The sequence below is a fragment of the Methylocystis sp. L43 genome (assembly GCF_015709525.1).
GTDB lineage: Bacteria > Pseudomonadota > Alphaproteobacteria > Rhizobiales > Beijerinckiaceae > Methylocystis.
The window spans coordinates 1-110,427 of sequence record NZ_JADNRA010000030.1 but is presented as its reverse complement, the minus strand read 5'-3'; the positions used below and the strand labels follow the sequence as shown (position 1 = coordinate 110,427).

Annotated in this window: 116 protein-coding genes, 3 tRNA genes and 1 pseudogene (1 of these 120 only partly in view); 61 read left to right on the top strand and 59 right to left on the bottom strand. The window is 63.6% G+C overall.

The features are described 5' to 3' along the window. From IYX23_RS11335 to IYX23_RS11315, 5 genes are all read left to right on the top strand, one after another. Positions 1–385 carry the 3' portion of a malonic semialdehyde reductase gene (locus tag IYX23_RS11335; protein ID WP_196392784.1) on the top strand. Its footprint begins 227 nt before the window's first position, so 385 of the gene's 612 nt are visible here — the last part of the coding sequence; its start codon lies off the left edge, out of view; its stop codon occupies positions 383–385. A gap of 12 nt (positions 386–397) precedes the next feature. Further along, complete coding sequence (locus IYX23_RS11330; RefSeq protein WP_196392785.1) at positions 398–787, top strand: DoxX family membrane protein; 390 nt, start codon at positions 398–400, stop codon at positions 785–787. A gap of 79 nt (positions 788–866) precedes the next feature. Then, positions 867–1,475 carry a CDP-diacylglycerol--glycerol-3-phosphate 3-phosphatidyltransferase gene (gene pgsA / locus IYX23_RS11325; RefSeq protein WP_029648861.1) on the top strand — a complete coding sequence of 203 codons (609 nt, stop codon included), beginning with the start codon at positions 867–869 and terminating at the stop codon, positions 1,473–1,475. Continuing rightward, complete coding sequence (moaD, locus tag IYX23_RS11320; RefSeq protein WP_196392786.1) at positions 1,472–1,723, top strand: molybdopterin converting factor subunit 1; 252 nt, start codon at positions 1,472–1,474, stop codon at positions 1,721–1,723. Before pgsA ends, moaD begins: the two co-directional genes overlap by 4 nt. 1 nt (position 1,724) lies before the next feature. Then, the gene (locus tag IYX23_RS11315; RefSeq protein ID WP_196392787.1) at positions 1,725–2,192 is read left to right on the top strand and encodes a molybdenum cofactor biosynthesis protein MoaE; all 468 of its coding nucleotides are present in this window, start codon (positions 1,725–1,727) and stop codon (positions 2,190–2,192) included. Here IYX23_RS11315 and IYX23_RS11310 read toward each other — a convergent pair. Beyond that, positions 2,189–2,767: a Yip1 family protein gene (locus IYX23_RS11310; protein ID WP_246716684.1), complete on the bottom strand. Its 579-nt coding sequence runs from the start codon at positions 2,765–2,767 to the stop codon at positions 2,189–2,191. The genes IYX23_RS11315 and IYX23_RS11310 overlap by 4 nt on opposite strands. A 148-nt stretch (positions 2,768–2,915) precedes the next feature. On the opposite strand from IYX23_RS11310, the gene IYX23_RS11305 reads away from it, so the two are divergent. Continuing rightward, positions 2,916–3,899, top strand: coding sequence for a lysylphosphatidylglycerol synthase domain-containing protein (locus IYX23_RS11305; RefSeq protein WP_196392788.1), 984 nt, complete (start codon positions 2,916–2,918; stop codon positions 3,897–3,899). 52 nt (positions 3,900–3,951) lie between these two features. On the opposite strand, the gene IYX23_RS11300 is transcribed toward IYX23_RS11305, so the two are convergent. The 3 genes and pseudogenes from IYX23_RS11300 to IYX23_RS11290 all read right to left on the bottom strand — a co-directional run bounded on the left by IYX23_RS11300 (position 3,952) and on the right by IYX23_RS11290 (position 5,614). Then, positions 3,952–4,227, bottom strand: a complete 276-nt coding sequence (locus IYX23_RS11300) for a DUF1153 domain-containing protein (RefSeq protein WP_014889772.1) — start codon at positions 4,225–4,227, stop codon at positions 3,952–3,954. Between the two features lie 269 nt (positions 4,228–4,496). Then, positions 4,497–5,211, bottom strand: a pseudogene (locus IYX23_RS11295) (cytochrome c biogenesis protein CcdA). Between the two features lie 4 nt (positions 5,212–5,215). Further along, positions 5,216–5,614, bottom strand: coding sequence for a thioredoxin family protein (locus IYX23_RS11290; protein WP_196392789.1), 399 nt, complete (start codon positions 5,612–5,614; stop codon positions 5,216–5,218). A 95-nt stretch (positions 5,615–5,709) separates the two neighbouring features. On the opposite strand from IYX23_RS11290, the gene mobA reads away from it, so the two are divergent. Together mobA and IYX23_RS11280 are read left to right on the top strand one after the other, a co-directional pair. Further along, positions 5,710–6,324, top strand: a complete 615-nt coding sequence (gene mobA, locus IYX23_RS11285; protein WP_196392790.1) for a molybdenum cofactor guanylyltransferase MobA — start codon at positions 5,710–5,712, stop codon at positions 6,322–6,324. Positions 6,325–6,368: 44 nt separating this feature from the next. Further along, positions 6,369–6,938 carry a hypothetical protein gene (locus IYX23_RS11280; protein ID WP_196392791.1) on the top strand — a complete coding sequence of 190 codons (570 nt, stop codon included), beginning with the start codon at positions 6,369–6,371 and terminating at the stop codon, positions 6,936–6,938. Here IYX23_RS11280 and IYX23_RS11275 read toward each other — a convergent pair. Both IYX23_RS11275 and IYX23_RS11270 read right to left on the bottom strand, forming a co-directional pair. After that, positions 6,935–7,966 (bottom strand): cysteine synthase A, encoded by a 1,032-nt coding sequence (locus IYX23_RS11275; RefSeq protein ID WP_196392792.1) that lies wholly within the window; start codon positions 7,964–7,966, stop codon positions 6,935–6,937. The genes IYX23_RS11280 and IYX23_RS11275 overlap by 4 nt on opposite strands. 30 nt (positions 7,967–7,996) lie before the next feature. Further along, positions 7,997–8,881, bottom strand: a complete 885-nt coding sequence (locus IYX23_RS11270; RefSeq protein ID WP_196392793.1) for an aldose 1-epimerase family protein — start codon at positions 8,879–8,881, stop codon at positions 7,997–7,999. 184 nt (positions 8,882–9,065) lie between these two features. Between IYX23_RS11270 and IYX23_RS11265 the strand changes: the two genes are divergently transcribed. Further along, positions 9,066–9,755 carry a MarC family protein gene (locus IYX23_RS11265; protein ID WP_196392794.1) on the top strand — a complete coding sequence of 230 codons (690 nt, stop codon included), beginning with the start codon at positions 9,066–9,068 and terminating at the stop codon, positions 9,753–9,755. Positions 9,756–9,772: 17 nt separating this feature from the next. Here IYX23_RS11265 and IYX23_RS11260 read toward each other — a convergent pair whose 3' ends face one another. From IYX23_RS11260 to IYX23_RS11250, 3 genes are read right to left on the bottom strand one after another with little or no spacing between them, the layout of a single operon-like run. Then, positions 9,773–10,963 carry a hypothetical protein gene (locus IYX23_RS11260; RefSeq protein WP_196392795.1) on the bottom strand — a complete coding sequence of 397 codons (1,191 nt, stop codon included), beginning with the start codon at positions 10,961–10,963 and terminating at the stop codon, positions 9,773–9,775. A 41-nt stretch (positions 10,964–11,004) separates the two neighbouring features. Next, a complete protein-coding gene (locus IYX23_RS11255) occupies positions 11,005–11,970 on the bottom strand; it encodes a tyrosinase family protein (RefSeq protein ID WP_196392796.1) in 966 nt (321 codons plus the stop codon). A gap of 36 nt (positions 11,971–12,006) precedes the next feature. Beyond that, positions 12,007–12,435: a hypothetical protein gene (locus IYX23_RS11250; RefSeq protein WP_196392797.1), complete on the bottom strand. Its 429-nt coding sequence runs from the start codon at positions 12,433–12,435 to the stop codon at positions 12,007–12,009. Between the two features lie 295 nt (positions 12,436–12,730). Here IYX23_RS11250 and recJ point away from each other — a divergent pair, with 295 nt between their 5' ends. The 5 genes from recJ (at position 12,731) to IYX23_RS11225 (ending at position 18,829) form a co-directional block, all read left to right on the top strand. After that, positions 12,731–14,527, top strand: coding sequence for a single-stranded-DNA-specific exonuclease RecJ (gene recJ, locus IYX23_RS11245; protein WP_196392798.1), 1,797 nt, complete (start codon positions 12,731–12,733; stop codon positions 14,525–14,527). A 277-nt stretch (positions 14,528–14,804) separates the two neighbouring features. After that, positions 14,805–15,815, top strand: coding sequence for a septal ring lytic transglycosylase RlpA family protein (locus tag IYX23_RS11240; RefSeq protein ID WP_196392799.1), 1,011 nt, complete (start codon positions 14,805–14,807; stop codon positions 15,813–15,815). Positions 15,816–15,903: 88 nt separating this feature from the next. Next, positions 15,904–17,091, top strand: a complete 1,188-nt coding sequence (locus IYX23_RS11235; RefSeq protein WP_196392800.1) for a D-alanyl-D-alanine carboxypeptidase family protein — start codon at positions 15,904–15,906, stop codon at positions 17,089–17,091. Then, positions 17,088–17,762 carry a dTMP kinase gene (gene tmk / locus IYX23_RS11230; RefSeq protein WP_196392801.1) on the top strand — a complete coding sequence of 225 codons (675 nt, stop codon included), beginning with the start codon at positions 17,088–17,090 and terminating at the stop codon, positions 17,760–17,762. The genes IYX23_RS11235 and tmk overlap by 4 nt, the downstream gene beginning before the upstream one ends. Then, positions 17,759–18,829, top strand: coding sequence for a DNA polymerase III subunit delta' (locus IYX23_RS11225; protein ID WP_196392802.1), 1,071 nt, complete (start codon positions 17,759–17,761; stop codon positions 18,827–18,829). The genes tmk and IYX23_RS11225 overlap by 4 nt, the downstream gene beginning before the upstream one ends. Positions 18,830–18,952: 123 nt before the next feature. On the opposite strand, the gene IYX23_RS11220 is transcribed toward IYX23_RS11225, so the two are convergent. Further along, positions 18,953–20,200: a CCA tRNA nucleotidyltransferase gene (locus IYX23_RS11220; RefSeq protein WP_196392803.1), complete on the bottom strand. Its 1,248-nt coding sequence runs from the start codon at positions 20,198–20,200 to the stop codon at positions 18,953–18,955. Beyond that, positions 20,197–20,454 (bottom strand): DUF6111 family protein, encoded by a 258-nt coding sequence (locus IYX23_RS11215; RefSeq protein ID WP_196392804.1) that lies wholly within the window; start codon positions 20,452–20,454, stop codon positions 20,197–20,199. The genes IYX23_RS11220 and IYX23_RS11215 overlap by 4 nt, the downstream gene beginning before the upstream one ends. Positions 20,455–20,795: 341 nt before the next feature. Here IYX23_RS11215 and IYX23_RS11210 point away from each other — a divergent pair, with 341 nt between their 5' ends. From IYX23_RS11210 to IYX23_RS11190, 5 genes are all read left to right on the top strand, one after another. Then, positions 20,796–21,800, top strand: coding sequence for a MoxR family ATPase (locus IYX23_RS11210; RefSeq protein ID WP_196392805.1), 1,005 nt, complete (start codon positions 20,796–20,798; stop codon positions 21,798–21,800). 43 nt (positions 21,801–21,843) lie between these two features. Then, positions 21,844–22,779, top strand: coding sequence for a DUF58 domain-containing protein (locus IYX23_RS11205; protein WP_196392883.1), 936 nt, complete (start codon positions 21,844–21,846; stop codon positions 22,777–22,779). After that, the gene (locus IYX23_RS11200) at positions 22,779–25,547 is read left to right on the top strand and encodes a DUF4159 domain-containing protein (RefSeq protein ID WP_196392806.1); all 2,769 of its coding nucleotides are present in this window, start codon (positions 22,779–22,781) and stop codon (positions 25,545–25,547) included. Before IYX23_RS11205 ends, IYX23_RS11200 begins: the two co-directional genes overlap by 1 nt. Then, positions 25,544–27,622 carry a hypothetical protein gene (locus tag IYX23_RS11195; protein WP_196392807.1) on the top strand — a complete coding sequence of 693 codons (2,079 nt, stop codon included), beginning with the start codon at positions 25,544–25,546 and terminating at the stop codon, positions 27,620–27,622. Before IYX23_RS11200 ends, IYX23_RS11195 begins: the two co-directional genes overlap by 4 nt. A gap of 217 nt (positions 27,623–27,839) precedes the next feature. Beyond that, complete coding sequence (locus tag IYX23_RS11190; RefSeq protein WP_196392808.1) at positions 27,840–28,949, top strand: anhydro-N-acetylmuramic acid kinase; 1,110 nt, start codon at positions 27,840–27,842, stop codon at positions 28,947–28,949. 79 nt (positions 28,950–29,028) lie between these two features. On the opposite strand, the gene IYX23_RS11185 is transcribed toward IYX23_RS11190, so the two are convergent. Then, positions 29,029–29,703, bottom strand: coding sequence for an alpha/beta hydrolase (locus IYX23_RS11185; RefSeq protein ID WP_014889742.1), 675 nt, complete (start codon positions 29,701–29,703; stop codon positions 29,029–29,031). Positions 29,704–29,933: 230 nt separating this feature from the next. Between IYX23_RS11185 and IYX23_RS11180 the strand changes: the two genes are divergently transcribed. The 15 genes from IYX23_RS11180 to IYX23_RS11110 all read left to right on the top strand — a co-directional run bounded on the left by IYX23_RS11180 (position 29,934) and on the right by IYX23_RS11110 (position 45,714). Then, positions 29,934–31,544 carry a hypothetical protein gene (locus tag IYX23_RS11180; RefSeq protein ID WP_196392809.1) on the top strand — a complete coding sequence of 537 codons (1,611 nt, stop codon included), beginning with the start codon at positions 29,934–29,936 and terminating at the stop codon, positions 31,542–31,544. Positions 31,545–31,629: 85 nt separating this feature from the next. Beyond that, the gene (locus IYX23_RS11175) at positions 31,630–32,172 is read left to right on the top strand and encodes an RNA polymerase sigma factor (protein WP_196392810.1); all 543 of its coding nucleotides are present in this window, start codon (positions 31,630–31,632) and stop codon (positions 32,170–32,172) included. Beyond that, positions 32,169–34,211: a VWA domain-containing protein gene (locus tag IYX23_RS11170; RefSeq protein WP_196392811.1), complete on the top strand. Its 2,043-nt coding sequence runs from the start codon at positions 32,169–32,171 to the stop codon at positions 34,209–34,211. Before IYX23_RS11175 ends, IYX23_RS11170 begins: the two co-directional genes overlap by 4 nt. A gap of 94 nt (positions 34,212–34,305) precedes the next feature. After that, positions 34,306–35,463 carry a cysteine desulfurase family protein gene (locus tag IYX23_RS11165; RefSeq protein ID WP_196392812.1) on the top strand — a complete coding sequence of 386 codons (1,158 nt, stop codon included), beginning with the start codon at positions 34,306–34,308 and terminating at the stop codon, positions 35,461–35,463. Positions 35,464–35,551: 88 nt separating this feature from the next. Next, on the top strand, positions 35,552–37,021 hold the full coding sequence (gene sufB, locus IYX23_RS11160) for a Fe-S cluster assembly protein SufB (protein WP_196392813.1): 1,470 nt from the start codon (positions 35,552–35,554) through the stop codon (positions 37,019–37,021). After that, positions 37,021–37,278: a type II toxin-antitoxin system ParD family antitoxin gene (locus IYX23_RS11155; protein WP_196392884.1), complete on the top strand. Its 258-nt coding sequence runs from the start codon at positions 37,021–37,023 to the stop codon at positions 37,276–37,278. The genes sufB and IYX23_RS11155 overlap by 1 nt, the downstream gene beginning before the upstream one ends. A 6-nt stretch (positions 37,279–37,284) precedes the next feature. Next, entirely contained in the window at positions 37,285–37,569 is a 285-nt protein-coding gene (locus IYX23_RS11150; protein WP_196392814.1) for a type II toxin-antitoxin system RelE/ParE family toxin, read from the top strand. Then, a complete protein-coding gene (sufC, locus tag IYX23_RS11145) occupies positions 37,569–38,321 on the top strand; it encodes a Fe-S cluster assembly ATPase SufC (RefSeq protein ID WP_196392815.1) in 753 nt (250 codons plus the stop codon). Before IYX23_RS11150 ends, sufC begins: the two co-directional genes overlap by 1 nt. Positions 38,322–38,324: 3 nt before the next feature. Next, positions 38,325–39,617, top strand: a complete 1,293-nt coding sequence (sufD, locus tag IYX23_RS11140; protein ID WP_196392816.1) for a Fe-S cluster assembly protein SufD — start codon at positions 38,325–38,327, stop codon at positions 39,615–39,617. Beyond that, positions 39,614–40,858 carry a cysteine desulfurase gene (locus tag IYX23_RS11135; protein ID WP_196392817.1) on the top strand — a complete coding sequence of 415 codons (1,245 nt, stop codon included), beginning with the start codon at positions 39,614–39,616 and terminating at the stop codon, positions 40,856–40,858. The genes sufD and IYX23_RS11135 overlap by 4 nt, the downstream gene beginning before the upstream one ends. Positions 40,859–40,874: 16 nt before the next feature. Next, on the top strand, positions 40,875–41,252 hold the full coding sequence (locus IYX23_RS11130; RefSeq protein ID WP_196392818.1) for an SUF system Fe-S cluster assembly protein: 378 nt from the start codon (positions 40,875–40,877) through the stop codon (positions 41,250–41,252). 47 nt (positions 41,253–41,299) lie between these two features. After that, positions 41,300–41,674 carry an iron-sulfur cluster assembly accessory protein gene (locus IYX23_RS11125; protein WP_246716702.1) on the top strand — a complete coding sequence of 125 codons (375 nt, stop codon included), beginning with the start codon at positions 41,300–41,302 and terminating at the stop codon, positions 41,672–41,674. Positions 41,675–41,690: 16 nt separating this feature from the next. Beyond that, positions 41,691–42,086 carry a TfoX/Sxy family protein gene (locus IYX23_RS11120; RefSeq protein WP_348643651.1) on the top strand — a complete coding sequence of 132 codons (396 nt, stop codon included), beginning with the start codon at positions 41,691–41,693 and terminating at the stop codon, positions 42,084–42,086. A gap of 96 nt (positions 42,087–42,182) precedes the next feature. Continuing rightward, entirely contained in the window at positions 42,183–44,912 is a 2,730-nt protein-coding gene (gene gyrA / locus IYX23_RS11115) for a DNA gyrase subunit A (protein WP_196392820.1), read from the top strand. 28 nt (positions 44,913–44,940) lie between these two features. After that, complete coding sequence (locus tag IYX23_RS11110; RefSeq protein WP_196392821.1) at positions 44,941–45,714, top strand: SDR family oxidoreductase; 774 nt, start codon at positions 44,941–44,943, stop codon at positions 45,712–45,714. A gap of 13 nt (positions 45,715–45,727) precedes the next feature. On the opposite strand, the gene IYX23_RS11105 is transcribed toward IYX23_RS11110, so the two are convergent. Next, positions 45,728–45,970, bottom strand: coding sequence for a hypothetical protein (locus IYX23_RS11105; RefSeq protein ID WP_196392822.1), 243 nt, complete (start codon positions 45,968–45,970; stop codon positions 45,728–45,730). Between the two features lie 63 nt (positions 45,971–46,033). Between IYX23_RS11105 and IYX23_RS11100 the strand changes: the two genes are divergently transcribed. The 4 genes from IYX23_RS11100 to IYX23_RS11085 all read left to right on the top strand — a co-directional run bounded on the left by IYX23_RS11100 (position 46,034) and on the right by IYX23_RS11085 (position 49,845). Beyond that, entirely contained in the window at positions 46,034–46,549 is a 516-nt protein-coding gene (locus tag IYX23_RS11100; RefSeq protein WP_196392823.1) for a DNA-deoxyinosine glycosylase, read from the top strand. 46 nt (positions 46,550–46,595) lie between these two features. Next, entirely contained in the window at positions 46,596–48,155 is a 1,560-nt protein-coding gene (gene metG, locus IYX23_RS11095) for a methionine--tRNA ligase (protein WP_348643650.1), read from the top strand. A gap of 263 nt (positions 48,156–48,418) precedes the next feature. Continuing rightward, positions 48,419–48,937, top strand: coding sequence for a hypothetical protein (locus IYX23_RS11090; RefSeq protein ID WP_196392824.1), 519 nt, complete (start codon positions 48,419–48,421; stop codon positions 48,935–48,937). Between the two features lie 95 nt (positions 48,938–49,032). Further along, positions 49,033–49,845, top strand: coding sequence for a class I SAM-dependent methyltransferase (locus tag IYX23_RS11085; protein WP_196392825.1), 813 nt, complete (start codon positions 49,033–49,035; stop codon positions 49,843–49,845). A 10-nt stretch (positions 49,846–49,855) separates the two neighbouring features. Here the strand turns inward: IYX23_RS11085 and IYX23_RS11080 are convergent, their stop codons facing one another. The 3 genes from IYX23_RS11080 to IYX23_RS11070 are packed head-to-tail and all read right to left on the bottom strand — an operon-like array spanning position 49,856 to position 51,705. Continuing rightward, positions 49,856–50,224 carry a VOC family protein gene (locus IYX23_RS11080; protein WP_196392826.1) on the bottom strand — a complete coding sequence of 123 codons (369 nt, stop codon included), beginning with the start codon at positions 50,222–50,224 and terminating at the stop codon, positions 49,856–49,858. Positions 50,225–50,281: 57 nt separating this feature from the next. Continuing rightward, positions 50,282–51,442, bottom strand: a complete 1,161-nt coding sequence (locus IYX23_RS11075) for a CapA family protein (protein WP_196392827.1) — start codon at positions 51,440–51,442, stop codon at positions 50,282–50,284. After that, positions 51,439–51,705, bottom strand: a complete 267-nt coding sequence (locus IYX23_RS11070; RefSeq protein WP_018408282.1) for a hypothetical protein — start codon at positions 51,703–51,705, stop codon at positions 51,439–51,441. Before IYX23_RS11070 ends, IYX23_RS11075 begins: the two co-directional genes overlap by 4 nt. 257 nt (positions 51,706–51,962) lie before the next feature. Here IYX23_RS11070 and IYX23_RS11065 point away from each other — a divergent pair, with 257 nt between their 5' ends. From IYX23_RS11065 to mazG, 4 genes are all read left to right on the top strand, one after another. Next, a complete protein-coding gene (locus tag IYX23_RS11065) occupies positions 51,963–52,754 on the top strand; it encodes a TatD family hydrolase (RefSeq protein WP_196392828.1) in 792 nt (263 codons plus the stop codon). After that, positions 52,751–53,545, top strand: coding sequence for an MBL fold metallo-hydrolase (locus tag IYX23_RS11060; RefSeq protein ID WP_196392829.1), 795 nt, complete (start codon positions 52,751–52,753; stop codon positions 53,543–53,545). The genes IYX23_RS11065 and IYX23_RS11060 overlap by 4 nt, the downstream gene beginning before the upstream one ends. 571 nt (positions 53,546–54,116) lie before the next feature. Continuing rightward, on the top strand, positions 54,117–54,782 hold the full coding sequence (locus IYX23_RS11055; protein ID WP_196392830.1) for a cold-shock protein: 666 nt from the start codon (positions 54,117–54,119) through the stop codon (positions 54,780–54,782). 71 nt (positions 54,783–54,853) lie between these two features. Then, positions 54,854–55,675, top strand: a complete 822-nt coding sequence (mazG, locus tag IYX23_RS11050) for a nucleoside triphosphate pyrophosphohydrolase (RefSeq protein WP_196392831.1) — start codon at positions 54,854–54,856, stop codon at positions 55,673–55,675. Between the two features lie 40 nt (positions 55,676–55,715). On the opposite strand, the gene hflX is transcribed toward mazG, so the two are convergent. The 7 genes from hflX to dusB form a co-directional block, all read right to left on the bottom strand. Continuing rightward, a complete protein-coding gene (gene hflX / locus IYX23_RS11045) occupies positions 55,716–57,020 on the bottom strand; it encodes a GTPase HflX (protein ID WP_246716683.1) in 1,305 nt (434 codons plus the stop codon). A 64-nt stretch (positions 57,021–57,084) separates the two neighbouring features. Then, a complete protein-coding gene (gene hfq, locus IYX23_RS11040) occupies positions 57,085–57,348 on the bottom strand; it encodes an RNA chaperone Hfq (protein WP_026222957.1) in 264 nt (87 codons plus the stop codon). A gap of 229 nt (positions 57,349–57,577) precedes the next feature. After that, entirely contained in the window at positions 57,578–58,945 is a 1,368-nt protein-coding gene (locus IYX23_RS11035; protein ID WP_196392833.1) for a sigma-54 dependent transcriptional regulator, read from the bottom strand. Continuing rightward, positions 58,945–61,233, bottom strand: coding sequence for a PAS domain-containing sensor histidine kinase (locus IYX23_RS11030; RefSeq protein WP_196392834.1), 2,289 nt, complete (start codon positions 61,231–61,233; stop codon positions 58,945–58,947). Before IYX23_RS11030 ends, IYX23_RS11035 begins: the two co-directional genes overlap by 1 nt. Positions 61,234–61,288: 55 nt before the next feature. Continuing rightward, positions 61,289–62,761 carry a nitrogen regulation protein NR(I) gene (ntrC, locus tag IYX23_RS11025; RefSeq protein WP_196392835.1) on the bottom strand — a complete coding sequence of 491 codons (1,473 nt, stop codon included), beginning with the start codon at positions 62,759–62,761 and terminating at the stop codon, positions 61,289–61,291. A 28-nt stretch (positions 62,762–62,789) separates the two neighbouring features. Next, positions 62,790–63,962: an ATP-binding protein gene (locus IYX23_RS11020; RefSeq protein ID WP_196392836.1), complete on the bottom strand. Its 1,173-nt coding sequence runs from the start codon at positions 63,960–63,962 to the stop codon at positions 62,790–62,792. Continuing rightward, on the bottom strand, positions 63,959–65,008 hold the full coding sequence (dusB, locus tag IYX23_RS11015) for a tRNA dihydrouridine synthase DusB (RefSeq protein ID WP_196392837.1): 1,050 nt from the start codon (positions 65,006–65,008) through the stop codon (positions 63,959–63,961). The genes IYX23_RS11020 and dusB overlap by 4 nt, the downstream gene beginning before the upstream one ends. A gap of 102 nt (positions 65,009–65,110) precedes the next feature. On the opposite strand from dusB, the gene IYX23_RS11010 reads away from it, so the two are divergent. The 3 genes from IYX23_RS11010 to IYX23_RS11000 all read left to right on the top strand — a co-directional run bounded on the left by IYX23_RS11010 (position 65,111) and on the right by IYX23_RS11000 (position 67,549). Next, positions 65,111–66,322 carry a bifunctional 2-C-methyl-D-erythritol 4-phosphate cytidylyltransferase/2-C-methyl-D-erythritol 2,4-cyclodiphosphate synthase gene (locus tag IYX23_RS11010; RefSeq protein ID WP_196392838.1) on the top strand — a complete coding sequence of 404 codons (1,212 nt, stop codon included), beginning with the start codon at positions 65,111–65,113 and terminating at the stop codon, positions 66,320–66,322. Between the two features lie 261 nt (positions 66,323–66,583). Next, positions 66,584–67,009: an alternative ribosome rescue aminoacyl-tRNA hydrolase ArfB gene (gene arfB, locus IYX23_RS11005; protein WP_196392839.1), complete on the top strand. Its 426-nt coding sequence runs from the start codon at positions 66,584–66,586 to the stop codon at positions 67,007–67,009. Positions 67,010–67,039: 30 nt separating this feature from the next. After that, on the top strand, positions 67,040–67,549 hold the full coding sequence (locus IYX23_RS11000; RefSeq protein WP_196392840.1) for a CinA family protein: 510 nt from the start codon (positions 67,040–67,042) through the stop codon (positions 67,547–67,549). Here IYX23_RS11000 and IYX23_RS10995 read toward each other — a convergent pair. Continuing rightward, a complete protein-coding gene (locus IYX23_RS10995; RefSeq protein ID WP_109025108.1) occupies positions 67,534–68,004 on the bottom strand; it encodes an SRPBCC family protein in 471 nt (156 codons plus the stop codon). The genes IYX23_RS11000 and IYX23_RS10995 overlap by 16 nt on opposite strands. Positions 68,005–68,134: 130 nt before the next feature. Between IYX23_RS10995 and IYX23_RS10990 the strand changes: the two genes are divergently transcribed. Then, the gene (locus tag IYX23_RS10990) at positions 68,135–68,629 is read left to right on the top strand and encodes a hypothetical protein (protein WP_196392841.1); all 495 of its coding nucleotides are present in this window, start codon (positions 68,135–68,137) and stop codon (positions 68,627–68,629) included. 149 nt (positions 68,630–68,778) lie between these two features. On the opposite strand, the gene lipA is transcribed toward IYX23_RS10990, so the two are convergent. The 5 genes from lipA to IYX23_RS10965 all read right to left on the bottom strand — a co-directional run bounded on the left by lipA (position 68,779) and on the right by IYX23_RS10965 (position 74,780). After that, positions 68,779–69,759, bottom strand: coding sequence for a lipoyl synthase (gene lipA / locus IYX23_RS10985; protein WP_196392842.1), 981 nt, complete (start codon positions 69,757–69,759; stop codon positions 68,779–68,781). A gap of 36 nt (positions 69,760–69,795) precedes the next feature. Continuing rightward, positions 69,796–70,125 carry a hypothetical protein gene (locus IYX23_RS10980; RefSeq protein ID WP_196392843.1) on the bottom strand — a complete coding sequence of 110 codons (330 nt, stop codon included), beginning with the start codon at positions 70,123–70,125 and terminating at the stop codon, positions 69,796–69,798. 214 nt (positions 70,126–70,339) lie between these two features. Continuing rightward, on the bottom strand, positions 70,340–73,801 hold the full coding sequence (gene dnaE, locus IYX23_RS10975; protein ID WP_196392844.1) for a DNA polymerase III subunit alpha: 3,462 nt from the start codon (positions 73,799–73,801) through the stop codon (positions 70,340–70,342). 147 nt (positions 73,802–73,948) lie between these two features. After that, the gene (locus IYX23_RS10970; protein ID WP_196392845.1) at positions 73,949–74,281 is read right to left on the bottom strand and encodes a hypothetical protein; all 333 of its coding nucleotides are present in this window, start codon (positions 74,279–74,281) and stop codon (positions 73,949–73,951) included. A 160-nt stretch (positions 74,282–74,441) separates the two neighbouring features. After that, complete coding sequence (locus IYX23_RS10965) at positions 74,442–74,780, bottom strand: phasin family protein (protein ID WP_196392846.1); 339 nt, start codon at positions 74,778–74,780, stop codon at positions 74,442–74,444. 237 nt (positions 74,781–75,017) lie between these two features. On the opposite strand from IYX23_RS10965, the gene IYX23_RS10960 reads away from it, so the two are divergent. Continuing rightward, positions 75,018–76,694, top strand: a complete 1,677-nt coding sequence (locus tag IYX23_RS10960) for a serine hydrolase (RefSeq protein ID WP_196392847.1) — start codon at positions 75,018–75,020, stop codon at positions 76,692–76,694. 44 nt (positions 76,695–76,738) lie between these two features. On the opposite strand, the gene IYX23_RS10955 is transcribed toward IYX23_RS10960, so the two are convergent. Both IYX23_RS10955 and IYX23_RS10950 read right to left on the bottom strand, forming a co-directional pair. After that, complete coding sequence (locus tag IYX23_RS10955; RefSeq protein WP_196392848.1) at positions 76,739–77,461, bottom strand: DnaJ domain-containing protein; 723 nt, start codon at positions 77,459–77,461, stop codon at positions 76,739–76,741. A gap of 10 nt (positions 77,462–77,471) precedes the next feature. After that, entirely contained in the window at positions 77,472–78,179 is a 708-nt protein-coding gene (locus IYX23_RS10950; protein ID WP_196392849.1) for a VWA domain-containing protein, read from the bottom strand. Between the two features lie 119 nt (positions 78,180–78,298). Here IYX23_RS10950 and IYX23_RS10945 point away from each other — a divergent pair, with 119 nt between their 5' ends. Further along, on the top strand, positions 78,299–78,889 hold the full coding sequence (locus IYX23_RS10945) for a DUF2478 domain-containing protein (RefSeq protein WP_196392850.1): 591 nt from the start codon (positions 78,299–78,301) through the stop codon (positions 78,887–78,889). On the opposite strand, the gene IYX23_RS10940 is transcribed toward IYX23_RS10945, so the two are convergent. Beyond that, positions 78,882–79,913: an amino acid ABC transporter substrate-binding protein gene (locus IYX23_RS10940; RefSeq protein ID WP_196392851.1), complete on the bottom strand. Its 1,032-nt coding sequence runs from the start codon at positions 79,911–79,913 to the stop codon at positions 78,882–78,884. The genes IYX23_RS10945 and IYX23_RS10940 overlap by 8 nt on opposite strands. 73 nt (positions 79,914–79,986) lie before the next feature. Here IYX23_RS10940 and metC point away from each other — a divergent pair, with 73 nt between their 5' ends. Then, entirely contained in the window at positions 79,987–81,171 is a 1,185-nt protein-coding gene (gene metC, locus IYX23_RS10935; protein WP_196392852.1) for a cystathionine beta-lyase, read from the top strand. Between the two features lie 39 nt (positions 81,172–81,210). After that, positions 81,211–81,600, top strand: a complete 390-nt coding sequence (locus IYX23_RS10930) for a hypothetical protein (protein WP_246716673.1) — start codon at positions 81,211–81,213, stop codon at positions 81,598–81,600. Positions 81,601–81,603: 3 nt separating this feature from the next. Here the strand turns inward: IYX23_RS10930 and IYX23_RS10925 are convergent, their stop codons facing one another. The 10 genes from IYX23_RS10925 to IYX23_RS10880 form a co-directional block, all read right to left on the bottom strand. Further along, positions 81,604–82,074, bottom strand: a complete 471-nt coding sequence (locus IYX23_RS10925) for an NUDIX hydrolase (RefSeq protein ID WP_196392853.1) — start codon at positions 82,072–82,074, stop codon at positions 81,604–81,606. Continuing rightward, a complete protein-coding gene (locus tag IYX23_RS10920; protein ID WP_196392854.1) occupies positions 82,071–83,069 on the bottom strand; it encodes an inorganic phosphate transporter in 999 nt (332 codons plus the stop codon). The genes IYX23_RS10925 and IYX23_RS10920 overlap by 4 nt, the downstream gene beginning before the upstream one ends. 9 nt (positions 83,070–83,078) lie before the next feature. Next, on the bottom strand, positions 83,079–83,723 hold the full coding sequence (locus IYX23_RS10915; protein WP_196392887.1) for a DUF47 domain-containing protein: 645 nt from the start codon (positions 83,721–83,723) through the stop codon (positions 83,079–83,081). Between the two features lie 108 nt (positions 83,724–83,831). Next, positions 83,832–84,320: a DUF2865 domain-containing protein gene (locus IYX23_RS10910; protein WP_196392855.1), complete on the bottom strand. Its 489-nt coding sequence runs from the start codon at positions 84,318–84,320 to the stop codon at positions 83,832–83,834. Between the two features lie 280 nt (positions 84,321–84,600). After that, positions 84,601–84,677 (bottom strand) — tRNA-Arg (locus tag IYX23_RS10905). 79 nt (positions 84,678–84,756) lie between these two features. Next, positions 84,757–84,833, bottom strand: a tRNA-Arg gene (locus IYX23_RS10900). Between the two features lie 9 nt (positions 84,834–84,842). Beyond that, positions 84,843–85,151, bottom strand: coding sequence for an ETC complex I subunit (locus IYX23_RS10895; protein WP_196392856.1), 309 nt, complete (start codon positions 85,149–85,151; stop codon positions 84,843–84,845). A gap of 65 nt (positions 85,152–85,216) precedes the next feature. Continuing rightward, positions 85,217–85,293: transfer RNA gene (locus IYX23_RS10890), tRNA-Pro, on the bottom strand. Between the two features lie 84 nt (positions 85,294–85,377). Next, on the bottom strand, positions 85,378–85,839 hold the full coding sequence (locus IYX23_RS10885; RefSeq protein ID WP_246716671.1) for a DUF192 domain-containing protein: 462 nt from the start codon (positions 85,837–85,839) through the stop codon (positions 85,378–85,380). 40 nt (positions 85,840–85,879) lie between these two features. Then, positions 85,880–86,491, bottom strand: coding sequence for a cold-shock protein (locus IYX23_RS10880; RefSeq protein ID WP_246716669.1), 612 nt, complete (start codon positions 86,489–86,491; stop codon positions 85,880–85,882). Between the two features lie 403 nt (positions 86,492–86,894). Here IYX23_RS10880 and IYX23_RS10875 point away from each other — a divergent pair, with 403 nt between their 5' ends. Further along, a complete protein-coding gene (locus IYX23_RS10875; protein ID WP_210330571.1) occupies positions 86,895–88,364 on the top strand; it encodes an aspartate aminotransferase family protein in 1,470 nt (489 codons plus the stop codon). 45 nt (positions 88,365–88,409) lie between these two features. Here the strand turns inward: IYX23_RS10875 and IYX23_RS10870 are convergent, their stop codons facing one another. After that, a complete protein-coding gene (locus tag IYX23_RS10870) occupies positions 88,410–89,300 on the bottom strand; it encodes a branched-chain amino acid aminotransferase (RefSeq protein WP_196392857.1) in 891 nt (296 codons plus the stop codon). A 134-nt stretch (positions 89,301–89,434) separates the two neighbouring features. Between IYX23_RS10870 and IYX23_RS10865 the strand changes: the two genes are divergently transcribed. Genes IYX23_RS10865 through IYX23_RS10855 form a run of 3 tightly spaced genes read left to right on the top strand, consistent with a single transcriptional unit; the run spans position 89,435 to position 92,124 of the window. After that, entirely contained in the window at positions 89,435–89,998 is a 564-nt protein-coding gene (locus IYX23_RS10865; RefSeq protein ID WP_196392858.1) for a MarR family transcriptional regulator, read from the top strand. Further along, complete coding sequence (locus IYX23_RS10860) at positions 89,995–90,735, top strand: response regulator transcription factor (RefSeq protein WP_196392859.1); 741 nt, start codon at positions 89,995–89,997, stop codon at positions 90,733–90,735. The genes IYX23_RS10865 and IYX23_RS10860 overlap by 4 nt, the downstream gene beginning before the upstream one ends. 18 nt (positions 90,736–90,753) lie before the next feature. Then, positions 90,754–92,124, top strand: coding sequence for an ATP-binding protein (locus IYX23_RS10855; RefSeq protein WP_196392860.1), 1,371 nt, complete (start codon positions 90,754–90,756; stop codon positions 92,122–92,124). 12 nt (positions 92,125–92,136) lie between these two features. Here the strand turns inward: IYX23_RS10855 and IYX23_RS10850 are convergent, their stop codons facing one another. The 4 genes from IYX23_RS10850 to IYX23_RS10835 all read right to left on the bottom strand — a co-directional run bounded on the left by IYX23_RS10850 (position 92,137) and on the right by IYX23_RS10835 (position 95,076). Further along, positions 92,137–92,814: a TetR family transcriptional regulator gene (locus IYX23_RS10850; protein ID WP_123176045.1), complete on the bottom strand. Its 678-nt coding sequence runs from the start codon at positions 92,812–92,814 to the stop codon at positions 92,137–92,139. A gap of 77 nt (positions 92,815–92,891) precedes the next feature. Then, positions 92,892–93,710, bottom strand: coding sequence for a pyrroline-5-carboxylate reductase (gene proC, locus IYX23_RS10845; RefSeq protein ID WP_196392861.1), 819 nt, complete (start codon positions 93,708–93,710; stop codon positions 92,892–92,894). After that, entirely contained in the window at positions 93,707–94,210 is a 504-nt protein-coding gene (locus IYX23_RS10840; RefSeq protein WP_018408237.1) for a YbjN domain-containing protein, read from the bottom strand. Before IYX23_RS10840 ends, proC begins: the two co-directional genes overlap by 4 nt. Positions 94,211–94,581: 371 nt before the next feature. Then, positions 94,582–95,076 (bottom strand): L,D-transpeptidase, encoded by a 495-nt coding sequence (locus IYX23_RS10835; RefSeq protein WP_196392862.1) that lies wholly within the window; start codon positions 95,074–95,076, stop codon positions 94,582–94,584. Positions 95,077–95,395: 319 nt separating this feature from the next. Here IYX23_RS10835 and IYX23_RS10830 point away from each other — a divergent pair, with 319 nt between their 5' ends. Then, a complete protein-coding gene (locus IYX23_RS10830) occupies positions 95,396–96,265 on the top strand; it encodes a methyltransferase domain-containing protein (protein WP_196392863.1) in 870 nt (289 codons plus the stop codon). A gap of 114 nt (positions 96,266–96,379) precedes the next feature. Here the strand turns inward: IYX23_RS10830 and IYX23_RS10825 are convergent, their stop codons facing one another. Both IYX23_RS10825 and IYX23_RS10820 read right to left on the bottom strand, forming a co-directional pair. Then, the gene (locus IYX23_RS10825; protein WP_196392864.1) at positions 96,380–96,742 is read right to left on the bottom strand and encodes a protease inhibitor I42 family protein; all 363 of its coding nucleotides are present in this window, start codon (positions 96,740–96,742) and stop codon (positions 96,380–96,382) included. Positions 96,743–96,807: 65 nt separating this feature from the next. After that, the gene (locus IYX23_RS10820; RefSeq protein WP_246716667.1) at positions 96,808–96,999 is read right to left on the bottom strand and encodes a hypothetical protein; all 192 of its coding nucleotides are present in this window, start codon (positions 96,997–96,999) and stop codon (positions 96,808–96,810) included. A gap of 377 nt (positions 97,000–97,376) precedes the next feature. On the opposite strand from IYX23_RS10820, the gene IYX23_RS10815 reads away from it, so the two are divergent. Beyond that, positions 97,377–97,634, top strand: a complete 258-nt coding sequence (locus IYX23_RS10815) for a type II toxin-antitoxin system prevent-host-death family antitoxin (RefSeq protein ID WP_196392865.1) — start codon at positions 97,377–97,379, stop codon at positions 97,632–97,634. Then, on the top strand, positions 97,631–98,011 hold the full coding sequence (locus IYX23_RS10810) for a type II toxin-antitoxin system VapC family toxin (RefSeq protein ID WP_196392866.1): 381 nt from the start codon (positions 97,631–97,633) through the stop codon (positions 98,009–98,011). The genes IYX23_RS10815 and IYX23_RS10810 overlap by 4 nt, the downstream gene beginning before the upstream one ends. 42 nt (positions 98,012–98,053) lie before the next feature. On the opposite strand, the gene IYX23_RS10805 is transcribed toward IYX23_RS10810, so the two are convergent. From IYX23_RS10805 to IYX23_RS10790, 4 genes are all read right to left on the bottom strand, one after another. Next, positions 98,054–98,707 carry a hypothetical protein gene (locus tag IYX23_RS10805; protein ID WP_196392867.1) on the bottom strand — a complete coding sequence of 218 codons (654 nt, stop codon included), beginning with the start codon at positions 98,705–98,707 and terminating at the stop codon, positions 98,054–98,056. 98 nt (positions 98,708–98,805) lie between these two features. Continuing rightward, positions 98,806–100,410 carry a glutamine-hydrolyzing GMP synthase gene (gene guaA / locus IYX23_RS10800; RefSeq protein WP_196392868.1) on the bottom strand — a complete coding sequence of 535 codons (1,605 nt, stop codon included), beginning with the start codon at positions 100,408–100,410 and terminating at the stop codon, positions 98,806–98,808. Positions 100,411–100,619: 209 nt separating this feature from the next. Then, positions 100,620–100,844: an endonuclease domain-containing protein gene (locus IYX23_RS20265; protein ID WP_246716665.1), complete on the bottom strand. Its 225-nt coding sequence runs from the start codon at positions 100,842–100,844 to the stop codon at positions 100,620–100,622. Positions 100,845–100,981: 137 nt separating this feature from the next. Continuing rightward, positions 100,982–102,271: an RsmB/NOP family class I SAM-dependent RNA methyltransferase gene (locus IYX23_RS10790; RefSeq protein WP_196392869.1), complete on the bottom strand. Its 1,290-nt coding sequence runs from the start codon at positions 102,269–102,271 to the stop codon at positions 100,982–100,984. Positions 102,272–102,381: 110 nt separating this feature from the next. Here IYX23_RS10790 and IYX23_RS10785 point away from each other — a divergent pair, with 110 nt between their 5' ends. Continuing rightward, entirely contained in the window at positions 102,382–102,531 is a 150-nt protein-coding gene (locus IYX23_RS10785; RefSeq protein WP_196392870.1) for a hypothetical protein, read from the top strand. 8 nt (positions 102,532–102,539) lie between these two features. Here IYX23_RS10785 and glpX read toward each other — a convergent pair whose 3' ends face one another. Both glpX and IYX23_RS10775 read right to left on the bottom strand, forming a co-directional pair. Next, on the bottom strand, positions 102,540–103,529 hold the full coding sequence (gene glpX / locus IYX23_RS10780; RefSeq protein ID WP_196392871.1) for a class II fructose-bisphosphatase: 990 nt from the start codon (positions 103,527–103,529) through the stop codon (positions 102,540–102,542). Positions 103,530–103,535: 6 nt separating this feature from the next. Then, positions 103,536–104,834 carry a homoserine dehydrogenase gene (locus IYX23_RS10775; RefSeq protein ID WP_196392872.1) on the bottom strand — a complete coding sequence of 433 codons (1,299 nt, stop codon included), beginning with the start codon at positions 104,832–104,834 and terminating at the stop codon, positions 103,536–103,538. Positions 104,835–105,015: 181 nt separating this feature from the next. Here IYX23_RS10775 and smbP point away from each other — a divergent pair, with 181 nt between their 5' ends. Continuing rightward, positions 105,016–105,378, top strand: a complete 363-nt coding sequence (gene smbP, locus IYX23_RS10770) for a small metal-binding protein SmbP (protein WP_196392873.1) — start codon at positions 105,016–105,018, stop codon at positions 105,376–105,378. A 139-nt stretch (positions 105,379–105,517) separates the two neighbouring features. Here the strand turns inward: smbP and IYX23_RS10765 are convergent, their stop codons facing one another. From IYX23_RS10765 to petA, 3 genes are read right to left on the bottom strand one after another with little or no spacing between them, the layout of a single operon-like run. Beyond that, positions 105,518–106,474: a cytochrome c1 gene (locus IYX23_RS10765; protein WP_246716663.1), complete on the bottom strand. Its 957-nt coding sequence runs from the start codon at positions 106,472–106,474 to the stop codon at positions 105,518–105,520. Next, a complete protein-coding gene (locus IYX23_RS10760; protein WP_196392874.1) occupies positions 106,467–107,705 on the bottom strand; it encodes a cytochrome b N-terminal domain-containing protein in 1,239 nt (412 codons plus the stop codon). The genes IYX23_RS10765 and IYX23_RS10760 overlap by 8 nt, the downstream gene beginning before the upstream one ends. 55 nt (positions 107,706–107,760) lie before the next feature. Further along, complete coding sequence (gene petA, locus IYX23_RS10755) at positions 107,761–108,291, bottom strand: ubiquinol-cytochrome c reductase iron-sulfur subunit (protein ID WP_196392875.1); 531 nt, start codon at positions 108,289–108,291, stop codon at positions 107,761–107,763. A gap of 283 nt (positions 108,292–108,574) precedes the next feature. Here petA and IYX23_RS10750 point away from each other — a divergent pair, with 283 nt between their 5' ends. Together IYX23_RS10750 and IYX23_RS10745 are read left to right on the top strand one after the other, a co-directional pair. After that, positions 108,575–109,051: a tRNA (cytidine(34)-2'-O)-methyltransferase gene (locus IYX23_RS10750; protein ID WP_196392876.1), complete on the top strand. Its 477-nt coding sequence runs from the start codon at positions 108,575–108,577 to the stop codon at positions 109,049–109,051. Between the two features lie 98 nt (positions 109,052–109,149). Beyond that, positions 109,150–109,818 (top strand): rRNA methylase, encoded by a 669-nt coding sequence (locus tag IYX23_RS10745; RefSeq protein ID WP_196392877.1) that lies wholly within the window; start codon positions 109,150–109,152, stop codon positions 109,816–109,818. 153 nt (positions 109,819–109,971) lie between these two features. Here the strand turns inward: IYX23_RS10745 and IYX23_RS10740 are convergent. Next, a partial coding sequence (locus tag IYX23_RS10740) for a transposase (protein ID WP_196391628.1) occupies positions 109,972–110,427 on the bottom strand: 456 nt, incomplete at its 5' end.

Sequence of the window (110,427 nt, the reverse complement as noted above, 5' to 3'; positions counted from 1 at the left end):
GATGTCAGACGCCAATCGTCCGAAGACCATGGCCGCGCCCGCCACCGCAATCGTGGCCTATGATCTGGATTTCGCGGAGAGCCTTCCGCACCTTTATCCGGCGACGGACGCGCGGTCCTGGTTCGTCGGCAATGAGACGCTGATTGAGGAGACGGCCTTCCGCAACGGCTCGCTGCAGGGCGCCTATCTCCTCCTCGCGCTGCGCGCGGTGGGTCTCGATTGCGGACCGATGAGCGGGTTCGACAGGGCGAAGGTCGATGCGGAATTCTTCCAAGGAACGCGGATAAAGTCGAATTTTCTGATCAACATCGGATACGGTGATCCCGCAAAGCTCTATCCTCGCGGTCCGCGGCTCGCTTGTGAGGAAATCGCCACTATTCTTTAGGAGGCCAATTTTATGACCCTGCGAATCATTCCCCAGCGCTTCGCCCCGCACGCGCAGGGACTGCTGCGCATCGCCGCCGCTTTGCTGTTCATGCAGCATGGCGCGGCCAAGCTCTTCGGCGTCCCACATGTCGCGATGTTCGACGGTATGAAGCTGTTCTCGCTGTTGGGCGCGGCCGGAGTCCTCGAGCTTTTCGGCGGCCTGCTGCTGCTGCTGGGCCTCTTCACTCGGCCCGTCGCCTTCATTCTTTCGGGTCAGATGGCGGTCGCCTATTTCTTTTTCCACGCCGGCCAGGATTTGTGGCCGCTCCTCAACAAGGGAGAGCTCGCCGCGCTCTACTGCTTCGTGTTTCTGTTCTTTGCCGCGGCCGGGCCCGGCGCCTTCGCGATCGATCGCGAGTGACTCCGCCTTCCGCAAGCGATTCCCGGCGGCGACGCCCTTTCTATTGACATTGGGGACGGGGGCCATATTCCCTTGCGGTATGTCCCAGACGGCCCTCACCGCCAAGCGTCGGTCCCAAGCCTTGGCGCTGCCTAATCTGCTGACCTATGGCCGCATGGCCGCCGTCCCGGTGGTGGCGGGGTTGCTCCTTGGCTTTCCGGAGCATTGGGCGCGCTGGGGCGCGCTCGGCATCTTCATCGCCGCCGGGGTGACGGACTTTCTCGACGGCTATTTCGCCAGGATCTGGCAGCAACAGTCGCCGCTCGGGCGGATGCTGGACCCCATTGCGGACAAATTGCTCGTCGCGACGACCCTGATGGCGCTTGTCGCCGATCGAACGGTCGCTGGCTGGACGATCTGGGCGGCGATCATCATCCTGTGCCGCGAAATCCTCGTGTCGGGGTTACGGGAGCACCTGGCCGAGCTCAAGGTGCGCTTGCCTGTCTCCGCCATCGCCAAATGGAAGACTGCGGCGCAGCTCGTGGCGCTGGGCTTTCTGATCGCCGGACCGGCCGGCGAAGTCGTTCTCCCCGGCACGGTCAAGATCGGCGCGGCGCTCTTATGGGCCGCGGCGATTCTGACGCTGTACACCGGGTTCGACTACCTGCAGTCGGCGTGGAACCACTTCGGAGAAGACGAGGCGGCATGAAGGCGCTGTATTTCGCTTGGGTGCGCGAGCGCATCGGTCTGGCGGAAGAGGAGATCGCGCCGCCGCGTGAAGTTGTCACGGTCCGTGAGCTGATCGACTGGCTGTCGGCGCGGGGCGAGGGATATGCGGCCGCTTTCGCCAACCCGGCGACGATCCGCGCGGCCCTCGACAAGATGCATGCGGCGCCCGACGCGCCAATCGGCGCAGCTAGGGAGATCGCCTTCTTCCCGCCGATGACGGGCGGCTGAGATGGCGCCGCGGCCGACTCCGGCGGTGCGCGTGCAAGCGGAGGATTTCGACCTCGGGCGGGAACAGGCGCTGCTGACGCGGGGGCGGCGTGACATCGGCGCGCTTGTCAGTTTCGTGGGCCTCTGCAGGGACGAGGACGGCGCGCTCGAGGCTTTGGAGCTCGAACATTATCCCGGAATGGCTGAGGCCGAGATCTGTCGCGTGGCCGATGATGCGCTCGAACGATGGCCCTTGCAGGCCTTGACCGTCATTCACCGCTTCGGCCGCATCCAACCGGGCGAACAGATCGTTCTGGTGCTCGCGGCGGCGCGCCACCGCGCGGACGCTTTCGCCGCCGCCGAGTTTTTGATGGATTTTCTCAAAACCCGCGCGCCCTTTTGGAAAAAGGAACGGCGCGCGGATGGCGCGCCCGGCGACTGGGTCAACGCGAAATCCGAGGATGATGCGGCTGCGGACCGCTGGCGCTAGATCAGCTGCTGCGGCGCGATCAGATGCACGACCCACCCGTGGAGCGCGACGGTCGCGACGACCAGAAACAGCGTCGCGAGCGTGAAAACGTCGAGGTTTTCCTTTGGCACGCGCATCATGGTCGGCAGCCCGACGGAAAAAACATAGATTCCATAGAAGCCGAGCACGTCCAGCCATCGCAGGCCCGGAATCAGGCCAAACAGCGAGGCGAGCCAGACCGGCGTGTACGAATAGGCGGTCAGCATCAGAGCGCGGCGGTCGTCGGTCTTCCCATCGAAATGCGGCGCAATGGCCGATATGACGAAGGCGACGATAAAAAACGCCGGCAGGCTCAGCAGATACTGAACGAAGGCGCGATAAAGCCCGCCCGCGAACGTCGGGTGCATGATCCCCTGCGCGCCGTGGGAAAAACCGAAAAGCCACGAGCTGAAGAAGCTCGCGAACGGCGGAAGAAGCGCCAACATCGCAATATAATTGCGATAGAGATCGAGGACGGACGTCCCCTCTTCGGAGATTTTTGCCCATTCGCTCTGCGGCGCGAGGATTAAGCCCTTGATCCGCGATAGCAACTGCATTCCGGCCTCCATTGATTTGCCGCAAGCGCTAATTACCGAGGCGGTCATGGAGCCGGGCTTGCGGGCGCCGGGTCCTCCATGCGAGGGAGAGTGCGGCCAGCTGCGGCCGGTTTGATGATCCACGGTGAAATCTAACGCGACGGGCCGCATGAGAAAACTGCTGGAATATTTTTGGCCGCTCGTCGGCCTTGTCGCGGTCGTCGCCTCTTTTTTCCTTCTCTATCACGAATTCAAAGGAGAATCGGTCGGCGCCGAGGTTTGGGCCAATCTTCAGGCCATTCCGACGAGCCGCTATCTGTTCGCGGGCCTGTCGACTCTTGTCGCCTATGCGGCGCTCGCCTGGTACGATCGCATCGCGCTCCTGCACCTGGGCGTCAAACACATCAACTGGCTGTTTATCTCGGTCTGTTCGTTTACGACCTACGCCCTGTCGCACAACATCGGCGCAAGCGTTTTCTCGGGCGCCATGGTGCGCTATCGCGCCTATTCCACTAAGGGACTGACGGCGACGCAGGTCGCCACGCTGGTGGTGTTGTGCTCTTACACGTTCGGATTCGGCAACGTGCTGCTCGCCGGCCTTTTGCTGACCTATGACCCCGCGCTCATGCAAAGACTGTCGGGCTTCCTTCCGGACATACTTACAAACCCGAGCACAGCGCTTGTCGTCGGTTTGTCCTGCCTGGCCTTCGTCGTTGTCTACATTCTCGGATCGCTCATGCATTTCCGCGCAATCCGGCTGTTCGGGCGTTTCGAGATTCTCTATCCGCGCCCCGGCATCATGCTGCGCCAGCTCTTCGCGGCTCCCTTGGAGCTCATCGGCGCCGCCGGCATCATCTATTTCGCGCTGCCGGAGCAGGGCAATCCTGGCTTTCTGGTCGTGCTCGGCGCGTTTCTCTTGTCCTTTTCGGCGGCGCTGGTGTCCCATGCGCCGGGCGGGCTGGGCGTTTTCGAGCTGCTGTTCATCAATGTCATGCCGGATGTGCCGCGGCTGAAGGTCTTGGCGGCGCTGCTCGTCTGGCGCCTCTTCTATCTCATCGTTCCGCTGCTGATCGCGCTCGTCGTCGTCGCGCTTTTCGAACGCAAGAAACTCGTCGAGCGCTGGCGCCGGATAGAGGAACAGCCTCAAAAATAAAACGCCGGCCATCGCGGACCGGCGTTTCGAACGTCTCGGCGTGTCGCCGCGTTCACATGCGATATTGCTGAAGGCGCGTGGTCCGCAGTCCGGCGAGGCCGTGCTGGTCGATCGACATCTGCCAGCTCAGGAATTCGTCCACCGTCAGCGTGTAGCGACTGCAGGCTTCGTCGAGTGAGAGCAGGCCGCCGCGCACCGCCGCCACCACTTCCGCCTTGCGCCGTATCACCCAGCGTTTGGTCGAAGCGGGGGGTAAATCCGCAATGGTCAGCGGACTGCCATCGGGACCGATGACATATTTGACACGGGGACGGTGCGTCTCGGTCATCTCACTCACTCGCTACTCAAACAGCCACGTTGTAGCGTCTTTATAGAGGCGCCGCTTTAAGAATTGCCTAAACGGATAGGCTCTATAAGCAATGGAAAATAAACTAAATTTTAGGAATATGCGGCGTTACGAGACTTGGCGCGCCGACCGTGCAACCGCCAATACCAAAGCCGCTTAGGCTTTTGCCTGGATTTGCTTGCGTCGAGCGTCTTGCGCTGACGCGGCAAGGTAAGCATCTCGAGCATCAACCGTATTGATTTGGCGAAGCGCTAAAAACGCGTCGTTAACTGCGTCAACCATTCTGGCGAAGCCGTGACAAGCGCCGTCTCCAACGTCTTGTCGTAGCCTGAGACGATCAACACGCCAATCAGGACGAGCGACGCGCCGAGCGCTTGCTTCGCCTGTTTCCCAACGGTCAGCAGCCGGTCCCGCCAACGCGCCATCGCTTGCCGCGAGAGGGCTCCAAGCAACATCAGCGGCGCGGCCGCGCCGAGACCGAACGCGGCCATCGTCGCCGCGACCGCGCGCCGCGAGCACCGATGCGGCGCCGAGCGTCGGGCCCACGCACGGGCTCCAAACGGCGCCAAGCAGTAGGCCGACGCCAAACTGACCGAACATTCCGCCGCGAGCCCCGGCGCCAAAGGCCGCGCTCAACCTGTCGCTGATCGGGCCCCCGGCGGCGGCGACGCGCGCCTGCAGCTCAGGCGCAAGCAGGATCACGCCCAATGCGATCAGCAAAGCCGCCGCGACGAGCCGCAGCGAATCTCCATCGAGGCCGACGGCGAAGCCGATCGTCGCCATGAAAAGGCCGATCGCGACGAAGGACAGGGCGACGCCAATCGCCAGAAGCGCCGGCGCGTAGCGATGCTCCGCCGCCGCGGCGCCGAGCACCAAAGGCAGAAGCGGGAGGACGCAGGGCGACAAAATCGACAACAGGCCGGCGACAAAGGCGACGCCGAAGGCGCCAAGCGCACTCGCATCCATCGATTTACAGAGCCTTTGAGAGCAGCGCCGAAATTGCGCCCGGATCGGTCACCCCGACAGAGCGCCCGACTTCTTTGTCGCCTTTGAAGACGATGATCGTGCTTTGCCGGTTGGCCTTCAGCGTGCGGAGAGCGCTCTTCTGGCTGTCGAAATCGACGCGGAACATGGCGACGTCTGCATATTTCGGGTCGGCTTCGACGCGCTGCACCGCCGGCTCCTGCGCGCGGCAGGTCGGACACCACGGGGCATAGACATGCACGATGATCGATTTGCCGGCCGTTTGCGCGGCGGCGAAGGCCTGCGGCGTAAAACTCTGTTCCGCGGCGCCAGCGGGCGCGGCTGAATAAAGGATCGCGGAAGCGAAAAGAAAGGCGGAAACGGCGAGTCGGCGACGCGAGATCATGTGCTTCCCTCGATAGGCTACCCCTTGCGCGAGCGGCGCTCAGGATTATGAACGAACATAATGGCGCCCCTCCTTGAAACCAAATCGGACAGCGCATGAACGACTGCATCGGCGTCATCCTCGCCGGCGGGTTGGCGCGGCGCATGGGCGGGGGCGACAAGCCGCTCGTCGAGATCGCCGGCCGACCGATCCTTCAGCATGTGGTCGACCGCCTGAAGCCGCAATGCGCGCGTCTCGCGATCAACGCCAACGGCGACCCCGGACGCTTTTCCGCTTTTGGACTGCCCATCATCTGCGACAGTGTTGAAGGTTTCGCGGGACCGCTCGCCGGCGTTCTCGCCGGCATGGACTTTGGCGCCGCGAAAGGCGCGGCGCATGTGCTGAGCGCGCCGGGCGACACTCCGTTTCTGCCCGCCGATCTCCTCTCGCGACTTCAAGCCGCCCACACGCATGCAGGCGCGACGATCGCCGTCGCCGCGTCGAACGGGCGAACTCATCACGTCGTCGCGCTGTGGCCGGTCGCGCTGCGCGAGGATTTGCGGCGCGCGCTCGTTGCGGAAGACGAGCGCAGAGTGTCGGCCTTCATCGGGCGGTATGCGAATGCGGTCGTCGATTGGCCGATCGAGCCCTACGACCCTTTCTTCAACGTCAACCGACCTGAGGATCTGGCGCGCGCGGAGGCGATAGCCAAGGAGGAGTCGCGCAGCTAAATTGTCGAGGCCGACCGCCTCGAGAATCCGGCGCAGGATGGGACATGAGCGAGCAGACAAAAAAGGGATTGACGAGCAAGGTGAAAGAGGAAGCCAGGGCATTTTACCCGGTGTTCCTCTACGTGTGGTTCCTGCTCGCCGTGCTCGGCGTGCACAAATCGGTTGTCCTGTCGCAAGCGCATATCGTGCAGCATCAGGGCTTCGCCGCCGCCAAGGCGCTTGCTTTCGCGAAGGTGCTGTTTGTCGCCAACAAGTTTGGCATCTGGCGCGTCTTTGATAAAAAGCCGCTAATCGTGCCGATTCTGGCCAAGTCGCTGCTGTTCGGTCTGCTGCTCATCGGCATGGACGTCATCGAACAGGCGCTGCTGGAGCATTTTTGGCCGGCCCATGCCGACCATGACCCCGTGGACCTCCACAATCTGCGCACGCTCCTCTCGGTCGGACTTGTCACCTTCGCCGCGCTGATCCCGTTCTTTGGCTTCCGCGAATTCGCCAAGCTGATCGGGGAGACAGAGCTGCGAAAAGTGCTCTTCGTGCGCCGCGAGAATTTCGTTCCGCAGCGCGAAGCCGAGCCCGTGGAGTCCCCCGCGCCTGCGGAACCGATCGAGGGCTAAACGAAGCCTGGATCCATCTTGACGGCGCCTTCGAGCCAGGGCGGCGTCGGCAGGTTTTGGCTGCGCAGGAAGTCGGCGTTGAAGAGCTTTGAGGCGTATCTTGCACCGCCGTCGCACAGCACGGTCACGATCGTATTGCCGGGGCCCATGTCGCGCGCCAGCCTGATGGCGCCCGCGATGTTGATTCCCGAAGAGCCGCCCAGCAACAGGCCCTCCTGCTCGGCGAGATCGAAGACGATGCGCAGCGCCTCGTCATCGGGGATGCGATAGGCGACGTCGACCGGCGCGCCCTCGAGATTGGCGGTGATCCGGCCCTGGCCGATTCCTTCGGTGATGGATGAGCCCTCAGTCTTCAATTCGCCGGTCGTATAATAGGAATAGAGCGCCGCGCCGAAAGGATCAGCCAGTCCGATCTTCACATCCGGATTTCTCTCCTTGAGCGCCATGCCGACGCCGGCGAGCGTGCCGCCGGTGCCGCAGGCGCAAATGAAGGCGTCCACCGCGCCCTCCAGCGCTTCGTAGATCTCGGGTCCGGTGGTGGTGAGATGGGCGACGCGGTTGGCGACATTGTCGAACTGGTTGGCCCAGACGGCGCCGTTCGGCTCTTCGCTGGCGAGGCGCTCCGCGAGGCGGCCGGAAAGCTTCACATAATTATTGGGATTGGCGTAGGGAACCGCCGGCACTTCCACGAGCTGCGCGCCCTGCAGGCGCAGCATGTCCTTCTTTTCCTGACTCTGAGTCTCGGGAATCACGATCACCGTGCGAAAGCCGAGCGCGTTCGCAACCAGGGCGAGCCCGATGCCGGTGTTGCCGGCGGTGCCTTCGACGATGACCCCTCCCGGCTTCAGCAATCCTTTCGCGCGCGCGTCTTCGACGATGGACAGCGCCGCGCGGTCCTTGACGGACCCGCCAGGGTTCATGAATTCGGCCTTGCCGAGAATGCGGCAGCCGGTCGCCTTCGAGGCGGCGTGCAATTCAATGAGCGGCGTGCGCCCGATGGCTTCGATGACGCTGGAGGCGACGGGCATTTATGATTCCTGGCGAGTGGCGGTTCGTTCCTAGCCGACCGGCGGCTCCCGCTCAAAGGCGAAAATCGCGCCATGCCGCGCCTGCGCGCCCGGCGCCAGAATTCGCATCGAGGGCTTTTCGTAGAGATCGCCGTAAAAGTCGTCCGGATCGCCATGCCCCGTCCAAGGCTCTATGCACAGATAGGGGGCGGGCGGCAGCGTCCAAAATCCGACATGGGGGAAATCGTCGAGCGTGACGGAAAGACGCGCGCCTTCGCCATTGTCGAAAACGAGGCCGTGGCTCGCAAGATTGAGAAAGCACAGCGCGTCGCGCGTGAACATTTCCGGTTCGAGCGGCAGTCGCCGGCCGACAAGCGGCGTTTCGCGAATGGGCTTCGAGAAAAGCCCGCCCGGTCCGATGATGGGAACTTCAGCCCGCTCGGCCTTCTCGAATATGATCGCATGCGGCGAGGAAGAGCCGGCGAGCGGCCAGCGAAAGGCGGGATGCAAGCCGCAGGCGTAGGGAAGGGGCCGCGAGTCGGCGTTCGTCACGATGAGAGCATTTTCGAGCGCGCCGGCGCGAAGCTGGAACTCCACTTCGAACCGGAAGGCGAAGGGATAGAGCGCGCGGGTCTCGGCGTCGTCAACGAGCGCGAGGCGCAAATAGTCGTCGCGCCGCTCGGCGACGTCGAAGCGCTTTTTCCAGGCGAAGCCATGGAGCGCAAGCGGATAGGCCTCGCCGTCGACGCGCACGCGGCCGTCGCGCGTCCAGCCGACGACAGGAAACAGCACGGGCGCGGTCTGGTCCCAGACCTTAGGGTTCTTCGCCCAGATCATGTCGACTTCCCGCGCGCGCCAGCTCAAAAGCTCCGCGCCGAAAGCCAGGACCTCCGCGCCGTCGCCGGAGGAATGGGTGAGCTGAATCGCGTCGGTCATGGGTCAATTCCATCGTCGGACACAAGTCCAAGCGCATGCTTCGAAAATCAGCTCGAAGCGCATGCTGACAAAATCAGCGCGATCCTCCAGTGCGGCGCTTGAGCGGCGGCGCCCGCCGCAATAAGGTCGCGCCGCCACACCCGCCACGCATGTTGGCGCCGCGCAACGCCAATGAGAAGGCCTAATGAACAGCAGTCTCGTCTCGGACATCGGCGCCGGAGTTTTCAGAACCGAGTTGACGCTCTTTTTCTCGACGTTCACGACGCTGCTGGCGGTCATCAATCCCTTTGAGGTGCTCCCGGTCTTCCTGTTGCTCCTGCGCGAGAAGAGCAACCAGGAGCGCGGTCGCGTGGCCTTCATGTCCTGTCTCTATGCGCTGCTGCTGATCCTCTTCTTCTTGTTCTTTGGCGCGGTGATCTTAAAAATCTTCGGCGTTTCGCTCAGCATGGTGCGCATCGCCGGCGGGATCGTGCTGATGAAGATCGGCTTTGAGCTTTTTTTACCCTCGTCGGACGGCGACGGAACGCCGGCGTTCGCCAGATCGACGGGCAATATCGCCTTCATGCCGCTTGCGATGCCGCTCATGATCGGCCCCGGCCCGATCGCCACCGTGCTCGGGATGATGGCCACGGTGGAGCACTCTTCCCACGAGGCGTTGGCGTTCGGCGTCATTCTCGGCGCAATCTTTCTCGCCGTGGGCGTCACTTACGCCTGCCTCGCCTTCGCGACGCGGTTGACCACAACGCTGGGGCCGCTGGGAATCGACGCGGCGACCAGGATCGTCGGCTTCTTCGTCTCGGCGATGGGCGTGTCGTTGATCTTCAATGGCGTCATGGACGCGCTTCGGTCGGCAGGCTTTGGCGGCTTGCATTAGCCGCTCTTCGTGCAAGGCTAGAGGCTGCGCAAGGTCTCGCCGAGCCTCAGATAGATCTCCCGATGCGCGTCGCGCAGTCCGGGCACCCATGGTTTGAGCCGGGCGCCGACGACCGCGTCGAAATGGTCGAACCGCTGGCCGATGGCCTTGTCGAGATATTCGTAATACCAGCGCCCCGGCTTGAGTCTTTGGCGTTTGAAGACGCCTTCGCCTCCCACCGGCTCTTCCCGCGCCGTAAAGGGATATCTCTGCGAGATGACGCTCACCGCGCCATCATTGGGCCGCCACTGCGGCAGTGAAAGGTCGCCGCCGCCCCAGCCGACGATCGGCGCCTTGGCGAAGCTGGCCTCAAGCGCCTGATAGAGCGCCGGCTGCCAGAGAATGGGATGGATCGTCGGGTCGGGCCGCCAGGTCCTGCTGAAAAAGCCCGAAGCCCGAACATGTGTGGCGTTGGTCACCAGCGACAGATAATAGGTGCCCGGATGCGATTTGAACCGGGCGTTGGCCTTGCGGCAGCCCTGCAGCGTCATGTCGAAGGCGAGATTGTCCTCGCCGGCAACGAAGGCGCCGGCGTCCAGGCGCGCCATCGCCGTTTTCGGGTCAACTTCGCCGTCGGTCCATTGGTCGAGGTGGAGATCGAAGGGCTTGCGCATGGCGCTCGGCACGCCGGCGGCCATTCCGAGAAAATTGAACGACTCCGCAATGAACCGGCTCGGCCTGCGCTTGAGCCGTCCGTCTTCACGGTCACAGCCGAAGCCGTAGGGCAGCAATGAGCCGTTGATGGCGCCGGCGACGCTGACCACACCTTCGACCCAGCCAGCGTTTGTCCCTTGCCCCCAGAAATTGCTGGCGAGCAGCGCCTGCAACTGCATGGCCGTCTGGGCGCCTGCGCCATGGCCGACGAGGATCACCGGGTTTTCCGCCGACCACTCGGGCGCAAAAGGCTCTGTATATTCCCGCGAATAGCGGGCGTGGCGGGCCTCATCGCTATGCCGGGCACCATAGTCCACGCGTCCGCCGGCAATCTGAGCGAAAAGCTCGCAGGCGCGGTCGTGAAAGGAGCTGACCGGACCTACCTTCGCCTCGTGAACCGCGAAGGGTTCGCCGATCTCATCGAGCGCGTCGCCCCAATAGGGAAGTCCGAACTCTTGAGGCCCCCAGCCGAAGAAATCATGCACGAAAACGATATGAGTGGATTTAAGCGCCATCGCCGATCCGAATTCAATTGAAATTCAATAAACTGTGGCGCTCAAATGAGCGCGTCGTATTCGTAAATTTCACTCACATCGAGCGTCTCGCGCGGCGTCGCGCTGCGACCAAGCGGCGAGCTGATCGGATCGTCGATGCGGTGTCCCTTGAGGTCCGCGCCCGCGACCATATCTGGAACGTAGACGCGCCCATTGCGGGACATCCAGCTCTCCCAGAGGCGATCGATGTTGCAATGATTGAGAAAAAAAACCGGATCGTTGGGCGAGGAGCCGAGCAGCATCTCTCCGCCCACCCAGACGTGGACGAGATTGTGCATCGAGGTGGCGGACGCGCCGTCGTCGTTCATCCACCCTTCGACGCGATTACGGAAGCTGTTCACGTCGGCGTCCCAACCGGGCGAATCATAGGTCGACAGCGCCAGCGCATTCGTCACATGCGCCGTTCTCGGCAGCGCATCCGTGCTGACGCCGAAGGCGCGTCGGAGGCCGCGGTTCACCGAACGCAACTCTCCGGAGATATTCGTGGAGATGCGCACTCTGAACGCGGAGGGATCGTCTTGACGGAAGGCGAAGGGGCCGGTTGAGACCGGATTTCCCTCACCGCCCATGCAGTCAGCGCCCCACACAGCAGCAGCGCGCTGCTGCTGTGGCGGCAAGTCGCCGTCTTCCGCCCAATCCCAATAGGGCAGGCCGAAATTCGTGTCGTTCAGAACCCGCTGGAGGTTCTGCTCGAAGACCATCAGCATCACGCGATGCCATGGCGCGAAAATTGGCCCGCGGTGCGCCGCGTTCCGCTGCGCGGGATTTCCTGGCGGCGTCTCAATCATCATGGCGGTGACGTGCCAGACCACGAAAAGATCGTAGGTGCTCACTGAGCGCGCGGCGCCAGGAATGCCGAATTCATCGGTCGTTCGGCCGGACGCCTCTTTTTTTAATAGTTTGACGCCCTCAATGTATTGATCGCGAATCCCTGGGTTCGTTGAAATATTGCTTCGGACGACGGCCATCGTCTCTCTCCTGAAAATCAATGTTCGCCTGAAAAATCAATGCTCGTGTCTTGAACCTTTCTTCGCTGCAGGCTTGCTTTTGCGCGCAGGGGCGGGCCGGCGCTTGTGGCGTGCTGGAGGGCGGCTCTTGCTCCGGGCCGGCTTTCGCTCGAACTCCTCGGGAAAGCCGTCGATCAGCGCCCGCACCATGTCGACCGCCGACGCGGTCTGGTAGTTCGGCAATGAATGACAATGAACCTGGCCGGACGCGTCAACGCCGAGCGGCGCGCGAACCTTTTTTCCATCCACCAAGATCTTATACGTCGTGACGATTTCTATCTCATGGCCGCGATAGCTGTCCTTGCGCACGGACTGAGCGCCGACCGCGCCATGACCGGCATGCGCAGGCGCTTTATCGCGCGCCCGCGTGAGATAGTCGCCGAGTTTGCGAGGGGCGGCGCCCGTCTCGAGCTTCTTGCTCTCCATAAGGGTCTCCGCTCAATTTCTTTTATGCAATCTGCTGCAGCCGTGGCGCGAAGGAACTCTTAAGTACCCGAAAAATTTAAAGACTTCAGCCGAACCTTCGCCTCATCAAAACGGATTGGATCGAAAATTTTCCACCGAGAATATGACGTCGCCAATGGACAGCGATGTCAAGTGAATTTCCCAAGGCGCTATGATTGATAAATGATTTGGGCCGCTCGGACATTTCCGCCGCCATGGTCGACGGAGCAGCTTGCGTCGCTCGCCGCCGACGCTTAGCGAATCTTTTGAGGCATCCATGTCCGATTCGATGGTTCCCGCCTTTCTTGGGGTCGAGCGTTCGGTGCTCGGCCGACGTTGGCGCGGGCGGCTCGACGCCAGAGGCGAGGCGCAGGCGCTTGCGCTGACCCAGGCGCATGGCATCGACGATTTTCTTGCGCGGGTGATCGCCGGGCGCGGCGTCACGGTCGCCGACGCCGCCGGCTATCTCGATCCCAAGCTGCGCGATCTTCTGCCCGACCCCTCGTCGCTGCGCGACATGGACGCCGCAACGCACCGGCTCGCGGAGGCGATTGAAAAGTCCGAGCAGATCGCCGTTTTTGGCGACTATGACGTCGACGGCGCCTGCTCCTCGGCGCTGCTTATCGACTTCTGGCGCGCGGCCGGCGCGCCGGAGCCCTTGCTCCATATTCCCGACCGGATCATCGAGGGCTATGGGCCGAACGTCGAGGCGATCCGCGATCTCGCCGCGCGGGGCGCGACTCTGCTGATCACCGTCGACTGCGGGACCTCAAGTCACGAGGCGTTCGCCGTCGGTCGGGCGCTTGGCCTCGATGTCATCGTTCTCGACCATCACCAGGCGCCGGAAGTCCTGCCGGACGCGCTGGTCGTCAACCCCAACAGGCTCGATGACCTTTCGGGGCAGGGGGCGCTCTGCGCGGCGGGGGTCGTTTTTCTTGTCCTCATCGGATTGTCGAGGACGCTGCGCGCGCGCGGCTGGTGGAGCGATGATCGACCAGAGCCGGATCTTCTCGCCGCGCTCGATCTCGTCGCCCTGGCGACGGTCGCCGACGTCTCGCCGCTGGCGCGGCTCAACAGGGCGCTCGTCGCCAAGGGTCTGATGGTGATGGGGGCGCGATCCCGTCCGGGGCTTGCCGCGCTGATGGACGCCGCCCGTCTGGATGGGCCGCCACGCGCCAACCATCTTGGCTTCGCGCTGGGGCCGCGGATTAACGCCGGGGGTCGGATCGGCGACGCGGGCCTCGGCGCAAGGCTTCTCACCCTCGCCGATGGCGCCGAAGCGCGTCGCATCGCCCTCGAGCTGGACCGGCTGAATGACGAACGACAGGTCGTCGAAAGGATGATTCTGGAGCAGGCGGTCGCCGAGGCGGAAGCGCAAATAGCCGGGTCCAACCGGCTGTCCTGTCTGGTCGTGCACGGCCAGGAATGGCATCCGGGCGTTGTCGGACTGATCGCGTCACGCCTCAAGGAACGCTTTAACTTACCAGCATTTGTTATTGCTTTTAATGGGCAATATGGAACAGGTTCAGGTAGAAGTTTAAGTGGCGTCGACCTTGGAGCCGCCGTGCGGCGCGCGGTCGAAATGGGCCTGGCGGTCAAGGGGGGCGGGCATGCGATGGCCGCCGGCGTGACTTTGGCCAAGGGCAAGATCGACGACTTTCGCGCCTTTCTCGATGAGGCGCTTGAGGCGTCCGTCGAAGCCGCGCGTCTTGACGATGCGCTGGTTGTCGACGCGGCAGTCGCCGGCCGAGGGGTGTGCCTTGAACTGCTGCGACGGGTGGAGCGGGCAGGGCCATTCGGGCAGGGCAACCCCGAGCCCTTGTTCGCTCTGCCTGAGCAGCAGGTCACGTTCGCCCAGACGGTTGGGGCCGATCATGTGCGCGCCCGCTTGCGCTCGCGCGACGGCGCGACGGTCGACGCCATCGCCTTTCGCGCCGTACAGTCGCCGCTGGGCGAAGCCCTACTGAGGGGAGACGGCGCACAACTTCACGTCGCGGCGAAACTGTCTCGCAATGTCTTTCGCGGCATAGAGCGCGTCGAGACGCGAATCGTCGACCTCGCGCGCGTTCAATAAAGCCGAGAAGACTGTGGCGCCAAGGCCACATCTGTTTTCAATCTCGATGCGTGTGCGCATTTGGAGGGCATGTGTCGCATTTTGGTCTCATTCGCGACGCCTGCTGACGCCAGCGTAACTGCGTTTAACGACAACTTCACACATCAACGAGACACTCCGCGGGTCGCACCGCGCGGCGGTTCCGCGCCGCGTCGAAATGAAGGAAGCGCCGCCGCTTGTGGGGCGTTTTTCGGTGCCGTCGGCGGCGAATCGAAGTTTGGTGGCAAGGACCGTCTGGATGCGATTTGTCGTCTTCAAAAGCGTTGCTCATCCGCCGCGTCCTTTGGTTCGCTCTTCAATCATCTTTTCCAAACTGTTGCCTCTTGTCTGTCTCGGCGCGCTCGCCGGGTGCTCTTCGACCACGGGATCGCATAGAAGCGCCGGCCTCGGCGGATTCGGGCAGATTGACCCGCGTTATGGGGTGCGTCCCAGTCCACGGGTGATTGCTGAGGGCGAAGAAGTGCCGAAGGGCGGCGGCGCCTATATGGTCGGCAAGCCCTATAAGATCGCCGGCCGAACCTATTATCCGAGCGAGAAGCCCTATAGGGCGACAGGAACGGCTTCCTGGTATGGCTCGGATTTCCATGGGCGACGCACCGCCAACGGCGAAATATTCGACAGGGCGTCAATTTCCGCCGCCCATCCCACGATGCCGCTGCCGAGCTATGCGCGGGTCACCAATTTGCGCAATGACCGTTCGATCGTGGTGCGCGTCAACGATCGCGGACCCTATCATGGCGGACGCGTGATGGACGTCTCCCAGCGCGTGGCGCAAGCGCTTGATTTTCATGGCGTCGGCACGACGCGCGTCAAAGTGGAATGGGTCGGGCGCGCCGATCTCGAGGGAGACGACGACGAAAAATTGCTTGCGACCCTGCGCGACGATGGCCAACCGGCGCAGTTCGACGCTCCTGCGCCGGTGATGACCGCGGCGAATGAGGACCCGGCGCGTGCGACGCGCTACGATGAAAGGGCGGAAGTCGCCGAACTCGCGGCGCGCGTCGCCTATGAGAATGGGCAGGCGTCAGATGATCAGATGCGGGCCTATGCCAGGCAGGACAGCGACGCGCCCCTGCCTCCCTTGCGGGAGCAAGCCAGCATCGACGAAGAACCCGTCGCTTCGACCCAGAAGGCCAAGAAAGTCGTGGCGCCGCTGCCGCCAGTGCGGCCCGCGCATCTCGGCGTCCGTCAAGCTTCCACTCACAACGCCATCCGACAGGCGCTGAACTCCTCGGTTCGAACGAACTGAGCGACCCCACGCCGTGATTGCAATTTTCGGCGTCGCGCGCCATCTTCTCCCGGCTTGCCGCGCTGCGGCGTAAATACGGGAGCGCGTCTTGCCGAAATTTCCCGGGCTGCACCTTATTCTGACGCTTTTCGCATTGTGTGCGCTTGGCGCGGCGCCGTCGCGCGCCCAGAATTTTCAAACGAGCGTCCCGAGCGCGATTCTGATCGACGCCGGCACCAACACCGTCCTGTTCGAGAAGGGCGCGGACGACTACCAGAAACCAGCTTCGACGGTGAAAATTCTCACGGCGGAACTGATCTTCCAGGCCTTGGCCGAGGACAGACTGCATCTTGACGACGAATTCACCGTTTCCGAGCACGCCTGGCGCACCGGCGGGGCGCCGGCGGGCGGATCGGCGATGTTCCTTGCGCTCAACAGTCGCGCGCGCGTCGAGGATCTCCTTCGCGGTCTCGTGATCCAGTCCGGCAATGACGCCGCGATTACGCTTGCGGAAGGTCTGGCGGGCTCGGAAGAAGCCTTCGTCATGCGGATGAACAAACGCGCGGACGAGCTTGGCCTTGTGAAATCGCGCTTCGGCAACCCCTGGGGCATGGACGGTCCCGATCAAAAGGTGACGGCGCGCGAAATGGCGAAGCTCGCGGCGCATATCATCAAGACCTATCCGCAGTTCTATGGCTATTTCGGCGAAAAGGAGTTCACCTGGAACAAGATTCGTCAGCAGAATCGCAATCCGCTGCTGACGATGAGCGTCGGCGCCGACGGGCTGAAAACCGGCAATATCGACAAGAACAGCGGCTATGGACTAGTTGGCTCAGCCACGCAGGAAGGCAGACGCCTTATCGTCGCCGTTTACGGCGCAAAGACTCCGAAGGAGAGGGCCGACGAGGCGCGCAAGCTGCTGCAATGGGGATTCCGCAACTTCGAAGAGAAGGAACTGTTCAAGGCCGGCGAAAGCATCGGGCCTGCGCAGGTCTATGGCGGAACGAAGGGCTCTGTCGAGCTGACGGCGAAAGAGGACATCAAGGTGCTGCTGCCGCGCGGCGCCAACGAGCGGCTGATGGGCAAGATCGTTTACGAAGGCCCTGTGCTGGCGCCGGTCGAGGCGGGCGCAACGGTTGGACGCCTCGAAGTGAAGCGCGGAAACTCCGTTGTGCTCGAGCAGCCGCTGCAGACTGCGGAATCTGTCGAGCAGGGGTCGCTGCCACGGCGCGCGTTCGACGCTATTTACGAATCCGCCGCTGCGGCGATTCACCAGAAACTCTCCGGCAAGAAATGACCTTCCAAGCGACGCCCGAAAAAGGCCGCTTCATCACCTTCGAAGGCGGCGAGGGCGTCGGCAAGTCGACGCAGCTTGCCCGGCTCGCCGAACATTTGCGCGACTGCGGCTTCGAGGTTGTGACGACGCGCGAGCCCGGCGGCACGCCAAAGGCCGAGAAGCTGCGCGTTTTCCTGCTCACGGGACGCGCCGCGCCGCTCGGTCCGCTCGCCGAGGCGGCGCTGTTCTCGGCGGCGCGCGCCGATCACGTCGAAACCTTGATCGCGCCCGCCTTGAAGCGCGGCGCATGGGTGCTGTGCGACCGCTTCGCCGATTCGACTCGCGCCTATCAGGGCGCGCGTGGCGGCGTCGACGCCAAGACTCTGGCGCTGCTCGAAAGAGCGGCGGTCGGCGATAGGCGGCCGGATCTGACGATCGTGCTCGATCTTCCGGCGCACGAAGGCCTCACACGGGCGGCGTCGCGGCGGCAAGGCGAAGCGATTGATCGCTTCGAAAGCGAAGCGCCGGCCTTTCACGAGGAGCTGCGGCAGGCCTTCCTCGACATCGCCGAGAGCGAGCCGGAGCGCTGCTGCGTGATTGACGCTTCCATGACCATCGACGACGTCGCGCGCGCGGTGCAGCGTCTCGTTCACGACCGCTTCCTTGCGCACGCCGCACAAGCCGCGCAATGAGCCGCGAAGAGGGGAACCCGGAAAGCGATCGCTACGACGACGCCCCGCATCCGCGGCAGACCCTTGCGCTTTTCGGCCATGCCGAGGCGGAGCATGAATTGCTCGACGCCTACCGCCGCAACAAGATGGCGCAGGCCTGGATCATCGGCGGGCCGGAAGGCGTCGGCAAGGCGACGCTCGCCTGGCGCCTGGCGCGATTTCTCATGGCGCATCCCGAACCCGCCGCAGCGGCGGTTCAGTCCGCCGAGGCCCTTGACGTGCCGGCGGGCCATCCCGCGGCGCGTCGGATCGCCTCAATGGCGCTTGCCGACATTTTTTTGCTGCGCCGCGCCTGGAACGATAAGACCAAGAAGCATTTCACGGAAATTCGCATCGAGGACGTGCGGAAGGTTATTCAGGCCTTCCATCAGGCGTCAGGAACCGGCGGCTGGCGGATCGCCATCGTCGACTGCGCCGACGATCTCAATCGCGCCAGCGCCAACGCGCTTTTGAAACTCATCGAGGAGCCCCCGCAACGCTCGCTGTTTCTGCTGATCGCGCATCAGCCCGGCCGCATGCTGCCGACGATCCGTTCGCGCTGTCGCAAGCTGATGCTCGGCGCATTGTCGCCGGAGGACACGATCGCCGCCGTGAAAAATCTTGGGTCCCCCTGGTCGCAGGCGCCTGAATCGGACCTGCTCGTCGCCGCGGCGCGCGCCGAGGGCTCCGTGCGCGAGGCGCTGCGGCTGCTGGGCGATGACGGCGTCGCCTTCGACGCCGCCGTGCGCCGGCTTTTCGAAAGGTTGCCGCAGGTCGATTGGCTGGGCGCGCATATGCTGGCCGACAAGCTCACCGGCCGCGACAATGAAGCGGCCTATGAGACTTTCATGCGCGCGACGCAGCGCCATCTCGACTCTCGCGTTCGCGCGCTCGCGCAGACCGGCGCCGCTCCTACGAGACTCGCCCGCTACGCGAGCGCCTGGGACGCCATTCGCGACGCCGCCAGGGAAACCGAGGTGTTCAATTTCGACAAGCGCGCGCTGGTGCTGGGGATCTTTGATCGGCTCGCGCAAGCCGAAGCCGGCTAGATCACGCTGTATTTGGGCGGAATCGCCCACATGCAGATAAATTGATCGATTCCCAAAGTTTAGAGCGCGCTGTATGCGAAAAACCGGTTCCCACTTTTTCGCAGCGCGCTCTAGTGGCGGGCGCTAGCGCGCCTCCCGCCCGCTGTTCGCCATAGCGTTTTCAAGAAGCTGCAGTACGACCGCGGGATCGCGCGGAAAGCCGGCGCGAATCCATTCGGCTTGCAGCGTTCTAAGCGCATCGCCCAATTGCTTGCCCGGCGTCACGCCGCGCGCGATGAGATCCGCGCCCTTGATGGGAAAGGCGGGCGTCGGCGTTTCCTCGAGAAAGCGCGCCGCCTCCCGCCAATCCGGATCGTCCGCCGCCGCGGCGCTTTCAGCATGCGCCAGCGCCAGCGCGTCTGCCGCGGCGCGCGCGCCGCACAGGAAGAGCATCTCGCGCAGATGCGACGCCGGCGGCGGCGCGTCGCGTCCATACAAGGGCGCGAGCGTTCGCGCCGCCGCCGCAAGCCGCGCGAATTCATCGTTGGAGAGCCGCAGCCGCTCGCGCAGCCGCTCGGCGTCTTCGGCGGTCAGCACCGAAAAGGCCGCAAGCCGTAACACCGCGTCCGCCGGCTTGCCCAGAGCCGCTTCGCGGTCGGCCAGCCGCTGGAGCCGAGAGGGATAGCCAATGCCGAGAATGACTTCGATGACGCCGGCGTGCGACATGGCGCGCAGCACGTCCGGCGCCCGGCGCGCAAGCAGCAGCTTCATCAGTTCGGCGCGGATGCGCTCGCGCGACAGACGCGACAGATGTTCCCGCGCGACGATCGACTCATGCAGGCCCTCGCGATCGAACGGTCCCTCGCCATAAGAGGCGTTGAAGCGAAAGAAGCGCAGGATCCGCAGATAGTCCTCGCGAATCCGCGTCGCGGCGTCGCCGATGAAGCGGATGCGCCGCGCCTCGATATCGGCAAGCCCGCCGGTATAATCGTGAATCTCGCCATCGAAGGAGAGCGACAGCGCGTTGATGGTGAAGTCGCGCCGCTTCGCGTCCTGCTCGAAATCGCCGCCAAAGCGCACCCTGGCGAAGCGGCCGTCGGTCTCGACGTCCTCACGCAGCGTCGTGACTTCAAAGGGCGTACCCGCGACGACGATCGTCACCGTGCCATGTTCGATGCCGGTCGGCACGCCTTTCAGTCCGGCGTCCCGCGCGGCCGCGAGGACGGCGTCGGGCAAAGCGGTCGTGGCAAGGTCGATCTCGTGAGGCGGCAGACCGAGCAGAGCGTCGCGCACGGCGCCGCCGACGACCCGCGTTTCTGCGCCCGTCTTCGAGAGAGCCGCAAACAGCGTCGCCAGCCGGGGATCGTCGAGCAGTCTCAGCGCCGCATTCATTCGAAGCGGCCTGGCTGCAGTTTTCCGTTCTCGATATGGGCCGGCACATAAGCGCCCTGGTTAAGCCGGCTGAAGCCGAGCGTCACGACTCCGACGATGGCGATGAGGAGGCCCGCAATCGTCAGCAGCGACACGACTTTGCCATGCCAGAGCTCGCGCACGAAGGGCCAGCGACGCTGCAGGGAATGGAAAAGCGCATAGGCGACGAAGGGCGTGAGGAAGAGCAGGGCGGTTTCAACGATTGCGCGCCACATGGGCGGAAACGCCTTTCGTGATGAGGATATCCGACGACTATACGCCGATGAATATACATGGCGTCCGTCGAGGGGCGTTTAATGCGGCATGCATGAACAAACTGTCACGTCCAAATTGCGGTTTTGGCGGTAAAATGCCTCTCCACCGCGCCGGTTGCGCTTGAATTGCAGCGGCGGAGAGACGAAGATTGCGCCAGGCCCTAACTCCCCCCGCTTCGCCTTCGAAAATTCATGCGGAGCCGAATGGCGCGGGGGCTTTGGATCGACTTGCGGCGAAACACGGCAGCGCCGCCACGATGCGCCCGATCCTCTTCATAGACAAGCTGCCTGAGCAAGCTGAAATGACCTCATTCGACACCAGGACGACCTCGCTCGAAACAGCCGTCGTTCAATCCGCCGAACGCGCCCTCGACCATATCGGTCGCGCCCGCGCCGCGATCGGCGCCGTCATTTTTGGCCAGGACGAGGTCGTCGAACAGGCGCTGGTGACGATCCTCGCGGGCGGCCACGGTCTCCTCGTCGGCGTGCCCGGCCTCGCCAAGACCAAGCTTGTCGAGACGCTTGGCCGCGTGCTCGGCCTGGCGGAGCAGCGCGTGCAGTTCACGCCGGATCTGCTGCCCGCCGATATTCTCGGCTCCGAGGTGCTCGAAGAGGGCGCTGATCGCTCGCGTTCGTTCCGCTTCATCAGGGGGCCGGTCTTCACCCAGCTGCTGATGGCCGACGAGATCAACCGCGCCTCGCCGCGCACGCAGTCGGCGCTGCTGCAGGCGATGCAGGAGCACCATGTCAGCGTCGCCGGAAAGCGCCACGATCTACCGCGGCCTTTCCATGTCCTTGCGACACAAAACCCGCTGGAGCAGGAGGGCACCTATCCTCTGCCCGAGGCGCAGCTCGACCGCTTTCTGATGCAGATTGACGTGCATTATCCCGACCGCGCCAGCGAGCGGCGGGTGCTGCTGGAAACGACTGGCGAGACGATGGCCGAGGCGAGCCAGGCGCTCGACGCCGAAGAGCTGATGGCGACGCAAAGGCTCGTGCGCCGGCTTCCGATCGGCGAGAAGGTCGTCGACGCGATCCTCGATCTCGTTCGTTCAGCCCGTCCAGACGAGGGCGACGCGGAAATCGCGCCGCATGTCGCCTGGGGTCCGGGACCGCGCGCGGCGCAGGCGCTGATGTTGGCGACGCGCGCCCGCGCGCTCGTCACCGGCCGGCTTGCGCCTTCGATAGAAGATGTGGCGAAACTCGCCGCGCCGGTGTTGCGCCACCGCATGGCGCTCAATTTCGCCGCGCGCCGCGAGATGACCGTTTCGGACGTGGTTCAGACGCTTGTGGCGCGGATCGGGTGACGAGCCTTCGCTCGGCTCTTTCCTCTGACGGAGAAAGATGACGATGTTTGCTGACGTCGCCACGCGCGCCTACGATCCTGCACAGCGCAAGCCCGCAGATGGCGCGACGGCGGCCGATCTCGCGAGCCGGATGCCGAGGCTGGTGGCGCGCGCGCATGAGATCGCGGCGAGCCTCGCCTATGGCGTTCATGGCCGCAAGCGCGCGGGCGTCGGCGAGACGTTTTGGCAATATCGGCCATTTGCATCTGGCGAGTCGGCGCATCGCATCGACTGGCGCCGCTCCGCCCGCGGCGATCAGCTCTATGTGCGCGAGCGTGAATGGGAGGCCGCGCACGACTATTTCCTCTGGATGGATTGTTCTCCCTCCATGGCCTTCGGCTCGTCTCTCGCCTCCGACGACAAGCTGTCCCGCGGCGTGACCCTGGGGCTTGCGCTCGCGGACGTGCTCGTTCGCGGCGGCGAGCGGGCGGCGGCGCTGGGCCTGACCGCGCCGATCTCGGCGCGCGACGTGATCGACCGGCTGGCGCGCGCGCTGGCCGACAACGCAACGGACGCGACGCGCGACGAGCTTCCGCCGCAGGCGCCGATCCGCCCCCGCGCCCGCGTCATTCTGATCTCCGACTTCCTCATCGATCCGGACGCGCTTGCCGCGCGCCTGCGACGCTTCGCCGACGGCGGCGCCTCCGGCGCGGTGCTGATGGTGACCGATCCCAGCGAAGAAACTCTGCCGTTCTCCGGCGAAACCACTTTTCTCGACACCGACGGCGGCCCCGCCTTCTACGCAGGCGACGCGCGCAGCTTGCGCGCAGCCTATACGCGGCGGTTCGAGGCGCATCGCGACGCCGTGCGCCGCGCGGCGCAACGCGTCGGCTTCATCTTTCTGCAGCATCGCACCGACAGGCCAGCCTCCGAAGCGGCGCTGGCGCTCGCCATGGGATTGCTCGGAGCGGATGGAGTCAGCTTCGAGGAGCGACGCTGATGTTTTCCTTCGCCGCGCCGCTCGCGCTGTTTGGTCTCATCAGCCTGCCCATGATCTATTGGCTGTTGCGTGTCACGCCGCCGCGTCCGCGCGAGATCGTCTTTCCGCCGACGAAAATCCTGCGCGCGCTCAAGCCCGATGAAGAGACGCCGGCAAAAACCCCTTGGTGGCTGATGGCGCTACGGCTGGCGCTTGCCGCCGCGTTGATCTTTGCGATGGCGGGACCGGTCTGGGCGCCCAGCGGCGTCGTCGCGTCCGCCGCGCCGACGCTCGTCATCCTCGACGACGGCTGGACGGCGGCGCCGACATGGGAGCGACGCCTCGCTGGCGCCGCATCAATCATCGAGTCGGCGGCGCGCGCCGGCGGTCCGGTCGCAGTCGCGCTTGCGTCCGAAGCCGCGGCGCCGGTTCCAGGCGACGGGCCGCGCGCGATGGAAAAATTGCGTTCGGCGCGGCCCAAGCCATTTCTGCCGGACCGCAAGGCGATCGGCGAACAGGTCACGGCCTTCGCCCACGCCCATAACGCGGCGCGCATCGTGTGGGTCAGCGACGGCGTCGCGCAGGGCGACGCCGCAGGCTTCGTGCGCGCGCTGAAAGAGTCGGGCGCAGCCGCAGTCGAGATTTACGTCGAAAATCATGCGCCGCGCGCGCTCGCCGCGCCGACAAATGATGCGGCCGCGCTGAGCGTCGATGTGCTGCGCATCGGCGACGACGCGTCGGCGGTCGTCGACGCGGTCGACGCGAAAGGTCGGACGGTCGGCCGAGCCGCAGTGGATTTTGGCGGCGCGCCGCGCGTTCGGGCGAAAATCGAACTGCCGGTAGAACTTCGCAACGACGTCAGTCATCTGCGCATCGAAGGGGAAAATTCCGCCGGCGCCGTCGCGCTTCTCGACGCGCGCTCGAAAGTGAAGCGCGTGGCGCTGATCGGAGGCGGCGCCGCGAATGAGGCGCAGCCGCTGCTCTCGCCGCTCTACTATCTGGAAAAAGCGCTTGCGCCTTTCGCCCAAATCCGCACGGCGCGTCCCGGCGTTGTAGATCCGGTGCAGGCGCTGCTCGGCGAACAACCTAATATCCTGGGTCTTGCCGATGTCGGGCTCGCGCCTGGCGAGACATTTGACGCGGCGTCGCGCTTCGTCGAAGAAGGCGGGACGCTCATTCGTTTCGCAGGGCCGCATCTCGCCAACGCCGACGATGGTCTGCTGCCCGTGCGCCTGCGCCGGAACGGACGCGTGCTCGGCGGGGCCATGTCCTGGGAGGAGCCAAAGGCGCTCGCCGAGTTTGACGCCACGAGCCCTTTCTTTGGCCTGCCGGCTTCGAAAGACGTCACGGTGCAGCGGCAGGTGCTCGCCGAGCCCGATCCGGGACTTGCGGACAAGACCTGGGCGCGCCTTTCCGACGGCACGCCGCTCGTGACCGCGGAACGACGCGGGAAGGGGCTGATCGTGCTGTTTCACGTCAACGCCGACGCCAATTGGTCGAATCTGCCAATCTCGGGGCTCTTCGTTGAGATGCTGAAACGGATCAGCGCGATGGCTGGAGAGTCGGCGCCTGCGAGCGGCGAACGGTCGGGCATGGTCGCCGATCCGTCGGCTTTCGCGCCGATGCGCCTACTCGATGGATTTGGCGCGCTCGGCGCGCCGGGCCTCAGCGCGCAAAGCATTCCGCCGGGCTTCGACGGGCCTGCAAGCGCCGAACATCCGCCCGGGCTGTACGGCTCGGGGGAGGCTTTTGTCGCGGTGCAGACCTTGCGCCCGACTGACGAGATCAGCGCTTTCGATTTCGCCGCCGCCGGACTGAGCGCGGACGTGCTACGCGCGGGCGGGCAGCTCGATTTGCGCGGGCCGCTGCTCGTCTTCGCGCTCGCCGCCTTCATCGCCGACGCGCTGATCGTTCTGTCGCTTGCCGGAAAGTTGCGGCTGCGGCCGCTGGGGACCGCGACCGCGGCGCTTCTGGCGCTCTCTTGCGTAGCGGCGACGATTGATGAAACGCGCGCCGAGTCGGCGCCGAAATCGTCCGTCTCCCAGCGCGACAAGGACGCCGCGCTGACGGCCCGGCTCGCCTATGTGATCTCGGGCGACGCCCACGTCGACGAAATATCGCGGCTGGGCCTCGAGGCGCTCACCCAGGCGCTGAATGCGCGCACCTCTTTCGCACCTGGAGATCCGGTGGGCGTCGATCCGTCGAAGGACGAGCTCGCCTTCTATCCCATGCTCTACTGGCCGATTGTCGCGAGCGCGCCGCAGCCTGCGGCCAAGACGATGGCGAAAGTCGCCGCCTATATGAAGCAGGGCGGCACAATCATCTTCGACACGCGCGACGCGCTCTCGCAACGCATCGGCGGCGCGCCGACGCCGGAGTCGCAATGGCTGCGCGATCTGACGAAAGGCCTGGACATTCCGCCGCTGGAAGTGACGCCGCGCGATCACGTCATCACCAAGACCTTCTATTTGCTCGATGGATTCGTCGGCCGTTACGCCAATGGCGAGACCTGGGTCGAGGCGCTGCCGCCGGAGCCGAAAGATCAGGCCGCGCGTCCGGTGCGCGCGACGGACAGCGTCTCCGCGATCGTCATCACCTCGAACGACCTCGCGAGCGCCTGGGCGCATGACAAACGCGGCCAGCCGCTGTTTCCGTTGACGCCGGGCGGCGCGCGTCAGCGCGAATTCGCGCTCCGCGGCGGCATCAATCTGGTGATGTATACGCTGACCGGGAACTACAAGTCCGATCAGGTGCATGTGCGCGACTTGCTGGAAAGGCTGGGCCAGTGAGCGACCTCACGCTCGCCTTTTCGCCGCTCGTTCCCTGGTCGGCGCTGATCGTCCTCGGCGTGCTTGGCGCCGGCGCGCTGGCGCTGATGGCGGCCAAACGCCAGCGTGGCGCGCCGCTCCGGGCGTTCGCTTTCGCCTTGCTGATTGCGGCGCTCGCCGACCCGTCGCTCGTGCGCGAGAAACGCGATCCGCAAAAGAGCGTCATCGCGGTGGTTGTCGACAAGAGCGACAGCCAGAATTTCGGCGCGAGAAACGCGCAAACGGAAGAGGCGCGCAAGGCGCTCGACTCGGCGCTCGCCAAATTCGGCGACGTCGAGACGCGCACGATCACGGTCGCCAACGACGCTTCGGGCAATGACGGCACCAAGCTCTTCGGCGCGCTCGCCGAAGTATTGAAGGACGTTCCGTCGGAGCGCGTCGGCGGGGCTATTCTTCTGACCGACGGCGTCGTTCACGATATTCCCGCCAGGGCGGAGGCGCTCGGCTTCAAGGCGCCCGTCCAGGCGCTGGTGACTGGGCATAAGGGCGAGCGCGACCGCCGTATCGAGCTTGTCGAGGCGCCGCGCTTTGGCATCGTCGGCAAGGATCAGATCATCCGCGCCCGCGTCGTTGATCTTGGCGGCGATGGCGCCCGCATCCCGATTTCAGTGCGCCGCGACGGCGAAGCGCTGCCGACCTTCAGCCCCGTGCCGGGCGACATCGTCAGCATTCCGGTGCGCATCGAACATGGAGGACAAAATGTCGTCGAACTCGAAATTCCGTCCGCCCCCGGCGAGCTGACGCCGCTCGACAACAAAGCCGTGCTGACGATCGAAGGCGTGCGCGATCGGCTCAAAGTGCTGCTGGTGTCGGGCGAGCCTCATCCCGGCGAGCGAAGCTGGCGCAATCTCTTGCGCGCCGACGCCAATGTCGAACTGGTGCATTTCACCATTTTGCGGCCGCCGGAGAAGCTCGACGTCACGCCGGCGAGCGAATTGTCGCTGATCGCCTTTCCAACCGCCGATCTCTTCGGGAAGAAAATCAACGAATTCGATCTCATCATTTTCGATCGCTATTCGAGCCAGACGACGCTGCCCTCGATCTATTTCGAGAACATCGCCAATTACGTCGAGAATGGCGGCGCCTTTCTCGCGGCTGTCGGTCCGGATTACGCGACCTTGCGGGGCCTCTATTATTCGCCGCTTGAAAACATCCTGCCGGCGCGACCCGACGGCGCGCTCATTGAACAGGCGTTTCGCGCCCGCGTCAGCAAGGACGGCGAGAAGCATCCGGTGACGCGCGGCCTCGCCGGCGCCAAATCCGAGCCGCCGAATTGGGGCGAATGGTTCAGGCAGGTCGACGCCAATGTGGTGAAGGGCGACTCGATCATGTCCGGCGTGCGCGACAAGCCGCTGCTGGTGCTCTCGCGCGAAGGCAAGGGCAGGGTGGCGCTGCTGCTTTCCGACCAGATTTGGCTCTGGGCGCGCGGCTTTGAGGGCGGCGGCCCGCATGTCGATCTGACGCGCCGCCTTGCGCATTGGCTGATGAAGGAGCCGGATCTCGAAGAGGAGGCGCTGCGCGCGTCGGCACATGGCCGCGAGGTCAGCGTCGAGCGCCAGACGATGAAGGAGCGACCGGCGCCGGTGATGGCGACGGCGCCGTCGGGCGCGCGCGACGAGATCGCGGTCGCGCAAGGCGAGCCGGGACTGTGGCGCGCGCGTTTCGACGCCAAGGAAATGGGTCTGTGGCGCTTCCAGAGCGAAGGCCTCACCGCGCTTGTGAACGTCGGTCCGCCCAATCCGCGCGAGTTTCGCGAAGTGGCATCGACGACGGAGAAACTGCAGCCGCTGATGGAAGCGACCGGCGGCACGGCGCGGCGTTTATCGAACGGCGGCGCCGACACCGTTTCGATGCCGCGCGTCGTCGAGTTGCGCGACGCCAACCGTTATGGCGGCTCGGACTGGATCGGGATCAGACAGACCGGCGCCTCGACGCTCGTCGGCGTCGAAATCGCGCCGCTTGGTTTGGGTCTATGGGCGATGCTGGCGCTGGTCGGCGCGGTGGTCGCGGCCTGGGGCTGGGAGGGGCGGCGGTAAAACTGCTGCGTTTCAACACATGCAGGCTTACTGCAATGAAAGGCGTTCATCCCTCCCCTTGACGGGGAGGGTGGTTCGCGAAGCGAACCGGGTGGGGTGAACGTCTCAGCCATTTCAATTTACCCCCACCCGCTCGCCTTCGGCGAGCGACCTCCGCGCAAGGGGGAGGTAGGGCGCAGCTTCTCCTGCTAATCTCCCTCTTTCTCGGAGATTCGCCTTGCCCACCTACCGCTCAATCGGTCTCATGTCCGGCACGTCCATGGACGGCGTCGATGTCGCGTTGATCGAAACCGATGGCGACGCGACCGTCGTCTTCGGGCCGACGGGGCACTACCCCTATAGCGACGCCGACCGCGCGCTGCTGCGCAACGCGCTCGCCGAAGCCGCGACGCTCCAAGATCGAGACGCGCGGCCCGGCGTTCTCGCCTTCGCCGAGCGCATGGTGACCGACCGCCACGCCGAGGCGGTCGAGGCGTTGTTGCGGGATAATGAGATCGACCCGGCAAGCGTCAAGGTCGTCGGTTTTCATGGCCAGACGGTGCTGCACCGTCCCAAGCAAAAGCTCACGATCCAGATCGGCGACGGGCCGGCGCTCGCCGCGCGTCTCGGACTCGACGTCGCTTATGATTTCCGCGCCGCCGACATCGCCGCCGGCGGCGAGGGCGCGCCGATCGTGCCCGTGTTCCATCGCGCGCTTGTCCTCGCCGGCGGCATGAAGGGCGAAGTGGCGCTGCTCAATATCGGCGGCGTCGCCAACGTCACTTATGTCGCGGACGGCGAAGAGCCGATCGCCTGCGACACGGGGCCGGGCAATGCGCTCATCGACGATCTGATGCTTCAGCGCACCGGCGCGCCGATCGACCGGCACGGCCATATGGCGGCGCGCGGCCGCGTCAATGAAGCGACGCTGCTCAAGATGCTGGCGCATCCGTTCTTCGATCAGCCGCCGCCGAAATCTCTCGACCGCAACGCCTTCGCGCTCGATGCGGTCGCCAAGCTCTCGACCGAGGACGCCGCCGCGACGCTGACCGCCTTTACGGCGTCTTCGGTGCTGCGGCTTTTTCCGCATCTGCCGACCCAGCCGCAACTGCTGATCGTCTGCGGCGGCGGCGCGCGCAACCCGATCCTGGTGCGCGAACTCGTCATGCGGCTGCCGTGCAAGGTGACGACCGCCGACGCGGTCGGATGGTCGGCGGATTCGATGGAGGCTCAGGCCTTCGCCTATCTCGCCGCGCGCGTGCTGGAAGGACTGCCGCTCACCTTCCCGACGACGACTGGCGCGCCCGACGCCATGGCCGGCGGCATGCTGGCGCGAGCAACCGCGTAAGCGTCATAAATCGCAGTGTCATTCCGGGAAGGCCTGGATTCCCGATCGCGCTACGCGCGTCGGGAATGACAATGAAGCGTCAGTCGCCCCGCGCGGGAATGGCGATCCTCGGCGGATTGCCAAGACGCCTGTCGAGATAGGCGTCGACATGCGCGATCAGCGGCTCGATCCTGTTCTCGAAGAAATGGTTCGCGCCCTCGACCACGGCATGTTCGATGAGAATGCCCTTTTGCGTCTTGAGCTTCTCGATCAGCCCGGTCACTTCCTTGAGCGGCGCGACGCGGTCCTGGTCGCCGTGAATGAAGAGGCCCGAGGAGGGGCAGGGCGCCAGGAAGGAGAAGTCGAAACGATTTGCAGGCGGCGCGATCGAGATAAACCCCTCGATCTCGGGACGGCGCATCAGCAGCTGCATGCCGATCCAGGAGCCGAAAGAGACGCCGGCGATCCAGCAGGCGCGCGCTTCCGGATTGACCGCCTGCGCCCAGTCGAGCGCGGCCGCCGCGTCGGAAAGCTCGCCCGAGCCGTGGTCGAAGGCGCCCTGCGAACGGCCGACGCCGCGGAAATTGAAGCGCAGCACGGAAAAACCACGCTCCGCAAAGGCGTAGTAAAGGTGATAAACGATCTGATTGTTCATCGTGCCGCCGAACTGCGGATGCGGATGCAGAATGATCGCGATCGGCGCGCCGCGCGTGGCGGACTGATGGAACCGGCCCTCGAGCCTGCCGGCCGGACCGGTGAAAATAACCTCGGGCATTCGGAATCCCTTGCGAAACTGGCAGGCGCGCCTTCTACCACGCGGGCTGGTGTAAAATGCAAGGAAATTCTGCGAGGGGCGCGCTACACCTTCGATACAGCATAGCTAGCCGCTGAGAGGAACGTTCGATTCAAGCCACCGCGCCCGGCGGACCAGGAAGAAGGGCCAGATCGACTTTCGTTCCTTGCCCTTTTCCGGTGAGCCCCGCATCGTGCATTGCGGAGATTTTCATGAACGATAGCTCCAATGCTAGTTCAAAATTCGAGACCCGAGAGCAGCTTGAGGCGTGGTTCATGTTGCAGCCTCGGGAGGTTGCGACAGTTATCGCTTCGCGCGCCGCGTTGCGCACAATTTGGGCGAATTTAGGCAAAGCAGTTCAGCCAAGAGACATCGACTCTCAGGTAGCTGGTCGCTTTCGAGCGGCCGCCTTGGCAAGGGGCGCTACGATAAATTTCCATGCGGTAAGCGCATTTACGTCGGACATAGTAAATGGATCGATATTCGTAGACACTGTTGCGGCCTACACGGCTTATACAGCATCTTCTCAAACAAAAGACGCACTGGCTTCTTCGGCAAGCGGAGCCACCTATGGCGCCTATGCAATTTACGCACTCGAATATGATTACGCTTACGGATCAGACGTCTGGGACAACACGATTGCTGATCTAAAGGTCATTGAAAACGGAGGGTCTGCAAAAAGTTTACTTCGGGCGCCGCTCTGGCCTACGAAATTTCCCAGGTGGGCTAGCGACAGCTGGAAACGACTAAAGCAAAGATTGTCTGCAGAAGCGCACTGGGACGTTTGGATAAATTGGTATGAAGACCGTATCTCTGGCCGCTTAGACGTTGCGGAGTATGAGCTAGCCTTCGCGAGCGTTCCTAGCGAAATTTGGAACCAAGGCCCGGCGGTTGCGAACCGCTGGATCAAGGAGCACCTCCCGAAGGGAGACGCAGCTGAATGGACGTCGGCTCTCTCGACAATGCTGGATGCCCCGATTGGTCAACGGTGGATTGAAGAACAAGGGTTACTGGCCATTGACGCTAAAGGCGTCGACAGTGATTTCGCGGCAGCAGAAGAAGTCCCCACCAAGAATCTACATGCGCTCGTCCGACAAAAGGCGCAGGCCTTTGCAGCTCGGTGTAGTGACTTCGATGATCGTTATGGGTGGGAAGGTTTCGAATCAGCCGCCATGCGCTTCTGCGTTGAGGTCGATCGAGATATCTCTGAGATTCCTTCGCGTATCGTATTTGTTTACGACGCTTGCGCCGTGTTGGGCGGCTTTCTCGATCAGGATAACCGACTGCGTGAACAGCGTAATAGCAACATCGCACCGCTGGATGCTGATATTCGGCGTGAGTTCTTCGATCTAATCCGGACCGCCGCACCCTGGGTGCGTTCATTCCCAACCGCGCGCGAGCTAGATGATCAAGCGGGAGCATACCTCGCGCGCAGAGAACTGTTCGAACCCGCTACGACAATCATCAACTCCGCTGGCGAAAAGGGTATTATCTCAGAGCAGGATCGTGCGCTCATATCCGCCCTAATCAAGACGCTGGAACAGGAAGGATACCTTAGCGGTAAGGCGCATGCACGTGGTCTTTTAGCGACGAAAGGGATGGTGCTTAAAGCTTTTACGTTGGTGGCGGCTTTCTATTCGGGGGCGGTCTCCTCGGATTTCGCCACAAGGTCGGTGTTAGTTCAAAAGATTGGGACCGTAATGGCGGCGCGCGAGGAGCAAGTGATTAAGCTGCTTGAAGACGCGCCGCACGATATTCGCCTCGCAATAAAAGCGGCCCTCGAAGAGTTGAAGCGTAATCCGCCGGGGTCGGCGAAGCATTGAGTCTTATGCTAGCTATTTTTCCGACCCAAGGAATTCGCGGTCACAGCCGTCCATAGTCTCGACGGGATTGAATAACGGGGGCGACTTGCCGGGCGAAGACACCGATGGCGAATTGGCGCGACGGGCGGCCGCCGGCGAGGCTGCCGCCTTCGCCGCGCTGGCCGAGCGCCATTACGACCGCGTCTATGCGCTCGCCTGGCGCTGGTGCGGCGCGCGCGCCGAGGCGCAGGACATCGCTCAGGACGCAATGGTGAAGATGGCGACGGGGATGAGCGCCTTTCGCAATGACTGCGCCTTTACGACCTGGGCCTATCGCATCGCCTATACGACCGCGGTCGACCACATCCGGGCGCGGCGCAAAATTGTGGCGCTCGAACCAGCGCGAATGTCGGCGCTTGTGGACGGCGCCGACGGCGACACCCCAGAGGACGAAATCATGGGGCAGGACCTTTGGCGCGTGGTGCGCGCCCTGCCGGATCAGCAACGCGACGCCGTGCTGCTCGTCTATGCGCAAGACCTGTCGCATGGCGAGGCGGCGGCGCTGATGGGTTGTTCGGAGAAGACCGTGTCGTGGCATCTGCATGAGGCGCGAAAACGTCTGAAGAACCAGTTGGAGCCCGCGCGATGATCGAACCGGATCTTACGCGCCTTAAAGACGCGCCCGTCCCGCCGCCCGAGGGCGAGGCGAAGCGCGCAGCGCTCGCGGCGGCGATGGCCGCTTTTGAAAAAAGCGCAGCCGAGGCCCAAGGATCGGCCGCGCCGCAACGTCTCAGTTACGCATCCTCTCCATCGGAAGGGAAAAGAAAGATGCGTCAGACGTTCTATTTCAATCGCGCGCTCGCGGCCTCGATCGCCGCGCTGATGATCGGCGCGCCCGCCGCCTTTATGCTTTCGCGCAACTATGCGCCGGGCGGCGGGAGCATATCCAGTCCTCCAATCGGCCGCGCCGCGCCGCCGACCGAGGTCGCCGTAGCGCCGCGCATGGAGGCGCCGGCGGCAGTTCAGCCAGCGCCTGCGCCCTCGGCGCCACGAGAAGAGAGAGCGAAGACGGCGGGCGCGCTTGGCGGCCGAGCCGATGGTGTCGCTGCGCCGCCTCCGCGCCTCGCCGGTTCGGTTCGAGACGGCGCCGCGCAGCGGCTGTCGCGCTCGATTCAGCCCGCGAAACCGGTCGCCGCGATGAACGCAGAAGGCGTCCGGCCGCCGATGTCGGTTGATACGAATGTCGCGCCTGAGAGCGAATTTCGCGACAGGTTCGAGTCAAAGGAGACGAACCCCGTCAAGTCAGCGGCGACGGAGCCCGTTTCCACCTTCTCGATCGACGTCGACACCGCCTCCTACGCCTTCGCGCGCCGCGCGCTTAACGCCGGGCGCCTGCCGCCGAAAGATTCGGTGCGGGTCGAGGAGTTCGTCAATTACTTCCCTTACGACTATCCGAAGCCCGAGAGCGCGCAGACGCCATTCAAGCCGACGATCACGGTGACGCCGAGCCCGTGGAGCGCCGGCAATCGCCTCGTGCATGTGGCGATACAGGGCTATGCGCTGCAAAGCGCCGAGCGCCCGCGCGCCAATCTCGTGTTTTTGATCGACGTGTCGGGCTCCATGTCGCCGCAGGATCGGCTGCCGCTCGTCAAGAACGCGCTGCGGATGCTGGTCGACGAGTTGAAGCCTGAAGACACGGTCGCGGTCGTCACCTACGCGTCTGGCTCCGGCGTCGCGCTGGAGCCGACGAAGATTGCCGACAAGGCCAAAATTCTCGCGGCGATCGACGCGCTCGGCGCGGGCGACTCGACCGCCGGCGCGCAAGGCATTCAGGACGCCTACCGCCTGGCCGAAAGCAATTTTGATAAGACGGCGGTCAATCGCGTGATCCTCGCCACCGACGGCGATTTCAATGTCGGCGTCACCGATCAGAGCGAATTGAAAGGGCTGATCGAACGGAAGCGCGAGAAGGGCGTTTTCCTGTCGATACTCGGCGTCGGCCAGGGCAATTACAATGACGCGCTGATGCAGGCGCTTGCGCAGAACGGCAATGGCGCGGCGGTCTATGTCGACACTCTCAACGAAGCGCGCAAAGCGCTCGTCGATGAAGCGTCGTCGACGCTCTTTCCTATCGCCAAGGACGTCAAAATCCAGGTGGAGTGGAATCCCGCCCGCGTCTCCGAATATCGCCTGATCGGTTATGAAACCCGCGCGCTGCGCCGCGAGGATTTCAACAACGACAAGGTGGACGCAGGCGATGTCGGCTCCGGTCACCGCGTCACCGCGATCTACGAGATCACGCCAGTCGACGCTGAAAAGAAGCTCGTTGACGATCTGCGTTACGGCAAGAAGACGCCGGCGCCGGTCGCGGCGCAGGCGCGTGCGGAAAGCGAGCTCGGCTTCCTCAAGCTGCGCTACAAGCTGCCGAAGGAGGAGGCCTCACGGCTCATCACGCAGCCGATCGCCGAATCGCCAAGCGTTGAAAGCATCGCGCACGCGCCGCAGGACGTGCGTTTCTCCATCGCCGTGGCGGCCTTCGCCCAGTTGCTGAAAGGCGCGCCCTATCTCGGCGAATATGGCTATGACGATGTGATCGCGCTCGCGCAGGGCGCCAAGGGCGACGATCCATTCGGCTACCGCGCGGAGTTCGTTAATCTTGCGCGGCTGGCCAAATCGGCGCGGCCGTAAGGGCGCGCAACCTTTTCGTGAGGAGCGGCGCAGGCGCGTGAACGCGCCTGCGCCGCCGCGCTCTGCTATAATGCGGCAACCGAAATCGAGGCCCATGTCCGCCCGCGTCTATATCGACCACAATGCGACATCGCCGCTGCGCCCGCAGGCGCGGACGGCGATGCTCGATGCGCTGGAGACGCTCGGCAATCCTTCCTCCGTCCATGCCGAGGGGAGGGCGGCGAAGGCGCTGCTCGAAGACGCGCGCGCCGCGGTCGCGCAAGCGATCGGCGCGCCGCGGCGCAGCGTCGTCTTCACCAGCGGCGCGACAGAGGCGGCGAATCTCGCGCTTACGCCGGCGCTTCGCCGAGAGGGCGACGAAGCGCCCATCCACGTCCTGCTGATCGGCGCTGGCGAGCATCACTGCGTCCTGCAGGGCCATCGCTTTCCGCCCGACGCAGTTGAAACCCTTCCTTTGACTCCGGAAGGCGTCATTTCGCTCGACGCGCTGGAAGAGGCGCTGGCGCGGCGCTCCGGCGGCCGCCTGATGCTCGCGCTGCAGGCCGTCAACAATGAAACCGGCGTCATCCAGCCCGTCGCAGAGGCGGCCGCGCTGATCCATGCGGCGAAAGGCGTCCTTGTCTGCGACGCCGTGCAATCCGTCGGGCGACTGAAGACGACATTCGCGACGACTGGCGCGGATATAATGTTCTTTTCCTCACATAAGCTGGGCGGGCCCATGGGCGTCGGCGCGCTCGCCTTTCGTGACGAGAGCCTGCATCTGGAGGCGCCGGCGCTTCGCGGCGGCGGCCAGGAGTTCGGACGCCGCGCGGGGACGGAGAATGTCGCCGGAATCGCCGGCTTTGCAGCGGCGCTGAATTCGGCGACCGCAGATTTGGCAGGAGAGGCGTCCCGACTCGCAGATTTGCGCGACGCGCTGGAGCGGCAAGTCTTGAAAGTCGCGCCCGACGCCCGATTCTACGGTTCAAGGGCGCCGCGCGCGCCAAACGCCAGCGCTTTCTCACTTCCCGGCCTCGCCCCACGCACAATGTTGATGGCGCTTGACCTTGAGAATGTCGCGCTTTCAGCAGGCTCAGCCTGTTCTTCAGGCAAAATGACGGAATCGCACGTGCTTGCGGCGATGGGCGCGGCGGAAAGGGAGGCGCTGAGGGCCAGTTTCGGTTGGTCTTCGACGCAAGAGGATGTAGAACAGTTCGGAAAGGTTCTTGCACGTGTCGTGGATCGCATGAGGTCCCGGCATTTCGCCGCCTAGTCGACGCCTAAGAGGGCGCCTACGCTCAGGCGGCGGCGGAACGATCGGCCGACGGGCCTTGAACCCGTCGTGACGAGGAGAAAGACAGATGGCGGCTCGTCAGGAGACCGTTGCGCGCGTCGAGTCCATCGACGTCGACGCCTATAAGTACGGGTTTTCGACCGATATCGAATCGGATAAGGCCCCCAAAGGGCTGAATGAAGACATCGTTCGTTTCATCTCAGCCAAGAAGGGCGAGCCGGAGTGGCTCACCGATTGGCGCCTCGAGGCCTACCGGCGCTGGCTGACGATGCCTGAGCCGCGCTGGGCGCGTGTTCACTATCCCCGCATCGACTTCCAGGACCTTTATTATTACTCGGCGCCGAAATCGACGCCGGGTCCGAAGTCGCTCGAAGACGTCGATCCCGAGTTGCTGCGCACTTACGAGAAGCTCGGCATTCCGCTGCGCGAGCAAGAGATTCTCGCCGGCGTCGAGACCCGCCGCGTGGCCGTCGACGCGGTTTTCGACAGCGTGTCCGTCGCGACGACCTTCAAGGCGGAACTGGCCAAAGCCGGCGTCATCTTCTGTCCGATTTCCGAGGCGGTGCACACGCACCCGGAGCTGGTTCGAAAATATCTCGGCTCTGTCGTGCCGGTGACCGACAATTTCTACGCGACGCTGAACAGCGCGGTCTTCTCCGACGGCTCCTTCGTCTATGTGCCGAAGGGCGTGCGCTGCCCGATGGAGCTTTCGACCTACTTCCGCATCAATGAGCAGAATACGGGACAGTTCGAGCGCACGCTGATCATCGCCGACGAAGGCTCCTATGTGAGCTACCTCGAAGGCTGCACGGCGCCCAAGCGCGACGAAAACCAGCTTCATGCGGCGGTTGTGGAACTCGTCGCGCTCGACGACGCCGAGATCAAATATTCGACGGTGCAGAATTGGTATCCCGGCGACAGCGAGGGCAGGGGCGGAATTTACAATTTCGTCACCAAGCGCGGCGATTGCCGCGGCCGCAACTCGCATATCTCCTGGACGCAGGTCGAGACGGGCTCGGCGATCACCTGGAAATATCCCTCATGCATCCTGCGCGGCGACGGCTCGCAAGGCGAGTTCTACTCGATCGCGGTGTCGAACGGCTATCAGCAGGTCGACAGCGGCACAAAGATGCTGCATCTCGGCAAGAACACCAAAAGCCGCATCATCTCCAAGGGCATCTCGGCCGGACGTTCGCAGAACACTTATCGGGGCCAGGTTTCCGCACATCGTAAGGCGGACGGCGCGCGCAATTTTACGCAGTGCGACAGTCTGCTGATCGGGCCCAACTGCGGGGCGCATACGGTTCCCTATATCGAGTCGAAGAATCCGAGCGCGCAGTTCGAGCATGAAGCGACGACGTCGAAGATTTCGGAGGACCAGCTGTTCTACGCCATGCAGCGCGGGCTTTCGGCGGAAGAGGCGACGGCGCTGATCGTCAATGGCTTCGTGCGCGACGTGCTGCAGCAGCTTCCGATGGAGTTCGCCGTCGAGGCGCAGAAGTTGATCTCGATTTCGCTCGAAGGGAGCGTGGGGTGATGCGCACGTTGAATGTTTCTCTCCCGGAGGAGCTTGAATCGGAGCTTGCTGCGGCAGTCGCTTGCGGCGAGTTCGAGTCGGAGAATGACGCTATTCGCGCCGCTGTCGCGCAATGGCGCACCGAGCGGCTTGTCGAGAGGACAGACGTCGAGGAATTACGCCGGCTTTGGCGTGAAGGCGTCGAAAGCGGCTCCGGGCGTTTCGGCGAGATCGATGAAATCAAAGCCGAGGCGCGCCGTCGTCATTCACAGAGCTAATTCTCCATGCGCATCGTTCGCACGGCGCGCGCTGAAGAGGACTTAATCGAGATCTGGTCTTATATCGCAAAAGAGAATGAGACCGCGGCGGATCGGACGTTGGATGCGCTGGAAAGGAAAACGAGATTGTTGGGCTTACATCCGCACATCGGACGAGAGCAACCGGACATCGGGAAAGGCGTGAGAAGCGCGATAAGCGGCGCCTATCTCATCCTGTACCAGTTGCTCGGAGACCGCGTGGAAGTGGTTCGCTATGTGCATATTAGGCGACGGCTCGAGGGACTGAATTGATGCTCGAAATCAAGGATCTTCATGTCTCCGTCGGCGAGCGGGAAATCCTCAAAGGCCTGACGCTCAGCGTTAAGGCCGGAGAAGTCGCGGCGATCATGGGGCCGAACGGGACGGGCAAATCGACGCTCTCCTACGTCATCGCCGGGCGCGAAGGCTATGAGGCGACGACAGGCGACGTGCGGCTCAACGGAGAGAACATTCTCGACCTTGATCCAGCGGAACGCGCCGCCAAGGGCGTCTTTCTCGCCTTTCAGTATCCCGTCGAAATTCCCGGCGTCGCGACGATGACCTTTTTGAAGGCCGCGCTCAACGCGCAGCGGCGCGCCCGCGGCGAGCCGGAATTGCAGACGCCGGAGTTCATGAAGCGCGTCAAGGAGGCCGCGGCGTCGCTCGGCATCGCGCAGGACATGCTGCGCCGGCCGCTCAACGCCGGATTCTCCGGCGGCGAGAAGAAACGGATGGAAATCCTGCAGATGGCGCTCCTGCAGCCGCGTCTCGCGATCCTCGATGAGACGGATTCGGGACTCGACATCGATGCGCTGCGCGTCGTCGCGGACGGCGTCAACGCGCTCCGCTCGCCCGAGCGCGCCTTCATCGTCATTACCCATTATCAGCGCCTGCTCGAATATATCAGGCCAGATTCGGTGCATGTGATGGCGCAGGGGCGCATCATGCGGTCGGGCGGTCCGGAACTTGCTCTGGAGCTGGAAGAGCGCGGCTATCAGGATTACATCGCGCAAGAGGCGGCATAAGCGATGATCAAGCTGGCGAGCGAAGCGGAAGCGACGCTTTCCTCCTTTTACGAAGAGATGCGCGACAAGGGCGCGCCGCGTCTGCGCGCGGCCGGCTGGGCGTCATTCTCCGAGTCTGGCGTGCCGAACCGGCGCGTGGAGTCATGGCATTACACGGACCTGAAAACGGCGATGGGCCGGCCGGCGCCGCTCGCCACCGCCTCCCGCGCCGCATTGTCACTGCCGCGCGCGCATGATTCTCTGCGGCTCGTCACGCTCGACGGCGTTTTCCGACCAGATCTTTCGGATATCGCGCGGCTTCCCGATGGCGTCGTCGCGCAATCGCTGCGCGACGCGCTGGCGCAGGGCGAGCCGCATGTCCTGTCAGCGCTCGCCAGCGCCGATATTGGCGCGCAGGACCCGATCCTCGCGCTCAATGCGGCGCTGATGCAGGACGGCGTCGTCATTCAGATCGCGCCGGGCGCTGCGATCGACCGCGCGATCGAACTCGCGACGTTGGCGTCCGCGGAATCCGCACAGTCGACCTATACGCGTGCGCTGGTCATGCTGGGCGAGGGCGCTCGAGCGACAATGATCGAAACGCTTGGCGCGCTTTCGTCTGCGCCGGCGCAGGACAACAGCGCCCTCGTCCTTCGATTGGCGCCAGGCGCACGCCTCGAACTCGTCACTCATTTCTCGGGCGGCGTCGATCAGGCGATCCGCGTCGCGTCGCTGCTCGCGCATCTCGACGCAGGGGCCATGATCAATTCCTTCGCGCTGATCGAAGGCGAAGGGCTGAACCGAAGGCAGATCTTCGCGCGCCTCGACGGTGAGAACGCGAAGGCGGTCTTTAACGGCGCGACTTTGGGACGCGGCCGCTTGCACGCCGACACGACCCTCATCATGGATCACGCAAAACCATGCGGCGAAAGCCGGGAGGTTTTTCGCAATATCCTCGATGACCAGAGCGTCGGCGTATTTCAGGGCAAGGTCATTGTGCGTCCGGGCGCGCAGAAGACGGACGGCGTCATGCAGTCGAAGGCGCTTCTGCTCTCTGAGCAGGCGGCGATGAACAACAAGCCGGAACTCGAAATCTTCGCCGACGACGTGCAATGCGGCCATGGCGCAACGTGCGGCAGGCTCGACAAGGATCAGTTGTTTTATCTCACCGCGCGCGGACTGCCGCGCCGCGAGGCCGAAGCCTTGCTTATCGAAGGTTTCGCCAATGAGGCGATGGACGCAATCGAGGATGAGCAGTTGAGGGCGTTTCTCAGCGATCGCGTCAGCGCGTGGCTTTCTAGAAGGATCAGCCGATGAACGAGATTACCCGCATTCAGACGGCTTATGACATTGAAGCGGTTCGGGCGGATTTTCCCATTCTATCCGAGCGCCCCTATGGGAAGCCGCTTGCCTATCTCGATAACGCCGCCTCGGCGCAAAAGCCGCGCGCCGTGATCGATCGGCTGACGCATTTCTACGAGCATGAATACGCCAATGTGCATCGTGGACTGCATTATCTCGCCAACGCCGCAACCGAAGGCTATGAGGGCGCGCGCGAGACGCTGCGCCGCTTCCTCAACGCCGAATCGACGGACGAGATCATTTTCACCCGCGGCGCGACCGAAGCCTTGAATCTGGTCGCGGCTTCCTTCGGCCAAGCACATATCGGCGAAGGCGACGAGATTATTCTGTCGATGATGGAGCACCACTCCAACATCGTTCCCTGGCATTTTCTGCGCGAGCGCAAAGGCGCCGTGCTGAAGTGGCTTGAGGTTGACGACGACGGCCGCTTCGACCTCGAGGTGTTCGAGAAGCTGTTCACCAAGCGCACGAAGATCGTCGCGCTCACGCATATGTCGAATGTGCTCGGCGCGCCGACCCCGATCGCCGAGGTCGCGCGCATCGCTCACGCGCATGGCGTGCCGCTGGTCGTCGACGGCTCGCAAGGCGCTGTGCATCTCGATGTCGACGTGCGTGCGCTCGACGCCGACTTTTATGTGGTGACCGGCCACAAACTTTACGCCCCGACCGGCATCGGCGCGCTTTACGGCAAGCGTAAATGGCTGGAGACGTTGCCGCCGTTCTGCGGCGGCGGCGAGATGATCGAAACCGTGACGCTCGAGAGCGTCACCTATAACACTCCGCCGCACCGGTTCGAGGCGGGGACGCCGCCCATCGCGCAGGCGGTCGGGCTCGGCGCGGCGCTCGACTATATGGAGCGCATCGGTCGGGACGCGATCCGCGAGTATGAAGCAGGGCTGACCGCTTACGCGCACCAGAGACTGTCGCAGATAGAGGGGCTCAGAATTTATGGGCGGGCGCCGGATAAGGGGCCGATCCTTTCCTTCGACATGGCGGCGGCGCATGCGCACGACATCGCCACGGTGATCGATCGTTCCGGCATCGCCGTGCGCGCCGGGACGCATTGCGCCATGCCGCTACTTTCGCGTTTGGGCGTCACCTCCACCTGTCGCGCATCCTTCGCGCTCTACAACACGCGCGAGGAGATCGACCGGCTGGCGGAAGCGCTCGAAAAGGCCCGCTCTCTTTTCGCCTGAGGAGAATTTCGTGTTCATGAACGATGCTCCCAATACGAGCGAAACCCAAACCTCCGCGACTGCGGACCGGACGGCTCAGGCCATTGAAAATGAGCGGCTGACGAACGACATCGTTAAGGCGCTCAAGACCGTCTACGATCCTGAAATTCCCGCTGACATTTATGAGCTTGGCCTCATCTACAGGGTCGACATTGCGGAAGAAGGCTTCGTGGAGATCGACATGACGCTGACTGCGCCGGGTTGCCCCGTCGCCGGCGAAATGCCGGTGTGGGTCAAAAATGCGGTGAGCGCTGTGCCTGGCGTCAGCGAGGTGAAGGTGAACATGGTGTTCGATCCGCCTTGGGATCAAAGCCGCATGTCGGACGAAGCGCGCGTCGCGCTCGACATGTGGTGAGCGGACACTCCTATGGGAACGATTTTGCGATGACTTCCATGCAGAAGATGAGCGTGATGAACGTTAGCCCCGCCGCGGCGGAGCGGGTCCGCAGCCTGCTTGCGACCGGCGCGGAAGGGAAGGGGCTGCGCGTCTCCGTGGAGAAGGGCGGCTGCGCCGGCATGTCCTACAAAATGGAGATCGCCGAACCGAAGCGGGGCGACGAGGTCATCGACGTCGAGGGCGGTCGCGTGATCGTCGACGCTGCGGCCGTGCTCTACCTGCTCGGCACGACGATGGACGTGAAGACGACGCAGTTCTCCTCGACCTTTGTGTTCGAAAACCCCAATCAGACGTCGGCCTGCGGCTGCGGCGAGAGCGTCGAGCTGACGCCGGCCGACCCGGAAAAGGTCGGCGCCGCGTCGCAGATGGGGAGTTCCTGATCGCGTCGAGGCCGCCATGGACCGCGCGCGTATCGAGGAGCTTTTCGCGCCTTTTGCCGCCGTGTCGGTCAAGCGCATGTTCGGCGGCCACGGCGTTTACGCCGATGGCCTTTTCTTCGCCATCGAAGCCGACGGCGAAATCTACCTGAAGGCCGATCGGCAGAGCGCTGTGCGGTTTCAAGAGGCGGGCTCCCGGCCTTTCGTTTACCAAGCAAGGACCGACCAATCACGATCTCCTATTGGAGCCTTCCTGACCAGGCGCTCGAAGACGCCGACGAACTGGTTCGATGGGCGAAGTTTGCGCTTGAAGCCGCGCTTCGGGCAGGCTCGAAACGGCGGATTCCGGCCGCGGGGAGGCGCAAGGCGCCAAATTCCACTGAGAAAGACTGCTAACGAGCCAATAAGCGTTTGAAAAACATCAATCTTCATACGGTGCTAAGGCTGGCGCCGCCCGCTCGAATCGCCTATAGACAAGTGAACTAGACGCTATCCTTGAACTGGCGCTCACTTGGCCGACGACGACTCCAAAAAAAGCGATTCCGACAAGCCTGGCTCTGACATAAGGCCGGTTTCGATCGCCGACGAGATGAAGCGCAGCTATCTCGATTACGCGATGAGCGTGATCGTGTCGCGCGCGCTGCCGGACGTGCGTGACGGCCTGAAGCCCGTGCATCGGCGCATTCTGTTCTCCATGCACGAGAACGGCCACACGCCCGATAAATCTTATGTGAAGTCGGCGCGTATCGTCGGCGATGTGATGGGTAAATATCATCCGCACGGCGACGCGGCGATCTATGACGCGCTTGTGCGCATGGCGCAGCCTTTTTCGATGCGGCTGCCGCTCATCGACGGGCAGGGCAATTTCGGATCGGTCGACAATGATCCGCCGGCGGCGATGCGCTACACCGAGTCCCGGCTCGCAAAGCCTGCGCTCGCGCTGCTCGAAGATCTTGATGAAGGCACCGTCGACTTTCAGGCCAATTACGACGGCAAGGAGCACGAGCCGACGGTTCTGCCGGCCCGTTTCCCCAATTTGCTGGTCAACGGCGCCGGCGGCATCGCCGTCGGCATGGCGACGAACATTCCCCCGCATAATCTTGGCGAGGTCATCGACGCCTGCATCGCCATGATCGATCGGCCCGACATCACCATCGCCGAGCTGATGGACATCGTGCCGGGACCGGACTTTCCGACCGCGGCGAGCATTCTCGGGCGTGGCGGCATTCGAAACGCCTTTGCGACCGGCCGCGGTTCGATCATCATGCGCGCCAAGTCAGAGATCGAGACTCTGCGCAAGGATCGCGAGGCGATCATCTTCACCGAAATTCCCTATCAGGTGAACAAGGCGACGCTGATCGAGCGCATCGCCGATCTGGTGCGGGAGAAGAAGATCGAGGGCGTCGCCGATCTGCGCGATGAGTCCGATCGCGACGGCATGCGCATCGTCGTCGAACTGAAGCGCGACGCTGTCGCCGACGTCGTGCTCAACCAGCTTTGGCGTCATACGACGCTGCAGACAAGCTTTCCCGTCAATATGATCGCGTTGAACGGCGGCCGCCCGGAGTTGATGACGCTCCATGACGTGCTGCGCGCCTTCGTCGATTTCCGCGAGACGGTCGTCACCCGCCGCACCAAATTCCGACTCAACAAGGCGCGCGACAACGCCCATCTGCAGGTCGGCCTCGCCATCGCGGTGGCGAATATCGACGAGGTCATCCGCCTCATCCGCACCTCGCCCGACGCCACCGCGGCCCGCGAAGCGCTCATGGAGCGCGACTGGCCGGCCAAGGACATGGCGCCGCTCGTTGAGCTGATCGCCGATCCGCGCCACAGGCTCAGCGATGATGGCGCCATCCGGCTTTCGGAGGCTCAGGCGCGCGCCATCCTCGAATTGCGTCTGCAACGGCTCACGGCGCTCGGACGCGAGGAAATCTCCGAAGCTTTGAACAAGCTCGCCGTCGAGATTGCCGATTACCTCGACATTCTGCGCTCGCGCGAACGCCTGTTCGGCATCGTCAAGGACGAACTGCTGGCGGTGAAGGAAGCCCACGCCACGCCGCGCCGCACGCAAATCCTGGAGTCCGACGGCGAGGTCGAGGACGAGGACCTGATCGCGCGCGAAGACATGGTCGTCACTGTTTCGCACGCCGGCTATATCAAGCGTGTGCCGCTCTCGACCTATCGCGCGCAAAGGCGCGGCGGCAAAGGCCGTTCCGGCATGCAGACGAAGGAGGAGGATTTCGTCCACCGTCTGTTCGTCGCCAATACGCATACGCCGGTGCTGTTCTTTTCCTCGCTCGGCAAGGCCTATAAGGAAAAGGTCTGGCGATTGCCGCTCTCGGCGCCGCAGGCGCGCGGCAAGGCGCTCGTTAATCTGCTGCCGCTCGAACAAAACGAGCGCATCACCTCGATCATGCCGCTGCCCGAAGACGAGGAGAGCTGGGCGACGCTCGACGTCATTTTCGCGACGACGCGCGGCACGGTGAGGCGCAATAAACTCTCCGATTTCGTCGACGTTCGCCGCAACGGCCTCATCGCGATGAAGCTTGACGACGGCGAGGCCATTGTTGACGTCGCGACGGCGACAGAGCGCGACGATGTGCTGCTGACCACACGCGACGGCCAATGCATCCGCTTCGCCGTGCCGGAGGTCCGCGTCTTCCAGGGCCGCACCTCGATGGGCGTGCGCGGCGTGGCGCTCGGGCAGGACGATCGGGTGATCTCGCTGTCCATCCTCAATCATTTCGACGCCGCCGGCGAGGAACGGGCCGCCTATCTGAAGCGCGCCAACGCGCTGCGCCGGCGCATGGGCGAAGATGTTTCGCCCGAGGCGGGGACCGAGGCGGAAGAGGCGGCGATCGCCGTGGAGCTGTCGGATACGCGCTTTTACGAGATGCAGGCGGCTGAGCAGATCATACTGACCGTGTCCGAGAACGGTTACGGAAAGCGTACGAGCTCTTACGAATATCGTACGACAGGTCGTGGCGGCAAAGGCATCGTCGCCATGGCGGTGAACGCCAGAAATGGCAAGCTCGTCGCCTCTTTCCCCGTCGGCCATGGCGATGAAATCATGCTGGTGACGGACGGCGGCCAGCTGATCCGCTGCTCCGTCGACGGCATCCGCATCGCCGGGCGCGGCGCTCAGGGCGTCATTGTCTTCGACACGGCCGAAGACGAGCGCGTCGTTTCCGTCGAGCATATCGGCGATGTCGGCGAGGGCGAGGACCCCGAAGCCTAATCTGGGCGCTCAACGATGGGGTAGGCGCATGAGCGAGGGCGGCGACGACGCAGACGGTCCCGTGCTGGTCACCGGCGCGCCGCGTCGCATCGGCCTCGCCATCGCCGAGCGCTTCGCGCGCGAAGGGCGGCCCCTCGTGCTGCACGCCTCTCCGCGTTCGGCGAAGGAGGCGGAGCTTGCAGCGCACGCGATCCGGATACGCGGCGGGCGCGCGGCGACGGCGATCGCCGATCTTGCCGATGCGGAGTCGACGCAGCGCCTCATCGAGCAGGCCGGCGAAGCCTTCGGACCGCTGCGGCTCCTCGTCAACAACGCCTCGATCTTTGAAGTCGACGCGGCGCAGGACTTTTCGCTCGAGCTCTATGAGCGGCAGATGCAGGTCAATCTGCGCGCGCCGCTGCTGCTGTCGCGTGACTTCGCGGCGGCGCTGCCGGCAAGCGTCGATGGCGCCATCGTCAATATTCTCGATCAACGCGTTTGGCGTCTCACGCCGCGCTACTTCTCCTACACGCTGTCGAAATCGGCGCTGTGGGCGGCGACGCGCACCATGGCGCAGGCCTATGCGCCGCGTATTCGCGTCAATGCCGTCGGGCCGGGGCCGGTCTTTGCCAATGCCGCCCTCGGCGAGCGGGAGTTCGAGATGGAAGCCCGCGGCGTGCCGCTGCAGCGTGCCGCCGACGTCTCCGGCGTCGTCGACGCCGTCGTTTACCTCAGCCAGGCGAAAAGCGTGACGGGGCAGATGATCGCCGTCGACAGCGGCCAGCATCTGGGCTGGCGCACGCCGGACGTGGGTCCCGAATAGTCCAGGGCTGGCGCTAGTCAGCGCTCGGAAGGCGGCGCATCGTGAACTCGATCCGCCCATCCTCCAGCTCGCGCCAGAACTCGATCTCGGTCATATAGGCGGCCTTGGGGAAGCGCTCGAACCACTCGCGCGCCTTCGCGCGGGCCTCAAGGCGCTCCAGCGAGAAGGTCTCGCGCCGCCAGCCATTGGTGAGACCGCTCCGCTTCTCGGCGAAGCGCCTCGCCAGATCCCTCGGCGCGTTTTTGGTTACGCTCATAACTCATGCTCCGAGCCAACAATTTAGCGCATCGGAGGCGGGAAGGGGAGTCGCAGATCCGTCATGACCTATTCCGTCGGCTTCCCGCCTGCGGCGACACGCAGCGCAAAGCTCTTGATTCTTGGCTCACTTCCCGGCCAGCGTTCCCTGGAGCGCCAGCAGTATTACGCGCAGCCGCGCAACGTGTTTTGGACGCTGATGGGCAGCCTGTTCGGCTTCGATGCAGACGCTTGTTACGTAGATCGTCTCCACGGCCTGAATGCGCGCGGCGTCGCCCTCTGGGATGTCTGCGCAAGCGCCCATCGGCCTGGCAGCCTCGACCAGCGGATCGAACGCTCGACTGTGCGCGCCAATGATTTCGAGCGCTTTTTCGAAACCCATCCAGATATCACGCTGATTTGCTTCAATGGCGCTACAGCGGCCAGCCTGTATCAACGGCTGGTTCTGCCCAGACTGTCGGTTCGCGCCGCGGCGATTGCTTCACGCCGACTGCCCTCGACGAGTCCCGCGCATGCATCCATGACGCTCGCCCAAAAGCAGGAAAAATGGCGATCCGCACTCGCCCCATTTCTCGATTAGCTTTGGGGCGCTTCCCCGCGCCCCCAAACCGCGCTAGACCCGAGCCATGCCTGAACGTCCCCCCTACATGATCTCGACGGCCATTCCCTATGCGAATGGCGCGCCGCATATCGGCCACGCCTATGAGCGCATCGCCACCGACGCCTTCGCACGATGGAAGCGGCTCGACGGCTATGACGTGCTGTTTGTCACCGGCATGGACGAGCACGGGCAAAAGATGCAGCGCACGGCCGAGAAGGAAGGGCTGACGCCGGGGGCGCTCGCCGACCGCACGGCCGCGCAATTCGCCCGGATGGGCGAGGCGCTCAACGCCCGCGCCGACGACATCGTGCGCACGACGCAGACGCGCCACAAGCAGACCGTGCTCGAAATCTGGCGGCGGATGGAGGCCAACGGCGACCTCTATCTCTCCAAATACGCCGGCTGGTATTCGGTGCGCGACGAGGCCTATTACGACGAGGACGAACTCACCGAGCGCGATGGCAAGAAATTCGCGCCGACGGGCACGCCGGTCGAGTGGGTGGAGGAGGAGAGCTGGTTCTTCAAATTGTCGGCCTATGCCGAGAAACTGCTCGCACATTATGCGGCGCATCCGGAATTCATCACGCCCGAACACTATAAGAACGAAATCGTCGCCTTCGTGAAGCGCGGGCTCACGGACCTCTCGGTGTCGCGCACGACCTTCGACTGGGGCATCGAGATTCCGCCGAACGCGCAGACCGCCGCGAAGCATGTGATGTATGTCTGGGTCGATGCGCTGACGAATTACGTAACAGCTACCGGATATCTTACGGAAGGCGGAAATAGAGCACGCTTCTGGCCGGCCGACGCGCATGTCATCGGCAAGGATATCACCCGCTTTCACGCCATCTACTGGCCGGCGTTCCTGATGTCCGCAGGCGCGCCTCTGCCCAAGCAGGTCGTCGTGCATGGCTTCCTGTTTTCCAAAGGCGAGAAGATGTCGAAGTCGGTCGGCAATGTCGTCGATCCCATCGATCTGGCCGAGCGCTATGGCGTCGACCAGCTGCGCTACTTCTTCTTGCGCGAGATTCCTTTTGGCCAAGACGGCAATTATTCGCACGAGGCGATCGTCAACCGCATCAACGCCGATCTCGCCAATGACCTCGGCAATCTCGCGCAGCGCTCGCTCTCGATGATCGCCAAGAATTGTATGGGCGCCGTACCACGTAAACATGCTCTCACGGACGCCGACAAAGACATTCTCGCGCAGGCGGCCGACGTCCTCGCGAAAGCCCGCGCCGCCATGGAGGATTACGCGCCGCACCACGCGCTGGCGGAAATTTTCCGCATCGTCGCCGAGGCCAATCGCTATTTCGCCGGTGAAGAGCCCTGGGCGAAGAAGAAGAGCGACCCTGCACGGATGGAGACCATTCTTTACGTCACCGCCGAGACGCTGCGCCGGTTGGCGATTCCCCTGCAGCCGTTTATGCCTCAGTCCGCCGGCAAGCTTCTCGATCTCCTGGACGTCGGTCCGGACGAGCGGGACTTGGCGCACGCCGGCGAGGCGAACGCCCTGCAGGAGGGCGCGCCGCTGCCGCCGCCGACGCCGGTTTTTCCGAGATTTGTGGAGGAGGAGGCGAGCTAAGCCCGGTCCAGCGGGCGCGGGAGCCGCCGCTCGCGCCCGCCATGCGCTCACCATAATCAGCCGTTTCAAATGGCGGCGGCGCAGCGGCGTGCAAATGACCTTCGTCTTTGCGGGCTTGTCGGCCGAAGCGCGGGCGTGCAATTATGAACGTCCGGGCTTCCTAGTGAAGGAACTCGCGCCGCTCGTCGAGCGCCCGCGCAACAACGTCCACCTTCGTTGTGTCGTATCTCGGACGGCTCTTTTCTTACAGAGGAACTCATGGAATGGCGCGTGGCATTTCAACAATTCTGACAGCGGTTATCTTCGGCGCGATCGGTTTTGGGCTCGGCATCTACGCTGCGCCGACCGAAGGCGTCGCCAATCTGAAAGCCGCAATCGAGGGCCGGTTCAAACCAGCGCCGGCCGAGGACGCTGCGCCGGCCGAAGGCTCGGCGACTCCAGCCGAGTCGGACGCCGCGGCTGCACCCGACGCCACGGCTGCGCCCGACGCCACTACTGCACCCGACGCCACGGCTGCGCCAGCGCCGGAGGCGCCTCCGGCTGAGCAGCCCGCTGCCGTCGAGGCTCCAATGGAGAGCGCGCCTGCGCCCGCTCCGGCGCCGTTGACCGAAGCGCCGCCGGCGCCCCAAGCCGCGCCCATGGCGATGCCAGAGGCGGCTCCGGCCCCAGAGGCAGTGGTCGAGCAGCCGGTCAAGCCGAAGGTGAAGCCGAAGCCCAAGGCTAAACCCAAGCCGAAGCCCGCAGCTCCGGTCGAGGAGCCGGCTGACCAGCCGGCGCAGTAAAGGCCAATTGCCCGCCGCCCAGTCCCTGTTTCGCTCACGAGCAGGGGCGGGGTGGTGCGGCGGGGCCTTTTTCCGCTCAATGAAGGGATGTCGCCGTGACCAGCGACACAGCGCGCTTCGTCGGCGACATTCCCATCTTTTACGACCGCGGCCTCGGCCCGGCGATCTTTGAGGATTATGCCGCCGATATCGCCTATCGGACGGCCGCGAGCGCCCCCATTGACGTGCTCGAAACGGCGGCAGGCACGGGAATCGTCACGCGCAAGCTGCGCGACTCGCTCGCTCTCGGAGCGAAGCTGACCGCAACCGACCTCAATGCGCCGATGCTCGACGTAGCGAAGACGAAATTCGGCGCTCAGGAGCAAGTGATTTTCCGCCCGGCCGACGCGATGGCCCTGCCTTTTGGCGACGGCGCCTTCGACGCGATCGTCTGCCAGTTCGGACTGATGTTCTTTCCCGAAAAAGACCGCGCGCATCGCGAGGCGCGCCGCACGCTCCGGCCTGGCGGTCGCTATCTCTTCAGCGTCTGGGATGCGCCGAGCTACAACACTTTCTCCCGCATCGGACTCGAGGTGGTCGAGCGCTTCTTTCCCGACGATCCTCCGCAGTTTTTGAAGACGCCTTTTTCCTGCGCCGAGATCGATCCCATCAAGGAATCGCTGCTGGGCGCCGGCTTCACGGACATCACCATTTCCGTACGGCCGCGCGTCAAGGAGGTCACGGATCCGACGTCCTTCGCGAGGGGACTCGTTTTTGGCAGTCCTCTCTTCGAACAGCTCCGCGAGCGCGGCGGCGCGCGCCCTGAATCGCTTGTCGAGGCCCTGGCGGAGCGGCTCACGCAAGAGCTCGGCAAGAACCCCATGCGCCTGCCGATGCAGGCGATTTTCTATGAGGCCAGGGCGGCGTAGGGAGCGCGCGCTACTGCGGCTGCGTCATCAGCTCGAGCACATGGCCGTCAGGGCTTTTGAAATAGACGCCGCGGCCGCCGTTCCAGTCGTTGAGCTGGCCGTCGGTGAATCGACCCGGCGCGCTGCCAAAGGCGACGCCTTCGTCCTTCACGCGCCCGAAGATTTCGTTAAATTCTTTGTCGCTGACGTGGAAGGCGTAATGGCTGGCGCCGAAGCCCTCATCCTTGTCGAACAGCAGGGTGAGTTCGCTATTGACCTTCACCGGCGCGAAATGACCCTTGGCGCCGTCGAAGCGCAGCCCGAAGATCCGTGCGAACCAGCGCGCCGCGGCATCATTGTCGCGCGCCGGCACGATGGTGTGATTGAGAATGATGGCCATCGATCAAACTCCGCCTGTCTCGCGATGAATCTCAGATGGGGAGTCGTGGCCTCCCCGTCACGAGCGTCGCGGCGCTCCTTCGCCGCCGGACCAGGAGGCCGACAGCGCGCCATCTGGTTGGCGCCGGACGCGAACGCCGAATGGCGCGCTTTCGCGATCGAGCGTTTGCGCGAGCCATTCGGCGTCGGCGGTCGAGGCCCGTTCGAGACGAAAGCGCCGCATATGCAGCGGGACCAATCTCAGTTGGATGAGATCGCCGTTTGTATCGAGATCGACGAAATGCATCAGTGAAAGATCGCCGCGATAGCCTTCGTTGCCACTGATGCCCTCATAGTCGTTGAGGAAGTCGCCGCAGCCATAAAGCGCCAAGCGGTTGCGATGAACTTCGAATCCCCTCGCATGATGGGACGAATGTCCATGGACGACGGAAGCGCCGGCGTCTTCGATCAGCCGATGCGCGAATTGTCTTTGGGCGTTCGAAACGCCATAGCCCCAGTTCGAGCCCCAGTGGATCGACATCACCAAAATATCTTCGCTCCGCGCCGCGCTCCGCGCCAGATCGCAGGCGAAGGCGGCGCTTTCCGCAGAAAGGTCGGGCAGAAGATTGACGCCGGGCGACGACGGCGTCGCCGCCCACTCAAAGGGCGTTCCGCTGTCGGGCAGGGCGAAGGACAGCACGACCACCCGTCCCTTGCTCGGGATCTCAATAATCGCCGGCCGCCGCGCTTCGTCGATACTGCGTCCCGCTCCAGCGACGGCGATATTTAGGCGCTCGAGCGCGCCGAGCGTCTCAAGGAGGCCGGAGGGCCCCCAATCGAGAACGTGGTTATTGGCGAGCGCGCAGCAATCGATTCCGGCGGCGCGCAGACATTCCGCATTCTGCGGACTGACGCGATAATTGATCGCCTTGTGTTCGGCCGTCTCGCTGCGCGTCACGCTCGTTTCGAGATTGATGATGCGCGCGTCAGGCGCGTGCGTTTCAAGCTCGGCGAGCACGTCGCCCCAGATATAGGAAGGATCGACCGGCCGCGGAATCGGCCCGGACGCCGCTTCGGCCAGGCGAACATATTCATGCGCCGAGGAAACATATTCCTCATAGAGGTTCGGCGGGCAGGGCGACGGAAGGATCTGATCGACGCCTCGGCCGATCATCACGTCGCCGCACAGGAAAAGTCGGACGGCCGGCGCGCCGTCACCCCGCGGCGCGGCTTCGCTCATATCGTGGGCGGAAGATTCTCTTCGTCGTCGCCGGCGACCAGTGAGACGATTTCTCCCGCAACGTCCTTGAGCGGCGCGCCGGCGCCGAAGATGTCCGGATCGCCGGACATCCACATGGCCGCCTCCTCGACGTCAGCGATCGTTGGCCGCAGATCCATGATCGCCGACAGCGTCGCGTCGTCGATGTCGCCGAGGACGTCCGTCACGTCCTTGATCGTCGCCAGCGGACGGCCGTCGCCGTCCGGCGCGGAAGACTGCGTCAAGTTTCTGCTCCTCGCGCTTGCAACGTCCCGCCCGAGCTTGATCCGTGACGGTCTCGCATGATGCCGGCGATGAGAAAGGCGTGTTGCATAGCCAAGAAAATATAGCGCCGCGCATCTGAGCCGCGAAGGAGCCTGAGGCTAAATATTTGTGTTTTCCGCCGTCCGAGCCATATTGCCGCATTGGCCCAAGCGCGTCATCAAGCACCCAGCGCGCGCACCCGAGGCCATTCCGTGTTGCTCTTTCCTGACCGAGTCTGATGCTCATCGATACCCATTGTCACCTCGACTTTCCCGATTTCGCGCCAGAACTCGCGGAGACGATCGCCCGCGCGAAAGCGCGCGGCGTCGCCAGAATGATCACGATCTCAACGCATCTGTCGCGCTTCGAGCGCGTAAAGGCGGTCGCCGAAACCTACCCGGAGGTCTTTTGCACCGTCGGGACGCATCCGCACCATTCGCATGAAGAGGCCGAGCCGACTGTCGAGGCGCTGGTGAGTCTGTCGCAGCATCCAAAATGCGTCGGACTGGGCGAAGCGGGCCTCGATTATCACTATGACCACGCGCCGCGCGACGTGGCGCAGCGCATTTTCCGGATACACGTTCAGGCCGCCCGCGAAACCGGTCTGCCGCTCGTCATTCATACGCGCGACGCGGACGACGATTGCGCCGAGATTCTAAAGGACGAAATGGGGAAGGGGGCTTTCCCCGCCCTGCTCCATTGCTTCACGAGCGGGCCCGCGCTCGCCCAAACCGCGCTGCAGCTCGGCCTCTATATTTCCTTTTCCGGCGTCGTGACCTTCAAGAACGCCGAATATCTGCGCGAGATCGCCCGCGACGTGCCGCTGGAGCGCATGCTGGTCGAAACCGACGCGCCCTTCCTTGCGCCGGCGCCCCATCGGGGCAAGCGCAATGAGCCGGCCTTCGTCGTCGACACCGCGCGCGTGCTCGCCGACGTCAAGGGAATCAGCGCCGCCGAACTTGCGGTCGCCACAACTGAAAATGCGCTGCGGCTGTTTTCCAAAATGCCGCCCCTGGACGCGGCCGCGTGAGCCTGAGAATCAGGATTCTTGGGTGCGGCTCGTCGGGCGGCGTGCCGCGAGTCGGGCAGGGCTGGGGAAAGTGCGATCCGGACAATCCGAAAAATCGGCGCCGGCGCTGCTCGATACTCGTCACGCGCGGCCCTGCCGACGCAGCGACGCAAGTGCTCGTGGACACCGGACCCGATCTGCGCGAGCAACTTATCGACGCCGACGTCAAGCGGCTCGACGCGGTCTTCTATACCCATCCCCACGCCGACCACACCCATGGCGTCGACGACTTGCGCGGCTTGGTCATTCTGAGCGGACGGCGAATCCCGGCCTATATGGACGAGCCGACTTCGCGGTCCTTCGCCCAGAAGTTCGACTACATCTTCAAGACGCCGCCGGGCAGCTTTTATCCGCCGCTGATGACCGAACATCGGTTGCATCTGGGGCGCGCCGAGACGGTCGAAGGACCTGGCGGCGCCATCGTCGGCACGCCTTTTCGCCTGGACCATGGCGACATGGACGCACTCGGCTTTCGCTTCGACAATGTCGCCTATACGCCGGATCTTCATGCGATTCCACCAGAGAGCGTTCAGTATCTGGAAGGGCTCGATTTATGGATTATCGACGCGCTGCGCCATCAGCGGCACGGCACGCATCTGTCCGTCAGTCAGGCGCTGGAGTTCATCGCGCATTTCAAGCCCAAGCGCGCCGTGCTGACGGATCTGCACGTCGATCTCGATTACGACGCGCTCGCCGTGACGCTGCCCGAGAACGTGACGCCGGCATTTGATGGCATGGCGCTCGAAGTCTGACGCCGGACGCACCGCCAAACACAACAGAATTACATTCCATAATATGGATTATGCGAATCGCGGATGAGGGATCCCGCCGGCGCCATCCGCTCTTGCCTTTCGTTACCCGGAAGTTCTGCGGCGACGGCTTGCCCGATTGCTCTGTGTGCCTTGCTTTGCTTGTCTTGCCTTGCATGTCTTTGCGGTCGCCGGGCGGAACGCCGCGTCCGCGTCGTCGGATGACGCTTTGTGTTGGCGATGTGGCGCGGGCTCAGTTGGCGGCGCGTCAATCCCACCCGCGCAGCGCATCTAAACTCCTGCAAACGCAAACATTCCTGCGGGCGCGGGAATTGGACGCCATTGTCAAACCATGGCGACTGTTTGGATTTTTGGATCACCCCACGGAATTCTCTGGCCTTCCGGGGCGAAACTCTGGTAAAAGGCTCGCTGCGCGGGACTATATGGCATTCAAGAGGCACATCATCGTCGTTTCCGGGCGCGCGCGTTTTTTGAGACGCGCAAACTGGAGCGGTTGGGCGCACAAGGTTGGCATAGCGGTCTTGCCGTTTTTGGCGGAGACGAGCAGGTAGACATGAGCAAAGGTAGAGATTTCCGGGGCCCCCGCAAGCGCGGATTTGATGACGACGCTCCGTATAGCTATGATTCGCCGCGCACGAGCCGCGCGCCGCGATCACCCTTTGGCGGCGGATTTCCAGATGCGCCGCCGCCGATGTCGAACGAGCCAGCAGTCGACGCCATCGTGAAGTGGTTCAAGACCGACAAGGGCTTCGGCTTCGTAGAGCTTGCCAATGGCACCGGCGACGCCTTCCTCCATATCGGCGCCGTTCAGGCGGCGGGATATGACACGCTGCCGCCCGGCGCGAAATTGCAGGTGCAAGTCACGAGTTCGGTGAAGGGCCAGCAAGTGGCCCGCATTCTCGAGGTCGATTTGGCCGGCGCCGCTGAGCGGGCGCCGCCGCCGCCGCCGCGCGCAGGCGGCGGTTTTGACAGCCCCCGGCCCCGACGCCAGTCGCCCGATCCATCGACCGCCGTTCCGGTCTCCGGCAAGGTCAAATGGTTCGACGAGACGAAGGGCTTCGGCTTCGTGCAGTCGAACGACGGCGGCAAAGACGTCTTCGTCCATATTTCGATTCTGGGTCCATCCGGCGTGAACCGGCTCGCCGAGGGCCAGCCGGTCACGATGCAGGTCGTCGATACGGCGAAAGGCAGAGAAGCGCTGTCGATCATCCTGGATTAAGCCTCGCTCCGTAGATCCGCGCGCCGCGATCCTCCTTGAGGGCCGCGGCGCTTTTCTTTTGGGGAAACCTCATGTCCGGCCGACCGCACGGCGATGTCGCCAGACTGATCGAAATCATGGCGGCGCTGCGCACGCCCGGCAGCGGTTGTCCCTGGGATCTTGAGCAGGATTTCCGCTCGATCGCGCCCTATACGATCGAAGAAGCCTATGAAGTCGCCGACGCCATCGAGCGCAACGATCTTACCGATCTCAAAGACGAGTTAGGCGATCTCCTCTTGCAGGTGGTGTTCCATGCACGAATGGCGCAGGAGCAGGAGGTTTTCGCCTTCAAGGACGTCGTCGACGCGATCTGCGACAAGCTCATTCGCCGGCATCCTCACGTTTTCGGCGACGCCCAGTCTCTCGACGCCGACGGCGTGACCACGCAGTGGAGCGCAATCAAAGCGCGCGAGAAGGCGGCGAAGCAGGGCGCGCCGCCGGCCAGTCTGCTTGACGGCGTGCCGCTCGCCCTGCCCGCGCTGACGCGCGCGCTGAAGCTGCAACAGAAGGCGTCCGCGGTCGGCTTCGACTGGGACGACGCGCAGCAGGTTCTTGGCAAGATTCGCGAGGAAACCGAGGAAGTCGCCGCGGAACTCGCCCTTCCTGGCGCAAAGGCTTCGCCGGCGCTCGAAGAGGAGATCGGCGATCTGCTGTTTGTCGTCGCCAATCTTGCGCGCCACGCCAGGGTCGATGCCGAGCAGGCGCTTCGCTCCGCCAACGCGAAATTCGAGCGGCGGTTCCACCACATCGAGCAGCGTCTCAAGGAGATGGGCCGTTCGCCTGAAGCGGCGTCTCTCGACGAGATGGAAGACTTGTGGGTCGAGGCGAAAGGCGCTGAGCGCAAGCCGCGCTGATGACACACTCAAACGTTTGAAGGTTGCGGCGCGCCCGTTATCAGCGCCCCGCTCCGGCTTCGGGGATAATTTCGGCCTGCGGGAACCGCCTCGCGAAGCTCTCCGAACGCTCAGGATCGATACGCACGACGAGATGGACGCCGCCCTCCGGCAACGCTTCGCGTTCGAGCACTTCGGTATGGGCGTGAAGCCAGGCGAGCCCTTCGCCGTCGGCGGCGTCGAGGTCCATTTCAAATCGAACGCGTCCCGCCGCCAGCGTGGACTCGATTCTTGCCAGCAACTCATCGAGCCCCTGCCCGGTCAAGGCTGATACGAGCGTCGGCCGGCGTTGAGACTCGATCCCGCTAACGGCGAGTTGCAGCGCCGAAAGCCGTTCCGGATCGAGCGCGTCGATCTTGTTCCAAACTTCCAAAACGCGCCCTTCGGCCTCGCCTTTCAGACCGAGTTCGCTCAGGATCGACTCGACGTCTTTCGCCTGCGCTTCCCAATCTTCGTGCGAGACGTCGCGGACGTGGAGAACGACGTCGGCGAGCGTCACTTCTTCGAGCGTCGCCCGAAAGGCGGAGACGAGCATGGTGGGCAGGTCGGAGATGAATCCCACCGTGTCGGAGAGCAGGACGCGCGCGCCATGCGGCAGTTTGATCTGGCGCAGCGTCGGATCGAGGGTCGCGAACAGCATGTCCTGCGCCAGCACCTCGGCCTTGGTCAGGCGGTTGAAAAGCGTGGATTTTCCGGCGTTCGTGTAGCCGACGAGCGCGACCACCGGATAGGGAATGTCGCGCCGCGTCTTACGATGCAGCGCGCGCGTGCGCTTCACCTTTTCAAGATCGTGCTCGATGCGCCGCATCCGCTCCTCGATCAGGCGTCGATCCGTCTCGATCTGCGTTTCGCCCGGGCCGCCGAGAAAGCCGAAACCGCCACGCTGGCGTTCAAGGTGGGTCCAGGAGCGGACGAGTCGCGACTTCTGATAGGCAAGATGCGCGAGTTCGACCTGCAGCGCGCCCTCCTTAGTTCGGGCGCGCTCGCCGAAAATTTCGAGAATCAGCCCGGTCCGGTCGATGACCTTGGCGTCCCAGGCCCTTTCGAGATTGCGTTGCTGCACGGGCGAGAGCTGGCAGTCCATGCTTACGAGCGCGGCGTCCTTCGACTTGACGAGTTCGCCGATCTCTTCGACCTTGCCCTTGCCCAGGTACGTCGCCGGTCGAACCTCGTTCAGCGATATGGGCAGTTGACCGACGACATCGAGGTCGATCGCCTCGGCGAGCCCCACCGCCTCCATGAGACGCGCCGCCGTGTCGCGGGCACGCGCCGCGCCGCCGTGGGCCACGTAGGGACCAACAACCAATGCGCGGGCGCCGGCGCCGTTCGGCGTCGTCCCGTTATCTGCTCCGCTGTCAGCCTTCAATCGCCTACCGCTGCTTGTCGGCCTGGCCCTCGTCGTCGCCCGGCTCAAACATTTGTATGGGGTGTCCGGGCATGATCGTCGAGATGGCGTGCTTGTAGACGAGCTGAGAATGCCCGTCTCGTCTCAGCAACAGGCAAAAATTATCGAACCAGGTGACGATTCCCTGGAGCTTGACGCCATTGACGAGGAAGATCGTGAGCGGGACTTTATTCTTCCTGACGAAATTCAAAAATGTATCTTGCAGATTCTGCGAACGCTCTGACGACATCGGCTGTCCTGTTCTGTTTTTTGAGCCGAGCGGAATGACGCCGCCCCCAGGGGATCGTTCTTCTTTTTTCGCCGCCGTGTTCATTAGAACCTTTCAAATGGCGAAGCGCAAGGCGCAACTCGAGCGCTTTCCGCCGCCAATTGATGGCAAGCGCTTGGCTTTAACTCTGCGCCAGCTCTTGCCGCCAACATAATGCAGCGCTTTAACTAGCTCACTTAAGTTAATGTTTCTATGACTCGACCGAGAGCGACTTAAGTTTTCGATGTAAGGCCGAACGCTCCATGCCGATGAACTCCGCCGTTCGGGAGATATTCCCAGAGAAGCGATTGAGCTGAGCCACGAGGTATTCGCGCTCGAACACTTCCCGCGCCTCTCTTAGCGGCAGGCTCATCAGTTTCTCGCCGCGCACGCCGGCGGGAGTCGCGGGCACGAGTTCGCCGACATCGGCCGGCAGCATTTCGGCCGTGATCGTCGCGCTGGAATCGCCAGACGTGAGAATCATCAGGCGCTCTACATTATTTCTCAACTGGCGGATGTTGCCGGGCCAGTCGTGCAACTGCAGGATCGCGAGGGCGTCTTCCGAGATCCGTCGGCGCGGCATGCCGGAAGCGAGCGACATATTCTCCATGAAATAGTCGATGAGCGCCGGGATGTCCTCGCGCCGTTCCGCAAGCGAGGGAATCCGGATCGGCACCACCGCGAGGCGATGAAACAGATCCTCGCGCAGCGTTCCCTCTTCGATCGCCGACGCGAGATCGCGCGCCGAGGACGAGATAATGCGCACGTCGACCTCGACCTTGTTCGATCCGCCGACCCGCTGAAAGGTCTGATCGACCAGCACGCGCAGGATTTTCGCCTGGGAATCCTTCGGCATGTCGGCGATTTCGTCGAGGAACAGCGTCCCGCCATGCGCCTCCTCAAGCGCGCCGATCTTGCGCTCGCCGTCGGCGCCCTCGCGACCGAAAAGCTCGATTTCCATGTTGTCCGGCGTGATCGTGGCCGAATTGATGACGACGAACGGCCCGCCGGCGCGGCTCGACGCCTCGTGGATGCAGCGAGCGGCGAGTTCCTTGCCTGTCCCAGGCGCGCCGGTGATCAGCACGCGCGAATTCACAGGTGCGACGCGGCCAATGAGCTGCTGCAGCTGATGCGCCGCCGGGGAATCGCCGACGATGCGGTCGAAGGCTCCAGCCCGCTGGCGCAGCGCGGAAAGTTCGCGCCGCAGCTGATAGGCTTCGAGCGCCCGTTCGGCGACGAGCACCAGCCGATCCGCCTTGAAGGGCTTTTCGATAAAGTCGTATGCGCCGATCTTGATCGCGCTGACCGCGGTTTCGATGTTGCCGTGGCCCGAGATCATGACGACAGGCAAGCCCTTGTGCTGCTTCTGCGCGACTTCGAGCACTTGGAGGCCGTCGAGCCGAGACCCCTGGAGCCAGATGTCGAGAAAAACGAGATGCGGACGCCGGCTTGCGATCGCCGCAAGCGCTTCATCGGAGTCTTTGGCGGTGCGGACCCCGTGCCCTTCGTCGCTCAGAATTCCGGCGACAAGCTCTCTGATGTCCTCTTCATCGTCGACGATCAAAATATCGCTGGCCATTATACCCCGCTCTGTCCCGGCTCGCTTGCATGCGCCGGCGTTTTTTCAGCCTTTGCGCCAGCCGCGCGCGGCTCCTCTTTCGAGGACGTTTCCGCGGCAAGGGGCACGACGAGCCTGACGCAGGCCCCCCGACCCGACGGCGCGTCCAGCAGCTCCAGCCGGCCTCCGTGATCCTCGACGATCTTGGCGACGATCGGCAGACCCAGTCCGGTGCCGTCCGATCGCGTCGTCATGTAAGGCTCGAGCAAGCGCTGCCGGTTCATCGCCGGGAAGCCCTTACCATTATCGATCACGTCGATTTCCGCCATGCGATCGCGCACATTCAATCTGATTTCGACTCTTCCTTTTTCCAGAGCGTCTTTTTCTTCTCGTGCGGCGATGCCTTCGACGGCGTTCTTCACGATATTGGTGAGCGCCTGCGACAGCAAGCGGCGATCGAACTGCGCGATCACGGGCGTTTCCGGCAATTCTTCGACGATGTCGAGATCGGCGTTGCCGACGCGCATGAGAAACGCGACCTGCCGAATGCATTCGTTGAGATCGTCGCGCGCCGGACGCGCCTTCGGCATACGCGCAAAGGACGAAAACTCATCGACCATACGCTTGATGTCGTCGACCTGGCGCACAATCGTGTCTGTGCATTGGTCGAAAATGTCTCGATCCTCCTGGATGACCTTGCCGTATTTGCGGCGCAGCCGCTCGGCCGACAGCTGAATTGGCGTTAGCGGATTCTTAATCTCGTGCGCGATGCGCCGCGCGACGTCCGCCCAGGCGGAGGTGCGCTGCGCCATCACGAGGTCGGTGATGTCGTCGAGCGTCACCACGTAATTGTGATGTCCCGCATCGGCGCGCGCCGAGGTGACTCGCACATTCAGGGTGCGCTCGGCGACGCCGCGCTTGATGATGATCTGGCTTTGAACGGCGCGCGGAAAAACTTCCGCCGCGTCCTTCAGAATGGGGACGATCTCCGGCAGGACCGACGCCACCGAGGCGCCAACGGTCGCCTGCCCCATCGGGTCTGCGAGCGACAATTCCTCGGCTGAGCGATTAAGAATCGTGACGACGCTTTCCGAGTCCACGCCCATCACCGCGACCGGCACGCCGGAGAGCACGGCCTCGGTGAATTCGCGACGTTCGTCATTGATCCGATTGGCCTCGATCAGCCGGTTTTGCTGAAGATTGAGCTCGGTCGTCATATTGTTGAAGACGTCGCCGAGGCGCGCCAAGTCGCCATGCTGCTTGTCGACGTTGACGCGGACGTCGAGATTGCCGGCCGACACCTCGTCGGTTGCGGCGATCAGGTCGCGGATCGGCGTCACCAGCCGATCGGCGAAATCCAACCCGAACCAGATGGACGACAGCAGCATGATCGTCGTCAGGAAGGCGTACATCAGCACGAAGGCCCGCTGCACGGCGGCGCGATAGGCGTCGAAGACGTCATAACTGCTGATCAGGCTTTGAGCCTGTTTGGGAAACTCCACCGCGATCGGGTCGATGGGCCGGGTCACGTAGAGGAATGTGTCCTGAAAGGCGCTGAGCGCGCGCAAGGCGACGAAGCTCTTGCCGTCATCGATGACGAGGCACAGAGGCTCCCCGCGCCGCGCATCGTCGAACTCCGACTGTGGCGGGGCGATGATGATCGAGGCGGCGTTCTGCGCCACGTCGATGCGGTCGAGAATTTCGCCGTTCGATTTCACCAGCGCCGCGACGGAGAAGCCCAGAAAATACGCCCGTGACTGAAATATTTGATGAAAGTACGGACGGTCCGAGTTGTAGAGAATGGCCGCGCGATCAAGATCGGACGCCGTGAGCTGCGCCTCCTGGAGCAAAGCCCGGCACTGACTCTCGCGGAACACCGCCGCGGCTTCCGCCGTATTGTGGACGAAGACCTTGACGCTCGACATGAAGGCGGGATTGAGCACGCGCTCCAGAGTCAGCGATCCCGCCACGGCCAGCAGAATCGCCGGAATCAAAGCAATGACCGCGAAAAAGCCGACCGTGCGCACATGTAGGCGCGCCGCCGCTTCGCCGCGCCGCCAGACGCGGTAGAGGCGCCAGGCCTTTACGATCACCATCGCGAGCAGAACGGCGACAAAGACGCCGTTGATGAGGAGCAGCGGCAATAGGCGGTCATCTGTCGGCGATATCGCGCCGAATTCAGCCACGACCAGGAATGTAGCCAAAGCGCAGCCGACGGCCCCGATCACAATGATCGGGCCGAACCAGCTGCGAAACGGCGTTCTGCCTTTCGCCTTTGGCGGAGAAGCCGAGTCTCCGGTCAGGGCCATGGCGCCTGTATAGGCTCCGCCTGCGCCGGTTGCAATTGAACGGCGAGGAGAGTCGCTATCGCGGTGAACGCATCAGGCGGATGTCGAGATCGTTCACTTTCTTGCGCAACGTGTTGCGGTTCAGTCCGAGCAGTTCCGCCGCCTTGATCTGATTGCCGCGCGTTGCCGCAAGCGCTGCGGAAACCAGCGGAATTTCGATCTCGCGAATGATCCGATGATAGAGGCCGGGCGGCGGCAACTGATCTCCGTAATCGCGGAAGAGCTTGGCGAGATGGAGCTCGACTGAGCTCGAAAGCGTCTGTCCATCAGACAATTCTTGCGACGGCGCGGCTGACGCTAAGCCCTTATCGCCCGGGTCAGCCTGCCGAATCTCATGTTCGAGTTCGGCCTCGACGAGCTGGTCGGAAATGACTTCCTGCGGGTGCAACGCAGCGAGCCTGCGGATGAGGTTTTCGAGTTCCCGGATATTTCCCGGCCAGCGATATCGCTTCATTCGGTCGAGCGCGGCCTGATCGATGTATTTCTGCGGCAGTCCTTCGCTCGCCGCCACCTTGAAGAAATGATGCACGAGGTCGGGAACGTCCTCGGCGCGCTCGCGCAGCGGCGGCAGACGAAGCGGCACGACGTTCAGGCGGAAGTAGAGATCCTCGCGGAACAGGCCCTGCTGGATGAGGATCCGCAGATCCTTGTTGGTGGCGGCGATGATCCGGACATTGGTCTTGATCGGCGTGCGACCGCCCACGGTCGTGTATTCGCCCTGCTGCAGCACGCGAAGCAGCCTGGTCTGCGCCTCCATCGGCATGTCGCCGATCTCGTCGAGAAACAGCGTGCCGCCCTCGGCCTGCTCGAAGCGGCCGGCCGATCGCTGGTTGGCGCCGGTGAACGCGCCCTTCTCATGGCCGAAGAGTTCGCTTTCGATCAGATCACGCGGAATCGCCGCCATATTGACGGCGACGAAGGGGCCCTTTTTGCGCTTTCCATAGTCGTGCAGGGCGCGGGCGACGAGTTCCTTGCCGGTTCCCGACTCGCCATTGATCATGACCGTGAGGTCGGTCTGCATCAATCGCGCGAGCGAGCGATAGATTTCCTGCATCGCGGGGGAGCGGCCGACGAGCGGCATTCCCTCGATCTCGTCGTGGCGGTCATCTTCGGGCTGCTTGCGGGGCTCGGCCATGGCGCGGCCGACGATGCCCACGAGCTCCTTGAGGTCAAAAGGCTTGGGCAGATAGTCGTATGCGCCCCGCTCCGACGCCCGAATGGCGGTCATGAACGTGTTTTGCGCGCTCATGACGATGATCGGGAGTTCGGGACGAAGCTTCTTGATGCGCGGCAGAAGCTCGAAAGCGTTCTCGTCGGGCATGACGACGTCGGTGACGACGAGATCGCCCTCGCCCGACTGCACCCATCGCCACAAGGTCGCGGCGGCGCCGGTGGTGCGCACTTCATAGCCCGCGCGCGAAAGCGCCTGCGCGACGACCGTGCGTATGGACGCGTCGTCGTCAGCGACCAGAATTTCTCCTCGCGTCATTGCTTCGGTCTCCCGCCTTTGCGAGATGTCATACACGCCGTTCCTCGCGTTGATCCGGCCGTTTGGCCCTATACATCGGCATCAAGACCCGAAACGTCGTGCGTCTGGGGAGGGACTCGCACTCCACGATGCCGCCGTGGTCGTTGACGATCTTCGCAACCAGTGCAAGTCCGAGGCCAGTTCCTGTCGACTTGGTGGTGACAAAGGGATCAAAGAGATGCGCGGCGATGTCTTCCGGAACGCCTGGGCCATTGTCGCGCACGCAGAATTCGAGCGGCAGTCCGATGGGGCTTTTCTCGCCAAGCGCGCGCAGGCTGACGCCGGGCCGGAAAGCGGTCGAGAGTTCGATCTCCCCATCGACGGCTTCGCCGACGGCTTCCGCCGCGTTCTTCACGAGATTGAGGAAGGCCTGCACCAATTGATCGCGGTTGGCGTAAACCGGCGGCAGCGATGGGTCGTAGTTCTCGACGAAGCGAACATTGCGGGCGAAGCCGCTCTGTGCGACGCGCTTCACGTGGTCCAGCACCGAATGGATGTTCACCTGCTCGCGCTGCAACGGACGCGCGTCGGAAAACACCTCCATCCGGTCGACAAGACGCACAATCCGATCGGTCTCGTCGCAAATCAGCCGCGTCAGCGCGCGGTCCTGATCGCCGAGCGCGGATTCGAGCAGTTGTGCGGCGCCGCGAATGCCGGACAGCGGATTCTTGATTTCATGCGCCAGCATCGAGGCCAGCCCAGAAACCGAGCGAACGGCGCCACGATGCGTCAGTTGCCTGTCTATTTTGTCGGCAATTGTCCGCTCCTGCAGCATGACAAGCACGAGCCCGTCGCCTTCGGGCAGCGGCGCGCAATGAACGTCGACGCGTCGGTCGGCCTCCTGGCCCGGTCGGCCGAGATCGACCTTGTATTCATTGATTGTCGCGCCCCGCTCGCGAACCTGCTCGATGAGCGCGGTGAGCGGCGATCCGAACGGCAGCAGCCGATCAAGCGACTGGCCGATGAGCAGAGGCTTACCGAGTTCAAAGAAGGCCTCCGCGGCGGCGTTGGCGTCCTCAATGACGCCATCGCGCGCGACAGTCAGGATCGCATTGGGCAAGGCCTCGAGCATGCATGATCGGCCGGCGTCATTGATGATCTTGAGCGGCTCATAGCCGCCGCAATGCGCGAGGTTGCGTCGGGGGCGGTCGGATATGCTCATGCCGCGATCCCCTGCTCTGCAGGCTGCGCCTTCAGAAAAATCAGTTCAATCAGCCGCGCCGCCTCATCGGGCGAATCTGTGGTGACCAGCGCGTGGCGCGCATCGGCTGCGGCATGTCCCGCCGAGCGACCCACGAGGCGATCGACATAGGCGGCGAGATGTTTGCGCGCGTGCCTCAACCCGGCCGACGCGCCCATCGACGCCAGCAGACCTTCGAGGTGTTCGCGCGCGATTTCGGCGCGCTGCGCCAGAGTGGGCGGCGCGCGCCGCTCGCCGGTCCGCAGAAAATAAGCGATATCGCCGACGATCCAGGGCTGCCCCAGGGCCGCCCGCCCGATCATGACCCCGTCGGCGCGCGAATGCTCGAGCATTTCGACGGCGTCGTCTTCGCCGGCGCAGTCGCCATTGGCGACCACCGGAATTCGCACGGCAGCTTTCGCCGCCGCGATCGCCCGCCAATCGGCCCGGCCTGCGTAAAACTGCTGGCGCGTGCGCCCATGCACGGTGATCATCGCGGCGCCTTCGGCTTCCGCGCGTCGCGCAAGCTCCGCGACGTTTCGGGTCGCTTCATCCCATCCCAGCCGCATCTTGACGCTCAGCGGCACGCATATTGCCTCGCGTGCTGCAGAGATCAGCCGCGCCGCTTGATCGAGATCGCGCATCAGCGCGGCGCCCGCGAGGCCTCCGGTGACACGCTTGCAAGGACAGCCCATATTGATGTCGATCCAGTCAGCCCCAGAGGATTCGGCGCTTCGCGCGGCGGCCGCCATTTCCGCCGGCTCGCGCGCGGCGATCTGAATGACCCGGGGCCACGCGCCGGCGCATTCCAGCCGCATCGCCGTTTCGCGATCGCCGCGGGCGACGCCAGCGGCGGTCACCATCTCGCTCACCGTCGCCGACGCCCCCAGACGCGACGCGATGCGGCGCATGGACGGGTCGGTCACGCCGGCCATCGGCGCGAGCAGCGCGCGACCGGTGAGCGTGATCCCGCCAATGCTCAAAGGCGAAGGGTCAAAGCCAACGCCTAGTTTTTTGGCAGTAGCCATCTTGCCCACATCATAAGCAGTTCTCTTCGCACTTGCAACATAGCATTTCTCTAGCCCGTCGCCATTTGACGGCGTTGGCGAAAAAACCGACAGAGAGCGGCCATGGGCGCCGCTCACCACATTGCTTCCATCGCCATCCTGATCGTCGCCGGCGGGCGCGGCGCGCGGGCCGGCGTCGGCCTGCCCAAACAATATCGACCGATCGCCGGCGTGACGCTGCTCGCCCGAACGCTGCATGGGCTGCATATGGCCATGCCCCAAGCCGCGCTCAAGGTCGTCATCCATAAAGACGACCTCGACCAATACGCCGCGAGCATAGCGGAGCTTGCCGCTTCCGATCGGGCGCGGCTTCTGCCGCCGGCCTTCGGCGGCGCCAGCCGGCAGGAAAGCGTCAGGAACGGCCTCGAGGCGCTCGCGAGCGAGGGTGCGCCGGACATCGTGCTGATCCATGACGCGGCGCGTCCTTTCGCGGACGCCGCGCTCATCGCGCGCGCGATCGAGGCGGCCGCGATCCATGGGGCCGCCGCCCCCGGCGTGCCGCTCGCCGATACGATAAAGCAGATCGACGCCGCCGGCGTCGTCGTCGCGACGCCCGACCGCGCGAGGCTTTGCGCCGTGCAGACGCCGCAGTCCTTTCGCTTCGAACTGATAATGGAAGCCCATCGCGCTGCGGCCGCTGGCGGGCGCGACTATACCGACGATGCCATGATCGCCGAGGCGGCGGGCGTGAAGGTGCATATTTTTGAAGGCAACGCCGCCAATTTCAAACTCACGACGCAACAGGACTTCGCCCGCGCCATGGAGCAGTTGAAGCAACCCGCATTCGCCGATCTGCCGGACATCCGCATGGGTCAGGGCTATGACGTCCACGCCTTCGGGCCAGGCGATTCCGTCTGGCTTGGCGGCGTCGCGGTCCCGCATACGCATGGTCTCGCCGGCCATTCGGACGCCGACGTGCTGTCCCACGCGATCACCGACGCCATTCTTGGCGCCATCGCCGAGGGCGACATCGGCGCGCATTTCCCGCCGTCCGATCCGCAGTGGAAGGGCGCGGCGTCGTCGATCTTTCTGGCGCGCGCCTGCGAATTGGTCCGGGCGCGCGGCGGCGCCATCGCCAATGTCGACGCCACGATCATCTGCGAAGCGCCGAGGATCGGCCCGCACCGGGAGCGTATTCGCGAGAAGCTGGCGGCGACGATGGGCGTCGAGATCGGCCGCGTCGCGATCAAGGCGACGACCACCGAGCGGCTGGGATTTACCGGCCGGCAGGAAGGCATGGCGGCGCTGGCGATCGCCACGGTAAGGTTGCCGTGAGGGACTGATCGAACCTGCATCTGCTCCCCTTCGGGTCACTGCGAGCCGGAGGGGAGCAGATGCAGGTTCGCTGACGAATTGGATTGTCATTCCCGACGCGCGCCTTGCGCGCGATCGGGAATCCAGAGTCGCAACAAACATCCTCGTTATTGCTCTGGATTCCCGGTCAGGCCTGCGGCCTGCCGGGAACGACACGACGCGCAATGACGACTGGCCCGCATGACCTGCTATAAACCCCGCTTTGCAGATCCGAGGCCCGCCATGATCCGCGTGACCGACAGAATCGCGCTCCACGAATGGGAAATCGTGGAGGAATTCGCGCGCGCGTCGGGGCCCGGCGGGCAAAATGTGCAGAAGGTCGAAACCGCCGTGCGGCTGCGCTTCGACATCCGCAATTCGCCCAGCCTCGCCGATGATGTGAAGGCGCGGCTGGCGCGCCTCGCCGGCCGGCGGTTGACGAAGGACGGCGTCATCCTCATCGAAGCGCGCCGCCATCGCACGCAGGAGCGCAACCGGGCGGATGCGCTCGAGCGCCTCATCGACCTCATCCGCATCGCGGCGACCCCGCCGCCGCCGCCCCGAAAGAAAACCCGGCCGACGCTCGGCTCGAAGCTGAGGCGTCTCGACGGCAAGAAGCAGCGCGGCGACGTGAAGGCGCTGCGCGGCAAGCCGACGCATGAGTTATGATATACGTAATGCACATTTACGAGATACGTAATGCATGAACATATGACATACATAAAAGCTAACGCGCTTCTCGACAAAGCCCGCGCCAAAGCCCTGCGTCTTGCGAGCGCCGAATCCTGCACCGGCGGGCTCGTCGCGGCGGCGCTGACGGACATTGCAGGCGCATCGGATGTTTTCGACCGCGGCTTCGTCACCTATTCCAACGAGGCGAAGCGCGACATGCTGGGCGTTGCGGACGCATTGCTCAAAGCGCATGGCGCCGTCAGCGCCGAGGTCGCGCGCGCCATGGCGCTGGGCGCCATCGACCGCTCGCTGGCCGATGTCGCCGTCGCGGTGACGGGCGTCGCCGGACCCGGCGGCGGCTCGCCTGAAAAGCCAGTGGGGCTCGTTCATTTCGCCTGCGCCCGGCGCGACGGCGACGTCGACCATGTCGAGCGGCGCTATGGACCGCTGTCGCGCGCCGAGATCCGCGCCGCTTCCGTCATGCAAGCGCTGGACATGATGATGGACGCCGTCGACGCGGCTCAGCGGCGGCCGTAAACCTCATCGGCGCGCGTGGCGAAGGCGTCCGCATATTTGTGGAATGCGCGATCAAACATTGCGCCCATCACAAAGCCAAGCGCCGGACTCTTGAATTCATAGGCGATGAAGAACTCGACCATCGACCGCGGCGCGCCGCCGCTCGCCGCCGGCTCGTCGCGGAACGTCCAGCGATTGTCGAGTTTTCGAAACGGTCCCTCGGCGCACTCGACCCGGATGTCCAGTTTGTTGGAGTCGCAACAGACGCGGCTCACATAGCGCTCGCAGATCGCTTTGAAGCCGACCTGCATCTCGATCAGCGACACCTCGACCCCAGGCGAGATCTCCGAACGTCGGCGGATGCGAACGGCCTCGCAGAGGGGCACGAATTGCGGATAGGATTCAACGTCGCGCACCAGCGCAAACATTTCTCCTGCGCTGTGCGGCACGTAGCGACGGTTGCGGAAGCTCTTCATGAGCCAAGCTTCTAGTTCATTGACGAGAGCGGCAAAAGTCGGCGCTTTCACGCGCTTGGAACAATTGCGTCACGTCGCAGTTCTATCGACGAGCTCTCGCTGGCTCCTGAGATATTCTACGGAGGAAACAATGGCGAATAAATCCGATTTCACAGCTGATGAATGGAAAAAACTGCTTGAATCTCCGCTGCTGGCCGGCTTCGCCGTAAGCGCCGGCGATCCGAGCGGCTTCATCGGGACGCTGCAGGAAGGTTTCGCGAGCGCCAAGGCTTTGGCCGCCGCAAAATCCGATCCAAATGCGGACGCGCTGATCAAGGCGGTTGTCGAGGACCTTCTCACGCCGGACGGACGCGCCGCCGCCCGCGACGGGGTGAAGGGCGTGGTCGACGGGGCCAAGGTGGACGAGTTCAAAGATCGGGCGCTCGTCGAGTTGCGCCGCACCGCCTCCATCCTCGATTCGAAAGCGCCCAGTGAGTCGAAGGCGTTCAAGGAATGGCTCAATCATATCGCCAATCTGGTGGCGGAAGCGGGCGTCGAGGGCGGTTTTCTGGGCTTTGGCGGGGTGAAGGTCACCGACGCCGAACGCGCGACGCTGGCGGAAATCTCCACCGCGCTTAGCGCGTAGCGAGGCTCGCGTACTACCTCCCCCTTTGCGGGGAGGTCGCTCGCCGAAGGCGAGCGGGTGGGGTCTTCGGTTCACTAACGCGGCACACCCCACCCGGTTCGCTTCGCGAACCACCCTCCCCGTGAAGGGGAGGGAATGCGCCCCTTCTGCTAGCTCCCTTCGACCCGTCGCTGGCGCGCCGCGCGCAGCTTGGCGAAATCGTCGCCGGCATGATGCGACGAGCGGGTGAGCGGCGAGGCGGCGACGTAGAGAAAGCCCTTCGCATAGGCGAGCGTCTTATAGGAGTCGAATTCCTCGGGCGTCACGAAGCGCTCGATCGCATGGTGCTTGCGCGTCGGCTGCAGATACTGGCCGATGGTGATGAAATCGATGTCCGCCGACCGCATGTCGTCCATCACCTGCATCACTTCGAGACGGCTCTCGCCGAGCCCGACCATGATTCCGGATTTGGTGAAGACGGAAGGGTTCAGCTCCTTGGCGCGCTGAAGCAATCGCAGAGAGTGAAAATAGCGCGCGCCCGGCCGCACGGTGACATAGAGCGACGGCACGGTCTCGAGATTGTGATTGAAGACGTCCGGGCCCGCCGCCACCACGCGCTCCAGCGCCCCAGGCTTCCTGAGGAAGTCCGGCGTGAGCACCTCGATCGTCGTTTCGGGACAGGCCGACCGGATGGCGGCGATGGTCTCGGCGAAATGACCGGCGCCGCCGTCATTGAGATCGTCGCGATCGACGGACGTCACGACGACATGCGACAGGCCGAGAGCGCGCGTGGCTTCCCCGACCCTGCCCGGCTCGGTCGGGTCGAGCCGCGTCGGCAGGCCCGTGGCGACATTGCAGAACGCGCAGGCGCGCGTGCAGATCTCGCCCATGATCATGAAGGTGGCGTGCTTTTTCTCCCAGCATTCGCCGATGTTGGGACAGGACGCTTCCTGGCACACGGTCGTGAGCCCGGCGTCCTTTAAGAGGCCGCTGGTTTCCGCCCAGGCCTTCGAACCCGGCGCCTTGACGCGAATCCACGGCGGCTTGCGCAGAATGGGCGCGTCAGGACGGCCCGCCTTTTCAGGATGACGCAGAGGCGGCTCCCCCCGTTTCTTTCGGGGGTCGTCGTTCAAGAGATCAAGCACGGTCAAGGGCGGAGAGTCTCCTCTCTCACCAAGCTAGGCATATCAATGGCGGACGGCAATGTCCTCGGGAGATCTATTGGCGTGAGGGAACGCCCGGCATCCGACGCAGAACAGCGCAGCGCCGATCGCGCCGGCGATCAAAACCGCATCCGCGCAGCGCTGGCCGACTCCGGCGCGAACCGCGAGCTCGGCCGCCAGCCACGCCCCCGTGACACTCGCGAGCAGCAAAGCCCCTGCTCGAACGTCGACGTGCAGAACGTGCCAGAGCTTTGTGGCGCTCCAGCCGACAAGCCCGCCGATGAGCAAAAGAGCGAGGAATTGCGCGTTGGGCGCGCCAACGATCGCGGCTGCGGCTGAGAGCGACGCGTCCATGAACGCCTCCGGCGGGTGAGGAAAGGGTTGCAACTAGAGCTAACGGCCCATTAACGATTTTGACGAGCCTTTGTTCCCAGCGGTCCTACAGAAAGCCGCGCCACGCAGTGCGCCCCTTTGCCGCGGTCGACAAGCTACTTCAAAATAAGCAGATATAACGCTTTTAAATCATGTATTTAAATATTAAACTTATTGTTTAAGTTTAATATCGTGTCTAAATATATTCGACCTCCAGAACGCCCGGTATGGCGCGTAGTGCGCCAGCGACGTCCGGAGTGATCGGATAGCTTCCGGGCAGTCGGATTTCGATTTCCTCCCGTCCGGAATCGCGCTTCAAAAGAATCGACACCTCGCCGTCGCCGCGGCCGGCGAGCCGCGTCTTGATCCCATCGAGCGGCCCATCGTCGCCGACCACGACGCGCAGGCCCTTTTGCGCGCGCGCCGCCGCCGCGGCCAAAGGTTCGACAGTGACGATGCGCGCCCGGACGTCCTCGCCCTCGACCGCCGCGGAGAGGGTCACCAGCACCGCCGCGCCCTTCTCCAGAAGGTCGCGATACTGGGTCAGCCCCTCCTGGAAGAGGATCGCCTCATAGTGTCCGCTGACGTCCGAGAGTTGCAGGATGCCCATCTTGGAGCCGGATTTGGTGCGCCTCTCGGTCCTGTCCAGAACCACGGCGGCGAGCCGGCCAGCGGTCGCGCCGCGCTTGACCGAGGCGGCGAACTCGCTCCAGCGCGACACGCGGATTTTCGGCAAGAGGCCGGCGTAAGCGTCGAGCGGATGGCCCGAGAGGAAAAAGCCGGCGGCTTCATATTCGCGTCGCAGCGTCTCGGCCGCTGGCCAGGGCGGCGTCTTTGGAACAGCGAGATCCGCTGCCTCGGCCTCGCCAAAGAGCGCATTCTGTCCGGCCTTGCGGTCGTCGGCGTGCCTGTTCGCGGCGGCGAGCATCGCCTCAATCGCCGCGAAAGCCCTGGCGCGATTGGGTTCGAGTTCGTCAAAGGCGCCGCAGGCCGCGAGGCTCTCCAGCGTCTTCTTGTTCACTTCGCGCGGGTTCAGCCGTCTCGCGACGTCGGCGAGACTCGCAAATCGGCGCTCCGCCCGCGAGCGCACGAGAGACTCGGCCTGCGCTTCGCCGACCCCCTTGAGCGCCGAAAATGCGTAGCGGATCGCGAGCCTGCCTTCCGCGCCCGGCGCCACGTCGAAGTCGACGCCCGACTGATTGATCGACGGCGGTTCGACGGCGATGCCCATGCGCCGCGCCTCGTCGCGGAACTCGGCGAGCTTGTCGGTCTGGCTCTTGTCGAAGGTCATTGAGGCGGCAAGGAACTCCGCCGGATAATGCGTCTTGAACCAGGCGGTCTGATAGGCGATCAGCGCATAGGCCGCCGCATGGCTCTTGTTGAAGCCGTAGTCGGCGAATTTCGCGAGCAAATCAAAGATTTCATTGGCCTTCTGCTTGGCGAGCCCCCGCTCCATCGCGCCGCTGACGAAACGGTCGCGCTGGGCGTCCATCTCGGACTTGATCTTCTTGCCCATGGCGCGACGCAGATTGTCGGCCTCGCCGAGCGAATAGCCGGAGAGGAGCTGAGCGATCTGCATCACCTGCTCCTGGTAGATGATGACGCCGAAGGTCTCCTTCAGAATGGGTTCGATCGCCGGGTGAATGTAGTCGGGCTCTTCGTCGCCGAGCTTCACCGCGCAATAGGTTGGGATATTCGCCATCGGTCCGGGGCGATACAGCGCCACCAGCGCAATGATGTCCTCAAACCGATCGGCGTGCATTTCGACCAGCGCCTTGCGCATGCCGGCGCTTTCCAGCTGGAATATCCCGACGGTCTCGCCGCGGCCGAGCAGCGCATAGGTCGCCGGATCATCGAGCGGAACCTTGGCGAGATCGAAATCGGGATCTCGGCGGCGCGCCAGGCGGCTTGCCGTGGCGAGAACGGTGAGCGTCTTCAGACCGAGAAAGTCGAATTTGATCAATCCCGCCGGCTCGACCCATTTCATATTGAACTGGGTCGCCGGCATGTCGGACTTGGGGTCGCGGTAAAGCGGCGTCACCTCGTGCAGCGGCCGGTCGCCGATGACGACGCCGGCGGCGTGGGTGGAGGCGTTGGAATAAAGCCCTTCGAGCAAGCCGGCGATTTTAAAGAGCCGCTTGACGCGCTCGTCCTCTTCCACGGCTTCGCGCAACTTCTGCTCGCTCGCCAGCGCTTCGGCGAGCGTGACGGGCTTCGCCGGATTCTGCGGCACGAGCTTGGCGAGCTTGTCGACCTGTCCAAGCGGCATTTCCAGCACGCGTCCGACGCTGCGCAGGACGCCGCGCGCCAGGAAGGAGCCGAAGGTGATGATCTGCGCCACTCGGTCGGCGCCATAGCGGCGTCTGACATAGTCGATCACTTCGCCGCGCCGTGTCTGGCAGAAGTCGATGTCGAAATCCGGCATCGAATTGCGCTCAGGGTTGAGGAAGCGTTCGAAGAAGAGTCCGAAGCGAACCGGATCCAGGTCGGTGATGGTCAGCGCATAGGCGACGAGCGAGCCCGCGCCGGAGCCACGTCCCGGTCCGACCGGAATTCCCTGGGATTTGGCGAATTTGATGAAGTCCGAAACGATAAGGAAGTAGCCCGGGAAGCGCATCTTCTCGATGACGGAAAGTTCGAAATCGAGTCGCGCGGCGTATTCTTCCCGCGTTCGGCCCTGCGCCGGCCCATGCGCGGCGAGGCGCTGCTCCAGCCCTTCGATCGCTTCACGGCGCAGCTCCTGCGCCTCGATGTCGTCGAGAGACTGAGCATCGCGCGCGTCTTGCACGAATCGTGGCATGATCGGCTTGCGCGTCTGCGGCCGGAAGCTGACGCGACGGGCGATCTCCAGCGTGTTGGCGGTCGCCTCTGGGAGATCGGCGAACAGCGCGCGCATTTGGGCGCGAGTCTTGAAGTAGTGCTCGGGCGAGACCCGCCTCCGATCGTCGAGGCTCGTCACCGCGCCTTCGGCGATGCAGAGCAGCGCATCATGCGCTTCGAAATCGCTGGGCTGAGCGAAATAGGGCTCATTGGTCGCTGCGAGCGGCAAGCCGCGACGATAGGCAAGGTCCAGCAGCTGCGGCTCGACGTCGCGTTCAGAGCGCAAATTGTGGCGCTGGACCTCGATATAAAGCCTGTCGCCGTAGAGACGCTCGAGCGTCGCGAGGCGCGCGCGCGCCTGCTCCGGCCTGCCCTGCGCCAGGGCGCGGTCCAATGCGCCATCCGGCCCGCCGGTCAGCGCGATCAACTCCTCGGCGTCGGCGGCGAGCGCGTCGAGCGTCAGATGCGGCTCGTCGCCCTGCTCCGTGTCGAGAAAGGCGCGCGAGGCGAGCCGCATCAAATTGCGATAGCCGGCCTCGGTCTTGGCCAGCAGCACGAGATTGGCGAAACGGTCGTCGCGCGCCGAAACTGCGCCGCCCTTGCCGTCGCCGAAATCGACGCGGAGCTGCGCGCCAGCAATCGGCTGGAGGCCAGCCTTCGCCGCCTTCTCGGAAAATTCGAGGGCCGCGAAGAGATTATTGGTGTCGGTGACGGCGAGCGCGGGCTGCAGGTCGCGCACCGCAAGATCAATCAGCCTGCCAAGCGAAAGCGCGCCCTCGCGCAGCGAATAGGCCGTGTGGACGTGAAGATGCACGAAGCCGGCTTCGGCGGCAGGCATGGTCTGAGGCCTCGAGGACGCGAACGAATTCAGGCCGCAGTCTACCGTTTCGCGCCGCGTGCCGGAACTCCGCGCGCGCCGCCGTCCCCAGATAGCGTGAAAAGCTGCGCCCGCCCCGACGCTTTCAATTGTGGGGCGGCGAGCAGGCTATCGCTGTAAAACGGCGAAGCGGTGAACGTTTACGCCATATTCGGTGAGGAGCCTGTGCATCGCGGGAGAGAGGCGAACCACACGAGACGCGCTCAGATTCGAGCTGCAGTCGTTCCTGAGGCCGACATATTTGGCGTGAAGGGCGTTCGCCTCGCTGTCGCCAACAGTTGGGCGAACCTGCTCAAGCATGGCGCTCACTTCCGCGCCGCCATATTGCTGGACGAGGGAACAGCCGATGCGCACGTCCTGCGCAGTCGCGGGCATTGCGGCGCTCAGAAGAAACGCGCCAAACAGGGCTCCGGCCGCGAAGACCGGCTTTCCATGACTCATGTGATGCTCCCTGGCTAAAGAGGGCCGCTCGGGCTTTGCTTGACCACAGGTTTCAGCGACACAGCACGAACGGCGCTCGGTCCAAAGCCCGGCGGAGGCGGCTGCCTCCCCGGGGCTCATGTGTCCTAGCCGCGTATTGGACGAACGTGTTTAGCGCCTATTACTCTGCAGGGCTATAGACCTTCGCCGCAGATTCGATCGGCTTGAAGGCTTCCTTGGCCAGCGAGGCGTAGAGCTCTCCGAGCTTGGTGGCTTCGGCCATGAAATCCTCGTAGGCGCTCTTGGCGAAATCGGACTGAAGCTGAAGCGCTTCGTCGATCTTCTTGACCGCGATCAGCTTTTCGGCCAGGACGCGGCTCTTTTCAAAGGATTTCTTGGAATAGTCGGTGGTCTCGGCGGCGATGCTCTGCCAGCCCTTGGTCACCGCAGCCGCAGCGGCGGAGACGGCTTCGAACTGCTCTTTGCCGAGCTTCTGAACGCTGTCGAAATTAGCTGCCATGGGTTCGTCCTCATGATTTTGGCGCAAAGGCGCCCTATGCGGCGCTATGCGCCCCGCTCACGACTTATTTATATGCAATGCACAAATTAAAGTCAATGAAAATGTTGCGGCGCAATAAACATGGCGCAGGGCGCGCGCTTAACCCCCGGGTAACTGCAAGCCCTTAGTCTGCCAAATCGTCACTTTTGGCGCGGCTGGGCGGTTGCGCGAACAACAGTGAAGTCAAGGGGCGCGTTTATGCTGAGATCGAGATTGTCGGACCGCCTGCCGCGGCCCCGCTCCCTCGCGGCAACCTTTGCCACGATCACAACGATCCTCGTCACGCTGTCGGCAATCCCCGCTGAGGCGCGCCGCGGACATCATTTCCAGCATCGCAGTGATTCTGACAACCGCAATTCGGCGGTTAAGGCGCGCGCCAACGCGGTCAGCGACGCTGTCGTCGGCGAGCATCGCGGCTTTTCGGCCATTGTCGTCGACGCAAACAGCGGCCGTGCGCTCTATTCCCGTTCCGAGCACGAGTTGCGCCATCCCGCCTCGGTGACAAAGGTGATGACGCTCTACCTTCTGTTCGAGCAGCTCGAACAAGGGCGGCTGCGCCTGGACTCGCCTCTGATGATCTCGCAACACGCGGCGGCGCAGGCGCCTTCCAAGCTTGGCCTGCGTCCTGGACAGACGATCAGCGTCGACAATGCGATTAAGGCGGTGGTCACCAAATCCGCCAACGACATCGCCTGCGCGATCGCCGAGAACGTCGCGGGCGACGAACATAGTTTCGCGCAGATGATGACGCGCAAGGCGCATGCGCTTGGGATGCGCAACACCAATTATGAGAACGCGTCGGGGCTCCCCGATCCTAATCAGGTGACGACGGCCTATGATCTTGCGGTGCTCGGACGCGCCATACAGGAGCGCTTTCCGCGCTACTATCGCTATTTCTCGACGCCGAGCTTCGCCTATAACGGCGCGCTGCACCGAAATCACAATCATCTCCTCGGCCAGGTCGAGGGCATGGACGGCATCAAGACCGGCTACACGCGCGCATCCGGCTTCAATCTTCTGACCTCCGTGCGCCGACGCGGGCATCACATCGTCGCGGTGGTGATGGGCGGCAAGACAGCCTACACGCGAGATCGCATCATGGCGGGGCTGATCGAGGAACATATAGACGGCGGCTCTTCCGTTAGAACCGCGGCGGCGGTGAGCGAGGATCCGCGCGCCCTCCAGGCGCAGGAACAACTCGCTGCTGAGCGCGCGCAGCGCGCTGCGCGCGCGGCTGAGCGCGCCCAACAGATCGCCGCCGAACGCTTGGCTTATGCCGAGCCTCAGGAAGACGCGGCCGCCGAGCCCGAACCGTTTGGCCGCCAGCTGAGCGCTCCGGTTCCCGCGGCGTCCATTCCGCCGCAGGAGAGCGCTGCACGCCCAGCGGTTCGTCCCGCCTTCGTTTCTGGCGGTCAGAAGCGAACGGCCGACGCCGCCGATTCGGAACGCAAGGGCGCGTCCCCCAGCGCCAAGGCCCGCGCCGGGGCCACGCCGGTCGCCGCGCGCGACGGCTCGACGACGAGCGGCGCGCAAAAAATCGACATTATGCCGGTATCGACGACGCCGTCGGCGATTCGCGGCAATGGCGCCAAATCACTGGCCGCCAAAACGGACGCCGTGCGTCCCGGGCGTCCGGGCTGGATGATTCAGATCGGCGCGACCGACGATCAGGAGAAAGCCAATCAGCTGCTCGCGCGCGCGCGCAGCCAGCTTCAAGGCTTTCCCGCCACCGCCAGGGCGTTCACCGAGAAGGTGCAGAGGGGAAGCGAAACGCTCTATCGTGCGCGTTTCGCCGGACTCGAGGAAGACACGGCGCAGTCGGCGTGCAAGGCGCTCAAGCGCTCCGGCTTCTCCTGCTTCACGACAAAGAACTGATCATGTCCGCGACTTGGGACCACGACTACAGCGCGCGACGCGCGTCAGTGCTGGTGACGCCGCATCAGGACGTCCTTGGCCTCATTTACCCTGGCCGCAAGATCCGTCGTTCCGCCAAGATCTGGATGAAGCTTCTTCATCAGATCACGATGGGCGCGCGCAATGTCCGCCGCCGCGGCGCCGCGCTTGAGGCCGAGAATTTCGTAAGCCTCGTCTTCCGAAATCGCGCCCGCACGACGCGCGCCGCCCTCGCCCGGACGAAAACCCCCCGAGTTTGCGTGCGTATCGCTTGCCGAACGCCAACCGGAAAAACGGCGGTCCAGATAAGCCTCTAGGAGCCTGGCGCCGTCAGGATCGTCACGGCGGCAAACGCCATAGAGTTCGAGGAGCGCAGGCCGCGCCAATGAATCAAGCTGCGCGCCTTCGTGCTGCCCGGCCAGAACCACGCCCCTGATGGCCCCGGTGGAGTGGTCGAGCTCCATTTCGATCATGGCTGATCGAACCCGTGATACGCCGCCGGCGCCTGGGCCCGCTTTGCGAAAGCCGCTCAGCGCGCCCCCGCCGACGCCCATCAGCCAAACGCCAAAGCCCAGGAGCGCCATGCCGAGATCGAGGCGTCCCCGCACCAGAAGCAAGGCGCCCATGGCAAGGGCAACGAAGCCGCCGCCGCGCTTCAAAATCACCGCCAACAGCGCCGGCGACGTCTTCGTATAGGCGTTTAGCGCCACAACCGTCAGGAGCAAGGCGAGTCCGATCAGAATGGGCATCCTTTTATCCTCAACCGATCTGAGACAGGAGCAGGCGCGCGGCGCCCTCGCCTTCGCTGGCGCGCCGCTCCAACTCGGGTCTGCCCCCTACTGCATACGCCGCCGCGGCGGCGAGAAGCTCCGCTAAACGCCGCGGAGCAGTGGCGTCGAACGCCGCATAGGCGCCGCCCGTCAGGCGCGCGATTTCACGATAGGCCTGCTGTGCGGCTGAGTCCTGGCCCTCCTGAAACATGAAGGTCTTGACGCCGAGCAGCCCGAGCTCGCCTGCCGTCGCCGCGAGGGCGTCGAGCCGCTCCTCCATGGCGTCGCCAATGTAAATGAGCGCTCCCACGCGTCCCGCACGCGATTCGTCGAGAGCGTGGCGCAGAACCTTGCCGATCTGCGTGCGGCCGCCGCGACAGGCGATGCGCGACATCAGCGCGCCGAGCCCCTCGCCTCCTGAGACGAAGCGCGAGGCGCGGCATTCCCCGAAGCCGCGGAAGTAGACGAGTTGAACATCCAGTCCGCCCTGGGCGGCGGTGGTGCGGAACATTTCGCCCTGTATCGACTGGGCCATGTCCCAGGTCGGCTGTCTGCTCATTGTGGCGTCCAGCGCGAAAATCAACCGTCCGCGCGACGCGCTCGCCGCGACGTTCTTCGCCTTGTCAAGGAAGGCGTCTATCGGCCCCGATTGCACGGAGCCTTGAGTTGCCGGCGGCTTAGGTGAATGTTCGCCCACTGCGGTTCACGTCGTGTTATCTGACGCTCTCTATCAAATCGGCCGCGGTCTCTGATAAACAAGAGGCTCGGCGCGCAACCGGAAACATAGGCTCTTTCGGCGCGCACGGCGAGGATGCGATGTCGGTCCCCAGCGAAGAATCTCCTGTCTTGAGCGGGTCGGCGCTGACGACCGCGATCGGATGGACGCGCATTGCGGCCCTGCCCGCGGAAGATAGCGTTCGGGTCCAGTCCCTTATGCAAGCCTTCGCCGAAGAGCTGATGCGCGAGGGCGTGCGGGTCGGCGGCGTGACGCAAACGCGCGTCGCGGAGTCCTCTGGACGATCGGCGATCATGTTGCGGGACGTCGCCACCGGCGCCTTTTATCCGATCTCGCAGGATCTCGGCTCCGGTTCGGTCGCCTGCAACCTTGATACGAGCGAGCTGGCGCTCGCCTGCGCGGCGATCGAACGCGCGGCGCGCGACGGCGCGCAACTGATCGTGGTCAGCAAGTTCTCCAAACAGGAGGCCGCGCGTGGCGGTCTCTGCGACGCCTTCCGAGCGGCGATGACCGCGCGCGTTCCGGTGATCGCAGCGGTCTCTCCGCACTATCGCGACGAATGGCGCGCCTTCACCGGGCCGCTGGCGGAAGACATCGCGCCCGAGCGCCAGGCGTTGGCGGATTGGTGGGCGAGGCTGCGCGCGCCATCGCCGGATCGAACCTCTATCTGACCGGCGGCGCAAACATCAGGCCGCCCTTGTTCCACAAAGCGTTCAGCCTGCGCTCCATGGCGTAGGGCGCGCCCTGCCCGAGATTGCGCTCAAAAACGTCGGCGTAATTGCCGACATGTTTAACGATGCGGTAGGCCCAGTCCTGAGAGAGGCCGAGATCGTCGCCATGGGCGCCGTCAACGCCGAGCAGCCGTCGTATTTGAGGATTTTCCGACGATAAAGCGGCGTCGGCGTTCGCCTTCGACACCTCCAACTCCTCTGCGTCGATCATCGCGAAAAGCGTCCAGCGAACGATGTTGAGCCACTGATCGTCGCCTTGGCGGACAAGCGGGCCGCGCGGCGATTTCGAAAGAATGTCCGGCAGGACCGCGTGATCCGCAGGCGCCGTCAAGCCTATGCGGACGCCATGCAGCGTCGAAACGTCAGCCGTCAGCGCTTCACATTTTTCCCCGTCATAGGCCTTGGCCGCGTCCTCGAGGCTCGGGAACAGCTTCGGATCATATTTCGCCTTGCGGGCCCGGAAAAAATCGGCGACCGCGAGTTCGTAGGGCGTGCCTTGCTCGATGCAGATCGATGCGCCGTCGAGGTCCTGGACGGAAGCTAAGTTGCGCTGCCGGCGGACCAAGAACCCCTGCCCGTCATGGAGAAAGACGCCGGCATAGATCAGCTTTTGTCCGGCGTCGCGCGCTTGGGTCCACGGCGATGCGCTAACGAGCAGATCGACAGCGCCCGCCTGCAATGCGCCAGCGCGCTCTTTCTGCGAGAGCTCAACGAATCGCGCCTTCGCCGGGTCGTCGAGGACGGCGCTGGCGACGGCCCGGCAAAAATCGACCTCGAAGCCACGCCATTCACCCCCGCCGTCGCGTTGAGCTAAGCCGGGCGCGTCAGTGACGCCGCAGGTCAAAAAGCCGCGCTTCATGATCTGCGCGAGCGTCGGAGCGACATCCGTTTGCGCCCCGGCGCTGAGAGCGAAAAGCGCTCCGGCGAAGGCCGCAAAGAAGGCGAAAGCTGTGCGGCGGATCATGGCGGGCTCGGCATCCGGCGGAGGATATACTACGGTCGCGCGGCGTTCACGCAGGCGAGTTGTCAGAGGCGGCATGTCCGAAGAAAAGAGAAAAGCAAGGCGTAAGTTAAAGCCCGCCACTCTGGTCACGCAAGCAGGCCGCACGCCATTCGATCATTTCGGCTTCGTCAATCCACCCATTTATCGCGGTTCGACGGTGCTGTTCCCGACGGTCGCGGCTCTCGAGGCGTTACGGCAGCCGTACACCTATGGCACCAAGGGAACGCCCACGACTCGCGCGCTCGAGCAGGGCTGGTGTGAGATCGCCGGCGCCGCCGACACGGTGCTGACGCCCTCCGGCCTTGCGGCGATCGGGTTGGCGCTGCTCACCGCCACGCACGCGGGCGCGCACGCGCTCATCGTGGATTCGGCTTATCAGCCGACGCGGATCTTTTGCGACGGCATTCTCGCCCGCTTCGGCGTCACGGTCGACTATTACGATCCCTTGATCGGCGGCGGCATCGCCGCGATGATGAAGCCCGAAACGACCGCGGTGCTCGTCGAGTCGCCCGGTTCCCAGAGCATGGAAGTTCAAGACATTCCTGCGATCGCGGCGGCCGCCCGCGCCCATGGCGCCTGTGTGATCGCGGACAACACCTGGGCGACCCCTCTTCTCTTCCCGCCGCATGAGCGCGGCTGCGACCTCGCCGTCGACGCCGGCACCAAATATCTCTCGGGCCACGCCGACCTCCTCATGGGGCTTGTTTCGGCCAATTCGGAGTGGGCGAAGCGCCTGCGCGCGACCTTCAACGCCTTCAGCATGGGGTCCAGTCCCGACGACGCCTCGCTCGCCCTGCGCGGGCTGCGCACCATGGCGCTGCGGCTGCGCGAACAGGAACGCGCCGCGCTCGACATCGCGCAGTGGCTGGAGGACCGACCGGAAGTTTCGCGCGTGCTGCATCCCGCCCTTGCGACGCATCCCGGCCACGCGCTGTGGAAACGAGATTTTACCGGCGCCTCTGGCGTTTTTTCCGTTATCCTCAAAGAGACTACAAAAAAGGCGGTCGCCGCTTTTGTCGACGGATTGGAATTGTTCGGTATCGGATTCTCATGGGGCGGCTATGAAAGCCTTGTCCTGCCCTTCGACTGCGCTTCTTACAGGACGGCGACGCGATGGGCTCCGGAAGGACCGGCGCTGCGCTTCTCGATCGGACTGGAGGATGTCGCTGATCTGAAATCGGATCTCGAGGCGGGACTGGCTCGGCTCAACGGCTTTTGAAGGCGGCGCGCCGCAGCGCATTCCAGGTTTTCGCATCCCTTGTCGCGAAAAGATATCTTGAAGAGGAGAAGCAATATGGTGGCCGTTTTCCGGGTTGCTGCCTATGTGGCCGTCTGCGGTTTTTTGATTGCGGGCGTCGCGCCGGCGCGGGCGGCCAGTGGTCAAGACTTTCCGAACTCCACATGCGCTTGCAAGGCATGTGGCCAGAACAAGTCGGACGTCATCGGCAAATGCCCCGACGTCTGCAAGGACAAGACGGTCTATGACAAAGGCGACAAGGATGCTCCCGCTGCAGGAGCCAAGAGCCACTCGGGCAAAAAAGACAAGACCGCTAAAGTCTCGGAACCTACGGTGTTTTGTAAGGCCGCCCGCATGAAGCTCCCGAAAGGCTGGATGCGCGCCGATCCCCCGCCGCCCAAAACGCGCTGACCTTTAGGCTTTCGGCGGCGTAGAAGCACTGCCAAAGCTTAGCATCAGATCGCGCAGTTCGGGCTCCTCGACGAGTTCGGCGGCGACGGCGCACTCGAACCATCGGGTGGCGCGCTGCTTCTGCTCGCGCCATTTTTTGCGCTGCCTTTGTACGCGCAGAGAAAACACCTCGACGCGGCAGTCGACGGTCGCGCCGCTGTCGAGGCGTTTTTCATAGCGGAAGTCGCCGAGCTTGGCTTTGTCCATCTTGCCGACGAGGCCGGCCTCCTGCACCGCTTCGATCGCCGCGACGATATGCGGTTTGCGGCCTTTCATCGGCCAGCCCTTCGGTATCACCCAGCGCTTTGTGTCGCGGGAGGTGACCAGCATGATCTCCAGGCGGCCACTGTTGATCCGCCAAGGTAAAGCCGCGTATTGCGTGCGAAGGACGGAACCTGCGCCGACGCGCTTCTTCTTCACTTTGGCGGTCTTCATGCCGCGAACCTCGCAAGCGCGTAGAAGGTCGCGGCGAAAAAGGCGGCCATCGGCATGGTGATGACCCAGGCGATGACGATGTCCTTCGCGACATTCCAGCGGACCGCCGCCACGCGCCGCGACGCGCCCACGCCAATGATCGCGCCGGTGATCGTATGCGTCGTCGACACTGGCACGCCCAGCGCCGTCGCGAGAAACAGAGTGATCGCGCCTCCCGTCTCGGCGCAGAAGCCTTGCACCGGCGTCAAGCGGGTGATCCTCGATCCCATTGTGCGCACGATCCGCCACCCGCCAAACAAGGTTCCAAGGCCCATGGCCGCCTGACAGGCGATGACAACCCAAAACGGCACGTAGAACTCGCCGCCGAGCGCCCCGTGCGAATAGAGGAGCACCGCGATCACCCCCATGGTTTTCTGTGCGTCATTGCCGCCGTGGCCTAGCGAATAAAGCGACGCGGAGGCGAATTGCAGAACGCGAAACAGCGCATCGACGCCGCCCGGCGTCCGGCGCACGAAAACCCAGGAAACAAGCAGGATCAGCGCCAGCGCCAGGACGAATCCGAGCGCCGGCGACAATACGATCGCTGCGCCGGTCTTGAGCAGCCCGTTCCAGACGATCGCGGAAGCGCCGACCTTGGCCACGCCGGCGCCCACGAGACCCCCGACAAGGGCGTGCGAACTCGATGACGGAATGCCCAATCCCCATGTGATCAGATTCCAGACGATCGCCCCCATCAGCGCCCCGAACACCACGAAATCGTCCACGATATCGGGCGAGACGATGCCAGCGCCCACTGTTTGCGCGACGTGAAGCCCAAAAAACAGGAACGCGATGAAGTTGAAGAAGGCGGCCCAAGCCACTGCGAGCTGCGGACGCAGAACGCGGGTCGAGACGATCGTCGCGATGGAATTGGCGGCGTCGTGCAGGCCGTTCAGGAAATCGAAGATCAGTGCGACCGCGATAAGCCCAATGAGATAGAATGAAAAGTTCTGCAAGCGCCGTCCTTAAGTATGCTCGATGACGATGCCGGCGACGCGGTCGGCGACATCCTCGAACCCGTCGACGACTCTTTCGAGATGGCCGTAGATTTCCGCGCCGACGATGAACGCCATCGGGTCTTTGTGGCGGTGCGCCAGAAACAGCTCCTTCAAGCCCTGATCGTGGATGGCGTCGGCCTCGTCCTCGATGCGGGTGATCTCCTCGCTGAACGCGTTGAGACTGCCGGCATTCTGGCGCATCACGCGCAGCAAAGGTATGGCGCTGCGCGTGAGTTCCGCCGACTGGACGATAATATCGCCCATGCGACGCATGGCCGGCTCGAAATCTCGCGTCTCGTAAAGCAGCGTCGCCTTCGCCGTTTGATGCATTTGGTCGATCGCGTCGTCCATCGCGGTGACCAGGTCACGGATGTCGCTGCGGTCGAACGGCGTGATGAATGTGCGGCGAACCGCCAGATGGGCCTCGCGCACGATGGCGTCGGCCTCATGCTCTTGGCGGCGGATTTCTTGACTGCAGACGAGCACGCGGTCGCCCCCGTTCAGCAAGTCCCGCAATGCGTGTGATCCGGCGACGAGCGTCTCCGCATGCCGCTCGAAAAGATCGAAGAAGCGCTCCTCTCTCGGCATGAGCGCCTGAAACCAAGACAGCATCGCGCTCTCGCCTCCCGGGAGAATCGTCACAAAAGCGTCATAAACGAGTTCGCGGCACATAGCCGGCGCCGCATCGAGTGTAAAGCGCCGCAGACGCCGCGGCCGCGACTATTTTGCCGGACGTTGCGTTCTGTTCAACGCTACGGTGCCTTGGTGGGAGGCGCGCGCCTCGTCGGGCGCGATGTTGCGCGACAGCACACCTCGTAACCGCGCCCTGATCTGGCGCGAGGCATGACTGACGCTCACAAGGCTTGAGCGGCTGTAAATGAATGCGCCCTTCTCGCCGACGACGATATCGCCGGTTTGCAGTGTCGGATCCCGGCGGGACAGCCGAAGGTAATGGTCGCGAGATGCGGCCGGATCGTTGCATGCGCATCCTGTCGTCAGCTTGTCGCGAAAGCTGAACGCCGCCGGAAGCGCGGAATAGCGTTGCCCTTTGGCGTTGCGCGCCTGCTCGATGCTTGCGCCCTCATAGAGCTGCACGCGCGCGGAGGGACAGGCGAGTTCGCAGGAGCGCTGGCCGGAAATGCGCGACAATTTGATTAGGGGAAAATAATAGCCGTCGCAGGCGCGCACGCAATAGCCGCCGCCGGACATCGAGTCCGTTTCGGCAGTGTTTGCGGGTTCGGGTTTGGCGGAATGAATTGAAGTCTTTGGCGGGCGCCGCGGCTGCCGCGGGCGCGCACGCATGACCCGCCAGGAACGGTGGGACGAGAACGCCGGAGGTTGATCGGGTCCGAACAGGAAATCTAAAAATTCGCCTTGAGCCAAAACGTCGAAGGGTGAGATGAACGCCAAGGCGAAAGCCAGAGCGCCGGCGATCCCTGTCGCACCCGGGCGGTTGAGCCGCATTCGCCGTCCCCGTCTACTAAACGACTGGCGACCCCGGCAGGATTCGAACCTGCGACCTACTGCTTCGAAGGCAGTTGCTCTATCCAGCTGAGCTACGGAGCCGTCGACGGCGCAGCTTTCGTCGCGGACCATATCAACTCGGCCACGCGACGCCAGCAACGCTCGACAGGGTAGTCATATATGGCGACCCCGGCAGGATTCGAACCTGCGACCTACTGCTTAGAAGGCAGTTGCTCTATCCGGCTGAGCTACGGGGCCGAAACAGCCTCAGTGCGTCCAGAGACCGATGCGGCTGGTCTTGAAATTATCTGAATAGGATACGCCGCGCCGCGCCGCCAGATTGGGCTTCGGCTCCTCGACCCGATAGGCGAGGCCAGTGCGTTCGGCGTAGGCGATCGCCTCCTCCTTGGTGGAAAAACTGAGTCTGACCTGCTGGCGCATGTCACCGGAGCTGGTCCAGCCCATGAGCGGCTCGATGCTGCGCGGAAGCTCCGGCTCAAAGTCCAGCCGCCACATGTCCGACCCCGGACCGGACTGAGTGGCGCTCGGCGCCGGAAGATAGATGCGTGCGGTCATATGGCCTCGTCCTTGGCTGCGCTCGTAGACGCGTCATGTGAGCGGCGCGCGGCGGTCTTTTGCGCTGGTCGGGGCAGCAGGATTCGAACCTGCGACCTGAAGTACCCAAAACTTCCGCGCTACCAGGCTGCGCTATACCCCGCCGGGACCAAGCCGCGCCTACGTCGGCTCTGCCCTCGCTCGAATTTCGCTACCACGCACGGCCGCCCCTCACAAGGGAATGCGACTATCGCTTGAACATGCGGTGCCGCACCTGGTCCCCGGGCGCGAGCGACATTTTCCGCGCGGCGCCAGCGTTCAGCTCCAGCACCGCATAGGCTGGCGCAGGCGAAGTGATGATTCGTTCCGACATGGGCTCGGTGTCGGCGGCCACGCCCACCACCCGCCCGTCGCGCCCGATGAAAACCATGTCGAGCGGGATGTAAGTATTTCTCATCCACATCGAAACAGGCCCCTCGGCCTTGAATTCGAACAACATGCCGTGATCGGCGGGCATCGATTTGCGGTACATGAGGCCGCGGGCGCGCGCCTTGGGCGTGTCCACGACTTCGACTTTGAAGTCATGCTCGCCCGTCGACGTCACGATGCGCATCATTTCAACGGCGGGTTCGGCCCGCGCGACTGTCGAGGCGATCAGCGCCAGACAGAGCGACATGATCATTGTACGGAAGATTTGCGCAGTTCTCATTCGGGTGGGCTCCAAAGAGCCGTGCGCAGCATGGATGTCTTCAGTGCGACGGGACGCTTTTGGCGTCGAGCGGCCGCACTTCGGCCGCCATCAGACCCTTGGGACCGTCGCCGTAACGCACGAGCACGCTATCGCCTGGCTTGAGTTCGGTCATGCCGTAGCGGCGCACCGTCTCCATGTGCAGAAAGATGTCTTCGGTGCCTTCGCCGCGCGTCAGGAAGCCGAATCCCTTCATGCGGTTGAACCATTTGACGATGGCGATCTCATAGCCGCTTGTCGGGACAATTTGGACGTGGGTGCGCCCGGCGCAGGATTGTGACGGATGCACCGCAGTGGTTTCGTCCATCGCGATGACGCGAAAGACCTGCATGCCCTTGTCGCGCTTCTGCGCCTCGCAGACGACGCGCGCGCCTTCAAAGGCCGTTTGCATACCGCTGCGGCGGAGAATGGTGACGTGCAGGAGAATATCGTCGGAGCCGTCGTCGGGCACCACGAAACCGTAGCCCTTGGCGACATCGAACCATTTAATCCGTCCCGCGACTTCGACCAATTCGAGACCGGTCTCATCGGATTCTGTCGCGCTCGCTGTCAAATCATCTTGAAAAGTTACTTTAGCGCTCACCGACCAACTCCCCGTGCTGATCCAGAGCATTCGACTGGCGCGCGCTGGCGATTATCCTAAAGCGCGAATCACCCCGCGTCGCTCATGAATCACTTTTAACAAGATAACACCCGCGGCGCGCCATCCAACCGGCAAATTTCGTCCACCAACGAATGTCTGTGGATACGCGCGCCGCGCTGCGTGAATTGGCGAACCCATTGTCGCTGAAACTGAAACATGCGTGCGCGCGCCACGACGCGCGCCGCGATATTGCGCAATAAACGCGGATTCTGTCGCGGATAAATCGGCGGCAACGCCCAAAATCTTTGAACATGTGGCCCATGCGCCACATCGACGGGGATTTGACAAACCCGCCCCGGACGCGCAATCGGAACCCGGCGAGCCTCGCGCGCCCTGTCGCCTGCCCGCCATTTCCTCGGTTGGAGCGCCGCAAATGACCCACTCGTCGACCGCGCCAGCGAACGCGCCCAAGACTGTCTACGCTGCGGAAAGCGCCTCTGCGCAAGTTGATCCTCGCTATGATCTCGCCACGCTTGTGGCGGCCCGCGAGAGCGAGCGCTTTTCGCTGCATACAAAACACCTCAATGAAATGTGGGTGCGCGTTCTCAAGACGATCGGCTATGACGTTGGCTTCACCCGGGGCCTTGGGCCTTATCTGTGGGACCGCAAGGGCGACCGCTATCTCGATCTCCTCAGCGGCTGGGGAGTCTTCGCGCTCGGACGCAACCATCCCGCGGTGCGCGACGCGCTCGTAAGCGTGCTCGACGGCGAGTTCGCCAATCTCGTGCAACTTGACGTTTCAGTTCTGGCCGGCGTTCTCGCGGAAAAATTGCTTGCCTACGCGCCCTGGCTGGAAAAGGTCTTTTTCGCCAATTCAGGCGCCGAGTCGGTCGAAGCGGCGATTAAATTCGCGCGTGCGGCGACGGGTCGTCCCGGAATCTTGCATTGCGCGCATTCATTCCACGGCCTGACCTATGGTTCGCTGTCGATGAACGGCGACGAAATTTTCAAGAAAGGTTTTGGACCGCTGCTGCCGAACGCGCGCGAGGTTGCGTTCGATGATCTCGACGCGCTCGAACGCGCTTTGGCGGGGCGCGACATCGCCGCCTTCTTCGTCGAGCCGATCCAGGGCAAGGGCGTCAACATTCCGCAAGAGGGCTATCTTCTCGGCGCGCAGGCGCTCTGCCGCAAATATGGAACGCTGTTCGTCGCCGACGAAATTCAGACGGGAGTGGGCCGAACGGGCCGATTCTTCGCCATCGATCACTTCCCGGGCGTCGAACCCGATATGATCGTCGTCGCCAAGGCGCTTTCCGGCGGCCATGTGCCGGTTGGAGCGGTGCTCACGCGTAAATGGATCTTCGATAAGGTCTTCGACCGCATGGATCGCGCCGTCGTGCACGGCTCGACCTTCAGCAAGAACGATCTCGCTATGGCGGCCGGAATCGCGACGCTGGACGTGTTGAAGAATGAGCGGGTGATGGAGAATGCGGCCAAGACGGGCGACCGTCTGCTCGCATCCTTCCAACGAATGGCCGGCGGCTACGAGCTCGTCGCCGATGTGCGCGGCAAGGGCCTCATGATCGGAATCGAATTCGGGCCGCCGAAGTCGTTCAAACTGAAGGCCGCTTGGAATCTCCTGGAGACGGTGAATTCAGGCCTGTTCTGCCAACTCATCTCCATCCCGCTGTTTCGGGATCATAAAGTGCTGACGCAAGTGGCCGGACACGGCAATCACACCATCAAACTGTTGCCGCCGCTCACGATTTCCGATGAAGATTGCGATTGGATCGAGCAATCCTTCGATGCGGTCATTGCAGACGCGCATAAGGCGCCTTCCGCCGTCTGGTCGCTCGGCAAGACTCTGGCGGAACACGCGATAAAGGCGCGAATGAGCGGCTGACGCTCTTGCCTCGACCCTCCGGCGAGGACGCGCGCAGAGTCGCGCTCAAGCCGCCGGCGACGGCTGCTTCTCCACTTCGCGAGAATAATCTTCGATCAGCGCGCGCGAAAGCGCGCCGGGCGTGAATCGATAGACGCCGATTTCCGAAACCGGCGTCACTTCGGCGCCGGTGCCGCAGATGAAGCACTCCGAAAATGACCCCAGTTCCTCAGGCATGATCCGGCGCTCGATGACGTCAACGCCGCGTCTCTTTGCAAGGTCGATCACTGTGCGCCTTGTGATGCCATCGAGAAAACAATCGGCGATCGGCGTATGCAGCGCGCCGTCCTGAACAAAGAAGACGTTCGCGCCGGTGCATTCTGCGACTCGGCCGAGCCAATCGTACATCAGCGCGTCAGCAAAGCCGCGCCGCTCCGCGCGGTGCTTGGAAATGGTGCAAATCATATAAAGGCCTGCGGCCTTGGCCATCGAGGGCGCGGTCAGCGGATCAGGCCGGCGATATTCGGCGATGTCGAGCTTGACGCCTTTCATCTTGGTCTCGACATCAAACATGCTCGGCCAATCCCAAACGGCGATGGCGACGTTGATCGTCGAATTCTGCGCCGCGACCGCCATCATTTCGCTGCCGCGCCAAGCCACCGGACGCACATAGCAGTTCGAGAGGCCGTTGGCCTTTACGGTCTCATGTTTTGCGGCGTCGATCTCTTCGACGCTGTAGGGAATCTCGAAATCGAGGATCCGAGCGGACGCCTGAAACCTCTCGGAATGTTCGCGCGATTTGAAGATCGTCCCGCCGTAGGCGCGTTCGCCTTCGAAGACGCAGGACGCGTAATGCAGCCCGTGCGAGAGAACGTGAAGCTTCGCTTCGCGCCACGGAACGAGCGCACCATTATACCAAATGAATCCGTCGCGCTGATCGAAGGGCGGAAGCGACATGGCGAACTCCGGAAGACGCGATCGAGAGGCCAAACAAGGCGCTGCGACGCTTGGTCAGCACTAGCTATCGGTCAGATTTATGTCAATATAGTTGACGTAAATAGCTCGCGCCAAAACGTCAGGCAATAAATAGCGTGGATGAACTCGTAGCGAGAAAAATCTCCGAGCCGCCCAGCGTCGCCGCTTGGCGGAACGCGGCCGCGGAAGCGGCGGCCGCGGCGGGTGACGGCGACGCTCTCGAACTCGTGGAATTATTTTTTTTCGCCTACCGGGATTTCGTGGGAGACGCCGACCGGCTGCTCGAGAATTATGGGTTCGGACGCGCGCATCACCGCGTGCTCCATTTCGTCAACCGTCGCCCTGGCCTCACCATCGCCGCGCTGCTGGATATATTGAGAATCACCAAGCAGAGCCTCAACCGTGTGCTGAAGCAACTTCTTGAGGCGGGCTTCGTCGAGGCGCGCGCCGGCGTCGTCGACCGCCGCCAGCGCCTGCTCTATCCGACCCCCAAGGGCGCGGCCCTCGCGCGCGATCTGGCGGCGCTGCAATCAGCGCGCTTCCTGAAAGTCATGGACGAGCTCCCGCCTGCGGCGCGCGGCGCCGCCTCCAAATTCCTGTTCGCGATGATCGACTCCGGCGAGCGTGAGCGCGTTCGAGCGCATCTTGCCTACGCGAAAGCGGCCGGCGCCGCGACATGACGGATTTTCCGCAACGCGCCGCGCCGAATGCGAAAGCGGCGCATATCCTCGTGGTCGACGACGATCAGCGCATTCGCACCCTGCTGTCGCGCTATCTGATGAACGAAGGCTATTTCGTCAGCGCTGCAGCCGACGCCAGGGAGGCGAGCGTCAGAATGCGCGACATCGCCTTCGATCTTATCGTTCTCGACGTCATGATGCCTGGCGAAAGCGGCACGGCCTTCGCAGCGCGGCTGCGTAAGAGCGCGGAACCGCTGCGCTCCGCGCCCATTCTGATGCTGACGGCGCTTACCGAGACGGCGGACCGCGTCGAAGGGCTTGAAGCCGGCGTCGACGACTATCTCGCCAAGCCTTTCGATCCGCGAGAGTTGTCGCTGCGCATCGCGAGCATATTGCGCCGCGCGCGGCGCGCAGATCCCACGGGACCAAAGCGTTTTGGCGATTTCGTCTTCGATCCTTCGCGCGGCGAATTGCTGCATGACGGCGCGCCGGTCCGACTCACGACGCGCGAGCGCGATCTGTTGCGGGCGCTGGCCGAGAGCGGCGGCGCCATTGTCTCGCGCCAAACTTTGGCGCAACGTGACCCCGCTCGAAGCGCAAGCGAGCGCAGCGTCGATGTCGAGATCGCCCGATTGAGGCGCAAGATCGAGACGGACCCGAATGCGCCACGCTATCTTCAGACGGTGCGCGGGCACGGCTATCGTCTGCTCGTCGACCTGCTGCACGCCAACCGCTGAAATGATAGAGTCGTCACGATGACCGTCGTCTTACCGGAAGTTCTCGCCGCGCCCCGCAATCTGTGGCGGCGCTTCGCCAACTGGCTGCATGACCGCATGCCGAAGGGGCTGTACGCCCGCGCGCTGCTGATCGTGATCCTGCCGGTCGTGCTCCTCCAGTCCGCGGTGGCTTATGTCTTCATGGAGCGGCATTGGGAGGTCGTGACCTACCGTCTTTCCGCGGGCATGGCCCGGCAAGTGGCGGCGCTCGTCGATATTTACCAGACGTTCCCTGACGACCCCGATCACGCACAACTGCGCCGCATCGCCGCCTTCGATCTTAATATGGAGATTGCGGTTCTCCCCAAGCAGGACCTGCCCGGGCCGGCGCCAAAATCGTCTTTGTTCTCGCTGCTCGACAAGGCGCTCAACAAGGAGCTCTCGCGCAGACTGAAAGAGCCCTTCTGGATCAACACCGCGCTTCCCGGCAGCCTGATCGAAATCCGCGTCGCGCTCAATGACGCGACGTTGAGAATGCTCGCCACGCGCACGCATGCATACGCCTCGAACTCCTATATTTTCTTCATGTGGATGGCGATCGCCTCAATCATCATCCTCGCCATCGCCACGTCGTTCTTGCGCAATCAGATCAGGCCGATCCTGCGGCTGGCCCGCGCCGCCGAGGAATTCGGCAAAGGCCGCGATGTCGCATTCAGTCCGCGCGGCGCGCGCGAGGTGCGTCAGGCGGGAGCCGCATTTCTCGACATGAAACGCCGTTTCGAACGCGCGATCGAGCAGCGCACGACGATGCTCAATGGCGTTTCGCACGATCTGCGAACCATCATCACGCGTTTCAAACTCTCTCTCGCGCTGATGCGCGACTCGCATGAAGCCGTGGAAATGCGCAAGGATGTGGACGAGATGGAGCGCATGGTTGAGGCCTATCTCGCCTTTGCCCGCGGCGACGGCGACGAAACGTCCTCCCCCACCGATCTCGGCGCCATCCTCGACGAACTGAAGGCGGACACCGAGAAGCGCGGTCTCGCGGCGTCCGTGAAGATTGAGGGCGATCCGACAATCGTCGCGCGGCCGGCGGCGATCAAGCGGCTGCTCGCCAACCTCGTCGGAAACGCGCAGCGCTACGGCGCCCGGCTCGAACTCTCAGTGATCAACGACGGCGCGATGATGACCGTGCATATCGACGACGACGGCCCCGGCATCCCCGTCGAGCGTCGCGAGGACGCATTCCGGCCATTCTACCGGCTCGACGAATCCCGCAACCAGAACGACGGAAACTCGGGTCTGGGCCTCGCCATCGCGCGCGATATCGCACGCGGCCATGGCGGGGACATTACGCTCGACCGCAGCCCGCTCGGCGGCTTGCGGGCGACGGCCAGTCTCCCGCTCTAGCGCGCCGGCCAATCACGCGCGCGCGTGGGGATAGCCGCTGTCGTCGTCGTGGTAATCGCGCCCGCCACGTCGCGTCCGCCAGCCGAACAGGCTTTGCGCGAAGGAATAGAACGGCCGCGTCAGTCTTGCGAAATCCTCCGCCCGATCGACGTAACGCTCGCCACGCGTGAGTTCCCGATCGAGCGTCGACAGGGCGTCATGAATGTCGCCCGCGAACCAATCCTCGAGCACGCGGCTCCAGGCTAACGCCAACCCCTGCAGTTTGAGCGAGCCGACCGGACCCTCGCTGTCGATGTCCGCCGCCTCAAGCATGAAGCGCATCGAGTTCACGGTTTCGCGGTTGAGCGCCGCGGCGGTGAGCGGATCGCGCGCCGCCCAGCGCCCGACGCTCGCCAGCGCCTCACGATGGGGTTCGAGCGAATCGAGCCGGCGGCGCAATACGTCATAGAGCCGCTCGCGCGCGGGTTCGTGCGAGGCTTCCTTGGGCGCCGCGTCGAGAACCTCCCGATCGATGCGCCGAGAGAACGCGCCCATGATCGCGCCCTTCGATGGGAAAAGTTCGCGCAGATCGGCAAGCGAGATGCCAGCCTCATGAGCGATATCGGTGAGCGTCACGTCGCTGAACTCTCGCCGCGTGGCGAGCCGAAGCGTCGCATCGATCACTCGGTCGCGGGAGCCGCCGCTGGTCATGTCTGTCTCCAGGTCCGAAGGAATTTTCTAGTCAGTATTCTATTGTCGCCGGGCGGCGGGACAAGGCGCGCGCCGTCTCAACCGGAAAGTTCCCCTGCCCGGCGCTTCGCCGCAGCTACGGCGCGGCGCATCAGCGCGGCGAGGCCGTCCGGCGCCTCAAGAACCTCAAGCGCCGCCGCGGTCGTGCCGCCTGGCGACGTCACGCGCCGGCGCAATTCGTCGGGGCCTGTCTGCGGCTGCCGGCGCATCAGTTCGCCGGCGCCTTCGACCGTCGCCCGCGCCAGCCGCGCCGCGAGCGCTGCAGGCAGACCCGCTTCGGCTCCAGCGGCGGCGAGGCATTCGACGAAATAGAAGACATAAGCGGGACCTGATCCGGAAACCGCCGTCACGACGTCGATCAGCGCCTCGTCATCCACCCATTCGACGCCGCCCACCGTGCGAAGCAGCGAGTCGGAGAGCGCGCGCTGAGCGGCGCTGGTCGTTGGGCTGGCGTAGGCGCCGGTGACGCCGCGTCCGATCGCCGCCGGCGTATTTGGCATCGCGCGCACGAGGGCTTGCGTCGGCAGTCGCGCGGCGAGGTCCGCGATGCGCTTGCCGGCGAGAATCGACACGACGACGGTGTCGCGCGCTACGAAAGGAGCCGCCGCCGCAGCGCCCGCCTCAAGCGCCTGCGGCTTGACGGCGAGAACCACCGCGTCGCAAGGAGCAGCAGCGCCGTTCAGCGCGTAGCCCTTCGCGGCGCACACATCCTGGAGCCGCTGCGAGGGCTGCGGCTCAACGATCGACGCTGCTCCCAGCAGATTCTGCGCGGCCCAGCCTTCCAGCAACGCTAGACCCATGTTTCCGGCGCCGATCAGAGTGACCGACTTTCCGCGCAGTTCGCCCGCGTCGGTCACGCCTCGCCTTTCGTCTCGAAATTGGCGGTGGCGAGCGCTTCCCTGGCGTTCTTTCCGGCCCAGAGCACAAATTGAAAGGCTTGATAATGCCGCTCACATGCCTGAAGCGCGTTGTCCAGCAAAGCCGCGCACTGCGTCGCCGAGGGCTGCGCCCCTCCCGTCAGGATGAGGCCATGACGGTGCATCGCCACGCCTTCCTTCGGCCAGAAGTCGAAATGCCCGATCCACATCTGCTCGTTGATCGCATTGACGAGCGACATCAGTTCACCGCGCCTGCGCTCGGGCGCCTTGAGATCGAAGGCGCAACTGACGTGCAGCGTTTCGAGCTGCGGAAGCCAAGTAAAAGCGACGTGATATTCCGTCCAAGCTCCGGCGACGGAAATTGAAATCTCGTCTTCGTCGTCTCGATCGAAGGACCAATCATTGGTGGCCGCAAGTTGCTCCACAACATCCACCGGATGTTCAGCGCGTTCCGTTTCTTTTTCCGTTGCGATCAGCATGTGCCAACCTTTTTCTCAATGTCAGCATAACGCGGCGACTAAAAGACAGGCGACGATGCGTCGTGGAGCTTTGCGTGAGGGCGCCTCCTTTTCAAGCGATTGATTCAAAGTCGAATCATCTCTTGCGATCACTATACTCCACACAAGAACTCTGACGCCAAAAAAGCGATCGTCAGACCGTGTTCGGGGCGGAGACTGCGGGATTCGCGTGTCTGCGTCCATGGCGCAGCCGCCCTCTTCCACAGCCACGCGCGCCAAAAAAAGCTCTGGATAAAAGACGAGATCGCGCGGCGGGCAAGAGCGCGAAGAACGAAAAAGCCTCGTCCGCACGTTCGCGGGCGAGGCTTGCGTTTTTTGATGGGTCGCCTAGTCTAGCGCGTCATCATGACCGGCGATCCGACGCTCACGCGATCGTAGAGGTCGGAAACGTCCTCGTTCAACATTCGGATGCAGCCATAGGAGGCGGCCGTGCCGATTGACGCGCGCATCCTCTGGGTCGTGCCGTGAATCGCCACTTCGCCGCTGCTGAGCGTCAAAGCGCGCACGCCCATCGGGTTGCGCGGCGAGCCGCCACGGATGAAATTCGGCAGTTCCGGGTGGTCGGCTTTCACCACCGCGGGCGGAACCCAGTCGGGATTGACATATTTTCCCTCGATGGACGTCGCGCCCGACCATTCCTTGCCACGCTTGGGAACGGCGACGGGATAGCTGATGGCGACTCCTGTATCGACAACATAGAATAGCCTTCGCTGGCTGGCGCTGATCACGACGGTGCCGGGAGCGACGTGGGGAGAGAAAGAGACGATGTTGCGCGCGTTCGCGTCCTGCGGACGCGCGGCGACGCCAAATCCGACGACTGTCGCCATCAAAACTGCCTGAAGCGTTCCGGTTCGCCCCACGGTGCGGGATCGACGCAAAAAAGCAAACAGATTACGCATGACGCTACACCCTCGTGTTGAAGCCTCGACAGCGACTTCTCGAATGGCGGCAGTCTAACTTTCGCCATGATCTTGTCGAAACGTTTCGCGTCTTCAGGTTATGGCTTAAGGTTAAGATAATTTGGGATGTTCTAACTTCGCGACCGCTTCGCTTCAGATCATCGCTTCAAGATTGCGCCATCCTTTGGTCAAAATTCATGCGCATTGCGCACTTGCAAGGTAACTGGCGCGGGCGCGGTAGTAAGGCATGAGCGAGACAGCCGGACCGCCGAAGATTTTTGATCGCCCGCTGCTGCGCCGGCGCTTGCGCCGCGCCATGTCGAAAGGCGCGCCGGATTTCCTGATGACGCGCGCCGCCGACGATCTGCTCGATCGCCTGCTGACGGTGAATCGCGAATTTCCCCGCGCGCTCGATCTCGGTTCGCCGAGCGCGCATTTCGCTCAAGCCGTCGTCGCGAGCGGCCGTGCGCGGCCTTTGCGCGCGAGCGGCCATGCCGGCGACGTCATCGCTGACGAAGAAGCGCCGCCGTTCGCGCCGGGCTCATTTGATCTGATCGTCTCCGGCATGTCGCTGCAGTGGGTCAATGATCTGCCGGGCGCGCTGGCGCAAGCGAGACGCATGCTTGCGCCAGACGGACTCTTCCTCGCCTGCCTCGCCGGCGGCGCCAGTCTTGTCGAGCTTCGCGCAGCGCTCGCGCAGGCCGAGGAGGAAATCACCGGCGGCGCCAGCCCCCGTGTATCGCCTTTCGTCGACGTGCGCGACATGGGCGCTCTGCTGCAACGCGCCGGCTTCGCTCTGCCGGTCGCCGACATCGACAGCTTTACGCTGCGCTATGAGTCAATCTTTGGGCTGATGAAGGATTTGCGCGCGATGGGCGCCGCCAACGTCCTTGTCAAACGGTCTCGCAAACCCCTGCGGCGCGACGTGGTCGCGCGCGCGGCACAAATCTACGCCGAGCGCTTCTCGGACCCCGATGGACGCGTGCGCGCGAGCTTCGAAATCGTCTGGGCGTCGGGCTGGGCGCCGCATGAGAGCCAGCAAAAGCCGGCGAAGCCCGGCTCGGCCGTGATGAGTCTCGAAGACGCGATGAAATTCCCGCGCGAGAGCGAATCCTGAACTCGAGCACTTCCCGATCACATGGAATCATGTGATCGATAAGGAAACGCTCAACATCAAAATGTTGGAGCAGTTTCTCATCGCAAAAGTCTGTCAACTTTTTCGGACCCTGCTCTAAGGCGCGACCTCCACCTCGACGCTGCGGGTTTTAACGGGCGCAGGCTCCCATGGCCGCTGATAGGCGAAGACGATTTCGGCATGTCCGGGTTTGAGCGCGCGGATTTTCCAATGGCGCACGCTGGGGCTGCCGACCATGCGACGCCGACCGCCGCCGCCGCGTCCGCCATCGGATATCGACAGAATATCGAGATCGCGGCTCGCGGCATGATCAATGCGCCAGGAATAGCCGGTCGTCATATTCTCCTGCAGCGAAAAGTTTGCGCTGCCGCCCGGCGCGAGCCTGATGACGTCGCCGGCATGCGCGGAAAACGCGACGAAAACACTGAGCAGCAGCAGGCGCGACAGCAGACGCTTCATGAGTTTCCTTTCGCCGACGAACCGTAGTGATGCTGCGGGCGCCGTCGGCTTCCAAGTCTCGCAAGCTAATATACGCCCGGAATGAGCCGCGCCGTTCGGGCGCGATAGGCCTCATAGGCCCCGCCGAACTCCGAGCTCAACAAGCGTTCCTCGGCGTTCATCCGCGCGACCAGCGGTGGGATGTTCAGAAGCGCCAAGAGTACGCCCACCGCCGTATTGAACGCCAGCCCCCAACCGAGCGCCGAGATCAGAAGCACGCGCCAGCGAAAGGATGCAACTTACTTGCGATGCTTTGAAGCCTGGCTGCGCGTGGCGAACCAGACTGACTTTACCTGGCCAGGGCATTTTCCGCATGTCACGCGACCTTTCGGGCTGACGTAAGCGCAAAGCCCGCTCGCGAGGCACGCGTCCGTCGTGACCGGGCGTGCGATCGCCGCAGACGAGAACATGCTGCCAATGCATGCGGCGATCGCGAGGATTTGGAGAATTCGCATAACGGACTCCTTTAAAAATAGAGGATAGAATAGCAGGCTATTTAGCGCCTTCCGCAATCTGTGGAAGCGGGACATTGACCCCCAGCAGCAGTTGGAATAATGGTCGAAATGGACCATTTATTGGTCCATATGAGGCGCCGATGAAGATTTCCGTGACCGAAGCCAAGGGGCAGCTTACCGAGCTTGTCCGACGCGCCGAAGCCGGGGAGGAAATCATCCTCACACGGCATGGCCAGCCCGCCGCTCGTCTGGCGCCCGCCAAAGCTTCTTTGGACCGCAGAGCGCGTCGTAAGTTGCTCCAAGCAGTGCGCGCCTCTGGCGCGGCCAAGGCGACCGCAGGCGCTGACGCTGCCCGCAGCCATGACTTCCTTTATGACGAGAATGGTCTGCCGAAATGATCGCTGTGGACACATCCGCGTTGATGGCGATCATCCTCGATGAAGCTGAAGCCGAAAGATGCAGCAAAGTCCTGGAAGCCGAAAAGTCTGTGCTGATCTCGGCGGTAACTGTGGCGGAAGCTCTCATTGTCGCGCAGCGGCGCAACGTCGGGGAGGAGATGTCGCGCCTGATCGATGGGCTCGGATTCGACGTTTTGAACGTCACGCCTGCGTCCGCGCGCCGCGTCGCCGAGACCTATGCGCGATGGGGCAAGGGTTCGCATCCGGCGGGACTGAATTTCGGCGATTGCTTCGCCTACGAAGCCGCCAAGGAACATTCCTGTCCCTTGCTCTATGTCGGTGAGGATTTTGCGAGGACGGATGTGGCTGCAATATAGCGCTGCATGAGCGCACGCCGCCATAACGCGATTCCCGAGGCGTCAAAGCCCATGCTTTTCAATGAACGCAGGGAGGAATGAAAGAAGCAGGGTCACGCTCTCCTTTGACACCTCCAACCACTGGGCGTGGAGCGCCGCGTTACGAAGATTTTTGAAACTTGAGATAGATTGATTAGTGCTTTTTTCAATGACGCCTTTGGACAATAGAGATTGAGCGACCACAGACATCTCTCGGCTGCCTGCCCCCTCGATACCATGCTTCTTTGCGAGACGTTTTAAGGTATCTTCGAGCACAACACAGGCAAGGACAGCGGCAGGGTCCTTTTGGTCTTCATCGAGGAGCGATCTTGCCGCTTCAAGAAAGTCAGCCTTGAGGTCGATGGAGATTTGTCGCACGAGACTATCGAGCAGCTCGTTCGTTAAGTTGTTACGCAACCCGATGAGAATCCCTTCGATTACCTCAAGATGATGAAGAGATTCACCGTTGATGGCTTGGACCGTGCGCTGGACATCAGGATGGTTGCTCCGATGAACATTTTTAAGTAACTGGTAGCATTCTGTTATAAGCGCATTGTAGCCGACGGTATCCCTAAACCCTCCGCCCATCGAATGGCTATACCAAGACGCTTTCACAGCGGGAAACCGTCCCAAAAGCACATCAACGTGATCGATATATTTCGTTGAAACCGCTTCCATGTGGCGCCCTATTCAATATTTCGGAACGTAACTGCCCGAGTCTGAATTGCTCTTGTCCCTCATCCACAGCTGAGTAGCTGATGCAAAGGTGCCGTGATTCATTCCCACTCAATCGTCCCCGGCGGCTTGCTTGTCACGTCATACACCACGCGGTTGACGCCCTTCACTTCATTGATGATCCGCGTCGCGGCGCGGCCCAGAAAACTCATGTCGAAGGGATAGAAATCCGCGGTCATGCCGTCGCTCGATGTCACGGCGCGCAGCGCGACGACGTAATCATAAGTGCGCCCGTCGCCCATCACGCCGACGCTGCGCACCGGCAAGAGCGCCGCGAACGCCTGCCAGATGTCGTCATACAATCCCGCCTTGCGGATTTCGTCGAGATAGACGGCGTCGGCCTTGCGCAAAATCGCCAGCTTCTCGCGGGTGATGAGGCCCGGGCAGCGGATGGCGAGTCCCGGCCCCGGAAAGGGATGGCGCCCGACGAAAGCTTCCGGCAGTCCGAGTTCGCGCCCGAGCGCCCGCACCTCGTCCTTGAAGAGTTCGCGCAGCGGCTCCACGAGCCGCATGTTCATGCGCTCCGGCAAGCCGCCGACATTATGATGCGACTTGATCGTCACCGACGGGCCGCCGGTGAAGGAGACGCTCTCGATGACATCGGGATAGAGCGTGCCTTGCGCGAGAAACTGCGGTGCGCCGCGCCCGTCCTGCGCGATCTTCTTCGCCTCGGCTTCGAACGTCTCGATGAAGAGCCGCCCGATCGTCTTGCGCTTCACTTCCGGATCGTCGACGCCTTCCAACGCGCCGAGGAACAGGTCCGCCGCTTCGACGTGATGCAGCGGAATGTTGTAGTGATCGCGAAAGAGCCGCACGACTTCTTCCGCCTCGCCCTGTCGCAACAGGCCGTGATCGACGAAGACGCAGGTGAGGCGCTCGCCGATCGCTCCATGGATCAGCACCGCCGCGACGGCGCTGTCGACGCCGCCCGACAGACCGCAGAGCACCCGCCCGTCGCCGACCTGGCGCCGGATGGCCGCGATCGCCTCGCCGCGAAACGCCGCCATGGTCCAGTCGGACTTCAGCCCCGCGACCTTGTGCACGAAATTCGATAAGAGCCTGGCGCCGTCGGGCGTGTGCACGACTTCGAGATGGAACTGCACGCCGTAATAGCGGCGCGTCTCATCCGCGATCGCGGCGAAGGGCGCGTTTTCGGACGCGGCGATGACGCGAAAGCCTTCCGGCAGCTTCGTCACGCGGTCGCCATGGCTCATCCAGACCGGAAAGCTGCCGCCCTTCTCCCACACGCCGTCGAGCAGCGCGCTGTGCTCCAGCGCCGTCACATCGGCGCGGCCGAATTCGCGATGATGACCGCCTTCGACCTTGCCGCCGAGCTGGGTCGCCATCGTCTGCTCGCCATAGCAGATGCCGAGCACCGGCACGCCGGAGTCGAAAACGCTTTGCGGGGCGCGGGGAGACCCCTCGTCGGTGACCGAGCACGGCCCGCCCGAAAGGATCACCGCCTTGGGGCGGATCTCGGCGAAGGCGCGCTCGGCGGTCTGGAATGGCGCGATCTCGCAATAAACGCCCGCTTCGCGCACGCGTCGGGCGATGAGCTGCGTCACCTGCGAGCCGAAATCGACGATCAGCACCTTGTCATGGCGATCGGCGATGTCGTGATGGAAGGCGTCGGGCGCGGTGGTCATGGGTTCTCTTTTTTGTAGGCCCCACCCTGTCCCTCTTTAAGGGGAGAGGGGACCCTAACGACGCAGAGTGCGCGGTTTGTTGTCGGGACCCGAGTCGGACTCCCTCTCCCGCGAAGCGGGGGAGGGTTGGGGTGGGGGCAATCTTTCCTCGACGCGTAATCGTATCATTTCCAACACGCCGTCAAATTCTGCGTAAACCGCTGCATTGGTTACGCGCAAGACTGAAAACCGTTAGCCTCGAACCAGGTGTCGCGCCGGCTGTCGCGCGCAAGCTCAGCATCGGTGGAATGCGTCGCCCCATCGACCTCGATGACAAGTTGGGCGGCGTGACAGAGAAAATCCGCGATATAGGGGCCGCAAGGCCCTTGGCGGCGGAATTGCAGCCCCTGAAACCGGTGGCCGCGCAGCGCCGACCATAATTTTCGGCTCGGCATTCGACATGTCGCGGCGAAGATTGCGGGCGAAATCAACTTTCGGAAGCTTCGCGTCTGTCACGCCCCCTCCCTGTCCCTCCCCCGCTTCGCGGGAGAGGGGACGCCAACGCTCGACATTTGCGCAAGCTCAGACGAATTCACTTTCGCCTCATGACGCACACATAAAACCCGTCCGTGCCGCTTGTCGCCGGCGACAGGCGGATGCCGGGGCCATGCGGCGAGGTGAAGCGTGCGAGGTCGGGGAGGCCTGCGCCTTCCGTAATTTCGGCGGCTGAACGCGCCGCGAAATCGGGATTGGCGGCGAGAAAGGCCGCGATCTGGTCCTCGTTTTCCTCGCGCAGCGCCGAACAGGTGACATAAACGAGCCGACCGCCGGGCTTCACGAAGCGGACGGCCATCGCCAAGAGTTCGCGCTGCTCCTTTAATCTTCGGTCCAGCGCGCCGGGCGCGAGCCGCCATTTGGCGTCAGGATGGCGCCGCCAGGCGCCGGTCCCCGTGCAGGGCGCGTCGATGAGCACGAGGTCGCAGCGCGCCTCGAGATCGGCCAGCACGTCGGCCTTGCCGCGCGGCGCACGGACCTGAATGTTGCGGGCGCCGGCGCGCTCCAGCCGCTCATGGATCGGCATGAGGCGTCGGCCATCAGCGTCATAAGCGTAGACCTGCCCGCGGTTATGCATCTGCCCCGCGAGCGCCAGCGCCTTGCCGCCGCCGCCGGCGCAAAGATCGAGAACCTGTTCGCCCGGCCCAGCGGCGCAGAGCAGCGCCGCGAGCTGCGAGGCCTCGTCCTGCGGCTCGACGAGCCCTTTCACATAGGCGGTCTCGGCGGTCAGCGCCGGGCCCCGCCCCTGCCCCGCCTCGATGCGCAGGCCGATCGGCGAAAGCGGCGTCGGCGCAGGAGAGAGATGCGCGAGCTTGTCGAGCGCCTGCTCGCGCGAGCCTTTCAGAATATTGACGCGCAGATCGACAGGCGCGCGGGCGGCGAGCGCCGCGCCTTCTTCGGCCGCGCCCGCCCCGAACGCCGCCTCAAAATGCGACGCCAGCCATTCCGGATAATCCCCGCGCACATGATCCGGCGCGTCAGCGAGCGAGGCCGTCTCCAGCCGTTGGCGCTCCTCGTCCGAAAGCGGGGCCGGCGCATGGCCGGCGCCCGAGCAGAGCGCCGCGATCGCCTCGACGCCCTGGCCGCGCGCCTCGCGCAGCGCGCCCAGCATGATCGCGCGCGGATCGTCCGCGCCCATCACATAGATGGCCGAAGCGCGCTTCCGCAGCGCATCGAAGACGAGACTGGCGATGGCGGCCCGATCCTTCGAGCCCGCGAAGCGATGCGCAAGGCCCCAGTCCTTTAGCGCCTCGGCGGCAGGCCGGCGGCGCTTTGCAACATCGTCCAGCACCTCGATCGCGGCGGAGATATGGGCGGCGGGAGTCATCGGAGCGCCGTCCCGCCGGCGCGCGATGGACATAATTCCGTCGCCACAGCCACGCTCTTACGCAAGAGGCGCGAAGATGCGCGCCCTCTTGAGAAATGTGGACGAAACTGATGCGACGCCTTCATCTGATCCTTGCTTCGCTTTTCGCTTTGTCGCTCGCCGCCTGTGCGACGCAGCCCCCGCCGCCGCCGAATTATCCGCCGCCGCCGATGCGCAAGCTCGACGCCAAAACTCAGCTCGAAACCGGCCGGACGTATTAGGTCCGACGTCAATCGAACTTGCCGGCGGCGCGATGTATCGCGTGGATGCGGCGGATCGTGCCTGTCGCCGAGCGATAGACGATCGTCTCGGTGTCGATCGTCGTCTTGCCGAGCGACACGCCGCCGACGAGCGGCCCGGCGGTGACCCCGGTCACGCAGACGACGACGTCGCCCGCCGCCATGTCGCCCACCGAATATTTGCGGCGCGGATCGAGAAGGCCCAGACGCTGCGCCTGCGCGATCTGATCACGCGTTTCGAGCGCCAGCCGTCCCTGCATCTGGCCGCCCGCGCAACGCAGGACGCAGGCGGCGAGCACGCCTTCCGAAGCGCCGCCGCGGCCAAGATACATATCGACGCCGGTTTCAAAAGGATGGGTGGTGAGAATGATCGCCGCCACGTCGCCGTCGGTGATGAGGCGCACGCAGGCGCCGGCGTTGCGGCAATTGCGGATGATTTCGGCGTGGCGCGGCCGATCGAGAATGCTGACCGTGATTTCGCTCGCCCGCACGCCCTTGGCGATCGCAAGCGCTCTGATGTTGTCGCCGGGGTCGCGATCGAGATCGATTGTGCCCTCAGGGTATCCCGGACCGATGGCGATCTTGTCCATGTAAACGTCGGGCGCATGAAGGAGCGATCCCGCCGGCGCCATGGCGACGACGGCCATCGAGCCCGGCATGTCTTTGGCGCAAAGCGTCGAGCCTTCGAGCGCCGCGACGCCCAGATCGACGCGGGGACCGACGCCCGCGCCGATTTCTTCGCCGATGTAGAGCATCGGCGCGGCGTCCTCATCGCCCTCGCCGATCACGATGCGCCCGCGCACGGGAAGCTGCGACAGCTCCTCGCGCATCGCCTCGGCCGCGGCGAGGTCCGCGGCCATCTCGTCGCCGCGTCCACGGAACCTGGCGGCGGCGACCGCGGCGCGCTCCGACGCGCGCGCCAGCTCCAAGGTCAGGTAGCGGTCGATCTTCGACGCGTCGGTTTCAGGCTGCTGCGTCATGTCTCGCTACTCGCGCTCGATGCGGATGACCTGCGCGCGCGAAACGATGACGCCGTCCTGATAGATCAGGTCCAGCGCCTCGCGCACGAGATGTTCGCTCGTCGCATGGGTGATGAGGATGACGTCGACGATCTCTCCCGGCGCGCCGCGCGCGCCGCGCTGCACGATGCTTTCGAGCGATATGCGGCGCTCCGCCATGCGCGTCGCGATCTTGGCGAAGGCGCCGGCGACGTCGCGCACCGACATGCGGATGTAATAGCCCCCTTCGTGGCGCTGCATCGGCGTGCGTTTGAGCTCGGCGAGCTTCGCGGTCGGCAAACCGAACGGCGCCGAACGCACGCCCTTGGCGATGTCGGCGATGTCGGCGACGACGGCCGAGGCCGTGGCGTCGCCGCCGGCCCCCGGCCCCACAAGCGTCAGCTCATGCACAGCGTCGGCGTCGATGGTGACGGCGTTCAGGACGCCCATCACCTGGGCGATGGCGGAGTTCTTGCTGACCATCGTCGGATGCACGCGTTGCTCGACCCCATCAGCGGTGCGCTGCGCAACGCCAAGCAGCTTGATGCGGTAGCCAAGCTCAGCCGCCGCGTCGATGTCGGCAAGCGTCACGCGCTCGATGCCCTCGATATCGATGGCGCCGGCGGCGATGCGCGTGCCAAAGGCAAGCGAGGTGAGGATCGCAAGCTTGTGGGCGGTGTCGAAACCGCCGATGTCGAAGGTCGGATCGGCCTCGGCATAGCCGAGCCTCTGCGCCTCCTTCAAACATTCCTCGAAGGAGAGCTGCTCCTGTTCCATGCGCGACAGGATGTAATTGCAGGTGCCGTTGAGAATGCCATAAACCCGCTCGATCGAATTGCCGGCGAGCCCCTCGCGCAGCGTCTTGACGATCGGAATCCCGCCGGCGACGGACGCCTCGAAGGCGAGCGCGGCATGGTTCTCCTCGGCGAGCGCCGCGAGATGCAAGCCATGCGCGGCGAGCAGGGCCTTATTAGCGGTGACGACCGGCTTGCCATGCGCGAGCGCGGTTTCCACGCTGGCCCTCGCCGGCCCTTCCGAGCCGCCGATCAATTCGACGAAAAGATCGATCGTTGGCGAGGACGCGAGCTTGACCGGATCGGGAAAGAACTCCGCGCCGGAAAGATCGGCGTCCCGAACCTTCGCGGCGTCGCGAGCCGAAACGCCGGCCAGGACGATCTGCCGTCCGGTGCGGGCGGTCAGCGCCTCGGCCTGGCGGCGGAGCAGGCGCGCCACCGCCGCGCCGACGGTGCCGAGCCCCGCGATGCCGACGCGCAAGATCTCCGACATTGCAACCTTTCCGGGAAAATGAGCGGGCGACGAAAGCCCAGAGACGCTAGCGCCTTGTGCCCGATTTGGCGCCTTCAATCAAGAAACCGCCGACGCCACGAGGGGATTGAGCGTTGCAATGGACGCCCTAACTCTTGGACAAGCTGAAGCCAAGCCCGCTGGCGGCGATAGGGAGATGACAATGACGCCTCGAATGAGCGTATTCGCGATTCTGACCGCTTTGTCGCTGGCCTTTTCCGGCACTTATGCGCTGGCCGGCATCGGCCTGCATGTGCAGGCGGCGATTGAGCATACTCAAGAAGCGATCGATGACGGCGCGAAGGGCGACTCCAAGGAGATCGTTACGCATGTGATGAGCGCGCTCGGCCATGCGCGCGAGGCGCTGCACGAAAAGGCCATCGAACGGGACCGCGCCGCCAACAAGCTGCTGCATCGCGCGATCAGGCATCTGCGCCTGGCCGAAATGCGCGCACGGTTTGGCGACTCCGCGCGCGCCGTCAAGCACGCGACCAGCGCGCTCGCCGAACTGAAAAAGGTCAAGTGACGACGTCGCACGACGCGACAAGGACGCGTGCAAGGACTCATGGCGGCGACATAGTCGTCGCCAGATAGCTCGGCATTCTGCTCGCCGCTCTCTCGCGACGCAATTCGCGCTCGCGCGCGGCTCGTCGGCGAGCGTCCCGCTAATGCGGCACGCCCGACCAGATCTTGCGCTTGGTGAAATAAAGCAGTCCGACGAAGACGAGCAGGAAGGCCACGACGCCAAGCCCGATTCGCTTGCGGGACTCAAGATGCGGTTCGGCGACCCACATCATGAAGGCGGCGACGTCCTTGGCGTATTGGTCGATCGTTTGCGGCGCGCCGTCCTCATAAGTCACAACGCCATCCGAGAGCGGCGGCGGCATGCCGATGCGACGGCCCGGCATATAGGGATCGTAAAACTGTCCTTCCGGCAGATTCACGTCTGGCGGCGGGTCCTCGTAGCCCTCCATCAGCGAAGTGATGTAGTCGACGCCGTGTTCCTGATAGGAAAAGCCCGGCAAAGCGTCGAACAGGAAGAGCGGAAAGCCGCGCGAATAGCCTCGCGCCTTGGCCAGAACCGACATGTCCGGCGGATAATTGCCGGCCAGCGCGGCGCGCGCCGCCTGTTCATTGGCGAACGGCGGGGGGAAGCGATCGCTTGGGCGACCCGGCCGATCGAAATATTCGCCCGCCTGATTCGGGCCATCCTTGATCTTGTAGCTGGCGGCCAGCGCTTCGACTTCTTTTTCGGGAAACTCCGGCCCGCCGGGCTGCGAAAGATTGCGGAAGGCGAGCATTTTGATCGAATGGCAGGAGGAGCAGACCTCCTTGTAGACCTTAAAACCTCTGCGCAACTGCGCCTTGTCGTAGCGACCGAATGCGCCGGCGAAGCTCCAGTCAAAGCGCTTGGGCTTCTGCTCATGGCGCTCGCTCTCGTGCCGCGCTTCCTTTTCCTTTGCCACAGGCGCCGCGACCTGATCGGTCGCGGACGGCGGCGCTTCCTGCTGGCTCCAGGCGGGGCCAACCAGCGTCATCGCCGCAGCAATCGCGAGGGGAACGAGCGAGAGGCGCTTCATCGAGGGCTGTCGCTTGGGGGATCGTACGGTCATCTCAGACATGGGAGGTTTCCCCCCGCATCATCGAAGCGTCGATCGATTCAGGCATCGGCTCCGGTTTCTCGATCCTGCCGATGACCGGCAAAATCACCAAGAAGTGCAGAAAATAATAGGCCGAAAGTAGCCGGGCGAACCAAAGATAAGCGCCTTCGGCGGGCTGCGCCCCCAGATAACCAAGCCCTATGCACACCGCGACAAAAATCCAGAACTCCTTGCGAAACAGCGGCCGATACACGGCCGATTTCACCTTCGACGTATCAAGCCACGGCAGAGCGGCGGTGATCAAAATCGAGGCAAAGAGCGCAGTGACGCCGAGCAGCTTGTTCGGGATCGCGCGAAGGATCGCATAGAACGGCAGGAAGTACCACTCCGGCACGATATGCGGCGGCGTGACGAGAGGATTGGCTTCGATGTAATTGTCCGGATGGCCGAGGTAATTCGGCACGAAAAACGTAAGCCAGGCGTAGACGACGAGAAAAGCCGCGATGCCGACCGCGTCCTTCATGGTCGCATAGGGCGTGAAAGGAACGGTTTCCTTCTTGACGTCCTTCACCTCGACGCCGGACGGATTGTTCTGGCCCGTCACATGCAGCGCCCAAACGTGAAGCGCGACGATGGCGACGATGATGAACGGCACCAGATAGTGCAAAGCGTAGAAGCGGTTGAGCGTCGCATTGTCGACGGAATAGCCGCCGAGCAGCCAAGTGGTGATTGCGGTTCCAACGACAGGAATGGCGGAAAAGAGATTGGTGATGACGGTCGCCGCCCAGAAGGACATCTGTCCCCACGGTAAGACATAGCCGAGGAATCCCGTGGCCATCATCAGCATGAAGATCACCACGCCGAGAATCCACAAGACCTCGCGCGGGTCCTTGTAGGACCCGTAATACATGCCGCGGAAGATGTGGAGGTAGACGGCGAGGAAGAACATCGACGCGCCATTGGCGTGCGCGTAGCGCAGCACAGTGCCCCAATTCACGTCGCGCATGATCTTCTCGACGGAATCGAAAGCGAGCGTCGTTTCCGGGGTGTAATGCATCGCAAGGACGACGCCCGTTACGATCTGCGCGACGAGCATGAAACTCAAAATCGCGCCAAACACCCACATGTAGTTCAGGTTTTTTGGCGTCGGATAGGAGACGAAAGAATCATGCATGAAGCTCAAAATCGGCAGACGGCGCTCCAACCAGCGAGCGAAGCCGCTCTTGGGCGTGTATTGGGAATGTCCTTCCATGGGCGTGGTGCTCTCGGAATCTCGCGCGGGAAAATTGAAAGGCGCTTGGCCCTGGCTAGCCGATCTTAATTTTGTTTTCGGCGATGAAGGCGTAAGGCGGCACCTCCAGATTGGTCGGCGCCGGGCCGCTGCGAATTCTGCCCGAGAGGTCATAGACCGAGCCGTGGCAGGGGCAGAACCAGCCGTTGTATTCGCCTTCCTTGCCGGTCGGAATGCAGCCGAGATGCGTGCAGACTCCGATGATCACGAGCCATTCGGGTTTTTGAACGCGTTTCGAATCGGCCTCCGGATCAGGCAGAACCGACAGCGGCGTGTCCTCCGCCGCCTTGATTTCGGCAGGCGTCCGATGGCGCACGAAAACCGGCTTGCCGCGCCATTTCACGGTGACAATTTGGCCTTCTGGGACCGAAGAAAGATCGACTTCCGTCGAGGCCAACGCGAGGGTTGACGCGTCCGGGTTCATCTGGGCGATCAGCGGCCAGACCATGCCGGCCGCGGCTCCTGCTGCGGCGGCGCCCGTTGCGATATAGAGAATGTCCCGCCGGCTTGGCTCCGCCGGTTTTGCGGCGGTGTCTTTGCTTGTCACGCTCGAACCTCTCCCAACGCTCTCAAGTCTTCGCGGCCGAGGCTGCGGCTGCGCCCAAGGCGATCGTTCCACGTTTTGCCGTTTCCGGCCAATCGCTGCGGTGCGCCGCACCAAGGCAATGCCAAGGCTGCGGCGGGGCGGAGGTGATATGTGACGCGAATCCCCGCCGCTGTCCACAAGCCGAAACAGGGAAATTTGGCTATTCACCCTGCCGCACAAGGCCGTTGCCGATATTCGCGGCGATATGCCGCAAATTCGCCATCTCCTCCCACTCGGACGGACCATGACCTCTCTTACGCTAGCCTTGTACCAGCCGGACATCCCTCAGAACGCCGGCGCCATGCTGCGCACATGCGCGTGCCTCGGCGTTTCGGCGGCGATCATCGGGCCGGCCGGATTTCCCACAAGCGATCGCGACTTTCGCCGCGCCGGCATGGACTATCTCGATCACGTGACGATTGACCGACATGCGTCCTTCGCGGCCTTTCAAGCGTGGCGCGCTGCGTCCGGCCAAGCGGGCGAGAGCCGTCGGCTGCTGCTGCTGTCGACGCGGGCGGCGGCGTCCTATCTCGACTGCGCCTATCGCGACGGCGACATCCTGCTCGTCGGCAGGGAGTCCGCAGGCGCGCCGGAAGAGGTCCACGCCGCCGCCGATCTGACGCTCCGCATTCCCATGTGCGGCGGCATGCGCTCGCTGAACGTCGCCGTCGCCGCGGCGATCGTCATGAGCGAGGCGCTTCGGCAGCTGCGCGCCCGTTGAGGTGGGTGCGGCGGCGCACAGCGCGTTACGAAAAAGCCCGCCTAATTTGAGATCGTCGCCGCTTTTAAGGCGATGTTAACGAATTTTGGGAGGGCGATATGACCCATCAGGCAATTCGCATCTCGCTGATACTTTGGCAGCGGCTGCTCAAATCTCTCAATGCGGCCGTGTTCACGGGGATGCTCTGCGTCGGCCTTTACGCCCTCGTGACCAACTTCGCCGAGGCGCGCGGCGCAATTGGCAAGGCCTTCGACAAACTTACTCAGATCCAAAGCTTCGAAGGTTTTAACGTGAAGGCCGCATTCGCAGTGGATCAGATCGCCGAGTCGACGCCGATCTATCACTCCCTGCCCGCGGAAATGCGGGGCATGCTGCCCGACGACATTCTGTCGCTCCGCGCCAACTGGGTGGAGCGCATTCTCTACGTCGGCGATCAGGGTAAGCTGTGCGACTTCGCGTCGGCCACTCAGAAAATGAACGAGGACTATGCCGCCGACCGGCATTTGGCGGCTGACGGGCTGATTACGATGAAGGACTCGCGCGAGGTGAAGGCGCAGGTGCTCGAAGACATGCGCCAGGCGAAAGCCAGGAACGACACATGGCCGAATGGCGAGCCGCGCTTTTGTTATGTCACCGAGCTCACCGAGCGCGGCAGAAACGTCAAGACGGCGCTGGCGCAGTTTCTGCGCGCCGGCTTCGCGGCGGCGACGGCGACGCCGACCGCGCCGCGTGACTCCAAGTTGAAAGTCGCGCGCATGGCGCAATAGTCAGGGGAATCGGGATAGTTTTCCTCACCCTCATCCTGAGGAGCCGCCGCAGGCGGCGTCTCGAAGGACGAGGTGAGGAAAAATACGCGAAAAAGGGTTTCCTCGTCCTTCGAGACGCGTGCTGCGCACGCTCCTCAGCGACTGTCTTGGCGATCAAGCGTTTTGTGTGCGCCATGGCTTTGCGTCCCTGATGATGGCGTTAAGGATCGTAAGGAGCTTTCTGGCGACGGCGATGAGCGCGACGATCTTCGGCTTTCCGCTGTCGACGAGTTTGTCGCGGAAGGCCTTGAGGACGGGGTTGTGACGGGCGGCAACCATGGCGCCGAGAAAGAGCATGCTGCGCACGGTCTTGCGGCCGCCGCCGATGAAGCTCTTGCCGCGCCATTGACCGGATTGGCGGGTGTAGGGCGCAAGGCCGGCCAACGCCGCGATTCGCCTGCGGTCGAGCGCGCCAAGTTCCGGCAGTTCGGCGATCAGCGTGCGCGCAATCACTGGCCCAACGCCTGGAACGGAGGCGAGCAGATCTTGCTTTTCGGCCCAGGCGGGCGTGCCGCGCATATAATCGTCGATCTCGCCGTCGAGTTCGGCGAGTTCCTTTTCGAGCGCCTT

Excerpts from the sequence above, each read along its gene's own strand:
- glpX (WP_196392871.1), bottom strand. The coding sequence starts at position 103,529 with ATGACGCAGCAGCCTGAAACCGACGCGTCGAAGATCGACCGCTACCTG.
- IYX23_RS11315 (WP_196392787.1), top strand. The coding sequence starts at position 1,725 with ATGGCGCCGCGGCCGACTCCGGCGGTGCGCGTGCAAGCGGAGGATTTC.
- IYX23_RS10895 (WP_196392856.1), bottom strand. The coding sequence starts at position 85,151 with ATGACCGCACGCATCTATCTTCCGGCGCCGAGCGCCACTCAGTCCGGT.
- IYX23_RS11280 (WP_196392791.1), top strand. The coding sequence starts at position 6,369 with ATGAGCGAGCAGACAAAAAAGGGATTGACGAGCAAGGTGAAAGAGGAA.
- IYX23_RS11300 (WP_014889772.1), bottom strand. The coding sequence starts at position 4,227 with ATGACCGAGACGCACCGTCCCCGTGTCAAATATGTCATCGGTCCCGAT.
- IYX23_RS11055 (WP_196392830.1), top strand. The coding sequence starts at position 54,117 with ATGAGCAAAGGTAGAGATTTCCGGGGCCCCCGCAAGCGCGGATTTGAT.
- IYX23_RS11205 (WP_196392883.1), top strand. The coding sequence starts at position 21,844 with ATGTTTGCTGACGTCGCCACGCGCGCCTACGATCCTGCACAGCGCAAG.
- dusB (WP_196392837.1), bottom strand. The coding sequence starts at position 65,008 with ATGGCTACTGCCAAAAAACTAGGCGTTGGCTTTGACCCTTCGCCTTTG.
- IYX23_RS11020 (WP_196392836.1), bottom strand. The coding sequence starts at position 63,962 with ATGAGCATATCCGACCGCCCCCGACGCAACCTCGCGCATTGCGGCGGC.
- IYX23_RS10955 (WP_196392848.1), bottom strand. The coding sequence starts at position 77,461 with ATGCCCATTCTGATCGGACTCGCCTTGCTCCTGACGGTTGTGGCGCTA.
- IYX23_RS11240 (WP_196392799.1), top strand. The coding sequence starts at position 14,805 with ATGCGATTTGTCGTCTTCAAAAGCGTTGCTCATCCGCCGCGTCCTTTG.
- pgsA (WP_029648861.1), top strand. The coding sequence starts at position 867 with ATGTCCCAGACGGCCCTCACCGCCAAGCGTCGGTCCCAAGCCTTGGCG.
- IYX23_RS10810 (WP_196392866.1), top strand. The coding sequence starts at position 97,631 with ATGATCGCTGTGGACACATCCGCGTTGATGGCGATCATCCTCGATGAA.
- IYX23_RS11075 (WP_196392827.1), bottom strand. The coding sequence starts at position 51,442 with ATGAGCGAAGCCGCGCCGCGGGGTGACGGCGCGCCGGCCGTCCGACTT.
- IYX23_RS11100 (WP_196392823.1), top strand. The coding sequence starts at position 46,034 with ATGACCTATTCCGTCGGCTTCCCGCCTGCGGCGACACGCAGCGCAAAG.
- IYX23_RS11030 (WP_196392834.1), bottom strand. The coding sequence starts at position 61,233 with ATGGCCCTGACCGGAGACTCGGCTTCTCCGCCAAAGGCGAAAGGCAGA.
- recJ (WP_196392798.1), top strand. The coding sequence starts at position 12,731 with ATGTCCGATTCGATGGTTCCCGCCTTTCTTGGGGTCGAGCGTTCGGTG.
- IYX23_RS11260 (WP_196392795.1), bottom strand. The coding sequence starts at position 10,963 with ATGGCGCTTAAATCCACTCATATCGTTTTCGTGCATGATTTCTTCGGC.
- IYX23_RS11215 (WP_196392804.1), bottom strand. The coding sequence starts at position 20,454 with ATGTGGCGCGCAATCGTTGAAACCGCCCTGCTCTTCCTCACGCCCTTC.
- IYX23_RS10850 (WP_123176045.1), bottom strand. The coding sequence starts at position 92,814 with ATGACCAGCGGCGGCTCCCGCGACCGAGTGATCGATGCGACGCTTCGG.
- mobA (WP_196392790.1), top strand. The coding sequence starts at position 5,710 with ATGAACGACTGCATCGGCGTCATCCTCGCCGGCGGGTTGGCGCGGCGC.
- tmk (WP_196392801.1), top strand. The coding sequence starts at position 17,088 with ATGACCTTCCAAGCGACGCCCGAAAAAGGCCGCTTCATCACCTTCGAA.
- IYX23_RS11035 (WP_196392833.1), bottom strand. The coding sequence starts at position 58,945 with ATGGCCAGCGATATTTTGATCGTCGACGATGAAGAGGACATCAGAGAG.
- IYX23_RS11185 (WP_014889742.1), bottom strand. The coding sequence starts at position 29,703 with ATGCCCGAGGTTATTTTCACCGGTCCGGCCGGCAGGCTCGAGGGCCGG.
- IYX23_RS11250 (WP_196392797.1), bottom strand. The coding sequence starts at position 12,435 with ATGGAGAGCAAGAAGCTCGAGACGGGCGCCGCCCCTCGCAAACTCGGC.
- IYX23_RS10785 (WP_196392870.1), top strand. The coding sequence starts at position 102,382 with ATGCGACGCCTTCATCTGATCCTTGCTTCGCTTTTCGCTTTGTCGCTC.
- IYX23_RS10945 (WP_196392850.1), top strand. The coding sequence starts at position 78,299 with ATGTCGGTCCCCAGCGAAGAATCTCCTGTCTTGAGCGGGTCGGCGCTG.
- IYX23_RS10860 (WP_196392859.1), top strand. The coding sequence starts at position 89,995 with ATGACGGATTTTCCGCAACGCGCCGCGCCGAATGCGAAAGCGGCGCAT.
- IYX23_RS10875 (WP_210330571.1), top strand. The coding sequence starts at position 86,895 with ATGACCCACTCGTCGACCGCGCCAGCGAACGCGCCCAAGACTGTCTAC.
- IYX23_RS20265 (WP_246716665.1), bottom strand. The coding sequence starts at position 100,844 with ATGCCGAGCCGAAAATTATGGTCGGCGCTGCGCGGCCACCGGTTTCAG.
- IYX23_RS11130 (WP_196392818.1), top strand. The coding sequence starts at position 40,875 with ATGAACGATGCTCCCAATACGAGCGAAACCCAAACCTCCGCGACTGCG.
- IYX23_RS10750 (WP_196392876.1), top strand. The coding sequence starts at position 108,575 with ATGACCTCTCTTACGCTAGCCTTGTACCAGCCGGACATCCCTCAGAAC.
- IYX23_RS11200 (WP_196392806.1), top strand. The coding sequence starts at position 22,779 with ATGTTTTCCTTCGCCGCGCCGCTCGCGCTGTTTGGTCTCATCAGCCTG.
- IYX23_RS10940 (WP_196392851.1), bottom strand. The coding sequence starts at position 79,913 with ATGATCCGCCGCACAGCTTTCGCCTTCTTTGCGGCCTTCGCCGGAGCG.
- IYX23_RS11270 (WP_196392793.1), bottom strand. The coding sequence starts at position 8,881 with ATGACCGACGCGATTCAGCTCACCCATTCCTCCGGCGACGGCGCGGAG.
- smbP (WP_196392873.1), top strand. The coding sequence starts at position 105,016 with ATGACGCCTCGAATGAGCGTATTCGCGATTCTGACCGCTTTGTCGCTG.
- IYX23_RS11105 (WP_196392822.1), bottom strand. The coding sequence starts at position 45,970 with ATGAGCGTAACCAAAAACGCGCCGAGGGATCTGGCGAGGCGCTTCGCC.
- IYX23_RS11255 (WP_196392796.1), bottom strand. The coding sequence starts at position 11,970 with ATGGCCGTCGTCCGAAGCAATATTTCAACGAACCCAGGGATTCGCGAT.
- IYX23_RS11110 (WP_196392821.1), top strand. The coding sequence starts at position 44,941 with ATGAGCGAGGGCGGCGACGACGCAGACGGTCCCGTGCTGGTCACCGGC.
- mazG (WP_196392831.1), top strand. The coding sequence starts at position 54,854 with ATGTCCGGCCGACCGCACGGCGATGTCGCCAGACTGATCGAAATCATG.
- IYX23_RS11225 (WP_196392802.1), top strand. The coding sequence starts at position 17,759 with ATGAGCCGCGAAGAGGGGAACCCGGAAAGCGATCGCTACGACGACGCC.
- IYX23_RS10880 (WP_246716669.1), bottom strand. The coding sequence starts at position 86,491 with ATGCTCTGGATCAGCACGGGGAGTTGGTCGGTGAGCGCTAAAGTAACT.
- IYX23_RS11120 (WP_348643651.1), top strand. The coding sequence starts at position 41,691 with ATGGACCGCGCGCGTATCGAGGAGCTTTTCGCGCCTTTTGCCGCCGTG.
- IYX23_RS10910 (WP_196392855.1), bottom strand. The coding sequence starts at position 84,320 with ATGTCCGGCGGCGGCTATTGCGTGCGCGCCTGCGACGGCTATTATTTT.
- IYX23_RS11155 (WP_196392884.1), top strand. The coding sequence starts at position 37,021 with ATGCGCACGTTGAATGTTTCTCTCCCGGAGGAGCTTGAATCGGAGCTT.
- IYX23_RS11165 (WP_196392812.1), top strand. The coding sequence starts at position 34,306 with ATGTCCGCCCGCGTCTATATCGACCACAATGCGACATCGCCGCTGCGC.
- IYX23_RS10805 (WP_196392867.1), bottom strand. The coding sequence starts at position 98,707 with ATGGAAGCGGTTTCAACGAAATATATCGATCACGTTGATGTGCTTTTG.
- IYX23_RS10855 (WP_196392860.1), top strand. The coding sequence starts at position 90,754 with ATGACCGTCGTCTTACCGGAAGTTCTCGCCGCGCCCCGCAATCTGTGG.
- dnaE (WP_196392844.1), bottom strand. The coding sequence starts at position 73,801 with ATGCCTGCCGCCGAAGCCGGCTTCGTGCATCTTCACGTCCACACGGCC.
- metG (WP_348643650.1), top strand. The coding sequence starts at position 46,596 with ATGCCTGAACGTCCCCCCTACATGATCTCGACGGCCATTCCCTATGCG.
- sufB (WP_196392813.1), top strand. The coding sequence starts at position 35,552 with ATGGCGGCTCGTCAGGAGACCGTTGCGCGCGTCGAGTCCATCGACGTC.
- IYX23_RS11000 (WP_196392840.1), top strand. The coding sequence starts at position 67,040 with ATGCATGAACATATGACATACATAAAAGCTAACGCGCTTCTCGACAAA.
- IYX23_RS11290 (WP_196392789.1), bottom strand. The coding sequence starts at position 5,614 with ATGATCTCGCGTCGCCGACTCGCCGTTTCCGCCTTTCTTTTCGCTTCC.
- IYX23_RS10915 (WP_196392887.1), bottom strand. The coding sequence starts at position 83,723 with ATGCTGTCTTGGTTTCAGGCGCTCATGCCGAGAGAGGAGCGCTTCTTC.
- IYX23_RS11265 (WP_196392794.1), top strand. The coding sequence starts at position 9,066 with ATGAACAGCAGTCTCGTCTCGGACATCGGCGCCGGAGTTTTCAGAACC.
- IYX23_RS10825 (WP_196392864.1), bottom strand. The coding sequence starts at position 96,742 with ATGAAGCGTCTGCTGTCGCGCCTGCTGCTGCTCAGTGTTTTCGTCGCG.
- IYX23_RS11305 (WP_196392788.1), top strand. The coding sequence starts at position 2,916 with ATGAGAAAACTGCTGGAATATTTTTGGCCGCTCGTCGGCCTTGTCGCG.
- IYX23_RS11180 (WP_196392809.1), top strand. The coding sequence starts at position 29,934 with ATGAACGATAGCTCCAATGCTAGTTCAAAATTCGAGACCCGAGAGCAG.
- IYX23_RS10765 (WP_246716663.1), bottom strand. The coding sequence starts at position 106,474 with ATGTCTGAGATGACCGTACGATCCCCCAAGCGACAGCCCTCGATGAAG.
- IYX23_RS11170 (WP_196392811.1), top strand. The coding sequence starts at position 32,169 with ATGATCGAACCGGATCTTACGCGCCTTAAAGACGCGCCCGTCCCGCCG.
- sufC (WP_196392815.1), top strand. The coding sequence starts at position 37,569 with ATGCTCGAAATCAAGGATCTTCATGTCTCCGTCGGCGAGCGGGAAATC.
- IYX23_RS10775 (WP_196392872.1), bottom strand. The coding sequence starts at position 104,834 with ATGTCGGAGATCTTGCGCGTCGGCATCGCGGGGCTCGGCACCGTCGGC.
- moaD (WP_196392786.1), top strand. The coding sequence starts at position 1,472 with ATGAAGGCGCTGTATTTCGCTTGGGTGCGCGAGCGCATCGGTCTGGCG.
- IYX23_RS11065 (WP_196392828.1), top strand. The coding sequence starts at position 51,963 with ATGCTCATCGATACCCATTGTCACCTCGACTTTCCCGATTTCGCGCCA.
- IYX23_RS10870 (WP_196392857.1), bottom strand. The coding sequence starts at position 89,300 with ATGTCGCTTCCGCCCTTCGATCAGCGCGACGGATTCATTTGGTATAAT.
- IYX23_RS10815 (WP_196392865.1), top strand. The coding sequence starts at position 97,377 with ATGAAGATTTCCGTGACCGAAGCCAAGGGGCAGCTTACCGAGCTTGTC.
- IYX23_RS11330 (WP_196392785.1), top strand. The coding sequence starts at position 398 with ATGACCCTGCGAATCATTCCCCAGCGCTTCGCCCCGCACGCGCAGGGA.
- IYX23_RS10925 (WP_196392853.1), bottom strand. The coding sequence starts at position 82,074 with ATGAAGACCGCCAAAGTGAAGAAGAAGCGCGTCGGCGCAGGTTCCGTC.
- guaA (WP_196392868.1), bottom strand. The coding sequence starts at position 100,410 with ATGACCACCGCGCCCGACGCCTTCCATCACGACATCGCCGATCGCCAT.
- IYX23_RS10990 (WP_196392841.1), top strand. The coding sequence starts at position 68,135 with ATGGCGAATAAATCCGATTTCACAGCTGATGAATGGAAAAAACTGCTT.
- IYX23_RS10830 (WP_196392863.1), top strand. The coding sequence starts at position 95,396 with ATGAGCGAGACAGCCGGACCGCCGAAGATTTTTGATCGCCCGCTGCTG.
- IYX23_RS10960 (WP_196392847.1), top strand. The coding sequence starts at position 75,018 with ATGCTGAGATCGAGATTGTCGGACCGCCTGCCGCGGCCCCGCTCCCTC.
- arfB (WP_196392839.1), top strand. The coding sequence starts at position 66,584 with ATGATCCGCGTGACCGACAGAATCGCGCTCCACGAATGGGAAATCGTG.
- IYX23_RS10965 (WP_196392846.1), bottom strand. The coding sequence starts at position 74,780 with ATGGCAGCTAATTTCGACAGCGTTCAGAAGCTCGGCAAAGAGCAGTTC.
- IYX23_RS10995 (WP_109025108.1), bottom strand. The coding sequence starts at position 68,004 with ATGAAGAGCTTCCGCAACCGTCGCTACGTGCCGCACAGCGCAGGAGAA.
- IYX23_RS11310 (WP_246716684.1), bottom strand. The coding sequence starts at position 2,767 with ATGCAGTTGCTATCGCGGATCAAGGGCTTAATCCTCGCGCCGCAGAGC.
- sufD (WP_196392816.1), top strand. The coding sequence starts at position 38,325 with ATGATCAAGCTGGCGAGCGAAGCGGAAGCGACGCTTTCCTCCTTTTAC.
- IYX23_RS10970 (WP_196392845.1), bottom strand. The coding sequence starts at position 74,281 with ATGAGTCATGGAAAGCCGGTCTTCGCGGCCGGAGCCCTGTTTGGCGCG.
- IYX23_RS11010 (WP_196392838.1), top strand. The coding sequence starts at position 65,111 with ATGGGCGCCGCTCACCACATTGCTTCCATCGCCATCCTGATCGTCGCC.
- IYX23_RS10840 (WP_018408237.1), bottom strand. The coding sequence starts at position 94,210 with ATGCTGATCGCAACGGAAAAAGAAACGGAACGCGCTGAACATCCGGTG.
- IYX23_RS11275 (WP_196392792.1), bottom strand. The coding sequence starts at position 7,966 with ATGCCCGTCGCCTCCAGCGTCATCGAAGCCATCGGGCGCACGCCGCTC.
- IYX23_RS10745 (WP_196392877.1), top strand. The coding sequence starts at position 109,150 with ATGACCCATCAGGCAATTCGCATCTCGCTGATACTTTGGCAGCGGCTG.
- IYX23_RS11135 (WP_196392817.1), top strand. The coding sequence starts at position 39,614 with ATGAACGAGATTACCCGCATTCAGACGGCTTATGACATTGAAGCGGTT.
- IYX23_RS10835 (WP_196392862.1), bottom strand. The coding sequence starts at position 95,076 with ATGGCGACAGTCGTCGGATTTGGCGTCGCCGCGCGTCCGCAGGACGCG.
- IYX23_RS11080 (WP_196392826.1), bottom strand. The coding sequence starts at position 50,224 with ATGGCCATCATTCTCAATCACACCATCGTGCCGGCGCGCGACAATGAT.
- IYX23_RS11150 (WP_196392814.1), top strand. The coding sequence starts at position 37,285 with ATGCGCATCGTTCGCACGGCGCGCGCTGAAGAGGACTTAATCGAGATC.
- IYX23_RS10980 (WP_196392843.1), bottom strand. The coding sequence starts at position 70,125 with ATGGACGCGTCGCTCTCAGCCGCAGCCGCGATCGTTGGCGCGCCCAAC.
- IYX23_RS11125 (WP_246716702.1), top strand. The coding sequence starts at position 41,300 with ATGAGCGTGATGAACGTTAGCCCCGCCGCGGCGGAGCGGGTCCGCAGC.
- IYX23_RS10885 (WP_246716671.1), bottom strand. The coding sequence starts at position 85,839 with ATGAGAACTGCGCAAATCTTCCGTACAATGATCATGTCGCTCTGTCTG.
- IYX23_RS11220 (WP_196392803.1), bottom strand. The coding sequence starts at position 20,200 with ATGAATGCGGCGCTGAGACTGCTCGACGATCCCCGGCTGGCGACGCTG.
- IYX23_RS10790 (WP_196392869.1), bottom strand. The coding sequence starts at position 102,271 with ATGACTCCCGCCGCCCATATCTCCGCCGCGATCGAGGTGCTGGACGAT.
- metC (WP_196392852.1), top strand. The coding sequence starts at position 79,987 with ATGTCCGAAGAAAAGAGAAAAGCAAGGCGTAAGTTAAAGCCCGCCACT.
- hfq (WP_026222957.1), bottom strand. The coding sequence starts at position 57,348 with ATGTCGTCAGAGCGTTCGCAGAATCTGCAAGATACATTTTTGAATTTC.
- IYX23_RS10760 (WP_196392874.1), bottom strand. The coding sequence starts at position 107,705 with ATGGAAGGACATTCCCAATACACGCCCAAGAGCGGCTTCGCTCGCTGG.
- IYX23_RS11090 (WP_196392824.1), top strand. The coding sequence starts at position 48,419 with ATGGCGCGTGGCATTTCAACAATTCTGACAGCGGTTATCTTCGGCGCG.
- IYX23_RS11210 (WP_196392805.1), top strand. The coding sequence starts at position 20,796 with ATGACCTCATTCGACACCAGGACGACCTCGCTCGAAACAGCCGTCGTT.
- ntrC (WP_196392835.1), bottom strand. The coding sequence starts at position 62,761 with ATGACGCGAGGAGAAATTCTGGTCGCTGACGACGACGCGTCCATACGC.